Genomic DNA, 113451 nt, shown 5'->3' with positions numbered 1-113451 from the left:
CATCATCGACAAGGTCTCGATCCCGCTAACCCCGGACGGCACGCAACCCATCACCACCCGATCCGACGAACTGCCCGCCGAAACCTGACAAACGGGGATGGCCGATGAACATCGCCGAAGCCGTAGCCCGCGTGATTGACCAAGCGCTCGCCTCGCGCCGGAAGGTCGGCACCGTCACCGGAGTCTCCGGAACCCGGGTGATCGTGTCCGTCCAAGGCGGCTCACTCACCCTGCCCCGGCTCGCCAGCTACACCCCAGCCACCGGAGACATCGTGCACATCGACGCGACCGTGCCCGGCGCATGGCTCGTACTCGGCAAGACCGCCTGACACGCAAAGGAGAAAACCCGTCATGGCCAACGCGCTCAGCGATGTCGCCGACCTCGCGGTCAACCCGACCTTCATGCGCAAGGTGCAAGCCGCAGCAGTGCGCACCGCGCGCAACATCAGCAGCGAAGACCAGACCGGCATGGACCCCGTACGGGCCGGGCAACGCCGCGACCTCGCCCGCCAGGTCCTCCAGGACTCGACACACTGGGCAGGCGCGTTCGCCTTCGCCATCGCCGCCGACGCCACCACCTCCACCGCCAGCACCGACGCCGTGATCATGACGCAGGTCGCCGCCGTATGGGACGGCATGATCGGCGCGCAATCCTCGCCGCCCGCCGAGTAGCCCGCGCACCAGCTCCTTCTCACCGGCCCGGGTAGCGCGGCGCCCGGCGCGACCCCCGTTCCCAGGGAGGCGCGCAGGTGCAGCTGCTCGCCGCCGACACCACACCCGCCGGTCCACCGTGGCTGGTCATCACCCTGGCCTGCGCCGCCGGGCTAGCCACCTTGCTCACGGCCGTGATGCCGCTGCTCACCGAGAAGGTGAAGCAACGCCACAAGCCCAGCGATCCGCCCCCGCCTCCAGTGCAGCGCGCGGACAAGGCGCTCGACCTCCTCGAACAGGCGATGACCGACCTGCGCGCCCAACTCGACCGATGCCAGCGCGAAACCGCGCGACTGCGCCGACTTCTGGAACGCCGCGCCACCAAACGAGCCCACCGCGGGGAGCAGACATGACCGACGACCACACCCGTGTCCCCGAGTCGCTGGCCGAGATCCGGCGCGGAATGCACGCGGCAGTCGAGCAAGCCCCGCGCCAGGCAGCCGAAGCCGCCCGCCACGAAATGCGCCGCTGGTGGGTATGGGCCGTGCTCGCCTCCTGCCTCGTCGCCCTGTTCGTCGGCGCCGCCGCCGGCCTCGGCGTGCTCAACCTCTACGGCAGGCAGGCCACCACGGACGCGGCCGTCGACGCCCTGCGCCACCAGGCCGAGACCTCCAAAGCCAGCGGCGAGGTTGCGAACGCCGAACTCGCCCGGCGCGGCCAAGCCCCCGTGCCGATCCCGCAGCCGGGAACCGGAGACGACACCGAAGTCCTCGTCAGCTCCGCCACCGCCCGGGTACTCGCCACGCTGCCCAGCACCCGGCCCGGCCCCGCCGAGCTGGGCCGGGCCGTCGCGGACTTCCTCGCACAGAACCCCGTCACCCCGGGAATGCCAACACCCCAGCAAATCAACACCGCGCTGGCCGCCTACCTGGCCACCAGCCCACCGCCACCCGGCCCTCCCGGAACCGCCGGACTGCCCGGCCCACCGGGACCGTCCGGAACCCCCGGAAGCGAAGGCACACCCGGCGAGCCGGGAGCCCCCGGACCTCCCGGCCCGGCCGGGCCGCCCCCGTCGCCCGAGGAGATCCAGGGCGCGTTCCTCGCCTACGTCCACAACAACCCCGACGCGCTGTGCCCGCGCGGGGGCACCTACTCCCAACTCCGGGTCGTCACCGTCGAGGGCGGCACGAGCGACACCTGGCAATGCGTCGTCGGAACCACGCCACCCCTTCCGACGAGATAGCTACTACAGGTAGATGTACAGGTCGAACCACGGAGGCGTGGGCGGCCAATACACAAGCCGACAGTCCCAGGCTTGCCAGCGCCCAGCGAGTCGGCCGTTCTCGCCGATTTCCCCGCAGGTTTCGCCGGACCAATACCAGTCGTAGTACACCCAGCGCGCTTGAGCGGACGCGTCCTGATTGTCCACTCGCTGTACGGACGAGTTGCTCGCCGCGCTCGCTGGACTCGCTGACACGGCCAACCCGGCGGCCATGGACAACGCGATGGCGGCTGCACCGACCAGCTTCTTAGCTTTCATCACTTCCCCCAACTCTTTTCGTGAACACGTATGCGGTCACGTCTTAAAAGCGTGCCGTGCCGTGTGCCCTCCCGTTTTCCCCTTGAAGCACGATTCCTCTCCCTCCCCAGAGGGATTAACGGAGGTGGGTAATGACGTGGCGTGTAGCGCGCGCCCTGGACACCCTGCTGGCCCAGCTCAACGCCAGGGCGCCGAACCGGTCCAAAGCGTCCGATGGGTCGATCGGCGACGTCGCCCACGCGAGCCGGAACTCCGACCACAACCCGTGGTACATCGTCAACGGCGTCGGCGTGGTGACCGCTCGGGACTTCACTCACGACCCGCGCGGCGGGCTCGACTGCCAGTGGCTCGCCGACACGCTGGTCCGCTCCCGCGACCACCGCATCAAGTACCTGATCTGGCAGCGCCGCATCCTCGACACCCGGCCGCAGTACCACCCATGGCAATGGAGGCCCTACAGCGGCTCGAACCCGCACACCAAGCACCTGCACATCAGCGTCCAGCCGAACGCGAGCTGCGACGACACGCGCCCCTGGAACCTCGGCACGGAGGACGACATGTTCAACGATGACGACCGCCGCATCCTGCGGATGATCAATTCGGACCTCGGCAAGGTGTACGACACGACCGGGGTCACCGCGGGCGCGTTTCTCGCGCGCCTGGCCAAGCTCTTCCCGCCGATCGACGACGCTGGGATCGCGAAGCGACAGGGCCATTCGGCCGGCGACCTCACCAACGCGGCTCATTCCGCGTGGGAGCACGCGATCTTTACGGCCTGGCCGCGCATCCAAGCGATCGAAGCAGCGCAGGCCGAACAGGGCCGCAAGCTCGACGCCATCCTCGCCGGGTTGGAGAAGCTCGGAGCGGCACGGCCGTAGCGCCCACATACCCGCATTGGCGAGAAAGGCCCCCAGGATCCTGAGTGGATCTTGGGGGCCCTTCTCGACGGAAATCAGGAATCGAGGGTGATGCTTTGCCGGTCGGGGGAGATGGTCCAGCGCCATGCGGACAACGGAGGTTCACCCCGCTTCTGCCACCATCGGTAGGCTACTTCCGCCTCATCCCATAACCGGCGTGGCCCGTACTGCCGCACGGCGAACCGCTCGTTCTTGTCGGGGACCACACTTGCCCACGAGCCGGTCAAGGGGTCCCGGAGCCACGCCACCCCGTGAGACCGCTCGTCAGTGCGCTTCCATACAGTCGACCGGCACGAGGGCACCGCGACAGCGATTGGCCACCGATGATCGTCAGCGAGCAGCGGCACCCACGGGGACAGGTCGGTATGGGACAAGTCGGCCGCCGGATCATCCCACTGTTGATCTCCCACCGGAGAGGAAGCGACCCGCTGAGACCGCATCTCCATGAACCCGACTTGCATATCGGCAGCGCGGCCGTGCGCGATCCCATCATCGCCCACGACGAACCGCACCAGCGGCCCGGATGCCAAATCGGCCCGCATCGGCGCGAGGATCACGCCGCCAGGCCGTGTCCGGTCCACCCACCAATACGGCAACTGGCCAATATGGATGCCAGCCGTGGCGATGACCCGATCGAACACGCCAGCCACGGTGTCGGACGCAGCATCGGCCACGTGCGTGCGCACGTCGGCGAACCCCGCCGCGTCCAGCCGTCTACGTGCTTCGGCCGCCATCACCGCGTCAATCTCCACGGTGTCAACGTTCCCTTGCTCGCCAACCATGGACGACAACAGCGCGGCGTTCCAACCGGTACCGGTACCGATCTCCAGCACCGACTGCCCTTGCTGCACATTCAGCTCGGACAACATGCCGAGCACCGCGGAGGGCATCGAGGCCGAGCACGTCGGCCGCGTGCCAACATCGGGCCACTCGGTCGCGCCGTCGTCGAACTGCGTGACGATCACACGATTCGAGTGGACGGCTCGCAGCCACCGCTGTTCGTCCGCCGTACGATCGACGGGCTCGTACGGACCGCTCTCGTTCTCTTGAACCCACATTCGCGCGGGAATGAACGACGTCCGGGGAACCGTGTGCAGCAATGAGAGGTGCTCGGCCGGGAAGGTCCCGGCCGAGCGCAACTCTTCGATCAACGCGAGCACGTTGTCACCGCTGGCGGTGAGGTTCACTTCCCGTACTCTTTGGGATCGATGTCATCGCTGGTCTTTCCGGTCTGCTTGTCGTCTTCCAGTGAATGGTCGTTCTTGTCGTCACCCATGGTTGGACCTCCTATCAGTGGTTACCCTATTCGCCCACGCGTGCCGCGTGGAACCTCTATCACCCGCGAGCTGTAAACTCGCTGGCCGACGCACCGAATCAGCCCGCTGAAACCTGGACCTTCACGGGCTCTTGGCCCTCGGACAGGGAAGTCACGTTCTCGACGAAGTCCTTGTGCGCCACCGCGTCCGTGATGATCATAGGCATCCCGCTCGATTCGGTGGACACGACCGCTCCTCGGCTACCCAGTGCCACCAATCGCAGTTCGCCGTTGCGCTTCCGCACCAGGGCCCCGCCCGAATAACCTTCGCGTGCGCCGCCGGGCGGTTCAATGTTGGCCGCGCACAGCTCGGCTACGCCGATTCGACCGAGTTTTGCGCATTGGGGTGGGATGATCGTTGTTTCGAGTTGTTCCACCTCGCAAGTTCCCTTCAAGCCGTCTGGCCACCCCAGAAAGCTGACTTGATCACCCACCACGGCTGCCATGTCGTCGATCCTGATCGTCGGCAGATCCACGGGTTTGTCCAGCTTGAGGAGAATGATGTCGTGTCGCCAGGGACGCTTGCCCTTGATACGGGCCTCGGGATGTCGAACCAGTTGAACGACCCTCCGCAACTCCCCGCCTTCCTCGATACGTCGCGAACCCACACGAACCTTGAACGACTTATACCTCAGGGGAACTTCATTCGGGTCCTGCGGGTTCAGTGGTTCCACAGTGAAGCCATGTCCGCAGCTGACCACCCATTCCGGATGCACCAACGCGCCAGCACACGTGTAGTGGTCCTTACGTTCACGGGCAGGCGCGTCATACATTACGGCAGCGAGCCATGGGGTGTTGTGCCACACCTCGTCACCTGTGGCAATGTGCGGTTTTTTGGGAAGTTTCGCGACCGCTTCGTCGTAGAGATTGGCCATTGCCCATTTAGCGTAGGCGAGCCATCCCTTGCCGATTAGCTTGAATATGAACGATACCAACTTGTTTCCTTGATTTAGTTAGTTCAGTTATCGTCGAGGTCTCTCGTTGGCCACAAGGGCCATGTGGGTGTCTTGGCTAGCAGCCAATCATGCAACGGGCGAGGGCGTTCCGGCCCGGCGTTCTCCTCGATCGGTTCCTCGTCCTCCGGGGTCACGGCCGGAAACTCGACAGTGGGCTCGTCATCCCTGCGAAACCAACGAAACGAGTCCGCCATTGCCTTCCCTGTCGCACACTTGGCGAACGGGGGAGAGTTACCCGGTTTGGTCGACCTCGGTCCCGTCCGGTTTCAATTCGTCGATCTGTTGCTTTCCTGCTTCAGTGCAGAAGTAAATAAGACTGAGCAGGCCAGGCGTTCGCTCCTCTCTCTTGTTGTCCAGCAGGCCTCTTCGGTGCAAAATCTTGACGAGGTTGTATGCGCGGGATATCGAAAATTCGGCTTTAACTGCGACTTCATTGCAGGTAAGGCCATTGCCGAGCATCCCGTCGAACGCGAGAAGCGCCTGCTTCTCGTCCTTGTCGATCTTTATGCGTGTCGCCATTCTCTTCCCCGAGTTTCGGGCTCTATGGAATCCGGCCGAGGGCGCGTCGGGGGATGGGGAGGTGCACGCCCCCGGCCGGAAACTTGGGGGTCAGAAGAAAGGCCACTCAAGCACTTGGCGCACTACGTCCACAATGGTTCCCTCGGCGACCTGTTCGACCTCTGGCTGCGTGCCCTTCGGCCACGGATAACCACGCCGTTCGTACCGCAGAGCGCCAGAGGCCCGGGGGCCGTCGGGTACCAATGTCATGAGATCAACAAAGGCTCCGACGAACCGCCGAAAGAACAGGTCGCCATTTTGTCCGGGTCCATTGTAGACAAAGCGACCACGCAAGATTGCGACTTGAATTGCTTTCGCGTCGCGAGCGGTGGCCAGATCGGGTGCGAACCCGATCGAGAAGCCACTCAGTTTCTTGTGCTGGACCCCAAGGGGCGGGACCCAGAGACAGCTCTGCGTGCTCATCGCCTTACCTCCTGTACCGGGGTAAGACGCTACGAAAGGCTTAGGAACGGGTGTGCGCTAAAAGTACACAACCGTTGACTTTCACCCGTTCGACGCAATTCCGGTCGGCGCGACACCCATTCGCCAGGCCAGTCCGCGAAGCTCTTGACCGCCCGATTCGCGCTGGACCGCGCGGAGCGCCGCTGAGACCGCTTCCCGGTCGACCACGCTGTTGCGTATGCGCAGCGGGGCCATGTCTTCGGCTTTCAGCATGTACGCGACGCCCTGCTTGCGGGTCTTGGCCCTTCCCATCAGCGACCGGGCCAGAGTTGCCCAGTACTCAGCCTGGCGGCTGATCGAGGGCAACTGGTCGATCGGTACACCCTCGGCCAGCTCGATCACCTTGCCGGGCTCCTGCTGCTCCTCGGCGACCGCCATGCGCCACATTCGATTGTTGACCGTGCCGAACCACAGCGAGGCCCAGCGCATCACGGGGTCGGGCATCCGGTCGGCCAGAGTGTCGGCTTCGGCCAGGTGCTCGGCGGCCTGGTCGGTGTTTCCTTGCGTCGCGGCCGACAGCGCGGCATTCAGGTGCAACATGCCCGCGGCTTGCATCGCATCCGATCCATCGGACGCACCGGTCAGATTGCCAGTGGCGTTCACAGCCCGGTCATAGTGCCGCGCTCGGTCAAGCGCTGCTGCGGCCTGCCCCCGCAGCCACACCGAATACGCGCGCCACTCAGGAGCGTCCACTTCTTCCGCGACCTGCTCGGCACGCACCGCTGCGAGCAGTGGAAGGCCACGACCACCGAGGCGTTTCGTGGTGTACATCGCCGCCGCGTAGGCGTGCAGGAGATTGACAAGCACCGTGGGGCGCAGTGAGGGCTGCCGTACATAGAACGCATGTAGCTCGCCGAGCAGCTTGGGGGCGAGGCGGCCCTGCTCCGCGTAGTTAGAGGCCCAGTGCGTCGCCTTCACCAGCCGATCGACATCGGTCTGCACCTTGGGCCATTCGCGGGTGGGCACCTCTGGGTCGATGCCTAGCTCGTAGCTGTCCAGGGCGCACTCCAGCTCGTAAAGCGCGCTGTGTGCCTCGGAGCTTTGTGCATCGGTAGGCGCCCACGGCTTGCCCGTGATCTCCAACGGGCTGACCCGGTAGGTCATGGCCAACCCTTCGAGTACGCGTCGGTTGTTGATCGGCTTCTCGCCTCGTTCGAGCTGGCCAAGGTAGCCGTGCGAGATGCCCGAGAGTTGGGCCGCTGTGCGCAGGTCCAGACCGCGCCACGACCTGATTTCGCGCAACCTGCGGCCGATCACGCCGTGGTCGTCCGGGAGCTGGTGCTGATCCATGGCGAACCTACCTCTCGTTCGCGGAGTACGTAACTCGCGGAACCGCCTCGGGTGACTGCCGAGGCTCACTCGTTAGATGCAACCAAGGCTACCCGCAGCCGTTTACCAGGGGGTAACGCGAGGGGAAAAGCCCCTGTTCAATGCGCTTGAGCAGGGGCTTTCTGCTAGATCCGGAAGCGAGGGCTTCCCCCTTCGAAGCAGGTTGCCAACGCTGGCCACCGGTCTAGCCAAACGGGCTGGTGAGCGCTCACTAGGAGCAGAACAACGAAGGCCCCCGACACGGCGGGCGCGCGTGTCGGGGGCCTGGACAGATCGGCAGAGGGCTTACTCGGGCGGGTTCTCCCCGTCCCGCACATCCCGCTTCGGGTTGTTGAATGCTGGTGCCTCGAGGTCGTGCTCGGCGGGCTGGACGTAGACCGGCACCTCGTCCGAGAGTGGCCACGCCTCCAAACCGGCCTTGCTAGCGCACCCACCGCACACCCGCACAGCCAGCGGGAACACCCCTGCTGGAGCGGTGACGGCCATACCTCCGCCGGACTCCAGGGTGGGCTCGTGCCCAGTCCCGACCGCCAGAGTCGCGAGGGCCTCGTTGGCGGGTAGGCCGAGAGCGACGAGCCCCGCCAGAACGAATTCGGCCTCGCCGAGGAGCACCAGAGCAGTGTCCGTGCCGCGACCGCACACGGTGCACGCACCGCGGTAGTCCCCTCGTAACCCCGGCGCGGGGAATCCTGCCGGCCGGGGCGGCTCCTGCTCGGTCACGAGGCCGCTCCGTCCGGTCGGTCCAGCACCACGTACGGGTCGGTCGTCAGCACGATGGAGGTGCCAAGGTCTCCCTCCCATGTGACCCACAACTGCCCCCCGTTGCCGTCCACAATGGTGCCTTCGGTGCCGACCGGAACGGGGTACGGCTCCTCCGGCTGCTCCCCGGTCATGCGTATCCGCGTACCCACCGGCTCGGGGGCGGCCTGCGAAGTGGACCGGAGGAACGCGCGGACCTCTTCGGACGGGTCGGTCATCGTGCCGGTCACTCCTGTTCCCGGTACTCGTCGCGGAAGTCGGGATGGTCGGCGTAGTCCACGGCGTGCTTTAGTAATGCCCTGTGCAGCAGATGTACGGCGTCGGGTGCCAGCGCGCCATTCGCGGCGAATTGAAGACACTGCTCATAGCGCTCGAGCAGCGTCAGCTTGGTTAGCAGCTCACGAAGCTTGGGCGACCCCTCCGGCTCCTGAACCACTTCCTCTTCCCAGCGTGCGAGGAGGAACCGGGCGACGTCGGGCTCCTCCGTAGCGGGCTGGGTAGCGAGAAGGCGTTCAAGGAGTTGGTTCGTGCGGCGCTGCTCGTTGAGCAGGGACAGGCCGGTCCGGTTGTTTTCGCGGTTGGCGGTTTCGAATTCCAGCTTTGTCACCAGTGGCCACAGTGTCTTGAACACGGCAGTGGTCGACTCGTCATCGGTTGTCATCGTTTAGTCCTTTTCAGCTTGGGGTGACAGGCGTGCGGCTGCGGCCTGCTGTTCGTCGTCGTTCCTCGTCGAGGCCCTTGCGGACGAGGTGACGGATCGCCCCCGCCCGCCTCATCTCGTTGTCTCGTGCCCACTGCTCGACATCTCCCTTGAGTTCGTCGCCGAGGTTCAGCCGGCGGATCTCGCCGCCGATTCGACGCCGACCTCGGTGCCCGGCTCGTCCCGGATGCGGACGCAGGAGCGTGTATGCGCTGTTTCGGAGGTCGACGCAGGGGTTTCCTGCTTGCTGCCTGCATGCTGGGCAGTCTTCGTACTGTGACCAGTCGACTCGCCTAGCACGCCTTCCTGCGTAGACGTGGATCCGCGCGCTCATGTGCCCAGGTCCCAACCCGGGAAGAACACGATGATGCCGAGTTCGTCCATGTTCTGAATCCGTGCATCCCTGAGCAAGGTTGTGACGTCGGGGGAGACGCCCGCGGGTTCCTGAATGGCCGACTGCGCCAGCCTCGCGCCGAACAGTGGGAGCCGCTCGTCGGGCATGACCACGCCCCAGCCTTGCTGGTGCCAGCGGGTTCGGAACGGGTCGCGAAGGCAGTCAGGCGGGAGGTCTGCTCTTTGGATGGCCTCCTCGACGATGGATCGGGGGAATGTTCGTCGCATGGTGTCTGGGTCCTTTCGCTCATGTCCGGGTCCGGTTTCGTCCTGTGTGGACGCCGCACGCCTGCCTCTGGGCGGGAGGCAGGCGACGGGATCAACACACGACCGCCCTAGGCGACCTCGTGGAGTTGCTCGTTGTCGTCGTAGGCGAACACCCGGACTTGCTTGAACGGAGCGGCGAAGAAGATCGCGTACCCGCCGACCATCTTGAGCTTGAAGTCTCGCGTGTACCCTAAAATCCAGCGGTCAGGTTTAGTGTCGATCCAGCCCGGCGGTAAGCCGTCATCGTCCTGCCGGTGCACCTGCCTCCGCTTGTGGCGCTTCACCGCGAGGTGTGGGCACAGGTCCAACGACGCAATCGCGCAAGCTTCATGCATGGGCGGATCACCATACGTGCGCAACTCAGCGGCTTTCGGCCCGCCGAGGAACGTGATCCAGTAGTCGAGGCCCTCTCCGCACAGTCCACATAGTCTGAGTTCGGTGCACTCGAAAGCTCGCTCGTTACTGACCACGGCGAAGTTCACGTCCACGGTGCCGTCGTCCCGGACGTGCTCGTTCGCCCACGGGGTTGGAAGATTCCGCTTCGGGTCTATCGGTCTCGCCGCTAGTGCTTCTGGGATGGTTCTGTTCACGTCACCGGTACCTCTCGTGGTCGCGTCCGGGTCCATTTGCCGTCCTGTGTGGACGCCGCGCGTCTACCTCCGGGGGTCCGGGGAGGCAGACGACGGGATCAACGCAGGATCATCTATTGGGTTATCGCTCCCATCGATTGATTTGGTTCGCCCGTACATCATCAATGACCACGGTCACGACGATGGATTGATTACAGAAACGCTCAGTCATGTCACTGCGAAGCTTGGTGCAATGTTCCAGGTTGAAACTATCAACCCATTCACCGAGGTAGCGGATGTTTGGAAACGCAAGGTCAATCTGGTTGAAGCCAATACCCTCGACTTCCGTGTAGATGCTTCCGTGTACTTCAGCGTGTCTTGCGGATTGTGTGATGCGCTCCTGCGCTTGCCTATGAAAGTCGGGGATCTCAGGTGTGTTCATTACGGCTGCGCCTTCCCGTCCGCTTCGGCAGCTTTTCGTGCGCGCTGGGCCGACATGCCCATGCCAATGCAGACTGGCCCGTCCTTGCATACGTAGTGCCGCTTCAGGTGACCGTCGCGGTCAATGTCGGCGTCGTTGCCGCATCGCGGGCACCGAACCTTTGACGGGGGAAGCCCGAGTTCTTCCCGGAGCCACGCGCCCATGTCCGCCGCGGTGCGCCACTTCCCAGTACGCATACCACCGAGTGAGATCTCCGATGTGGCGTCCAAAGGGGCCTTGTCAGCGCGTGCACGTTCGATCTGCTCGGCGATATAGCCGGGAAGGCTCCCGAGTGCCTGGCCGACCTTGCGGATCCACGGGTATGCGTCGGCCGGTAGACCGTTGAAACGGTCGCACTGGTGCCGATCGTTGCGCACGGTCTGCTCAGCGCAGCCACATGCGAGGATATTGACTTCGTCCACAATGGTCTCCTTTCGGTTGTACTTGCACACGTGATAGAGGTGGTGAGCTAGCTGATCCAAGGCTTCGGCGAGGTTTTCCGGGTATGCCAAGGGAACCTCGTCGCCGTCCCGAGGGCAGAACAGCCGCCAGGGACCGTTTTTCCACCGCAGCATCACCGTGTGCTCGCGAATCCGGTAATGCCGTCGAGGAACGATGACTTCCCGTTCGGCCTTCCAGTTTCTCCAGTTGGGCACGGGAGGCGGGTCCTTGACGACGGCGTTCGCCCAGGCTTCACGCCCAGCCTTGGTGATCTTCCACTGGTAGCGGGGCTTGCGCGCCCGCGACTTCGGATCGCGGACACACTCGACCCACCCACGGCGCATTAGGGCGGGTAGAGACCGGCCGTCCTCTATCCGGACTACTTGATCTTCACCGGCTGACTCCAACACTGCGTGTTGGGCAGAAGTCATCGTCAGGTTAGCCATGCTCGCCCTCGGATGTGTCGTAGCCTTCTTTCTCTCGCCTGGACCGCTCAGCGCTGATGAAGGCTTCGGCGAACGCAGCGCCTTCGACTGTGTAGCGTTGCCGAAGGAAGTCCACCGACCACCGAGATAGCGCCTCCTGCAACAACTCCGTGGCGATGCCTTCTCGCCGCCGGTCAGCCCGAACCTGGATGGTGACCGCCCCGGCCCGCTCGTGCGGAGGGAAGTCCTGCGGGAAGTGGTTGAGGATGCCGATCAACGTGCCGTCGGTGCCTCGGTAGAGCAGGCAGTCCACATAGGCACCCGGGCCGAACTGCTCCGAGACGTCACCCCGGAAGTAGCTGATTCCAGGTGATCCCTCGGCCGGATACTGCCCGGCCTGCGAGGGCCAAGCGAACACCACCATCTCTCGGATCAAGCGGGAAAGCCCGCGTCCGCTGTTCACTCGGCAACCTCCTTTGTGTCCTCGACGGAGACCAGACCCATCCGCCACGAGGGGCGGCAGGCCGTACCGTGGGAGTGCGGGCACTCCATCTGATCCAGGTCCAAGTTCCACGCGTTGGTGGCTTCGTCCCGGACCAACGTCGGAGGCCCTTCCAGCTCGGTGACGTGCAAGTCGCACCAGAAGGTGTAGGCGCCGTCCTGAACCGGTGCGATGTTGTCGGCAAAGGATCGAAGCAGATCGGCTAAGAGGTTTCGTGCCACAGACCGGAATTCGAACTTCTGAATCTGGCCGGTGGAGGTTTCCTCGAAGCTGGCGCGCACCGTGCACCGACCGTCACCGCGATCGGTGACGGACCCGTACAGGCCCATCGTTCCTTTCTCGAACGCGTACCGCTCAGGTTCGACCACATTGGACTCGTCGGTCATCAGGATTGCCTCCCTCGATTGCCAGGGAGACGCAGCCTGCCCGTTTTGATCGCCCACATGAGGTGCCGCAGGTAGATCTCCGCCTTCGGCGTGATCGACGTGTCGTCCCCCGCGCGGTTAACGCCACCGAGGAACACGGCGGTGCCGTAGTACATCTGGTAAATGTCGCCGTTGAAGCCGTACACGGCCGCCGTGGCGTACTCGTTGGGCATCGGGAGCTGCACGAGCATCCCGTCCCCGTCGACGTACATGGTGGCGTCCAGCCCGTCTCGGCCGAGGCGCACGGCTTCCACGTGGTCGCAGTTGATCGTCCGGTACAGCGTGTCGAGCAGGCCGCGCCCGGCGTCGGGTGCGACGTTCTCGCTGAGTTCGCCGTCCGGGGTAAGTACGAGGAACCTGACCTCGGTCACTGGTCATCACCCCCGACGCGTCGTAGCGGCCCGTCGACGGCCTCTCGTAAGGCTTGGTGGAGTCCCCACAGGTGGAGCACCTGGCCCAAGTCCATTCGCTGGCCATGTTGCTGCTTGAACACCTCGGCCACGCGGACGAGCAGAAGTGCCCAATGCCCCGCCTCGATCAGGCGGGCACATGCCTCGCAAGCGGCCCAGCCACCTCTGCTCCACCTGTTTGGGTTGTTCGGATCCTGGAAGTCCCCGGCAGGCAGCACGAAAGTGCCCATGTCGGCCGCGCAGAAGTCGCACTGACCAACCCAACCCGGGGGAGCTTGTACAGGGACCACCTCGTGATCACGAGGCTTTGAGCCCCCGTGGACGTACTGGCCGCCTTCTTCCTCGATGCCGACCAGGGTGAGGGCTTCTTGGCACGTTTCGCAGATCATGATCGGTGGCCTAGACATCGACACGTCCCTCGGGAGCGCGGGAAGAGTCGATCTGCCAGGCCCAGCGGCCCGCGCCAAGGGCGTACCGGCCGTCCCCGTCCTGTTCGTAGATCACCGTTGGGAAGATCGGCGACTCCTTGGTGAACTCCAGGATGTTCCCATTCCGGGCGAACCCGAGGAACGGGTTGTCGTCGTCCTGCTCGACCAGGGCATTGTTCCAAGCCGCGACCGTCTGGGCCGTCTCGTACGTGAAGCGGGGCTCCACGACCTCACACGCCGAGCGCCGGTCATCGGGCACATAAGCCGGAAACCGCGGCGACTCGCCGTCAACCATCTCGATGTAAACGAACGCGTTGTTCTCGACAGTCACCGAGCCACCTCCCCGATGTTCCCGCCGACGATGGCGAGCGCGACGAAAGACACGAGGTCGGGTGCACCGAAGCGGCAGATGCCTGCCCGAATCAAACTAATCAGAGAGCCGCATAAAGTCAGTGCAGCCAAAACGGCAAGCACGACATTGAAAGAGCTAATCATCTGTGTCCGGGTCCATTTCCTGTTTGGGTGTTGAAGTCCCCCGAAATCCAGCATCACCGGCCCCGAGCAACCTGGCCGGCCACTCCCGCAGAGCACACGAGTAGCGGTGAGCCAGATCACATGAAGCTGGGTCAATGTGGATCAAGAGGGTGTCCGGGTCCTCTGCACCCGCAATAAACGGGTACCCCTTAATCGTAGGACTGGCCCCGCTCCCTCGACAACGAAATCAGCCTCGAACGGCTCAATGACCAGGGCAGATGCTCTGCCCAGACGAGGGCAGCCCCTGACTCAGAACGAGCCAGGGGCTGCGGCGCCGACACCTTCAACGGACCCGGACAAGGACCCAAACAGGAGGTTTCGGCGTGCCTACTGTATCAGGAACGCCCTGCGCCTCCCGGTGCCGTACCGCCCCGAGGCGCCGCCCCATGGCTCGCGTGCACAGTACGGGGGTATGGTGAATTGCCTAGCTTTTCCGCGACCGTGTTTACTCGCGTGACTGATGAAACTCGACCGAGCTGATCCATCCTCGTTCTGATCTGCTCGACAGTCTCGGACGGATGGTTCCCGATTACGCGGTCACCGTTCGCTCCGCCTATTGTCGAACGAGCGGAGGAAGTCCTTTCAAGGTGAGTTCGATTTCCGACTCGCTGAATCGCTGCGCGCAAAGCTCGTGTGCCAGATACGCGGCGGCCGTATACGTCTCGCCCTGTGCATCGAGGCGGGCAGACTCGTCGTCGACCGGCCCGGCCGCGAGCTGCACAACCGCCTGCCCGTTGCCCAACCGCTCCGGACACAACGGACAGGCACCCGCCGCCACAACATGAGTCGGCCCTACCGGCGGGAACCGCATCCCCAAGCGAGGCTCACCCCGACGCCACCGCACCGGCATCAGGACATACTGCCGGTTGAGCAGCTCACCTATCTCCCCGAAGTCGTTGCTCATCCGTTCACACCGCCTTTCCGAAGTTCCTCCGTTAGTGCGTCGAAGATCAGCGCGGGCACCAGCGACAGGCAGCCGTACCCTGGAACGCCCCACCACCAGGCGCTCGTCTTGGTTGCCACCGACACGGCCCCGACACCGATCACCAGGAGCGCCGTCGCCCAAAGCAAACGCCCGTGCCGAGGCTTGCTGTCCGCCTGGGCTGGTGCGCTGGTCATGCTGCTGCCCGCTTCCGGCCGCTTCTCGCCGCGGGTTGGCGTTGGGCGGGCACCTTGGCCTGCTTACGAGCGGAGGCAAGCTGAGCCTCCAGGTCACGGCGGATCGCGACCTCCCGGACAGACCGCCGTTTGATCCGAGTCCCCCGGGCGACGTACCCCTTGGCCTCGCTGTAATCGCCCCGGGCATCCAGCTCGATAAAGCTCACAACCCGACCCCGGCGGATCTTGATCTGGAACCGCTGACGCTTCTTCGCCTTGCACGTCGGGCAGGTGAAGACCTTGTGGTGGGTCGCGGATGCGTCGTTGTATGCCTCCACGAGCGGAACGTCGTCCTCGTCCGGGTAGTCGTGGCCCTTGCGACGGCACGCCTCGAACTCTGGGTGTTCTTCTACATAGCTTTTCGTGCGCTCGAAATCATCGTGTGAAACAGGCATAGTGTCCTCAAACGTGAAGTGCTGAGTTGTTTTACTTCTTCATAGTGTTGCGGCGCCTCGCCGGTCTGGCCGCGCTGTCGTGGGCCTCTGCCTCGGCCGCATCGAGCGCCTCCCAAGAAGGCTCGTCCAAAGCGGACCACACCTCGTCGAACCATCGGTCGTAGGCTTCGCGAGGAACCATGCCCCGGGCACCAAGGTTCGACCACCCATTGACCAGTGCCCACCGTCGAACCCGTCGCCGGGCATCCGCGAACAGTTCCTGTGTCGCCCTGGAGAACGGCCGAGGCGGATCAGACCACCATGCCTGTCCCTTCACAGGTACCGGGACGATCGTCTCCAAGGGGCTTTCAGTCGATCGATGCCGACCCGAATCGGGCCATGGTTCGTCGTCGTGGGGGAGTCGTTCAGCCGCCTTCGTCCAGAACCTCATCTCCCGGTCGAAGCGCTCGGCGTTCTCCTCACTGAGATCGATCTTGTACCGCCGCCGGCCGACAGCGAACGTACGCGTCCTCGTCGCTGGGACAGAGTTGTCCAGGTCATCAACGACACTGACGATGGTTTGCACCCGTTGCGCCACGATGTTCCCCTTTGCCAGTTTGCTTATCGGCCTCACTCTTCGGAACTTCGGTACGGCCGGTCAGACGGACAACGTTCTCGCCGTAGTCCTGGGCGGCCTCGTTCACCGCGTCCGCCACGGTCGTCCAGTGATGAGGGGGGTGGTCGGGGTGATCATGGTGCTCACGTTCGTACTGCTGCCAGATCTGCGCCGGGATGCGCCCGCGGTCGCTGACCGGCAGCTTCCGCTTCCGAGCCCACGCCCGAACGTTGGCCGCCGTGTCTTCGTCCGGCATCGGCGCACGGCCACCCGAGATCGTGCGCAGGTGGTGCCGCAGCATCCCGCGCATCGTGGAGCAGTAGTTCCGGCCGTTGAGTTCGATCTCGTAGAACGTCGACCGGCTACTTCCTAGGTTTTCCGTGTCGTCGTCGGCTTCGGTGAACAACACGATGAACGCCTTGTGGCGCATGTGAGGCACTCCCCTTCCCTCGGACTAGTGGTTTCACTACCCGGCGCAACCCCCGATGCGTCCCCCGGGCGAGTGAGTAATCCGGATCTTGCATGTCCGAGCTTGAGCAAGCAAGGGATGCGTACGCGCGTTCCAGAACGCCACAACCAGCGGTTATACGCTTTCTTGAGCGCAGCAGTGGGCGGCGACCTGGGGTCTTGACGGACGCCGCCCACTGCTAGTGAACATAGGTAACTCTTATGGAGTAGTCATACCTCGGATGTAGTACTCCAGGATGACCACCCATTTGGGGGATACCTATGCGCTCGTGTGCAGGTCTCGCGGCTGCTTCCAGGCGATATCGATCGCGTCCGGATCGAGACGCTTTGCTCCAGGCCGTGTTCGATGGACCGCCACCTTGGCCAACGTGTCCAAGACGGCCCGCTTCGTTGCAAGTGGCTGTAGCTGCCACACGGCACGCACGTCGTCCGCGCCGATGAAGGGTCGTAGCGGCGAGTCGGATGCGGCGTCCGCGAGTAACTGGCGGATCTCACCGAGACGGTCCTTACCTCGTTGGGTGCCCTTGATCATCTGCGCGCGATCGATGACGCCCATCGCGCGGTCCTCTGCCAAGCCGTTTAGGTTGATGCGGATCTTGTGCGCCTCGGCCTGCAACGTAGCCACATCCACCTCAGACCCGACCCTGCGCGGAATGAACTGCTCAACGAAACCCGGCTGACTGACTCGCGCAAGCAATGTGTCCTGCACAAACTGATCGAGTAGCAGCGCGTTGCGCGCCAAATGCCTGGACGTAAAGCAGACGTAGCTCGGCGTGCCATGGCCTCCGTTACGGCCCACTCTGAGCGAAGGATTCTCGCAGACGCCACACACGTACAGCCCCGACCCGAGCCACCTCGGCGTCGGCCCCGGTGATGTCTTACGTGCCGGATCGGTCAACACCCGCTCGACTGCCCGAAACGTATCCAGGTCCACGATCGGTTCCCAAGGCGCCTTTCCAATTTCTTCTCCCCGGAACACCATGATTCCTGCATTGCGAGGACGGAGAAGGTACTCTCGAAGGATTGCGGCCCTCATCGGCTTACCCGTGGCCGTCAGGACACCTTGCTCGCGCAACTCGGCCGCCAACATCCTCAACGACAACTCGTCGTCTGTGCTCGCGGCAAGTTGGACCACCCGTTCCGAGTATTCAGCAATCACCTCGGTCTCAGTTGGGCGATGGGTAATACCATCCGGTTCGAAACCGAACCGCCGTACCCCGCCGCCGAACAGGCCATTAACTGCCTGCCGCTCCCGTGCATCGGCGACCCTTTGCGCGGTGTCTCGGCTGGCCTTATTGCCCGAGGTGACCATGAATCGAGCGATGGTGATCTCGTTCGAGGTTCCACCATCGGTCAGTGTAAGGGAGCCGGTCAATGATCGGGCATTTATTTTCTTCGCCTCGGCTACGTCGATGAGGTCTTCTAGGTCGCGAGGGTCGCGCGTCACCCGGTCCAGATCCTCGGCGAGTAATGCGGTCGCCCGACCGTGAGTAAAGTCGTCAAGAATGGACCGAAAGCCGGGCCGCCACACCCGCATTGCGATGGACCCATTCGGCAGAGTGACACGTCGGCGCTTGAACGCTGACGCGGGACGAGGTTTACCAGTCTTGCGATCGACATCGTTTTCGATGACAACCTTCAAGACTGGCCATCCGAGTCGATCGGCGAATTCTCGTAGCTTTTTCTCGCGGTCTCCGAACGTCTTACCGTCGCCTTTTTCGTCCAAATCTTCCAGGCGAAGGTCTGACAATCGGAGGTAGATGATTGCCAGCGGAGGGGGTAGCACGGTCTTGCGCATACAACGACACTTCCAGTCCACGTATGTCATATTCAAGTGGACGGCTTGCCGACCCCGTTCTCGCCGACCAGCCCGAGCCGTTGCCCGGCGGAGGCGGTCAGCGAGACGCCGTCGAAGACGACCCGGTCACCGTAGGCGAACGCGAGATCGTTGGCCTGCAGGAAAAGAGCATGAGACATAACGCATCACCGACCCGGAATCGAACGGGAAATGCCCGCCGGGCAGATGGTTCCGGGAGTTCGCTCGACCGGAACGCGCCTCGGGCGCGGGCAGGGCACGGTGTCAGCTGTCCATGATGGTGGCAGCTTAACGCAACACGAGTAGAGTTTGGCAACCGGATATGCCCCAGCTCACACCTTGACCGAACGGTCCTCGTCAAGGCAACCTGAAAGAGGTCTTTCGAAAGAACTCTTTCAGAATGCGGGGGGACCATGGCCGAGCTGCCGCCACGCAGAAGGGTGCGGGACGCGGGGTTGATGCGCGCACTGGCGCATCCGCTGCGCTCGGAACTGCTGAACTACCTGATGGCGGTCGGCCCGCGGACCGCGAGCGAGTGCGCGGACGCCGTGGATTCCTCGGCGTCCAACTGCAGCTGGCATCTGCGGCAACTCGCCCAACACGGCTTGGTGGAGCGGGTGGAGGCGACCGACGGCCGGGAACGTCCCTGGCGGGCCACCGCGGTCGGGCTCGACTTCGGCGAGGTCGCCGAGGATCCCGCGGTCCAGGCCGCTCAGCTCGCGGTCGTCGGCGCCCGCCTGGGGGAGGAGGACCGGCTGACCCAGCGGTTCCTGGACACCGCGGCGAACCTGGAATCCAGCTGGCGGGACGCGGGCGGCCTCAATACCTACGCGCTGCGGGTCACCGCGGACGAGCTGGACGAGCTGGTACGCGCGATCGACGCGCTCGTACGGCCGTTCGTGGCCACCATCCGCACCGACGTCCCGGCGGACGCCCGGCCCGCGCACCTCGGGCTGCGTGCGTTCCGGCGGATCGAGGCGGACGGGAAGCCCAGCTCGTGACCGGGCTGCTGGCCGAGCGCGCGTTCGCCCGGTTGTGGCTCGCGGCCTTCTTCTCCGAGACCGCCGAGTGGATGCTGCAGGTCGCCCTGCCGGTGTTCGTCTTCCAGCACACCGGTTCGGCCACGTCGACGGCGGCCAGTATGGTGCTCGGCCTGCTGCCCGCGGTTGCGCTGAGCCCCATCGCGGGCGTGCTCGCCGACCGGTGGGACCGGCGCGTGCTGCTCTGCGCGGTTTGCGCGGGGCAGGCGGTGGTCGCGTTGCCGTTGCTGCTCGCCGACGGGCTGCCCCTCGTCTATCTGGTGATGGCCGCGCAGGCGGGGTTGGCCTCGTTGTTCGAACCCGCGCGCAGCGCCTTGGTCCCGGAGCTTGTCGGCGTCGAGCGGGTCACCGCGGCGAACGGCCTGCTGAGCGTGAACAACAGCGTCGCCCGGCTGATCGGCAGTGCGCTGGGCGGGCTGTTGCTGGGCTTCGGCGGGCTGGCTCCGGTGTTGGCCGCCTACCTCGGCGCGCTGCTCGTCGCGGCCGCGCTCCTGGCGCCCCGGTTCGCCGCGGCCGCCGCCCGGCCGGTGGCGGCGCGGCGAACACTCGTGCGCGAATGGCTGGACGGACTCGCCGAGATCCGGCGCAACCGGGCCCTGCGCATCGCCGGGGTCGTGCTCGCGCTGACCTCGCTCGCTCAGGGCATGTTCCTGGTGCTGTTCGTGCTGTTCGTGCTCGAAGCACTGGGCGGGAGCGAGGCGGACGTCGGGCTGCTGCGCGGGGTGCAGGCGGTCGGCGGGCTTGCGGCGGGGCTCGCGCTGGCCACCGTGGCGCGACGGGTGCCACCCGCGCGCCTGCTCGGCTGGGCCACCGCGGTGATGGGGTTGCTGAGCGCGCTGATCTGGAACACCGCGTACCTCACCACGGCGGTCGGCGTGTTCGCGGGGTTGTTCGCCGTGGTCGGCGCGCCCGGGGTCATGGTCGGCGCGGGACAGCTCGCCCTGGTGCAGACGGTGACCGATCCGCGCCGGTCCGGCCGCGTGCTCAGCACCGCGTTCGCCGGGATGGCCATGTGCCAGGCGGTCGGCATGCTGCTCGCGGGACTGCTCGCCGGGCCGATCGGACTGGCCGCCCTACTCGACGTGCAGGCCGCGTTGCTCGTGGCCGCCGGGGCGATCGTGCTGGTCACCCTGGCCGGACGACCCAGGATCGCGGTGGCCGCCACCATGCGGTAGCTCGAATGGATACGGTGGAGGGTGTGCCGCACCTGTTTGCCACCAGCGATCTGCATGTGACCCATGAGGGCAACGGCCCCATCGTGGAATCGATCCGGCCGGATTCGCCGGACGACTGGCTGCTGGTGGCGGGCGATGTCGCGGAACGCGCCGACGTCGTGATCAAGACGCTCGCCATGCTCAAGGAGCGGTTCGCCGAGGTGTTCTGGGTGCCCGGCAACCACGAGCTGTGGACCACCAGCGGCGATCCGGTGCAGCTGCGCGGGCAGGAGCGCTACGAACATCTGGTTGCCCGGTGCCGGGAACTCGGCGTGCACACCCCGGAGGACGAGTTCGTGGTGTGGCCGCACGCCGAGCGGCCGCTGACGATCGCGCCGCTGTTCGTGCTCTACGACTACAGCTGGCGCACCCCGCGCGCCGAGGGCGTGTCGCTGGAGGAGGCGCTCGGCCAGGCCCGGGAGGCCGGGGTCGTCTGCACCGACGAGTACTTCCTGCACCCCGATCCGTATCCGACGCGCCAGGAGTGGTGCGCGCAGCGGCTCAAGGTCACCGAGCAGCGGCTCGCCGCGATCCCGGACGATCACCGGACGATCCTGATGTCGCACTGGCCACTGCACCGGCACCCGACCGAGCCGTTGTACTGGCCGGAGTTCGCGATGTGGTGCGGCACCACCGAGACCGCGGACTGGCACCTGCGGTACCGCGCCGAGATGGCGGTCTACGGCCACCTGCACATCCCGCGCACCACCCGCGCCGACGGCGTGCCGTTCGAAGAGGTCTCGCTGGGTTACCCGCGCGAATGGCGCAAGCGCCAGCGGGGCCCCGTCGCTCTCCGCCGCTTGCTCTGATCACCGCCGAAAGTGCGCGCACTTTCGGCGGCCGCGGTCAGCGCGGGGAGCCGGGGCCGCCGGGGCGACGGCGGCGCAGGTAGCGTTCGAACTCCGCGGCGATCTTGTCCCCGCTGGCCTCGTCCAGGGTGATCTCCGTCTGCGCGTCGCCCCGCTCCTCGAGCGAGCGCACGTAGTCGGTGATCTCCTCGTCCTCGTCGGCCATCTCGCTGACCGTCCGCTGCCACTCCTCGGACTGCTCGGGCAGCGCGCCGAGCGGGATCTCCACGTCCAGTACGTCCTCGAGCTTGTGCAGCAGGGCCAGCGTGGCTTTCGGCGACGGCGGGTGCGACACGTAGTGCGGCACCGCGGCCCAGATGGAGACCGCCGGGATCCCGGCCTGCACGCAGGCGTCCTGCAGGACCCCGACGATGCCGGTGGGCCCCTGGTAGCGGTTGCGTTCCAGGCCGAACCGGGTGGCCGCCTCGGCGTCGTACGCGGTCCCGGTCACCGGCACCGGCCGGGTGTGCGGAGTGTCGGCGAGCAATGCACCGAGCGTGACGACCGTGGACACCTTGAGCTGCTCTATGTGCTCCAGCAGCTCGGTGCAGAACGCGCGCCACCGCATATTGGGCTCCGGCCCCTGCACCAGGACGACATCGCGGTCGTACCCGTCCGGCCGGCAGACCGAAAGCCGGGTGGTCGGCCACTCGACCCGCCGGGTCACCCCGTCCACCATGCGGACCGTGGGCCGGCTCACCTGGAAGTCGTAGTACTCGTCCGGGCTCAGCTCCGCCAGTGGTTTCGCGTCCCAGCTGAGCTGGAGGTGCTCGATCGCCGTGCTGGCCGCGTCACCTGCGTCGTTCCAGCCTTCGAAGGCCACCACCATGACAGGCTGGGGGAACTCCTCCGGGTCCGAGTCGGGGAGCTGGGGCTGCGGGGTCTCGTCGGCGGGCTTGCTCACTTGACCAGCCTACGACCCACGGCTCGTGTCCGGTCCGTAGCCTAGGCTTCATGCAAGACCATCTTTCGTCGCCGCTGCTGGATGCCCTGGCCTCCCGCGTCGTGGTCGCCGATGGTGCGATGGGGACGGCACTGCAGGCACACGATCTGACCCTGGATGATTTCTCCGGGTTGGAGGGGTGCAACGAGATCCTGAACGTGACCCGTCCGGACGTGGTGCGGGGCGTGCACCGCGGCTATCTGGAGGCCGGTGCGGACGCGGTCGAAACCAACACCTTCGGGTGCAATTTCGCGAACTTCGCCGAGTACGACATCACGGACCGTATCTTCGAGCTTTCCGAGGTCGGCGCGCGGCTGGCGCGGGAGGTCGCGGACGAGTTCTCCACCGCGGACCGGCCACGGTTCGTGCTCGGCTCGGTCGGGCCGGGCACCAAGCTGCCGACGCTGGGCCACGCGCCGTACGCGACGCTGCGTGACGCCTATGTCGAAGAGGTGCGCGGGCTGCTGGCCGGCGGGGTGGACGCGATCCTCGTCGAGACGACCCAGGACATCCTGCAGACCAAGGCGTCGATCGTCGCGGCGCACCGCGCGATGGCGGCGGAGGGGCGCCGGGTCCCGGTGATCGCGTCGATCACCGTGGAGACCACCGGCACCATGCTGCTGGGCACCGAGGTCAGCGCCGCGCTGGCCGCGCTCGAACCGCTCGGGATCGACCTGATCGGGATGAACTGCGCGACCGGCCCGGCCGAGATGAGCGAGCACCTGCGCCAGCTGTCCAAGCACGCCCGGGTACCGCTGTCGGTCATGCCGAACGCCGGGCTGCCCGAGCTCGGCCCGAACGGCGCGGTGTACCCGCTCGGGCCCGAGGCGCTCGCCGAGGCGCTCACCGGGTTCGTCCGCGAGTTCGGGGTCGGCCTGGTCGGCGGCTGTTGCGGCACCACCGACGAGCACATCCGCCAGCTCGCCGCGGCGGTCGCCGGCGAGCAGCCCGGCGCGCGGAAACCGCGCCCGGAGCCGGGCGTGTCCTCGCTCTACCAGGCGGTGCCGTTCCGCCAGGACGCCAGCGTGCTGATGATCGGCGAGCGCACCAACGCCAACGGGTCGAAGAAGTTCCGGGAGGCCATGCTCGACGGCCGGTTCGAGGACTGCGTCGAGATCGCCCGCGAGCAGACCCGCGACGGGGCGCACATGCTGGACGTGTGCGTCGACTACGTCGGCCGGGACGGCACGGCGGACATGGCCGAGATCGCCTCCAGGCTCGCCACCGCGTCGACGCTGCCGATCATGCTGGACTCCACCGAAGTCGACGTCCTGCGCGCGGGGCTGGAGCGGCTCGGCGGCCGGTGCGCGGTGAACTCGGTGAACTACGAGGACGGCGCCGGCCCGGATTCGCGGTTCCAGAAGGTCATGGCGATGGTCAAGGAGTTCGGGGCCGCCGTGGTCGCGCTGACCATCGACGAGGAGGGGCAGGCGCGGACCGCGGCCAAGAAGGTCGAGATCGCGAGCCGCCTGATCGAGGACATCACCGGCAACTGGGGACTGCGCCCCAGCGACATCATCATCGACACGCTGACCTTCACCATCGCCACCGGGCAGGAGGAGTCCCGGCGCGACGCGATCGAAACGATCGAGGCGATCCGCGAACTCAAGCGGCGGTATCCGGACGTGCAGACGACGCTGGGCCTGTCGAACGTGTCCTTCGGCCTCAACGCCGCCGCTCGCCAGGTGCTGAACTCGGTGTTCCTGCACGAATGTGTGCAGGCCGGCCTGGACACCGCGATCGTGCACGCGTCGAAGATCCTGCCGATGTCGAAGATTCCCGAGGAACAGCGCGGTGTCGCGCTCGACCTGGTCTACGACCGGCGCCGCGAGGGCTACGACCCGCTGCAGGAGCTGATGAGCCTGTTCGAAGGCGTCTCCGCGGCCTCGAGCAAGGCCTCGCGCGCCGAGGAACTGGCCGCCCTGCCGCTGTTCGACCGGTTGGAGCGGCGGATCGTCGACGGCGAGCGCAACGGCCTCGACGACGACCTGACCGAGGCGCTCAAGGAACGGCCCGCGCTGGCGATCATCAACGAGACCCTGCTGTCCGGGATGAAGACGGTGGGCGAGCTGTTCGGTTCCGGGCAGATGCAGCTGCCGTTCGTGCTGCAGTCGGCCGAGGTGATGAAGGCGGCCGTGGCCTTCCTCGAACCGCACATGGAGAAGGACGATTCCGGCGGCAAGGGCCGGATCGTGCTGGCCACCGTGCGGGGCGACGTGCACGACATCGGGAAGAACCTGGTGGACATCATCCTGTCGAACAACGGGTACGAGGTGGTGAACCTGGGGATCAAGCAGCCGATCAACGCCATCCTGGAGGCCGCGGAGGAGAACAAGGCGGACGCCATCGGGATGTCCGGGCTGCTGGTGAAGTCCACGGTGATCATGAAGGAGAACCTCGAGGAGATGAACTCCCGGGGGGTGGCCGCCCGGTGGCCGGTCCTGCTCGGCGGGGCCGCGCTGACTCGGTCCTATGTGGAGAACGATCTCACCGAGGTCTACCTGGGCGAGGTCCGTTACGCGCGGGACGCGTTCGAGGGCCTGCGGCTGATGGACGCGATCATGGGCGCCAAACGCGGGGAATCGCCGCTGGTGGACGAGGAGGCCGAGGCGAAACGCGCCGAGCGCAAGGCCCGGCGCGAGCGGTCGCTGCGGATCGCCGAGGCGCGCAAGGCCCGGCAGGCCGGGGAACCGGACGAACCGGTGCCCGCGCGGTCCGACGTGGCCACCGACGTCCCGCTGCCCACCCCGCCGTTCTGGGGGAACCGGGTGATCAAGGGCGTCCCGGTGGCCGACTACGCCGCGATGCTGGACGAGCGAGCCACGTTCATGGGCCAGTGGGGCCTGCGGGGCGCCAAGGGCGGCACCGGGCCGACCTACGAGGAACTCGTGGAAAGCGAGGGCCGGCCCCGCCTGCGGTACTGGCTCGACCGGCTGGCCACCGACGGGCTCCTGCAGCACGCCGCGGTGGTCTACGGGTACTTCCCGTGCGTGGCCGACGGCGACGACGTGGTGGTGCTCGCCGAACCGCGGCCGGACGCCGCCGAACGCACCCGGTTCACCTTCCCCCGGCAGAAGCGCGACCGGCGGCTGTGCCTGGCCGACTTCTACCGGCCCCGCGAGCTCGCGGCCGAAGCCGGTGCGGTCGACGTGCTGCCGCTGACCCTGGTCACCATGGGGCAGCCGATCGCCGACTACGCCAACGAACTGTTCGCCGCCGACGCCTACCGGGACTACCTCGAGGTGCACGGACTCGGGGTGCAGCTCACCGAGGCGCTCGCCGAGTACTGGCACCGCAGGATCCGCCAGGAACTGCACTTCGCCGGTGGCCGTGCGGTGGCCGAGGAGGATCCGGAGAACGTCGAGGAGTTCTTCAAACTCGGCTACCGGGGCGCCCGGTTCTCCCTCGGCTACGGCGCCTGCCCGAACCTGGAGGACCGCGCGAAGATCGTGGACCTGCTGGAGCCCGAGCGGATCGGGGTGAAGCTCTCCGAGGAGTTCCAGCTGCACCCCGAGCAGTCCACCGACGCGATCGTGTGCCACCACCCCGAAGCCAAGTACTTCAACACCTAGGAGAGTACGTGAAGATTCCGTCCACTGTGGACGGCCTGGAGGCCGTGCTGTGGGACATGGACGGCACCCTGGTCGACTCGGAGAAGCTGTGGGACGTCGCGCTCCACGAGGCGGCGGAACGGCTCGGCGCGACCCTGACCGAGGCGCAGCGGATGTCCCTCGTCGGGTCCAATATGGACAGCACGTCGAGGTTCCTGCTGGAGGTCACCGGCCACGCGGCGACCCCGGCGGCGGTCGCCGAAATGGGGGAGTGGATCCGGGAACGCACCTCGGGGCTCTTCGACGACAAGCTGCCGTGGCGGCCGGGCGCGGCCGAGGCGCTGGCCGCGGTGCGCGCGGCGGGGCTGCCGTCCGCGCTGGTCACCTCCACCGAGCGCTCGCTGACCGAGTTGGCGCTGAACAGCATCGGGCGCGAGTTCTTCGACGTGACCGTGTGCGGGGACGAGGTGGACGGGCTGAACAAACCGCATCCCCGGCCCTACCAGTTGGCGGCCGAACTGCTGGGGGTGAACCCGGAACGGTGCGTCGCGGTGGAGGATTCGCCACCGGGGACGGAATCCGCGGTGGCCGCGGGCTGCACGGTGCTGGTGATCCCGAACGACGTGGCGGTCCATCCCGGGGAACGCCGGATCTTCCGGTCCTCGCTGGTGGGGGTGGACGCGGCCGCCCTCGCCGAGTTGCTCGGGAAACGTGAATCGAAGTGACAACGCGCGGTTCGTGCACCTGAACAATTGTGACAACAAAATAGTTCTGCAAACATATTGTGGTGCGGTTCGCAATTCGTCTACCGTGTCTTTTGCGCTGGCCACGTGTGGTATTTCCGATTCTAGTGCAGAAGGAACAACGACGTGTCCGAATCGAATCGAAGACGCGGTGGATCCTGCCGTTTTCTTGTCACGCTGGCCATGATCGCCACCCTGGCGGGCGCCGCCGTGCCGTCGGCCGCGGCAGCCGCCAATCCGTACGAACGCGGCCCGGCGCCGACCAGGCAGAGCGTCGAGGCCCCGCGCGGGCCGTTCGCCACGAAGACGATCGCCGTCCCGGCCGGGAGCGTGCCCGGGGTCGCCGCCGGAACCATCTACTACCCGACCGACACCAGCCAGGGAACCTTCGGGGCGGTCGCGATCGCGCCGGGATTCACCGAGGGCCAGTGGGCGATCTCCTGGTACGGCGAGCGGCTCGCCTCGCAGGGGTTCGTCGTGTACACCATCGACACCCTGACCCCGCTCGACTTCCCGGACGCCCGCGCGGACCAGTTGCTGGCGGCGCTGGACTACCTGACCAAGAGCAGTGCGGTGAAGGACCGGGTCGATGCCACCCGGCTCGGCGTGATGGGCCATTCGATGGGCGGCGGCGGATCGCTGTCGGCGTCGCTCAAGCGGCCGCAGCTGCAGGCGGCGATCCCGCTGGCGCCCTGGCACCTGACCCAGGACTGGTCGTCCGACCAGGTCCCGACGCTGATCATCGGCGCGGAGAGCGACTTCATCGCCCCGGTCGGCGCGCACGCGGAGCCGTTCTACGGCAAACTGCCCGCCTCGCTCGACAAGGCCTATCTGGAAATGAAGGGCGCCGACCACTTCGTCACCAACTCGCCGAACACGGTCATCGCGAAGTTCGCGATTTCCTGGTTGAAGCGGTTCATCGACAACGACACCCGCTACGAGCAGTTCCTCTGCCCGCCGCCGAAACCGGACAACACCATTTCCGAATACCGCGACACCTGCCCGCATTCGTCGTGAGCGGACCTGACTAGTTACCCGGTCGAATCACTCACGACCCCAGATCTCGCGGAGTGGCCGGTCCGGGTCCTCGGTGACCGTGCTGACGTCGTCGAACAGCATGGTGGCGCGCGACTCCGGAACGTACGTCGGCCAGGACGCGAGATCCGGGCCGGGCAGGCCGGTGGTGACGAACCGGACCCAGGCCTGGTGCATGGTCGCCGCGATCGCCTCGACCCGGGACGGGTCGGGGCGATCGGGGTCGAACAGGAATCGCCAGTTCCGGTTGCGCGCGTCGTCGAACATCAGCGGGATGTCCAGGGCGTGCGGTGCGCCGAAGCCCCGGCCGCGGGGCGCGAGCCGCCAGTCCAGGCGGTACATCCACGCCTCGCCGCCCGCGCGGTGGTGGGCTTCGGCCAGCCGGATGGCGGGGATCCACCAGTCGGCCGCGGTGACGGCGTGGTCGCGCACCTCCCGCTCGGCCCAGCCGGGCAGGTGCGTGCGGTAGGCGGCCGCCACCCGGTCGACGCGGGCGCGGTCGAGCATCGCCGAGTCGGCGCCGAGCGTGGTGACGAACTCGGGCGGCACCATGCGCACGAGGTCCTGTTCGTCGTGGTTGGTGCCGATCAGCAGGCGGACTCCGGCCGCCGACCCGGCGGCGACGAGGTCCCTCGGCTGCCCGGTGAGCACCGACCCGTCCACCACCACCCGGTACGGGACGCGGATCGACGCCTTGCCGGAGAACCGGCTCTGCGCCTGGAGAATCCGGTCCGCGGGGAGTTCCCGCAGCCGCGCCGCCGCGGACCAGTCGAGCCCGAGTTCGGCGAGCACGCCCTTGGTGGTGCGCAACGCTTCCTCGGGCTGGTCGACCAGGTAGCCGACGCCGGTTCCGCTCTGCACGATGGCCCGGGTGAACAGCCCGGCCGCCTCGGGCACCGCGAGCAGGGTGCCGACGGTCCGGCCGCCGTTGGACTCCCCGGCGAGCGTGACGCGGGCCGGATCGCCCCCGAACGCGCCGATGTTGTCGCGCACCCAGCGCAGGGCCGCGAGCTGGTCGAGCAGCGAGAAGTTCCCGTCCGCCTCGCCGGGGAAGACACCGGGCAGGTGCAGCAGGCCCAGGACGCCGAGCCGGTAGGCCACGGTCACCACGAGCACGCCGTTCCGTGCGAAGCTCACCGGGTCGTACTGCTGCGGGGAGCCGGTGACCCCGCCACCGCCGTGCAGCCACACCAGGACCGGATGCGGTCCGGGGCCGGCCGGGGCGTACACGTTGAGGTACAGGCAGTCCTCGTCGCCCATCGGCCGCCCGGCGAACAGGTCGGTCTGCAGGGACGGGCGCGCGAACCGGTTCGCCGCGCGAACCCCGGGCCACGGCGACACCGGCCGAGGTGCGGCGAACCGCAGCTCGCCCACCGGCGGCGCGGCATACGGAATGCCCTTGAACACCCGGATCTCGCCGCGGTCCGCACCCCGCAGGACACCCGCCTCGACTTCAACGTCCATCCGTGAGGCCCCCTTCATCGGATCACCGGGGCCAGATTACGGATGTCCCCGGACATCCCGGTTCGCGCGGTGGTCACCCCATGGTCTTGGCGCCGTCCAGGGACTCCCGGATGATGTCGGCGTGGCCCGCGTGCTGCGCGGTCTCCGCGATCAGGTGGAGCAAGACGCGCCGCGCCGACCAGCTCGCGCCCGGTTCGAACCACGGGGCCTCGGGCAGCGGGTGGGACACATCCAGATCGGGCAGGGTCGCCACGATCTCGTCGGTCCGGCTCGCCACTTCCGCATAGCGGTCGAGCAGCCCGGCCAGCGTCTCGCCCTCCACCATGCGGAACTGGCCTTCCCAGTCGTCCTGCGCGTCGGCCATGGCCTCGGCGCCACCGAGCACGAAGTTCAGCCACGCCCGCTCGACGGTGGCGACGTGCTTGATCAGTCCGCCCAGGCTGAGTGCGCTGGCGGTGGTGCGTCGCGCGGCCTGCTCGTCGGTCAGGTCGCGGACCGTGAAACGCAGGAAGTTCCGGTGCTTCGTCAGGGTCTCGAGGAGGTCGGTGCGCTCGGCGGTCGCGAGCTTGCCGGTGGTGGTCATGGTGTCCGCCTTTCCCTTGGGGTCTGTCGGCAACGACGTTAAAAGGCGTATCGGTCAGGTTCTGTCCTAGTTGCTGGTGCAGGATGATGTCGTTTTTTCGCTAGACCCCGGCCCGGGGAGTCGGCAGTCTTGGCCGGGTGTACGAAGACGTGGAGCGTTGCCTGCGGGCGGTGCGGGCCAAGGACGCCCGGTTCGACGGCTGGTTCTTCATCGCCGTCCGGACCACCGGGATCTACTGCCGTCCCAGCTGCCCGGTCGTCGCGCCGAAGCCCGAGAACATGCGCTTCTACCCGAGTGCGGCCGCCGCGCAGCAGGCCGGATTCCGCGCCTGCAAACGCTGCCGCCCGGACGCGAGTCCCGGTTCGCCGCAGTGGAACGAGCGGGCCGATCTGGTGGCCAGGGCCATGCGGCTGATCGCGGACGGCGTGGTCGACACCGACGGCGTTCCCGGACTCGCGCGCCGGCTGGGCTACAGCGTCCGGCAGGTCGAGCGGCAGCTCTACGCCGAGCTGGGCGCCGGTCCGCTCGCCATCGCCCGGGCGCAACGCGCGCAGACCGCACGGGTGCTGATCGAGACCACCACGCTGCCGATGGCCGAACTCGCCCTCGCCGCCGGGTTTTCCAGCATCCGGACGTTCAACGACACCGTGCGCGAGGTGTTCGCGCTCTCGCCGACCGAACTGCGCCGTCGCGCCGGGCGCCAGGCCACGCAGACCGCGGGCGCGCTGACCCTGCGCCTGCCGTTCCGGCGGCCGCTGTGCCCGGACAACCTGTTCGGGCATCTGGCGGCGACCGCGGTGCCCGGGGTCGAGGAGTGGCGGGACGGCGCCTACCGCCGGACGCTGCGCCTGCCGCACGGACCGGGTGTGGTGACGCTGCGGCCGGGTGCGGAGTACCTCGGCTGCCAGCTCAGCCTGGCCGATCTGCGCGACCTCGCCCCGGCGATCAGCCGGTGCCGGCGCCTGCTCGACCTGGACGCCGATCCGGCCGCGATCGACGATCTGCTGGCCGCCGACGAGGTGCTCGCACCGCATGTCGCGGCGAACCCCGGCCGCCGCGTGCCGCGCACGGTCGACGCCGCCGAGTTCGCCGTGCGCGCGGTGCTCGGCCAGCAGGTCTCCACCGCCGCCGCCCGGACGCACGCCGCGCGGCTGGTCCTCGCGCACGGCGAACCGGTCGACGACCCGGCGGGCGGGCTGACCCACCTGTTCCCGGAGCCGGCCGCGCTCGCCGAACTGGATCCGGAGGCGCTGGCCATGCCGCGATCCCGGCGCACGACCCTGACCACGCTGATCGCCGCGCTGGCCGACGGCGAACTGGACCTGGGCGCGGGCAGCGACTGGCACCAGGCGCGGGCCCGCCTCGCCGAACTGCCCGGCCTCGGGCCGTGGACGATCGAAACCATCGCCATGCGGGCGCTCGGCGATCCGGACGCGTTCGTCGCCACCGACCTCGGCATCCGCGTCGCCGCCCGCGAACTGGGCCTGCCCACCGGGGCGACCGCGCTCACCGCCCGCGCGGCCGCCTGGCGGCCGTGGCGCGCCTACGCCGTGCAGTACCTGTGGGCCACCGGCGACCACGCCATCAACCACCTGCCCCGAGCGAGCTGAGAGGGACGTCCGAATGTTCAAGATCGATCTGGCGGGGCGGGCGCACACCGTGATGGACAGTCCGGTGGGGCCGCTCACCCTGGTCTCCACCGAAGGCGCGCTCAGCGGGCTGTACATGGAAGAACAGCGGTACCGGCCGCCGGAGGAGACCTTCGGCGCGGCCGATGCCGAGCTGTTCACCGACGCCAAGCGCCAGCTGGACGAGTACTTCGCCGGTCGCCGGACCGAGTTCGACCTGCCGCTGACCCTGCACGGCACCGAGTTCCAGCGCACGGTGTGGACCGCGCTGCTGGAGATCCCGTTCGGTGAAACGGTGTCGTACGGGGAACTGGCCGACCGGCTGGGCAGGCCGACCGCCGCGCGGGCGGTCGGCCTGGCCAACGGGAAGAACCCGATCAGCATCATCGTGCCCTGCCACCGGGTGGTGGGCGCCAACGGCGATCTCACCGGTTACGGCGGCGGGCTGCCCCGGAAGCGTTACCTGCTCGACTTCGAGGGCGGTCGCGACGACCGGGACGGCACGTTGTTCCGAGTCCGGTCACACTCGGCGATCTGACCGGAGCCCGGAACCGCCCGTCCGGGCGATCAGGGAAGGAATTCCTCCGGAATGTCCGCATGCTTGGTGCCCACCAGGGCCACGTAGTGCAGCGGTTCTCCGTTGACATTGCGCCGGTGCTCGTAACGTTCAGAAGTTAGCAGTTCGAGCACATTCTCCTCGCGCAACTTGCGCACGAGGGTCGCGAAACCGGACGTGTCGTCGGGGGAGAGGAATCGATCCTTGATGTTGAACGCGATCCATCCGCCGTTGCTCACGAGATTGAATGCGGCGCGGAACGCGCTCGGTGGAATGTCGGCATAGCCGAGTGCCGCGACACAGCACATGGTGTTGAACTTGAAGCCTTCCAGCTCCGTCTGAATCGATGCGGGAAGGTTCGTCATATCTACGACATAGTAGGCGTCGTAGACATTCGGGCGGTCGCGCAGCGCGGCTTGCTGCGCTTCCGGAATGATGTCCACGCCGACGAGCGTGCTGACGCCGATATTGCGCAGCTGCTCGCCGACCAGGCCGTTTCCGGCGCCGAGATCGAGCACGCGCAGTGACTCGGCCTCGAAGCCGTCCTGCTGCAATTCCTCCTTGAGGACCTTGCCGATCACATCGGGTGACCGGCAGTCGAGAATCCCGTGGAACAACTGCTCGTAGAGCCCCGGAATTCGATAAATCTCGTCGTAGTCGTGAAAACGGATGTCACGCCACTCGCCGTCGACCAGAACCGAGCAGTGCTCGGCGTCCTGATCGAGTCGATCCGAAGGCTGTGGGAGTCTGATGTCCAGAGTGCCCTTGCGGGTCGAGGTTTCGACGAAGTTTCTTCCACGTGACTCCTGGTTGGCCATCTCACTTCTTTCCGTTCTCGGTTGTACCGGGCATCGGAATTACTACCCAAGTGGAATAGATCAGTTCCGTCAACATTCATTGATCCGTTCGGACTATTGCCGGAACTGATCGCTCGGGTGGGTGAGGGCCTGGATGTGACCCGTTCGTCAGCCGCGATGGGGCGGATCAGCGCAGCTCACACGCGGATGGAAGGATCTACAGACCGTGAAGACCTTCGATGAGCTGTTCGCGGAGCTGGCCGAACGCGCGCGTACCCGGCCGGCGGGCTCGGGCACGGTGACCGCCCTGGACGCCGGGGTGCACGCGCAGGGCAAGAAGGTGCTCGAAGAGGCGGGCGAGGTGTGGATCGCCGCCGAGCACGAGTCCGACGACCGGCTGGCCGAGGAGATCTCCCAACTGCTCTACCGGGTGCAGGTGCTCATGCTCGGCCGTGGCCTGTCCACCGAGGATGTCTACCGGTACCTGTGACCCCGGCAGAGACGATCGCGAAGGAGCTGAAGTGCTGCGTGTAGCCGTGCCGAACAAGGGAGCGCTGGCCGGGGCGGCCGCGGAGATGCTCGGTGAGGCCGGTTACCGCCAGCGACATGAGTCGCGCGATCTGACCGTGCTGGACCCGGCGAACGAGGTCGAGTTCTTCTTCCTGCGGCCCAAGGACATCCCGATCTACGTCGGCTCGGGTGAACTGGACCTCGGGATCACCGGCCGCGACCTCGCGCTCGACTCCGGCGCCCCGGTCGAGGAGGCCCTGTCGCTGGGCTTCGGCGGTTCGACGTTCCGCTACGCCGCGCCGGCGGGGCAGGACTGGAACCCCGCCGACCTGCACGGCAAGCGGCTGGCCACGTCGTACCCGCGGCTGGTCCGCGACGACCTTGCCCGCCAGGGCATCGAGGCCGAGGTGATCCGCCTGGACGGCGCGGTGGAGATCTCCATCCAGCTCGGGGTCGCGGACGCGGTCGCCGACGTGGTCGGCTCCGGGCGCACGCTGCGCCAGCACAACCTGGTGGCGTTCGGCGATCCGATCTGCGTGTCCGAGGCGGTGCTCGTGCACCGGGCGGGCAGTGAGATGACCAAGGCGAAGACGCAGCTCACGGCCCGGTTGCGGGGTGTGGTGTTCGCGCAGCAGTACATGATGCTCGACTACGACTGCCCGCGCGAGCTGCTGGACCAGGCGGTCAACGTGACGCCGGGGCTGGAGTCGCCGACCGTGGCGCCGCTGGCCGATCCGGACTGGGTCGCGGTGCGGGCCATGGTGTCGCGCAAGGACGTCAACCGGATCATGGACGAACTCGCCGAGATCGGCGCCAAGGCCGTGCTGGCTTCCGATATTCGGTCCTGCCGTCTTTGAGCGGTGCTCTGTCGGCGTTCGCGCCGATCTGGGTGCTGACCGGCCTCGGCTACCTGCTGAGCCGGTTCGCCGTGCTGGGCGAGCGTGCGGATCAGGTGCTGACCAAGCTCGCGTTCAACGTCGCGATGCCCGCGGTGCTGTTCAGCACCCTGATCGACACGCCGTTCTCGGCGTTGCTGAACCGGGGACTGATCGCGTTCGGTTCGTCCACGGTCCTGGCCGGGCTCGCGGGCGCGCTGCTTTCGCGCTGGGTCTTCCGCCGCAAACTCGCGGAATGGGCGATCAGCGGCACGGCGGCCTGTTACGTCAACGCCGCCAACCTCGGCATCCCGGTGGCGCTGCAGGTGCTGGGCGACTCGTCGTTCATCGTGACCGTGCTGCTGTTCCAGACGCTGTTCATGATGCCCTCGCTGCTCACCCTGCTGGAGTCCGACGCCCGCCGGTCCGGGGTGCCGCGGTGGCGCGCCCTGGTCCTGCTCCCGGTGCGGAACCCGGTGATCGCGGCATCCCTGCTCGGGGTTCTGGTGGGCAGCACCGGGATCCACCTGCCGGACCTGCTGCTGCAGCCCATCCACACGCTCGGCGGCGCCGGGGTGGCGACCGCGTTGCTGGTGCTCGGCATGTCGCTGAACGCGGGCCGGTCGGGGCCCGCCGAGGCCACGCCCGGGCGGCGCTGGGAAACCGCGACCGTGGTCGGCCTGAAGCTCATCGGGCAGCCCGCGATCGCGCTCGCGGTGGGCCTGGCGTTCTCGGTCCCGGGCCCGGCGCTGTTCGCCGCGGTGGTGTGCTCGGCCCTGCCCACCGCGCAGAACGTCTTCATCGCCACCAGCCAGTACGCCATCGACACCCGGTTCGTCCGCGACTGCGTGCTCATCTCGACCCTGCTGTCCATGGCGACCCTGTCCCTGATCGCCTGGCTCCTCGGCGGCGGCGTCCTGCCCTGAGAGCCGAGGTAGCTGACGGGCGCCCAGCCCCGGGGCCGTAGCCGATCTCTGGTGCTGACCGTGTTCACCTGATCGCGGAGTGAGTAGGCTCATAGCCGCACGCACTCCGCGAACGAGGTCCCATGGTCGAGAGCTTCGGAGAGGCGCTGCGCCGACTGCGCGGGTCCGCCGACATTTCCCAGCGCGAACTCGCACGGCGTGCGTACGTTTCCCAGACAACTCTCTCCCGCTACGAGTCCGATCGACAGACTGTCGATCCGTCGACGGCTGACAAGCTCGACGAGCTGCTCGGCGCTGACGGTGCTCTGCGAGCCCTGCTCAACCCGAAGACCGCCTCAACTACGGTGCTCAACCCTGACGACTTCGGCAGGCTCGCTTATGTGGCCGAACGGCCGCGGGCCGTCGACTCGTCGGCGCTTGGCTCACTGGCCGCGGTACTCGCCGAGTCACGACGGATGGAAGACACTCTCGGCGCAAGGGCGGTACTGGAACCGGCGCTCGGCTATTTCCAGCTGCTCGAGTGCCTGGTGGTCGATGCCCGTGGACCGCTACGGCCGTCCGTAGTGAGCCTCGCGGCCCAGTGGGCGCAGTTCGTCGGGTGGCTGCACGCGGCCACCGAGCAGTCGTCGGCCTCCTGCCGGTGGCTGGACCGCGCTACCGAATGGGCATTGGAGGTCAGCGACTCGAGCATGGTCGCCACCACGTTGTCCCTCAAGGGCTACAACGCCTGGAAAGTCGGCCAACTCGGCCCCATGCTCGGCCTCTCCGAAGCCGCGCAGCGCAGCGATCGCGTGAGCCCCGGCCTACGGGCGATGGCAGCACAGCAGGAAGCGCGAGCACACGCCCTGCTCGGCGAGGCCGATGCGACAGATCGGAAGTTGGACGAAGCAACCGATCTAGCAGCATCGATAGTTCCTGAAGACGAACCACCCTGGGTGTACTTTTACGGCCCCGATTTCTTGCAGATGCAGCGCGGCCGGGCGTACCGCTACCTCGGCCGATATCAGGAAGCTGCCAACCTTCTCGCCGCTGGTCTCGACGCGTTGCCACCCGAGCAGCGGGACGCCGAGTGGATCACGAGCTACCGCAACGACCTTGGCGCGGTCCAGTCCGCGCTGTAACCACCAGCGGTGACGGCCACCGGATTCACCACGGAGGCGGCGCCCGGTCTGGCTCGTCGGGACCTTCGTCCTGCGTTGAGCGAACCGGGGCCGTGCCGAAGATCTTGACGTACAGGTCGGCGCCGTGGGCGGTGGGGGTCGGTTCGCCGGGACTGATCCGGAAGGTGCGTTCGCCGTCGTCGCGGCGCGTGGCGCGCAGGAACACGCAGCGCTCCGGAGCCTCGGTGTGCATGCGGCGCGCGAGTTCGTACAGGTGGGTCACGAACACGATCCGCACCCCGGAGTCGGTCAGGGCCCGCACGATCTCCGCCGCGATGTCCGCACCCTCCCGCTCGTTCGTCGACGCGAAGGATTCGTTGCACAGCAAGAGGGAACCAGGCGTGACGTGGTCGGCGATCGTGCTCATCCGGGCCAGTTCCTCGTCGAGTTTGCCGCTGGCCATCGAGGCGTCCTCTTCGCGCTTGTAGTGCGTGAAGACGCCGGTGACGGTCGACGCGGTGAACTGCCGCGCCGCCACGAACATCCCGGCTTGCATCATCAGGTGCGCGATGCCCGCACCGCGCAGGAACGTCGACTTCCCGCCCTGGTTCGGGCCGGTGATCAGCACCAGGCTCCGGCCGTCGGCGTCGAGATCGCTGCCGACGACACCCCGGCGGAGGCGCAGCGCGAGGCAGGGCTCGTGGAGTTCTCGCGCGGACAGCACGTTCCCGCCCGGGGCCCGCGGTTCGGGCCAGCAGGTCGGCACGCCGAGTTCGGAGAGGGTTTCGGCGAGGTTGACGCAGCCGAGGTAGAAGCCGAGTTCGTCGCGCAGGGCGAGGAAGAAGTCGCGGACGTGGTCGGCCGACTGAGCGGTCGCGTTCGCGATGCCGCTGAGGGCGCGGCCGCGGAGCGCGGTCAGCGAGCGATAGTCGCTCTCATCGCGGCCGGTGACCGTGAAGCTGAGGTTGGACCGCTTCAGCGCTCGATGGCCGGGGGACTTGCGGCCCTTCCCGGGTGGCTTGCGCAGCACGAAATCGACGCCCTTGTTGCCGTCCCCGAGCCGCGCGCTCACCACGATGCCGTGCTCGAAACGCAGCTGCTCCAGGACCGCGTCCATGGTCCGCAGGTAGTCGTCGTCCAGTTCGGCGAGGATTTCCCGGAACAACCGGGTGAACGCGCTGGAGGAGAACGTATCGACCTGGCGTTCGGCGATCGCGCGCAACCGGTGCAGGAAGTCGCCGAACACTTCCAGCACGCGCACCGAGCGGTTGAGCAGGGGCGCCGATTGGCCGGTGAACGCGCCCCGCAGGAGTTTCCGTTCGGCGGCGATGGCCTCATCGGCCACCCGGTGCAGTTCGCGGACGGCGCCGGGGTGACGCAGGCAGTCGGCGAGCACCTGTTGGCGGTAGCGGATCTCGGCCGGATCGGTGAGCGGGTCCAGCAGGGCGGCCCGCGCCGCGGAGAGCAAGCCCTCGTCCCCGCGGGCCATGGCCTCGCAGAGGGTGGCGAGCTCGAGGTCGGCGATCAGGTCCGGCGCGTTGACCGGCGGGCGCGGGGTGGAGTCGTCCTCGGCGAACATCAGGTGCGGCTTCATCGGCTGACCCGCGTCCTGAGCTGCTCGTAGGTTAGGCCGTGTTTCCGGGCGATCGCGTGGGCGTAGGCGCGCCCGTCGGCCGGGGCGCGCACCAGTTTGAAGGTACGGGTCGCGGCACCGTCCCCGGCCACCGTGCTGACCATGCTCACGGTCTTTCCGCCCAGGCGGGACAACTCGTCGATGAAGCTCACCCACAGGCACAGCGCGTCGAGCTCGGAGAGGACGCCGAGGATCGTCTCGCTCAGCGCGCGGGCGTCCCGCAACGTCGTCGAGGTGAAGATCTCGTTGAGGATGATGACGCTGTCCGGCGTGGCGCGGTCCAGGATCGCGCGCATCCGGCGCAGTTCCTCTTCCAGCTTTCCGGCGAGGGTGTCGAGGTTCTCCTCGCGCTCGTAGTGGGTGAGGATCCGGTCCGGCAGGTACACGCGCACCTCGCGGCCCGGAACGGGACAACCCAGCGCGGCCAGGTGGTGCAACTGGCCGAAGGTGCGGGCAAGCGTCGTCTTGCCGCCCTGGTTGGGGCCGGACACGAGCAGGATCCGTTCGCTGCCGGTGAGGTGGACGTCGTTGACCACGGTCGGCTCGCCGCGCGCGGTCAGCGACGCGGCCAGGGCGAGATCGAACGCCTCGCGCGCGGCGAACTCCTTCGCGGTCTCCGACACCGACGGGTAGCAGGTGGGCAGCCCGGCCGCCCGCAACGGCGCGAGGAAGTCCAGGTAACCGAGGCAGAACCGCAGTTCCCGGTCCAGGCGGACGAGGTCTTCGGCGACGAAGTCGCGGTGCTCGTCGTGGAACGCGGCGACAGCGGCGAACACGTCGGGATGCAACCGCGCCACGAGATCCAGCACGCTCGCCTCGACCTTGTCCAAGCCCAGATCCGCGGGCGGATCCTTGCGGTAGTCCCGCGCCGCCGCCTGGTGGAACCGCGCGAACGTCGCCAGCACCCGCGCGCTGTAGTCGTCGCCGTCCGGGTCGTGCGGCGCGATCGTGATCGTGTCTTCGTGGAGCAGCATGTCGTAGCGGACCGCGTCGAGCCGGTCGCGCAACCGCCGCGCCCGTTCGCACAGCGACCGGAACTCCGCCGAACGCGTGTGCTCGCCGAGATCGTCGCGCACCGCGCACAGGCCGGGGGAGGAGAGGGCGGCTTCGCCGAGGCCCTCGGCGAACGCGGTGACCGTTTCGGTGTGGGCGAGCACGATGTCGAGGAACCAGCGTTGCCGCTGCGGCGGATGGGTCATCCGGCCCAGGATTTCCAGCCGCCGCCGCATCGCGCGCATCGAACCAGTGAACCGCTCGACGACCGCGCGCACCCCGGTGTCCTCGAGATCGCGGAAGACCTGCTGGCGGAACGCGACCAGTCCGGCGTCGCGCAGCGGGTGGCGGAAGTACGGCGCCAGCGGGCAGTCGGCGTTCGCCCGGACGATCGCCTGCTCGATCTGGTCGAGGTTCAGATCGCGGAAGTGCTCTGGTTCGGCCGTCGACTCCAGACCTGCCGGAGGGCCAGGGGAACCGAACAGGATGCTGCGGATGGCCACGCGCTCAGACCATACCGACTGAATCCGGCACAGATGTACCAATATGGGTGGTTACTTAGGGATTCGTCAAGTTCACACTTGGTGAGCTCAAGGGCCGATCAGGAATCGGTCAAGTCCGAAAGGGCCCACGCGGGAGGCGACGGCTGCATCAAGGTGTCCAGCGCGCCATTGCTGACCATCAACGGGCTTTCGGTGCAGACCTGGGCGGGATCAAGATCCGCCGGTGAATCAACGGGACGGACGAGGCCGCTTCGGCAGGAGGTCGTAGAGTTTCTTCCGGGCGCCGTTGTCGTTGGTGTTGCGGGCTTCGGCGACCTCGGTGATGAAGTCCTCGAACACGAACTCGTGCTCGGCCGGCACCACGGGCGACTCGGGGCGCTGTTCGGCGTAGGTGTCCAGAGCCTGCGCGATCTCCCGGAACGACACGGCTTGGATGGTCTCCGGCGCGAAACTGGTGACCGGCACGCCGTGCGCGGCGGCCTCGTTCATCACCACCCCGAGCGGGATGTGCGACAGGACCGGGATGCCGAAACCGTGCAGTTCGTTCAGCGCGGCCGTCGCGTAGTGCGACATCGGTCGCCGGTACAGCCCGGGGACCAGTCCGAAGTACGGGATCGGCGCCCGGTTCACGGTCTGCTCGACGAACCGGATCTGGTCGCGCAGCAGCCGCAGCGCCCGGATGCTCGTGCGGTCCGGCTGCACCGGGACCAGGATCCCGCTGCTCGCCGCGAGCGCGTTGTTCGTGAGCACGTCCAGCGCGGGCGGGCAGTCGATCACGATGTGGTCGTAGTTGGCGAACTGCACCACGCGCGCGAGCTGCCAGCCGGGCACGCGGAACTGGTCGAGCCGGCGGATGAGGTCGAACATCCCGGGCGAAGTCGGGATGACGTCGAAGGCGCCGCCGCGCCCGATGTTGCACCGGGGATGCGGGACGACGAGTTCCTCGATCGGCCCCTTCCACATCTTGGTCAGCGCCTTGGCCAGGCTGGGCGCCTGCGGCGGTGCCTCGGGCAACCCGAGCATCTCCGTGGTCGCGTGCCCCTGCGGGTCCAGGTCGATCAGCAGCACCCGGCGCCCGCGCTCGGCCAGGGCGGCCGCCGCGCCGACGCTGAGTGAGGTCTTACCGACCCCGCCTTTCTGGTTGACCACCGAGGTGATCTGCATACCACCGGGCTCCCGGGTTGTGTGGTTGCGAGCAGGCTAGTGGATTCCGCGGCCGAAGCGGGGGACCTTGCGGCTAACGCGGCCGGACGAGCAACGCCTGCGCCCCAGTGGCGAGCTGGCCGCCGAGGTCGTGCAGCTTGCTGGTGGCGGTGCCCACCCCGTTCGGCCCGATCACGGTGACCGCGTCCAGCCCGATCCACTCGCCCTCCGGCTCACGCAGCAGGTGGACGGTCAGCTCGGCGTTGATGAACCACCAGTCGCGCGGATCCAGCAGGCCGGACACGCCGCTGCCGGAGTCCGCCACCGCGAAGAGGCGTTGCAGCGGGCTGGGCTTCTCCCCGTCGACCAGGGCGACGCGCTGCCGTGCCCAGACCGCCGCCGCGCCGACCTCGCCGAACCCGCCGGTGATCGGACGCCATTCCATCGCGTCGAGGTAGCCACCGAGCCAGTTCTCCGGCCGGGGCCCGACGGGGAACCCCTCGGGCGAGGGCAGCGGTGGCGCGGTTCCCGTGGCCACCGTGCTGGTGTCCGAAGCGGCGAACCGCCAGGCCTGCGCCCTGGCCACCGCGCGTTCCCCGGCGACGAGTTCGGCGGTGAGGAGTTCGACCGAGCGGCCCGGCCGGTCCAGCCGGGACCGCACGGACAGCTCGGTCAGCGGGGCCGGGCCGAGGATCTCCACGGTGACCCGGCCGAGCTGGGTTTCCCGCGCCGCCGGGATCTCCTCCAGCGCGCGGACGAGCAGCGCCGAAGGCGGACCGAAGTGCTGGGCGTCCGCGGTCCACGGCCCGGCCGTGTGCTCGGTGGGCTGGAACCGCCCCTCGCCCAAGGGAAGGTAGAACGCTTCAGGCAATGCTGCTCTCCATCAGTCCGCGCGATCCAACGCCGTTTCCTCGCCCGGATCCGGCTCCGGCCACCCCGGATACTCGGGTGGGGTACCGCCGAACGAGGGACAGCGTGACTGATGGTCGCACCACCCGCAAAGCTTGCTCGGATTGGGCCGGAAGTCGCCGGTCTTGCCCGCTTTGAGGATCGCCTGCCAGATGGCCTCCAGGGTGCGTTCGAACCGCCGCAGTTCGGCCTCGTCCGGGGTGTAGGCCAGCGACTGGCCGTCGGTGAGGTACATCAGTTTGAGCTGGCGCGGGACGACACCCCGCAGCCGCCACAGCACCACCGCGTAGAACTTCATCTGGAACATGGCCTTGGCCTCGCCGATCTCGCGCGGCGCGGTGCCGGTCTTGTAGTCGACCACGCGGATCTCGCCGGTCGGCGCCACGTCCAGCCGGTCGACGTAACCGCGCAGCCGCACCCCGGAGTCCAGTTCGATTTCCACGTGCAGTTCGCACGCTTCGGGTTCGAGCCGCCGCGGATCCTCGAGTTCGAAGTAGCTGTCCAGCAGTTTCGAGGCGCTGCCGAGCCATTCGCCCACCTCGTCGGCGTTGTCCTCGGCGAACAAGTCCGTCCACTCCGGACGTTCGGCGGACAGCTCCGACCAGGCGGGTTCGAGCAGTTCCTTGGCCCGGTCCGGCACCCGGTCCGCCTGCGGCAACGCGAACAGCTTCTCCAGGACCGCGTGCACCAGGGTGCCGCGCAGCTGGGCCTTCGTCGGCGCCTCCGGCAGCCGGTCGACCGCGCGGAACCGGTAGAGCAGCGGGCACTGCTTGAAGTCGCTGGCCCGCGACGGCGACAACGCCGGTCTGCGCACCGTGGCGGGCGGACCGTCGGCTGGACTCACTGTCGCTGTCTCAGGCATGGCCCGAGACTATTGCAGCCCACCGACAGTCCCGCCGAACGGCACGCGCGGGCGGGCTGTCCGGCGAATCACCCGCACGGGGAGACCAGATCACCCGCGTCCCACACCGGACGTTCTACCCTTTTCCGCATGGCCGCGACCAGTGAACACAGGCCGAGCCGACCCCGGCGCGCGATCGCCGTGGACGGCGGCCTCCTGCTGTTCCGGGTCGACGGCGTCCCGGTGCTGCTCGCCCCGTCCTGGTGGATCGGCTCGCTCGCGGTCGTGGTGCTGTACGCGCCCCTCGTCGGGCGCCTGCTGCCGGGCGCGAGCATGGTGACGTCCTGGGTGCTCGCCGCGGCGTTCGCCGTGCTGCTCGGCCTGTCCGTGCTCGCCCACGAACTCGGGCACTGCGTGGTGGCGCTGCGACTGGGCATCCCGGTCCGCAGGCTGCGGTTGTTTCTGCTCGGCGGCCTGTCCGAGGTCGCCCGCACGCCGCGCCGGCCCGGGCAGGAGGGCCTGGTCGCCGCGGCGGGGCCGATCGTTTCGGTGCTGCTCGCCGCGTTCTGCGGGCTGCTCCTGTTCGCGGTGCCGTCCGGCGGCGCGGCCTGGCTGCTGGTCGCCGAATGCGCGGTGGCGAACCTCGCCGTGGGCTTGTTCAACCTGCTGCCCGGGCTGCCGCTGGACGGCGGCCGGATGCTCCGGGCGGGCGTCTGGGCGCTCACCGGCGCCCGTGCGAAGGGCACCAAGGCCGCGGTGTTCGGCGGCGGCGCGGTCGCGGTCGGGCTGCTGGTCTGGGCGTTGTGGGGATTGGCCGAGGGCAGCGAGGACCGCTGGCTCCGGCTCGGGGTGTGCGTGGTGACCGCCTGGTTCGTCGCACTGGGCGCGAGCGGCGAACTGGCCGCCGAGAGCCGCCGTAGCTGGCCGACCGGGTTGTCGGTCACCGAACTGGTCCGGCCCGTGCTCCAGCTTCCCGCGGAGAGCCCGGTTTCGGACGCGCTGGCCGCTTCGGCGGGGCGCGGGGTGGTCCTCGTGCGCGCGGACGGCGTCGCCGCCGGTCTGCTCGACGAGACGGCCGCCGAACGGCTCGCCGCCGCGAGCCCGCACTCGCCGGCCGAACTCGCGGCCGAGCCGATCCGCGCGGAAACCGTGCTGCTCGCGTCCGAACCGGGGGAGGAGATCGCCGAGCGGGTCCGGGAAACGCCCGCCTGGCAGTTCCTGGTGGTGGACGACGAAGGCCGCCCGGCCGGGGTGCTGCGCCGGGAAGACCTGCGCGCGGCGATGGCGTCCCGGCCCAAGTGGGAGTCCTGAGCGCCAGGGGGTCGGGAGGGTTCAGGCCGGTCAGAACCGGACCAAACACTCACGATATCCCCGCCGACCGGTGCACCCGAGTCTCGGCCCAGGTGCGTCCGCAACGGTCCCATCTGCGAGGATCGGTCGCTGCTCAGTGGCGGATCATGGAGGTCGAGTGTTGGCAAGCGGGCCGTTTCGCACCGGAGACCGGGTGCAGCTGACCGATCCGAAGGGACGGCGGTACACCCTGGTGCTGGCCGAGGGGGAGCAGTACCACACCCATCGCGGGGCGCTGGCCCACGACGACGTGATCGGGAAGCCGGAAGGCTCGGTGATCACCTCGGCCGGGGGCACCTCCTACCTCGCCCTGCGCCCGCTCCTGGCGGACTACGTGCTGTCCATGCCACGCGGCGCGCAGGTGATCTACCCCAAGGACGCCGCGCAGATCATCATGTGGGGCGACATCTTCCCCGGCGCCCGGGTGCTGGAGGCGGGCGCCGGATCCGGCGCCCTGACCTGTTCCCTGCTGCGCGCGGTCGGCCCGCAGGGGAGCGTCACCTCGTACGAGGTCCGGGAGGACCACGCCGAACACGCGGTGCGGAACGTCGAGCGGTTCTTCGGGTGCCGCCCGGAGAACTGGTCGTTGACGGTGGCGGACCTGGCCACGCACGAGGGCGAGGTCGACCGGGTCGTGCTGGACATGCTGGCCCCGTGGGACCAGCTGGCGACGGTCGCGAAGAACCTGGTTCCCGGTGGGGTGCTGGTGGTCTACGTCGCCACGGTCACCCAGCTCTCCACGATCACCGAGGCACTGCGCGAGCAGAAATGCTGGACCGAGCCCGAATCGTGGGAAACCCTGCAGCGGCCGTGGCACGTGGTCGGGCTCGCCGTGCGCCCGGAACACCGGATGGTCGCGCACACCGCGTTCCTGCTCACCACCCGGAAACTCGCCGAGGGCGTGACCCCGCCGCGACCGCAACGTCGCCCGAGCCGCGGCTGAAACACTTCGGCCGGGCCCCGGAAAGCCCGGGACCCGGCCGAAAGTTCACGTCACTTGCGGGCTTCGCCCTTCTGGTAGCACCAGCCGGTGACCTCCTTGTTGAAGGTCAGCGTGCCCGGGCTCGGCGCGCCACCGGGGTCGGTGATCGACACGTCGATGGTCGCCGTGGTGCCGGATTCCTTGAGCTCGCCTTCCTTCTTCATCACCGCGCCGGTGCGGACCTTCAGCGAACCGGACCCGGCCGGGCAGGCGAGCGCGTCCATCTGCTCCTTGTTGCCCGCGTTGTAGGCGGCGATCTCCGCCTCGACCGCTTCCGCGGCGGTGGGTTTGGCGCCCGGCGCGTGCCCGGCGGACGGCGACTCGGTGGACCCGCTGCTCGACTTCGGCGTGCTCGGCTTCTTCCCGGAGCTGCTGGGCTTGCTGCTGGGAGCCGAACTGGACGGGGGCGGGGCGGCCTGGTTGCCGTCGTCGTCCTTGCCGGTCAACACGATGATCAGCGTGACCACGCCGCCGATGACCAGCACCGCGACCACGGCCAGCGCCACGATCAGCCCGGTCTTCTTCTTCGGCGGCGGCGCGCCCGGGTCACCGGGGTAGTTGGCGAACCCGCCGGGCTGCTGGCCGTAGGGGTCCTGTTGCTGCCCGTAGGGATCGGGCTGGCCGAACTGCTGCGTGCCGCCCGGCTGCCCGAACTGCTGGGTGCCACCGGGATAGCCCTGCTGAGGCTGCGGACCGCTCTGCGGGTACGCACCACCGGGTTGCTGGCCGTACTGGCCGGGCTGCCCGTATTGACCGGGTTGACCAGGTTGGCCGGGTTGACCGCCGTACGGGCCGGGCTGGCCCGGTTGGCCGTAGGGCCCGGGCTGGCCCTGCGGTTGCGGCCCGTTGGGCGGGTAGGTCATGGGGTGCCCCCTAGCTTTGTTCGGTCGAGGCCTGGAACGATAACCGGAGTCTTCGTCGTGGCGCGGATTATTCAACAGCGTCCGGCGACTCCGCAGGCCAGGCCCCCTCGAACGGGGCCATCCCGGGTGGTGGAACCCGGAGCCGCCTGGAGGAGTTGACTCCCCGAACGCCACGTCGGTTCCCGTGATCACGATCTCGCTACGAGTGCGGCCGCCGCCGCCGTTTGACCGGGTAGGCCGGCGGGTAGCCGAGGCCATGATCGAGGCGACGTCGACGTGGGGGCCGTTACCGCCGCGCCGCAGGTCGGCGAGATCAACGGACGGTAGCGGACGGTGGTCTCCCACGTGCACCGGGTTGGACTCTTGCCTGTTGGCCGTGATCGTGCTTTCTTCGCGACGCGCCGATCCTGTGATGCGGATAGGGCTTTTCATGTCGGTGATCGCCGGTACCGTGGAATGAAAAGCACTCCGAGGAGGTGCCGACATGCAACACGACCTTCCCGGAGGTCGGCACGAGGACGCCGACCCTTCAGATACGAGTGGAGCTGGAACTACGCCGGATGACCAGGCACGGCAGGTGCGATTCCTGGAAGAGGAAGTCGCCCTGCTGCGGAGGAAACTGACCGATTCACCACGCCAGAATCGGGTACTGGAGCAACGGCTTGCCGAGGCTTCGGAGCGGGTGAGTCAGCTCACTGAGCGAAATAGCAAGCTAGTTGAGACCTTGCGTGAAGCACGTGGTCAGTTGCTCGCTCTCCGTGAGGAAGTCGACCGGCTCGCTCAGCCGCCCAGCGGCTACGGCGTGTTCGTCGGCTCGTACGAGGACGGCACGGTGGACGTGTTCACCGCGGGCCGGAAGATGCGGGTTTCCGTGTCCCCGGCGGTTGAGGTCGAAACGCTCCAGCGGGGTCAGGCGTTGCGGCTCAACGAGGCGCTGACCGTGGTCGAGGGCGGCGACTTCGAGCGCACCGGTGAGGTGTGCGCGTTGCGCGAGGTCCTCGCGCCGGAGGTCGAGGGCGGCGCCTCGCGGGCGCTTGTCGTGGGCCATGCGGACGAGGAGCGGGTGGTCTGGCTGTCCGACCCCCTCGCCGACCAGACGCTCAAACCGGGCGACTCGCTGCTGGTGGATTCCAAGGCGGGCTACGCCTACGAGCGCGTGCCGAAGGCGGAGGTCGAGGACCTCGTGCTGGAAGAGGTCCCGGATGTCCGGTACGAGGACATCGGTGGGCTCGGGCGGCAGATCGAGCAGATCCGCGACGCGGTGGAACTGCCGTTCCTGCATTCCGATCTGTACCTGGAGTACCAGCTGCGGCCGCCGAAGGGCGTGCTGCTCTACGGTCCTCCCGGTTGCGGGAAGACGCTCATCGCGAAGGCGGTCGCCAACTCGCTGGCCAAGCAGGTCGCGGCGGGCCGGGGCGATTCGCCGAGCGACGCGTCCGAGGCGAAGTCCTACTTCCTCAACATCAAGGGCCCGGAGCTGCTGAACAAGTTCGTCGGGGAGACCGAGCGGCACATCCGCCTGATCTTCCAGCGGGCGCGGGAGAAGGCGTCCGAGGGCACCCCGGTGATCGTGTTCTTCGACGAGATGGACTCGATCTTCCGCACCCGCGGCAGCGGCGTGTCGTCGGACGTGGAGACCACGATCGTGCCGCAGTTGTTGTCCGAGATCGATGGTGTGGAAGGGCTGGAGAACGTCATCGTCATCGGCGCCTCCAACCGCGAGGACATGATCGACCCGGCGATCCTGCGTCCCGGCCGGCTGGACGTGAAGATCAAGATCGAACGTCCGGACGCCGAGGCGGCCAAGGACATCTTCTCGAAGTACCTCATTCCCGGTTTGCCGATACACGCCGATGATCTGGCCGAGTTCGGCGGCGACGCCAAGGCCACGATCGACGCGATGATCCAGCACACCGTGGAGCGGATGTACGAGGAGAGCGACGAGAACCGGTTCCTGGAGGTCACCTACGCCAACGGGGACAAGGAGGTCCTGTACTTCCGCGACTTCAACTCGGGCGCGATGATCCAGAACATCGTGGACCGGTCCAAGAAGGCGGCGATCAAGTCGGTGCTGGAGACCAAGCAGCCCGGCCTGCGCGTGCAGCACCTGCTGGACGCGATCGTCGACGAGTTCGCGGAGAACGAGGACCTGCCGAACACCACCAACCCGGACGACTGGGCCCGGATCTCCGGTAAGAAGGGCGAGCGGATCGTGTACATCCGCACCCTGGTGACCGGAAAGAACCAGGACTCCGGGCGGGCGATCGACACCGCCACCAACACCGGCCAGTACCTCTGACCGAACCCCCGTGCCCCGGCCGTTCCCGCGAACGGCCGGGGCACGGTCATGTCCGGGAGCGTCTTGACGCCGGATGGCCGGGTTACTACCGTCACTGTTCGGAAAGGTAGTTTACAAACCAAGGGTGGGTAAACGTTCCACCCCGATCCGCCGCCGCCAGCGAGTGGAGTCGTGTCAGCCGGACGCGACCATGATCCGAGGGAGACGCTGATGAGGCGGCGCAACACTTTCCGAGCCGTACTGGCGTTGGCGACCGCGTTGATCCTGCCGGGGGCCGTCGCCGCGGCCGCACCCGGTGGCGTGGCGGCCGCGACACCGGTGGGCACGCACGGCAAGGTCGCGGTCTGCGGGGTGAAGCTGTGCGACAGCGGCGGGAAGCCGGTCCAGTTGCGCGGTATGAGCACGCACGGCCTGCAGTGGTATAGCCAATGCGTGAACGACGCGTCGCTGGACGCGCTGGCCACCGACTGGAAGGCCGATGTTCTCCGGATTTCGATGTACATCCAGGAAGGCGGTTATGAGACCGATCCTGCCAAATTCACCGCGCTGGTGAACCGGTACATCGAGGACGCCACCGCGCGCGGGATGTACGCCATCGTCGATTGGCACATGCTGAATCCGGGGGATCCGAACTACAATCTCGCCCGCGCGAAGACCTTCTTCACCGAAATCGCCAAACGGCACAGCGGTAAGACCAATGTGCTCTACGAAATCGCGAACGAGCCGAGCAGGGTGAGCTGGGCGAAGATCCGGAGTTACGCCGAGCAGATCATCCCGGTGATCCGGGCCCAGGATCCCGATTCGGTGGTGCTGGTGGGCACCCGGGCGTGGTCCTCGCTCGGGGTCTCCGAGGGCGCCGACGAACAGGAGATCGTGCGGAACCCGGTCCGCGCCGACAACATCATGTACACGTTCCACTTCTACGCCGCCTCGCACGGCGCCGAGTACCTGAACACGTTGTCCCGGGCCGCGGACAAGCTGCCGATGTTCGTCACCGAATTCGGCACCCAGACGTCGTCGGGCGACGGCGGTAACGACTTCTCCCGTTCGCAGCAGTACATCGACCTCATGACGGCCAAGAAGATCAGCTGGACCAACTGGAACTACTCCGACGACCACCGGTCCGGGGCGGTGTTCAAGCAGGGCACGTGCAAGGCGGGGCCGTACCCGGGCACTGGGCCGTTGAAGCCCGCGGGGCAGTGGGTCCGCGAACGCGTGCTGTCCGGTCGCTGACCGCGAGTTCCCCGGAAGCGGTGACTGACCGGCGCGTCGAACGGCCGTTCCGTCTGTATAACGCCCTATACTGTCGGGCGTGAGCGAACCAGAGGGCGAACGGCTCCGCGCGCCGGTCAGTGTCGCGGAAGTCCTGGCGTGGCTGGAGAACACGGCGAACGCGGTGCGTGCGGGGGAGGTGTCCGCGGACGAGTTGATCCGGTTGCTGGGGGAGTTCCGGCGGGCGTCCGCCGCCTGTGCCGACGCCTCGGACTGGCTCCTGCTGGCCGCCCGGGAGGAGGGGGCGAGCCTGCGGCAGATCGCGCCCGTGTTCGGCAAGGGGTACGTGCGCGCACCGGCGGCGAGACTGGAGAAACTGCACCGCCAGGCGCTGAATTCCGCGCAGTGGCTGGAAATCCTGCATCGCCGCGAACAAGATGTATAACGACCTATACAGTGGGGCTTTTCAACGTACCCCCATTATCGGCTTGCCTATTGCCGGTGCCGGTCGCAAACCCCGGCAAGGACAGCGGGAGCCTTGGGCTATAGCGTGCGGAGTATGACGATCACCGGGCCCCTCGGCCGGATCGGACTCGGGCTGGCCGCGCTCGGCAGGCCCGCGTACATCAATCTCGGCCGGGTGGAAGAACTTCCCGCGCGGCGGGACGTGGCGGCGATGCGCGCCGCGACGCACACCGTGCTCGACGAGGCGTACCGGGCCGGGGTCCGCTGGGTGGACGTGGCGCGGTCGTACGGTCTCGCCGAGGAGTTTCTGGCGAGCTGGCTGGACGAACGCGGTCCCGCCGACGTCACGGTGTCCAGCAAATGGGGCTATGCCTATGTCGGCGACTGGCGGCTGGATGCCGAGGTGCACGAGGCCAAGGAACATTCGCTGACCCGGTTTCGCACGCAATGGGCGGAAACGCGCGCGCTGCTGGGCTCCTCGGTTTCGCTCTACCAGGTGCATTCGCTGACCGCGGACAGCCCGTTGTTCACCGACCGGCCGTTGCTCGAGTCGCTCGCCGCCCTGGCCGGTGCCGGTGTGCGCGTCGGGTTCTCCACCTCCGGTCCCGCGCAGGCCGACACGATCCGGCGCGCGTTCGAGCTGGAGGTCGCCGGTGCGCGGGTGTTCACCGCGGTGCAGTCCACCTGGAACCTGCTCGAGCGATCGGCCGGACCCGCGCTGGCCGAGGCGCACGCCGCCGGAAACCTGGTGCTGGTCAAGGAAACCCTGGCCAACGGGCGATTGGTGACCGAACCCCCGCCGGAACTCGCCCGGATCGCCGGAACGCGCGAAACCGGGACGGACGCGGTGGCGCTGACCGCCGTACTGGCGCAGCCGTGGGCCGACACCGTGCTGGTGGGCCCGTCGAGCAGCGCGCAACTGGACGCCAATCTCGCGGCGGTGGCGGTGAAACTCGACGAAGACGAGCTGGCGGCGCTGGACGGGATCGGCGAGGCGCCGGCGGAGTACTGGGCGCGGCGGTCCTCGCTGCATTGGCAGTAGCGGTCTGCACTAGGGTCGGCGTCTGCCCGACCGGCACGGTCGGGGACGCGGCGGGTGGAATCCGGAGGGGAAAGCAGGGTGCGTCAAGGGCGGGCGGTCGCCATAGCCGCGGTTGCACTGGTCGGTCTGACCGGATGCGCCGACCGGCCCAATGATCTGGACACCTACTACGACGACCCGACGACGTCGGCGCCGCCGGAGCGGGCGACGCCCTCGGCCGTCGCCGCGCCGGTTCCACCCCCTCCGCCGCCGATGAACCAGACCGCGGCGGCCGTGGCCGCCGCCACGTTGACCGATGCCGACGTGGCCGCCGAGGGCGTGCGCCCCGCGGGGATGCCAGTGCGGACAACGGGTTGCCTCGCCGCGGTCCCGCCCGGGGAAACCCCGCCGGGGTACCGGAACCCGAGCTGGGTGTACCCCAGCGGTTCCTCGCTGACCCAGCAGGTCACCGGGTATCCGCGTCGCTCGGCCGCGGACGTGCTGCGCGAACTGCGGTGCGCGGGAAACCCGCTGGTGGTCCCGATTCCGCCCGGCGCCGAGGCCGTGCGCGCGTGGTGCGCGGACGGCACCTGCACGGTCTTGCTGGCGCGGGGTGAGGTGCTTTCCGGTCTTCAGGTCACCGCGAGCACCGCGGCCCGGGCGGCCGACGCCGCCAAACGGCTGGCCCCGATCGTGGCGGCAAAACTTCCCACCCGCCCGTCCCCGCGATAGCGGATAATGTCCTCGCGGCCGCGGGCCGCGGCGAGGGGGCAGGGGCGTCGATGACCGCTCAGAAGCAGTCCGGGCGCGGGCGGCGAGACGACGATCCGGCGATTCGGGCCGCCCGGATCAGCCGCACCGGCGCGATCGTGGTCGCGGTGATCACCGCGCTGGCCACCAGCACGGCGGCCGGATTCACCGCGTACTTCAGCGGCAAGAAGGACGGCGCCCAGGCGGCTACCGCCACCGTGACGGTCACCGTCGCCGCTCCCGGCGGCGCGGCGCCCGTTCCGGAAGCGAAACCCGGCGACCGCGAGCTGTCCGAACGCGAGATCGTCGAAGGCAGTGGCTTCGGGGAGGCCGCGGCCAAGGTCGCCAATGCGAGCCACCCGTCCGCGCTGGTCGGCAACCTGTACGCCTGCGGGACCGCGACACCGACCGCGGCGTGGAACACCGGCGGGAAGAAGCAGTTGTACCTGCGGGCCGGGTTGATCGATGATTCGCCCTCGCAGCGGCCGGTGCGGTTGAGCGTGCTGGTCGACGGGCAGCGCGTGGGGGAGCCCGAAGTGCTGCAGGTCGGCACGATCCGCGAGATCACCCGGCCGATCGCGGGTTTCCGGGTGGCGATCGAGGCGAGGGCGGACTGGGAGGGCTGTGCCGACACCGAGGTGAAGGTGGCTTTGCTGGAGGTGGTGCTGCGCGGCGATCAGTCGTAGCGGCGGAACCATTCCAGGACGCCGAGCCGCCCGTCCGGGACCAGCGGGCTCGCCGGATCCTCGGCCCACCGCCGCAGCTCGTCCAGGGGCATCCAGCGGCCGTCGACGATCTCCTCGGGCTGGTGCACCACCGGACCGTCCCAGCGCACCTCGAACGCGAAGTTGTGGCAGCGGATCGGGGGCTCGTCGAAGACCAGGGTGTACAGCGGAATCGGGGTGACCCCGCGGATTCCCAGTTCCTCGGCGAGTTCCCGGGACGCGCATTCGGCCGGGGTCTCGCCCGCGGCCACCACGCCGCCCGCCCAGCAGTCGTACGCGCCGGGGAAGACGTCCTTGTCCGGGGCGCGCAGGTGCACGTACGCGGACCGGCCGTCCACCGAGCGGACCAGCACGACCCCGGCCGCGTGCCACAGGCCACGGGCCCGGACCTCGGCGCGTGGCGCGCTTCCGGTGACGGCGCCGGATTCGTCGTACAACGCCACCAGTTCGTCACCGTTCACCGGTTCGGGATCGTTCACCGCACTCCTTGTCGAGTCGTCTTCGCTGACTCTAGGTCAGATGCCATGCTGGAGGCAGCGCAGTCGAAGAGGCGGTGACCGATGAGCGTGGCCCACCAGCACACCGGCCCCTGGCCGCACCAGGGCCCGTGGACGGCCGATGACGTGCTGGCGTTACCGGACGACGACATCCGCTACGAAGTAGTGGACGGCGCACCCCGTCACCAGAGCGTGTCTTTTCGGCTGCATGAGCTATGGCGGAGCCCTTCGCTGTCGAGTTCGATCCGGCGAGCCTGGTCGATCGTAAGTAGGAACCTTGCGTAACCGCCCGTATGCCGTGCGACCCGCGCACGGGTGCCCCGTAGGGTGGTGACATGCGGCGGATCATGGGAACAGAGGTCGAGTACGGCATCGCGGTGCCGGGCGACGCGACCGCGAACCCGGTGCTGACCTCGACTCAGGTGGTGCTGGCCTATGCGGCGGCGGCCGATATCCCGAGGGCCAGGCGGGCGCGGTGGGACTACGAGGTGGAGTCGCCCCTGCGCGACGCGCGGGGATTCGATCTGGCGGGGCCGGGTGGCCCAGGTCACGATCCCGACGTCGAGGACCTCGGCGCCGCCAACGTCATCCTCACCAACGGCGCGCGCCTGTACGTCGACCACGCCCACCCCGAGTATTCGGCGCCCGAGGTCACGAACGCCCGCGACGCCGTGATCTGGGACAAGGCGGGGGAGCGGGTGATGGAGGAGGCCGCGATGAAGGCCGCCACCGTCCCCGGGCAGCCGGCGTTGCAGCTGTACAAGAACAACGTGGACGGCAAGGGGGCCAGCTACGGCACCCACGAGAACTACCTGATGGCCCGGTCGACGCCGTTCACCGCGGTGATCGCCGGGTTGACGCCGTTCTTCGTGTCCCGGCAGGTGATGACCGGTTCGGGCCGGGTCGGCATCGGCCCGCAGGGCGAGGAGGCTGGTTTCCAGCTTTCCCAGCGCTCCGACTACATCGAGGTCGAGGTCGGGCTGGAGACCACGCTCAAGCGCGGGATCATCAACACGCGCGACGAACCGCACGCGGACGCGGACAAGTACCGCCGGTTGCACGTCATCATCGGCGACGCGAACCTCGCCGAGTACTCGACGTACCTCAAGCTCGGCACCACCGCGCTGGTGCTGGACATGATCGAGGCCGGGACGCGGTTCGACGACCTCAAACTGGACGAACCGGTCCGCGCGGTGCACCAGATCAGCCACGACCCGACCCTCAAGGTCAAGGTCGCGCTGGCCAACGGGCGCAAGTACACCGGGCTGGACCTGCAGTTCGCGTATCACGAACTGGCCGCGGCCCATCTGGAGCGCACCGGCGCGGACGAGGCTTCCAAGGAGGTCCTGCGGGTCTGGGGCGAGATCCTGGACGCGTTGGCCCGGGACCCGGCCGAATGCGCCGACCGGCTGGACTGGCCGGCCAAACTGCGGCTGCTGGAGGGCTACCGCGCCCGGGACCAGCTCGGCTGGGCCGCGCCCCGGCTGCACCTGGTCGACCTGCAGTACTCGGACGTGCGCCTGGCCAAGGGCCTGTACAACCGGCTGGTCACCCGCGGATCGATGAAACGCCTGGTCACCGAGGAGGAGGTGCAGGCGGCGATCACCACCCCGCCCTCGGACACCCGGGCCTACTTCCGCGGCAGGACGCTGGAGAAGTACGCCAATTCGATCGCGGCCGCATCCTGGGATTCGGTGATCTTCGACGTGGGCCGGGAATCCCTGGTCCGGATCCCGACGCTGGAGCCGCTGCGGGGGACGAAAGCCCACGTCGGAAAGCTGCTGGACGACGCGGCCACCGCGGAGGAGCTGGTGGAGGCGTTGACCGGTTCGGACTAGCCGGCGCGCGTTTTCCGCGCACCGAATGTCGGTTCCGCTAGGTAGGCTAGGAACAACAGCCACACCGGGAGGCGAGATGGCTCAGGAAAAGATCGAGAAGCACGGCGGCGGCGACTCCGACGACGAAATCGAGGGCGGTGCCCCCGCAGGTCAGGAGCGCCGGGAGAAGCTCGGCGAGGATGTCGACACGATCCTGGACGAGATCGACGACGTGCTCGAAGAGAACGCCGAGGACTTCGTCCGGGCCTATGTCCAGAAGGGCGGCGAGTAAGCGCCCGCTCCGCCGGCCACTAGGCTCACCGCACCGCGTCCCGCTGACCTTCGTTGATGGGAAACACGAGCACGTATGGAAAACACCTCGGGCCACTCGGGTGCCTCTTTGCCCGCTGCCTACTTCTCGAACGCGACGTCGTCGTTCGCCGAGTTCCTGCGGGTGCAGGCTCCCGACCTGCTGCCCGGCCGCCGGAACTCCGCCGGCGTCGCGGGTAGCGGGCTGGACGCGCCCCACGGCACCACGATCGTCGCGGTCACGTTCGCCGGCGGCGTACTGATCGCGGGTGACCGGAGGGCGACCTCCGGCAATCTGATCGCCTCCCGCGACCTGGACAAGCTCTACGTGACCGACGAGTACTCCGCGGTGGGCATCGCGGGCACCGCGGGCATCGCGCTGGAGCTGGTCCGGCTGTACGCGGTCGAGCTCGCGCACTACGAGAAGATCGAAGGCGTCTCGCTGTCGCTGGACGGCAAGACCAACAAGCTCGCGAACATGGTCAAGGGCAACCTGGACGTGGCGATGGCCGGGCTCGCGGTGCTGCCGCTGTTCGTCGGCTACGACACCGAGGCCGCCGACCCCAAGCGGGCCGGTCGGATCGTTTCCTACGACGTCACCGGCGGGCGATACGAGGAGAACGCGGGCTACCACGCGATCGGCTCGGGGTCGTTGTTCGCCAAGTCGTCGCTGAAGAAGCTCTACGACCCGGACGCCGACGAGGAAGCCGCCGTGCGGTCCGCCGTGGAGGCGCTCTACGACGCCGCGGACGACGACACCGCGACCGGCGGCCCGGACCTCGTGCGCCGGATCTTCCCGACGGTGGTCACCATCACCGCCGAGCACGGCGCCGAACCGCTGTCCGCGGAGCAGACGGCCGCGGTCGCCGAGGCCGTCGTCAACGGCCGCGCCGAGCAGGCGGCTCGCGAAGGCTAGCCGCACCCGACTTCCGTCCCCGTTCACCGACCAGCTTTTGGAGCCACCGCTGTGACGATGCCGCTGTACGCCTCTCCCGAGCAGTTGATGCGCGAGCGCTCGGAACTCGCCCGCAAGGGCATCGCGCGCGGCCGGAGTGTCGTCGTGCTGAAGTACCGCGACGGGGTGCTGTTCGTCGCGGAGAACCCGTCGACCACGCTGCACAAGGTTTCCGAGATCTACGACCGGATCGGTTTCGCCGCCGTCGGCCGGTACAGCGAATTCGAGAACCTGCGGGTGGCCGGGATCCGGCACGCCGACCTCAAGGGGTACCAGTACGACCGCCGCGACGTCAGCGCCCGCGCGCTCGCGAACGCCTACGCGGGCACGCTCGGCAGCATCTTCACCGAGCAGCTCAAGCCGTACGAGGTGGAGATCTGCGTCGCCGAGATCGGCGCGAACAACGCCGAGGACCAGCTGTACCGGCTCACCTACGACGGTTCGATCCAGGACGAGCCCCGGTTCGTGGTGATGGGCGGTCAGACCGAGCCGATCATCACCAAGCTGAAGGAGACCTTCGAAGAGGGTTTCGAGCTCGGGCAGGCGGTCGCGGTGGCCGTGCAGGCGCTGCGGGCGGTCGCGACGAACAGCGGCAACGGGGACTCCGCCGAGCCGGGCAAGCTGGAAGTGGCGGTGCTCGACCGCAACCGGCCGCGCCGCTCGTTCCGGCGGATCACCGGCGCCGCGCTCGACGCGCTGCTGCCCAGCGCGGACGCCGGTGACGAAGGCAAGGACGGCAAGGGCAAGGCGGACGAGAACGGCAAGGATTCCGGCGAGGCCCCGAAGAACGGCAACGGGAAGTCCGCAAAGGACTAGAGTCGTGAGTGTTTGGACCGGTTAGAACCGGTCCAAACACTCACGACCCAGCACGCGCACCGCCGAGTCGTTTCCGATCCGGACAGTCCACAGCGGACTGGTCAGAGTTCGGTCGAAGTGCTCAGCTCTTCCCATTCGTCCAATTCGGACCGCAGCCGTTCGTTATGCGCCCGGATGTTCGTCACCGCATCGCGGCCGAGGGCCAGGCGCAGTGGCGGGTTCTCCTCGCCGACCACGCGCAGGATCGCCGCCGCGGCCTTCGCCGGATCCCCGGGCTGGGTCCCGTCCATCGCCTCGACCGCGGCCCGGGTTCCGCCGGTGGAGACGTGGTACGCCTCGATTTCCCGCGACCGGTGCATTCGCTGCCCGCCGAACTCGGTGCGGAACGCACCCGGTTCGACGATGAGCACCCGGACGCCGAAGGGGGCGAGTTCCGCCGCGAGTGCCTCGGACAGCCCTTCCAACGCGAACTTCGCCGCGCAATAGGCCCCGAAGCCCGGCATGCTGAGCCGGCCGCCCATCGAGCTCATCTGCACGATGGCGCCGCTGCCCTGCGCGCGCAGGTGCGGCACCACGGCCTTGGTCACCTCGACCGCGCCGAAGAACATCACCTCCATCAGCGCGCGCAGTTCGGCCATGGTCAGCTCCTCGACGGCCCCGACCGAACCGTGCCCGGCGTTGTTCACCACCACGTCGATCCGGCCGAACTCGGCGAGGGTGGCGGCCACCGCGGCCTCGACCGAGGCCGGATCGGTCACGTCCAGGGTCGCCGTGCGAACCCCGTCCCCGCCGGTGGCGACCAGATCGGCCAGCCGCTCGGTCTTCCGGGCGGTCGCCATCACGCGGTCCCCGGCCGCCAGCGCGGCGAGCGCGAGCTCTCGCCCGAAACCCGCCGAGCAGCCGGTGATCAGCCATACGCGTTCCCGTGTCATCCCGCTCCTTTGTGCTCGAACCTGGGATCAACCCTTCCGCTTCGCGCAAGCGGCGTCCAACACAGCGTTCCTGCAGCGGTTACAGTCTGGGCCTGTGAGCCCCGAGCTGAGGCAGTTGCGGTACTTCACGGCGGTTGCCGAGGAGCTGAGCTTCACCCGTGCCGCGGCGCGCCTGAACATCGCGCAACAGTCGTTGTCGCAACAGATCAACGCCCTGGAGCGGGCTCTCGGCGCCAAGCTGCTCGACCGGGACAACCGCGGCACCCGGCTCTCCGAGATCGGGCGGGTGTTCCTGCCGGAAGCCCAGGCGGTGCTCGACCGCGCGGACCGGGCGGTCGAAACGGTCGGCCGCGCGGTCCGCGGCGAGGTGGGGCGGCTCGATCTCGCCTTCCTGTCCTCGGCCGCGAACTTCCTGCTGCCGCCGGTGGTTCGTGCCGTCCGGCAGCGGTTTCCCGACATCGAGCTGACGACGGACGCGGTGAGCATCGGCGAACTGGTGACCGGTCTGCGCGAGGGGCGGTACGACGCGGCGTTCAGCCGTCCACCGCTCGTGGACGATCTCGCCGAGCAGCCGTTGATCACCGAACGGGTCTGCGTGGTCCTGCCGGAAGACCACCACCTCGCCGACCGGACCGAACTGCGGCTCGCCGATCTCGCCGGGGAGCCCTGGGTGCTCACCCCCCGCAGTTCGTGGCCGCCGTGGCACCGCAAGTACGACCAGGACTTCGCGAACGCGGGATTCGAACCGAACGTGGTGCAGCGGGCCGCGAGCGTGCAGAACCTGCTCGGGCTGGTCGCCGCGGGCGTCGGGATAACGCGGCTGGCGCAGTCGGCGCACAGCCTGCGCCGCACCGGGGTGGTGTTCGTCCCCCTGGCGGGCGAATCGGCGAGCACGGTCGCGGTGTGGCGGCCGGACGCCGAGAAACCCGCGTTGCGGAGCCTGCTCGCGGTGGTCACCGAACTGGCCGCCGACGGAACCGACCTCACCCAGGCCGGATGACGCGCACGCGATCCATGGTCCAGCGGTCCGGACTCGGCACACCTCGATGCCCCGAACGTGCCCTTCACACCGTATCCAGGGTGGCGAAGTCGGTGGGGGCCTGCTCGATCGCCTCTGGGTAGGCCTCTCGCTTGGCGTGCCCGGTCTGGCGTGCGGTCAGGACTGGTTCAGGGCCCGTTCGATCGCGCGAGCGGCGCACCTGGAAACTCCTCGGCGAACTGGCTACCGCGTAGCTAGCGGTGGAAGTGCTGATCGGCGAAGACCAGGAGGTAGGGGAGGGTGGCGCGGGCGGTGTGCCAGGTGTGGTTGAAACCGTGCTCGGAATGCACCGCCGCCTCCTGCCCGCGGGCCTGCAGCGCGGACGCGATGCGACGCGCGGTCGCCACGTCGGTCGGGGCTCCGGTGCCCACCGCGAGCATCACCGCCACCGGCTGGGGGAACGGCATGGTCGGCAGGTACGTCCGCGGGGTGTTCGCCCGCAATGCGGCCTGGTCGCCGCCGAGCAGGCCCGCGTCGTCGGTCAGCGAGTCGTAGGGCAGCGTGCTGAGCAGGGTCGCGAACTGGTCCAGGTGGTGCAGCCCGACGTTGAGCGCGCAGAACGCGCCGCCGGACATCCCGCCGAGCGCCCGGCCGTTCCGGTTCGCGACCGTCCGGTACTGCTGGTCGATCGTCGGCACCACGGTCTGGGAAAGGTAGCTCTCCAGCTGGGGGCCGCGCGGCACGTTGAGACATTCCCAGTCCTGGCTGGGTTTGCCCGCGGTCATGTCCACGCTGACCACGATCATCGGCGCCACGACGTGCTGTTCGATGAGCATCCGCAGGGTCGTCGGCGCGTCGCCCGCGGTGAGCCAGTCCTCCGGGCCGCCGTACGGATAGCCGTGGATCAGGTAGACAACGGGATAGCGGCGGCCGGCGTTGGCCGGGGCGCCGTATCCCGGCGGCAGCACCACGAAGGTCTTGCCCGCCGGGATGCCGTGCGCCGGATCGGCGATGTTGAGCTGGTCGATCCGCATGCCGCTCGGATCGGTCCGGGGCGCGCGGTCCTTGCCACCCGGCTGCCGCGCGTCACCGGGACCGTCGGTGCCGGTCGAACCGTCGTCGAGCAGGACGCCCAGCGCGTTGATCGCGCCCGTGCCGCGTTGCAGGAGGCGGCCGAGGTCGTGGCCGGTGCGGACGAACCCGACGTAACTGTTGACCGCGGTGACGCCCGCGAGCAGCAGGCAGCACACCGCGGCGGCGGCGCTCCAGCGCCGGAGGCGCCTGCGGTGGGACAGGCAGACCGCGACAGTGAGCAGCACGACGCCCCAGGCGGCCAGCGTCCACCAGATCAGCGGCGACTCCAGCGGTCCGAGGTCGCGGACATGCCGGGAGATGTCGTCCGGGATGTCCGGTACCTTCGGATCGACGGCGGTCCAGGGCAGCATCACGGCTGCACCGCCAATCCCATGCGCGCGGTGAGCCAGTCCAGCGACTGGGCGAAGGCGGCGGTCCACACGTCCCAGTCGTGCCCGCCGGGCAGCGGCAGCCACCGCACGTTCATCCCGGCGTTCCGGCAGGCCTCGTACACCGCCCGTTGTTCGGCGGTGTACGGTTCGTCGTCCTCGCCGACCGCGATCGTTCCCGCGGAATGGGGAAACCGCGTTTTCCGCAGAATCGCCAGCGGATCCTGGCGTGCGTAGGCGGCCGAATCGCCGTGGAAAACCTCGTCCACCGCATTCTGCACGGTGTCGTGCATGGGTTGCTTTTCGCCGGAGAAGTCCAGAAAAGTCGGGAATCGCGCCGGATGCCGGACGGCGAGTTCATACGCGCAGGTGCCGCCGTAGGAGAATCCGCCGACCGCCCAGGTGCGGGAATCGGGGTCGACGCGCAGGTGCTCGTCGACCCAGGCCGGCACGTCCTGGCTGAGGTACTGGTCGACGTTGCCCAGCGGGCTGTCCATGCAGAGCAGGTCCTCGTTGTCGACACCGGTGTCGTCCGGGGCGACCACCACCGGCGCCCGGCCGCCGTGCCGGGCGGCGAACGCGTCGAGTTCCTCGCGCACCCGGCCGTGGTCGAACCAGTCGTCCGTGCTGCCCGGGACGCCGGCGAGCAGGAACAACACCGGCAGCGGCCGTTCGGCTTCGCGTCCGTAGGCGGGCGGCAGGTACACCTTCGCCGCGCGGGCCCGGAACCCGGAGGCGGTGCCCGGGATGGTCACCGTGGACAGTTCGCCGCCGTCCGGGGCGGGTTCGGGATGGGCCGCGGGAGGTGGCGAGCAACTGCCGGCGAACAGTGCCAGCACGATCGACGCCGCGCGAGCCACCGAACGGCGCCGACTGGTCGTACGCATCAAAACCCCTCGCCCCTGTTCTTCCGCACCCCTATCCGTAGGAGAAAGACGTTCCATCGGGGGAGAAGTTGACCGGGATTCCTGAGGATCTGATGAGAATAGATTCAAGAACCGGCAATGCCGAGTTGTGTGAAATCCGGATCAGGTGTGGCGTTCGCGTTCGGTGTGCGGGGCGCCGAGCCGGTAGATCGTCAGTGCGCTCGGCCGGGACCGGAAGCGGAACTCGTTGCCGAGCGGGCCGACCTCGCCGTCAGTGGCGACCCGCCGGTTGGCGTCGAGCAGGCGCACGGTCAGCTCCGGCAGGTCGGCCTGCCGGTACACGTGGCTCGTGGTGAGCGTGTTGGTGATCAGGGCGAGCACGAACCGGGCCCGCGAGTACGGCAGGTCGGCCCGCAGGTAGCGCACGTCCAGCAGCCCGGTGTCCAGGCAGGGCCGCCGGGTGGGCCCGAAGCCCTTCGGCGCGTACGTGCCGTTCCCGACGAACAGCATCCACACCGACGCGTTCCTGCCGTTCAGCGTGACCCGCAACGGGCGGGCGTGGCGCAGCGTGCGGATGGTGGCGATCACCATGGCGGGCCATTTCGGGTAGTGCTGCTGGAGCTTCTCGCGCAACCGCACCATCTCCGGGTAACCGCCGAGGCTGGCCGTGTTGACGAACCAGCGGCGCTCGGTGCCGCTGGTCCCGTTGACCTCCACCTCGCCGAGATCGACCCCGACCGCCAAGCCGGCCTCGGTGGCCGCGTCCGCGTCCGGCATCGAGTGCACCCCGACGTCCCGGGCGAAGTGGTTCAGCGTCCCGGCCGGGATGAGCGCGAGCGGCAGCTGGTGGTCGGCGGCCACCGAAGCGACCGCGGCGACCGTGCCGTCACCCCCCGCCACGCCGAGCGCGCGCACCCGGCCGTCGCGGGCCCGGATCTCGTCGGCGAGCTGGGTCCGGATGTCCTTGCCCGAATCCGGGTACACCAGGGTCGCCTTCGGCCAGGCGAACCGCACGTCCTCGGTCGGATCCTCGGACTCCACACCGGAGCCCGGGTTGACCAGGGCGAGCATGTCCTCGCCGTCCCGCATGACCGGGGCTTCGGCGCGGTGCGCGGTGTGCGCGGGCGTGTCCGGGTGCAGCGGCCACCAGTGCCGGGTCAGCAGGGCCGCGCCGACGCCGATCAACGCACCGGCGCCGACATCGCTCGGCCAGTGGACGCCGGTGTGCACGCGCGAGTAGGCGACGGCGGCGGCCAGCGGGGCCACCGCGAGGCCGGTGGCGGGCGATTCCATGGTCACCGCGGTCGCGAACGCGGCGGCCGAGGCCGCGTGGCCGGACGGGAACGAGGACGAGGTCGGCCGCCGGGTGAGCCTGCGGTGTTCGGGCACCTCTTCGGCGGCGGGGCGGCGGCGGGGGAAGAGCGGCTTGCCGAGCAGGTTCGCGGAGGCGCTGGCCCCGGCGATCGCGGCCACTCCGCGTAACGCGCCACGCCGGGCCGGGCCCTTGCGGGCGGCCAGCAGGGCGGCGACGACCCACCAGAGACGCCCCTTGTTGGCGGATTTCGTCAGCAGCGTGAGCGCGCGGTCCGCGGGGGTTGGAGGGAGCGCCGCGCTGCGCCGGACCAGGGCACGGTCGGTGTGGCCGACCTGGCGTAACGGCTTCCTCAGGTGGTTGAACACGTTCGGCAACGTAGCTCACCGCGTGTCGCCGCCCGAACGGCGCACCGCCTGAGGGGGTGGAGCGCCTAGGCTTATGTCATGCAGCGGCGGATCTTTGGCATCGAGACCGAGTTCGGGGTCACCTGCACCTTTCACGGGCAGCGCAGGCTCTCGCCCGACGAGGTGGCCAGGTACCTGTTTCGACGCGTCGTGTCCTGGGGACGGTCGTCCAACGTATTCCTGTCCAACGGCTCGCGCCTGTATCTCGACGTGGGATCGCATCCGGAGTACGCCACGGCGGAGTGCGACGACCTGACCCAGCTGGTCACGCACGACAAGGCCGGTGAGCGGATCCTGGAGGATCTGCTGGTCGACGCCGAGCGCAGGCTGGCGGACGAGGGCATCGGCGGCGACATCTTCCTGTTCAAGAACAACACCGATTCGGCGGGCAACTCCTACGGCTGCCACGAGAACTACCTGGTCGGCCGGGCGGGGGAGTTCTCCCGGATCGCCGACGTGCTGCTGCCGTTCCTGGTCACCCGGCAGCTGATCTGCGGGGCCGGGAAGGTGCTGCAGACCCCGCGCGGGGCGGTGTACTGCCTGTCCCAGCGTGCGGAACACATCTGGGAGGGCGTGTCGAGCGCCACAACCCGGTCGCGGCCGATCATCAACACCCGCGACGAGCCGCACGCCGATGCGGAGCGTTACCGGCGGCTGCACGTCATCGTGGGCGACTCGAACATGGCCGAGCCGACCACGCTGCTCAAGGTCGGTGCGGCGAACCTGGTGCTCGAGATGATCGAGCAGGGCGTGCAGTTCCGGGACTTCACGCTGGACAACCCGATCCGCGCGATCCGGGAGATCAGCCACGACCTGACCGGGTGCCGCCAGGTGCGCCTCGCCGGGGGCCGGGAGGCGTCCGCGCTGGAGATCCAGCGCGAGTACTACGCCCGCGCGGTGCAGCACGTGGAGGCGAACGGGTCCGGGCCGACCGCCGAACGGGTCGTCGAGCTGTGGGGCCGCGCGCTGGACGCGGTCGAGCAGCAGGACTTCAGCAAGATCGACACCGAGATCGACTGGGCGATCAAGCACCGGATGGTGGAGCGTTACCGGGCCAAGCACAACCTGGACTTGTCCAGCCCCCGCGTCGCGCAGCTGGATCTGGCCTACCACGACATCCGGCGCGGGCGGGGCATCTTCGACCTGCTCCAGCGCAAGGGGCTGGTGCACCGCGTCACCGACGACGGTGAGATCGAGCTGGCCAAGGACACCCCGCCGCAGACCACCCGGGCGAAGCTGCGCGGTGACTTCATCGCCGCCGCGCAGGCCGCCGGGCGGGACTTCACCGTGGACTGGGTGCACCTCAAGCTGAACGACCAGGCGCAGCGGACCGTGCTCTGTAAGGACCCGTTCCGCGCCGTGGACGAGCGGGTGGAACGGCTGATCGGTTCGCTGTAGCGCGCAGGTAGAGGAAGCCGAGTCTCCGCTCCGACCTCCCCGCGGGAACCGCCCACGATGGGCGGATACCGAGTAGGGAGGTACCTCCGATACAAGCTCGGACCGGTGCAGGCGGCGGCGAAGGGGGTCCGTCGCCGCGGTCAACGATCCGGACGGCAACCGGGTCAGCGGTTCAGCAGGTTCGACCTGGTCAGCCCCTGCCGCGTCGGGGAAGGGCTACCGGGTTGACTCTTGTCCGGCGGCGGGCGCGGGAAACGCTGCTTGACCAGGTGAATCGCTGGATTGGCGCAGCCTGGCGCACTACTGTACCTACTAGTATGTACAGTAGTGCCGCTGACGGAGATGTCCGACCGGACGGGAGAAACCCCTTGTACGCCATGCAATACGAGATCACCCTGCCCGCCGACTACGACATGGGCATCATCCGCGACCGGGTGGCGGCCAGGGGTGCGCTGCTGGACGGGTTCGACGGGCTGGGGCTCAAGGCCTACGGCATCCGCGAGCGGGGGAGCGGCGGCTCGCCGGTCAATCAATACGCGCCGTTCTACCTGTGGAATTCGATTCGCGGGATGAACCGGTTCCTGTGGGGCGGCGGCGGATTCCGCGGGATCCACGACGATTTCGGCCGGCCCGCCGTGCACCATTGGACCGGGGCCGCCTTCCAGCGAGGCCCGGACCACGCGGCGACTCCCCGGACCGCGATCCGGCACACCGAGCCCCTTCCCGCGGCGGTCGATCCGGCCGAGTTCGTGGCCGGGGCGCTCGCCGCCTTCGACGCGGAAGCCGCCGCGCCGGGCGTGCACTCCAGCGCGCTCGCCGTCGATCCCCGGCACTGGGAACTCGTGCGCTTCACGCTCTGGGCGGAGCCACCCGCCGAGGCGCCGGGCACGCGGTACGAGGTGCTGCACCTGTCCGCACCGGAACTCACCGCCCTCGAAACGGGACGGCACTGGTGAGCGCGGTCCGGACCGTGCTCGGCGACATTCCCGCCGCGGAGCTGGGGGTCTGCGACGCGCACGATCACCTCTTCTTCGCCAGCCCGGTGCTGGCGGGTCAGGAACTCGACGATCCGGCCGCGGCCGAACGGGAGTTGCGGTCGTTCCGCGAACTGGGCGGTCGCGCGGTGATCCAGTGGACCCCGTTCGGGCTGCGGCGGCGAGCGGACGTACTCGCGGAGACCGCCCGGCGCGGCGGAGTGCACCTCGTGGCGGCCACCGGATTGCACCAGGCCGCGCACTATCCGCCGGAGCTGCTGGCCCGGGTCCGCGGGAGGCTCGCCGAACTGTTCGTCGGCGAGCTCACCCACGGCCTGCGCCGCGATGAGGATCCGGACGGGCCCGCCGGGCCGGTGCGAGCCGGGATGATCAAGGTCGCGGGCGCCTTCCACGGCGTCGACGAGCATGCGCGGGCCGTGCTGATCGCCGCCGCCGAGGCACACCACGCGACCGGCGCCCCGATCGGCGTGCACCTGGAACTGGGCACCGCCGGTCCGGAGGTCCTCGAGCTGCTCTGCGGCGACCTGGAAGTGCCCGCGGACCGGGTGATCCTCGGGCACCTGAACCGCTCGCCGGACCTGCGCGTGCAGCGCGCGCTCGCCGAGGCCGGGGCGTTCCTCGCCTTCGACGGGCCGTCGCGGGCGAACCACGCCACGGACTGGCGCCTCTTCGACGAACTCGCCGCACTCGTGGCGGCCGGGCACGCGGACCAGATCCTGCTCGGCGGCGATACGACCACGGCCGCCGCCCGGGCCTCGACCGGTGGCGGACCCGGGATGCCGTTCCTGCTGCGGAGCCTGCGCCCGCGGCTCGAGGCGGACCTGGGTCCGGCCGTCGTGACGAAGTTCTTCGTGGACAACCCGGCCCGCGCGTTCGCCGCCGAGTGGCGATGAGCGGTCACCGGCTCCCGCGTTCGAGCGCGCTGCGGGTGAGGTCGACCATGGACTGACCGGCGGCGCGGAGCGGCTCCCCGCTGCGCTGCGCCCGGCTCAGCACGAACGCGCCTTCCAGAATGGAAATCATGGCCAGGGCGAGCCTGCGGGCTTCCGACTCGTCGGGTACGAATCGCCCGAACCACTTCGCCCCTTCCGTCACCCATTCGGTGAATACGTCGGCCGTGGCGGTGCGCAGGGTTTCGTTGGTGCTCGCCACTTCCAGGGCGACGGTCGCGATCGGGCAGGCGTCCGCGTAATCCGTCGCCGCGAGGTCCTCGGCGGCCGCGCGGAAAGCGACTTCGAGTGCCTCCAGGGGATCCGGGACGCTTTCGAGCAGGGCATGCACCACGCGCATGTACTCCGGACCGGTGCTGCGGATGACGTCCTCGACCAGCTCGTCCTTGCCGCCGGGGAAGAAGTGGTAAATGGAGCCGAACGGCGCGTGCGACTCGGCGGCGATCTGCTTGAGGCCGGTGCCCGGGTAGCCCTGCCGGCGGAACAACCGCGCGGCCGCCTCCCGGATCCTCGTCCGGGTGTCCGGATTCCCGGCATCAGCGCGTCCGCTCGCCACGGCTCGACCTCCTCGACAGTGCCCTGCCCTCCAGGTTAGCCTATTAGAACGATCTATCTAGTGGAGGCGACATGCCGCGGATCGAACTGTCAGCCGGGCCGATCGACTACGTCGACACGGGTGGTTCCGGGCCCGTTCTGGTGTTCACGCACGGCTTTCCGATGAACGAGTCGCAGTGGCGCAAGGTGCTCCCGCTGCTGCCCGGCTACCGCTGCATCCTGCCGACGCTGCCGCTGGGCGCCCACCGGCAACCGATGAACCCCGGCGCCGACCTGTCCCAGCGCGGCCAGGCGCTCCTGCTCGCCGAGTTCCTGGAGCGGCTCGACCTGACCGGGGTCACGCTGATCATGAACGACTGGGGCGGCCCCCAGTTCCTGGTCTCCGAGGGCAAGGCGGATCGGGTCGGCCGGCTGGTCATGGTCGCGTGCGAGGCGTTCGACAACTTCCCGCCCAAACCCGCCCGGCCCATGGTGACGTTGGCGAGGATGCCGGGCGGGGTGTGGTTGCTGATGCGGCTGCTGCGCACGAAGTTCTTCCGCCACAACCCGCGGACCTACGGCGTGCTGAGCAAGCGCGGGATACCCGACGACGTGCTCGACGACTGGTTCGCGCCGGCTACCCGCAGCCGCGCGATTCGCCGCGATCTCGCCAAGTTCGCGATCTCGGCGCCGCGCCGGGAGGTGCTGCTGGAATGGAGCGGGCGCCTGCGCGAGTTCGACCGGCCGGCGCTGGTCGTCTGGGCTCCCGACGACGGCATGATGCCGCACGACCACGGCCGGCGGCTGGCCGAACTCCTGCCCCAGGGCCGTCTGGTCGAGATCCGGGACTCGTCGACGTTGATCCCGGAAGACCAGCCCGAACGTCTCGCCGAAGTGCTGGTGAAGTTCCTGGCCGACACCGGCGCGGCCGCGGAGCGCACCGGCTAGCGTCCGCACCCGCCGCCGGATTCGCTGCCGGACGCGATCGGAAAGTTCAAGTCTTTCGTAGCCAGTGGGCTTTCCCTACCGTGGAATGCGCCACGTGCCTACGGCGTCTGGCAGCGGGGAATCTCATCGACCGGATAGAGGAATACATTTATGCCATGCCGGGCGACCGCGGCCGGAACAATGGAAGGCAGGATTTCGGTTCCGGGGGGAAGGGTTTGGTATCGCAGGATGGGCAGCGGTGGTGTACCGCTGCTCCTGGTCCACGGTGGGCCCGGTTATCCGAGTGACGTGTTGTTCGAGGCGTTCGAGCCGCTTGCCCGGGATCGTGAGGTCGTCTGGTACGACCAGCTGGGGTGGGGCGCTCGGATCGCATCGAGGACACCGCGCTGCTGACGGTGGACCGTTTCCTGGACGAACTCGGCGCGGTGACCGAGGGTCTCTCGGCCTGGCGCGGCCACACGTCTACGGCCACTCCTGGGGCGCCATGCTCGGTCTGCAGTTCGCGGCGGAGCGCGCACCGGAGTGGACGAGCCTGGTCTGCGCCAACGGCCTGGCCAGCGTGCCACGGTTCGAGGCAGAGGTCCGGGGCCTGCTGGCGACCCTGCCCGGCGATGTGCTCGACCGTACCTACGGTCGCGAGCTGCGGGGCGAGACGGACGACCCGGACTACCAGGTTGCCCAGACGGAGTACCTGCGTGCGTGGTGCGCACCGCCACGCCGCGGCTTGTCCCGGAGCTGATGAGCCTGACGACGTTCCGGACGATGATCGGGCAGGCCGACTACCACGTCACCGTCGAACAGGGCAGGCTTCGGGTCCACGTGCAGGAGACCTTCCCGTTCGAGCGCGTCGCCGACGCGCACCGGCTGCTCGACGGCGGTCACCTCCAGGGCAAGCTCGTCCTCACCGTCTGATCCCGTCTGACGTTTCCCGCGCCGCGCCGGTCTGTGCCTCGGAGACCGACTCAGATCGGCTGGAGCGTGCCGAGCGACGAGCTGACACCGAAGTACGTTTTCACTCGGATTTCAGGTTCAGGATTGCGGTGCCGTTGGAGATATCCTTTACAGTCACCGTTTGTTTGACATACATACCCGGAATATCCTCCGGTTCTCCCGAGCACGATGTGTGCGCCAGCCCGCTGGCGTTGTTCCCGTGGAAGGCGGTTGTGCAGCCCTTCTTGATGGTGGCGCTGAGACTGGGCCCGGCGGGGAGGGCCATGCTCACCTCAACGCTGTCGGCGTTCACCTTCTGCACCGTAAAGGGACCGGCGTCGATCGGAGATTCGGACAACGTGATCGTGACCGGTTTGGACACAGCGATTTCACAGTCGCCGCCCAAACAGGCGTTGTAGTTCGTACCGTTCTGGGCGCTCGGCTGGATCGAGGTCGGGACGGCCGAGCTGCTGATTGCGGAACTGGCTGCGCTCTTCGAGGCAGTGTGCGGCGCGCTTGCGGAACCGGTGCCACCCACCTGCGCGCTTCCGCAGCCCACCAAGACACCTGTCGCCAGGAGCGCACCCGCCGTGGTGGCCAGGCAACGGAATGTCGCAGTCGTCATGTCGCGATGATGCGCCACCGCACGGGGACCGGTCCCAACATCGACAAGGCTAGACGGGCACCCGTTCGGCCTCCGGTCGCGGCGGATCGGTTTCGCTCAGCCCGAAGCGGTCGTGCAGGCGGCGCAGCGGTCCCGGCGCCCACCACGCCCGGTCGCCGAGCAGCCGCATCCCGGCCGGGACCAGGATGCCGCGGATCAGCGTGGCGTCGATGAGGATGGCGAGCCCGGTGCCGAGGCCGAACAGCTGGATGAAACTGACCCCGCTGGTGGCGAACGCGAACACGCTCACCGCCATCAGGGCCGCGGCCGCGCTGACGATGCGTCCGGTGTGGGAGAGCCCGTGCACCACGGCATCCCGGGTGTTCGCGCCGAGTTCGCGGGTTTCCTTGATCCGGCTGAGCACGAACACCTCGTAGTCCATGGACAGTCCGAAGGCGATGCAGAACAGCAGCACGAGCATGCTCATGTCCAGGGGCATCGGGGTGAAGCCGAGCACCGAGGACAGCCCGCCGTCCTGGAAGATCAGCACCATCACGCCGAGGGTCGCGGACAGGCTGAGGACGTTGAACAGCAGGGCCCGCAGCGGCTGGAACACGCCGCCGGTGAACAGGAACAGCAGCACGAACGTGGTGAGCGCGATCAGCGCGGCGGCGAACGGCAGCCGCTCGCCGATCGTGTCCTTGCTGTCCAGGAGCTGGGCCGCGCCGCCGCCGACCAGGGTCCCGGTCCCGTCCGGCGGGGCGGTGGCGCGGACCGCGGTGACCACGTCCTGCGCCGCCGCCGAGCGGGCTTCGGCCCGGGTGATCACGTTCAGGCGCTGGGCGTCCGGCCGGGCCAGCGCCGCGTCGGCCGGACTCGCCCCGATGAACTGGCCGTTCGCATACGTCCCGGCACTGGAGTTCACCGCGGCCACCCCGGGCAGCCGGGACAGGCGCCGGGCATAACCGTCCACTTCGGACCAAGCGGCGCCGCCGGTGGTGACGACCTCGATCGCGCGGCTGTTGTCGGCGGGGAAGTGGGCGCGCAACGTGTCGCCGACGACCCGGGTGGGCGCGCTTTCCGGCAGCACCCGGTCGTCCGGGCTGCCGAACTCCACTCGCAGCAGCGGCGCCGCGGCGATCAGCAGCAGGACGATCACCGGGGCGGCGGTGAGCACCGGGCGGCGCAGCGCGGTCGCCGCGAGCTTGCCCCAGAACGGGGAGAACGTGCCGGGGGAGCGGCGCCGGGCCCAGGGCAGGCGGCCCGCGTTGACCCGCGAGCCGAGGACGACAAGCAATGCGGGCAGCGCCAGCAGCGCACCGGCCACGGCGATGATGATCACGCCGATCCCCGCGTAGGCGAACGAGCGCAGGAAGTACATCGGGAACAGCAGCAGGGCGGACAGCGCGACGGCGACCGTGGCCGCGCTGAACAAGATCGTGCGGCCCGCGGTTTCCACCGTGCGCACGACCGCGTCCCGGGTCGGTGCTCCGGCCGCGAGTTCTTCGCGGAATCGGCTCACCATCAGCAGGGCGTAGTCGATGCCGAGGGCGAGCCCGAGCGCGGTGGTCAGGTTGATCGCGAAAACGGAGACGTCGGTGACCGAGCCGAGGATCGCGAGTTCGGCGAAGGTGCCCAGGATCGCGATTCCGCCGACGGCGAGCGGCAGCAGCGCGGCGACGGCACTGCCGAAGGCGAGGACCAGCAGCACCAGCACGACCGGCACCGCGATCGACTCGGCCAGCGCCAGGTCCGCGCCCACCTGCCCGCCGATGTCGCGCCCGGCGGCCGCGCCACCGCCGACGGTCACCGAGATCGGGCCGCGATCACCGCCGTAGCGCTCGGCGACCCGTTCCAGACCGGTTTCGCCGCCGGTCAGCCGCGCGACGACGAGTGCGTACCGGCCGTCATCGGAGCGCAGGGGCGGTACTGCGGTGCGCCAGTACGAGGTCACCCCGGCCAGATCGGGGTCCGCGGCGAGCCGGTCGGTGAGCTGCGTGCCCGCCGAACTCACCGCGGGACCGTCCACCGTGCCCTCGTGCGCGGCGACCAGGAAGACCAGGTCCGCCGCGCCGCCGAACCGGGCGTTGACGAGGTCGGCGGCCTGGCTGGATTCGGCGGCCGGATCGCTGAAGCCCTGCGACTTCAGCTTGCCGAAGGCGGTGAAGCCGAGCGCGCCGGCGGCGACCAGGACCAGGAGCGTGCCGGCGAGAATGCCCCGGGCGTGGCCGACGGCGAACCGGCCGAGGCTGGTGAACATGGCGCCCCCACGGAAGTTGACGGCCGCAAACTTTGCGGGTGTCAACTTGCCACGGATGTGTACGGGTGTCAACATTCTTCTGTGAGTTCCTCAGCCCCCGTTCGAACCGCCTACCACCACGGCGATCTGCGCAACGCGTTGATCGCCGCGGCCGCCGAGCTCGCGCAGTCCGGCGGCCCGGCGTCGGTGACGATCCGCGCCGCGGCCAAAACGGTCGGCGTGACTCCCACGGCCGCCTACCGGCATTTCGCGGGGCACGAGGAACTGCTCGCGGCGGCGAAGGAACGGGCACTGGAACTGCTCGCCGAATCGATGAACGCCGAGCTGGCCCGGTTGCCCGAGATCGCGGATCCGGTCCTGCGGGCGCTGGTCAACCTCGCCGCCATCGGCCGCGGTTACCTCAATTTCGCGGACGCCGAACCGGGCCTGTTCCGGACCTGTTTCGCGCACGGTATGGCGATGTCGCCGTCCCCGCGGCGAGCCCGGGAGAACAAGCCGTTCCTGCGGCTGAACGAGGCCATGGACGATCTGGTCGCGGCCGGTTACCTGCCCGCCGAGCGGCGGCCGATGGCGGAGGTGACCGTGTGGTCGGTGGTCCACGGGCTCGCCACGCTGTACCTGGACGGTCCGCTGCGGGCCGCCGAGGAAGGCGCCCGCGACCAGGCGCTGGAACGTTCGGTGGAGATCATCACCGTGGGGCTCGGCGGCGCCCCGCTGCCCGCCGAGTTCGCCGCGATGCTGCAAGCGAGTCTGCGGCCGCCGGAGGGTGAGCGCTCCTAGCGTTCCGGATCCTGGCCGGTCGGGCGGACCACGATCTCGTTCACGTCCACGCTCGGCGGCTGGTCGAGCGCGAAGCACACCGCGCGGGCGATGTCGTCCGGTTCGAGCGTCGGCTTGGCGCGCTGTTCGTCGGTGATCATTTCGGTGTCCACCAGGCCCGGCTGGATCAGCGTCACCCGCACGCCGGTGCCGACGGCCTCCGCGCGGATGGCCCCGGCGAGCCCGGTGACCGCCCATTTCGTCGCCGAGTACAGGCTCGCCGGGGCCGGGCGGATTCCGCGCCCCGCGACGGAACCGGTGAGCACGAGGTGCCCCGCGGTGCGGGCGAGCGCGGGCAGTGCGGCCCGCGCGGTGATCGCCGGACCGTGGACATTGGTGAGCACCATGTCCCGCCAGCTTTCCGGATCGGCGCCGCCGGTGCCGAAGAAGGAAACCGGGAGCATCAGCCCGGCGTTCGCGAACGCCGCGTCGAGCCGCCCGAACCGGCGCACGGTGGCGTCCACCGCGCCGGAGATCTGGGTCCAGTCGGTCACGTCGGCGCCGACCGCCATCGCGGTGTCCGGGCCGAATTCCTCGACCAGCGGGGCGAGGCTGTCCGCGTTCCGGGACACCAGGGACAGCCGGAAACCGGCCGCGGCCGCGCGACGCGCGGTCGCCGCGCCCAGCCCGCGCGACGCGCCGGTGATCAGCAGAACTCGATCATCCACATCGGCCACCGTAGGGGCCGTGGCCGGGGTGCGCCAAATGGACCAATTCCTCCGGTGGTGCGAGTTGCTAGAGTACCGCCATGATTGACTTCGAGAAGGCTTCCGTTTTCAAGCTCTCTCCCTGCAAACCGAAGGACATCGCGTCCTCGGTCGAGCCGATCATCATTCCGGGGGAGGAACTCGTTTCCTGCTTCAAATCGGTCCGGGATTTCGTGGTGTTCACCAGCAAGCGGCTCATCGCGGTCAACGTGCAGGGAATGACGGGCAAGAAGAAGGATTTCACCTCGCTGCCCTACAGCAGGATCCAGGCCTTTTCGATCGAGACCGCGGGAACATTCGACATGGATGCCGAACTCGAACTCTGGTTCAGCGGTCTCGGCAAGGTCCGCTTGGAATTCAAAGGCAATTCCGACATTCGCCAGATCGGCCAGATGATCGCTTCCTTCGTGCTCTGACCGGATCGAAAGGTGGGGCCATGCGCAGGTGGACCCGATTCTCCCTGGTCTTGGCCGCCGCGCTGCTGGCGGTGGCGGTGCCCGTTTCGGCCGAGGCCGCCGGGCTGGTCTGGCGACCCGTGCCGACCGGGGTGGACGCCCGGCTCCGCGGGCTCGACGCGGTCGACCGGGACACCGCGTGGGCCAGCGGCGGCAAGGGAACCGTGCTGCGGACCGTCGACGGTGGCCGAACCTGGCGGCAGGTGGCCCCGCCGGACACGGCCGGTTTGGACTTCCGCGACGTGGAGGCCTTCGACGCCGACCACGCGGTGGTGCTGTCGATCGGTCCCGGTGCCGCCTCCCGGATCTACACCACGGCCGACGGCGGCGCGCACTGGCGGCTGGCGTTCCGCAACACCGACGAGCGCGCCTTCTACGACTGCCTGACGTTCTTCGACCACCGGCGCGGGCTGGCGATGGGGGATCCGGTCGACGGCAAGTTCACCCTGCTGTCCACTGTGGATGGTGGTGGCAGCTGGCGGCCGGTGCCGGCCGACGGGATGCCGCCCGCGCTGCCCGGCGAGGCCGGGTTCGCGGCGAGTGGTCAGTGCGTGCAGGCCGGATCGAACGGCCGCGACGCCTGGATCGCGACCGGCGGCGGCGAGCGGGCGCGGGTCCTGCGCTCGGCCGACGGCGGGCGGCACTGGGCGGCGGTGGACACCCCGTTGCTGAGCAGCCAGTCGGCGGGGGTGTTCGCGGTGTCCTTCCGCGATTCCCGGCACGGCCTGGCGATCGGCGGCGACTACGCCAAACCGGACGCGGTCGTCCCCGGCCTGGCGATCAGCTCGGACGGCGGCCGGAGCTGGCGGACCCCACCGCACGCACCGGCCGGGTACCGCTCCGGCCTCGCGTGGCTCGGTCCGGTCGCGCTCGCGGTCGGGCCCACCGGCAGCGACCTGAGCCTCGACGGCGGGCGGCACTGGCGGTCGTTCGACACCGGCAGCTTCGACACGGTCAGCTGCGCGCGCCTGGCGTGCTGGGCGGCGGGGGAGCACGGCCGAGCGGCGAAACTCGGCCACTGACCAGCCGCCGGGGATCAGCCGGTCGCGGAGAGGTCGATGATCGCGAACCGCGCGCCCTGGTCGTCGGCGACGTTCGCCATCCGGCCGTACGGGGTGTCGTGCGGTTCGCCGACGACCTCGCCGCCCAGCTTCGCGATCAGGGCCGCGGTCTCGTCGGTGTCCGCCACGCCGAAGTAGGCGGTCCACTGCGCGGGCGTGTCCAGCGGGGTGTCGGCCGTCAGGCCGCCGATCCCGCCGACCTCCCGGTCGCCGACCCGGATGGTCGCGTACTGGAACCCGTTGTCGCCCATGTCGGCGTACTCGTAACCGAACACCGCCGCGTAGAACTTCTTGGCGCCGGGGAAGTCGCGGCTCATCTGCTCGTTCCAGACCAGGGAGCCGGGGACGTTGACAATATCGGCGCCGGTGTGCGTGCCGGACTGCCACAGCCCGAACACGGCACCCTCGACATCGCTCCCGGCGGCCATCCGGCCGAGGTCGAGCACGTCCATGGGCGGTGCGATCACCTGGCCGCCCGCGGGCTGGATCTTGGCGGCGGTCGCGTCCGCGTCGTCCACCGCCAGGTAGGTGGTCCACACGGTCGGCTGCCCCGGGTCCATCTTGGGCATGATCCCGGCGACCGGCTTGCCGTCCAGGTGAGCGACCGCGTAGCCGCCGGTTTCCGGTGGGCCGACCTGAACGTCCCAGCCGAACAGTCCGCGGTAGAAGGACTGCGCCTTGCCGAAATCGTCCACGCCCAGGTCCACCCAGCAGGGTGTCCCTTCCGGCCACGCGGTTTTTCGAACGACCATCGCCTGCTCCTTCCGCCCGGGATTTCTCAGCGCGGGAGTCGACGACCGGGGGAGCGGTGTTACGCCAGGAGCACCAATCGGCCACGAATGCGACCGCGGGTCGTTCTTTCGTGCGCCGCGGTCGCCTCGATGAGCGAATACGTCCGGTCGACACGGAGAGTGAGTGTTCGATTCTCGACGCGCGACGGCCGGACCTCACGATCGGGCTGGACGGAGCGAGCTAGGGTTGTCCCTGTGTCCACCGCCCGCGCGGAGCGCCTGGTCAACCTGGTGCTCGCTCTGCTGTCCACCCGGCAGTACCTGACTGCCGAGCGGATTCGCGGCATCGTGCCCGGATACGCCGACGCCGCCAGCGACGACGCGTTCTTCCGGATGTTCGAACGGGACAAGACCGAACTCCGCGAGCTGGGCATCCCGCTGGAAACCGGCCGGAACTCGGCATTCGATTCGGTCGAGGGCTACCGGATCGCGCGCCGGGACTACGAACTCGGCGAGATCGACCTGGCGCCGGACGAGGCGGCCGCGGTCGGGCTCGCCGTGCGGCTGTGGGACTCGCCGGAGCTGACCGGGCAGGCGCAGGGCGCGCTGGTGAAGCTGCGCGCCGCCGGGGTGGAGGTCGACCACACCGCGCCGACCGTGGTGGAGTCCCGCGTGCGCACCGAACCGGCGTTCTCGCCGCTGCTGGCCGCGGTGCAGAACAAGCAGGCCGTCCGGTTCGGTTACCGCCGCTCCGGCTCGCCCGAGCGGCTCGTCCGCACGATCGAGCCCTGGGGTGTGGTGTCCTGGCGATCGCGCTGGTACGTGGTCGGCCACGACCGGGATCGCCAGGCGCCCCGCTGCTTCCGCCTGTCCCGGATGCTGGGCGAGGTGCGGACGGTCGGCAAACCGGGGGAGGTGCGCCGGCCGGAGGACGTGAACCTGCTCGAGTTCGTCGCGGGGACCGGTGAACCCGAGACCACGCCGGTGGCCACGGCCAAGGTGTGGATCGCCGACCACCGCGCGGCCGGGGTCCGGCGCCACGCCCGGCTGGTCGGCCGGTTGACCGTCGACGGGGTCGAGGGCGACCTCGCGGAGATCGACCTGTACACCCCGGAACGCGCGGCGGACTGGATCGCCGCGCACGGCCCGGACGTGCTGGTGCTCGAACCGGACGTGCTGGCCAAAACCGTGCAGGACCGGCTGGAGGCCGTCCTGTCGGGGGAGGGCCAACCATGACCGGGTCGACCGAGCGGATGCCGCGGCTGCTCGCGCTCGTGCCGTATCTGCTGGCCCGTCCGGGTATCAAGATCGACGAGGCCGCGCAGGATTTCGGCGTCGCGCCCCGCCAGCTGCGCAAGGACCTCGAGCTGCTCTGGATGTGCGGGCTGCCCGGATACGGCCCCGGCGACCTGATCGACCTGTCGTTCGAGGGCGACACGGTCACCGTGACCTACGACGCCGGGATGAGCCGCCCGCTGCGGCTCACCGGTGGCGAGGCGACCGCGCTGCTGGTCGCGCTGCGGGCGCTCGCCGAAACGCCCGGGCTGCTGGACACGGATTCGGTGCGCCGGGCCATCGCCAAGATCGAGGCCGCCGCGGGGCAGGCGCAGCCCTCGGGCGTGGTGGTCGGGCTCGGGGTCCGGGAACGGGAGGCCACCGCGCGAACCCGGCAGGCGGTGCGCGACGCGCTGCAGGCGGGGCGGGCGTTGCGCATCCGGTACTACACCGCCTCCAAGGACCAGATCACCGAGCGCACCGTCGACCCGATGCGGTTGCTGATCGTCCAGGCCGTCGGCTATCTGGAGGCCTGGTGCCGCCGCGCGGAAGGCGTCCGGTTGTTCCGGCTGGACCGCATCGACGACTTCGAGGTGCTCGACGAGCCCGCGGTGCCGCCCGCGCACGCCGAGCCCAAGGACATCTCCGACGGCGTGTTCACCGAGCGTCCCGAGCAGCCGGAGGCCGAACTCGTCCTCGAACCGGACGCGCGCTGGGTCGCCGAGTACTACCCCTGCGAGGAGCTCGACGAACTGCCGGGGGGCCGCCTGCGGGTGCGGATGCGCTACGGCGACGAGTCCTGGATGGTCCGCCTGGTGCTCGGCCAGGGCGGCGACGCCCGCGTCGAACGGCCCGCTGAGCTGGCGGAAGCCGTTCGTCAACGCGCCGCCGACGCGCTGGCGCGGGCACGTCACCTTCCGTCAACGTTGAACCAGTAGGGTAATCGCCGTGTGGTACTTGCCGAGCATCGCGCTCGCCGTCCTCGGGCTGCTCCTGCTCGGCTTTCTAGTGGTTCGCGTGGTGCGGGTCTTGCGCCGCTTCCAGCACACCATAAGCATGGTTGCTACGGATACGCATGACCGTACGGGGCTGCTGCGTGCTCGCTCGGCGGCGGTACGCGTCGCTCTCGAGCAGCGACGCGGCGCGTCCGCCAACCAGTAAGATCGGTCCTGAACGAGATAGGAGGCCACCCATGCTGAACGGGCTGCAGCCGTGGCACTTGATCATTTTGGTGCTCGTCGTCGTCCTGCTGTTCGGCGCCAAGCGGCTGCCGGACGCCGCCAGGTCCATCGGCAAGTCCATGAAGATCTTCAAGGCCGAGACCAAGGACATGCGCGGCGAGGAGAAGCCGGCGGAGAAGGCCGAAGACGCCGAGACCAAGGCGCTTCCGGCTTCCCAGCAGCAGGCGAAGAACGCGGACCAGCAGGTCGCCGACCTCCAGCGGCAGCTGGACGAGCTGAAGAAGCAGCAGTCGACGACCCCGGCCGATCCGCAGAAGAACGCCAGCTGACGAGAACGGAACCTTCCCGTGGCGGACCCCGCCTCCCGCGAGCCTCGCGGCAGCAAACGCCGCAAACGCAGCCGTCGGCACAATCCCGACGGGACGATGACGCTCATCGAGCACATCTACGAGTTCCGCCGTCGACTGGCGTACGCGTTGCTGTTCGTGGCACTCGGCGGTGTTCTGGGCTTCATCTGGTTCGGCACCAGGGTCGGCCCGATTCCCTCGCTCGGTGACCTGATGACCGGGCCCTACTGTTCGCTGCCCCCGGCGCCGCACGGGGTGCGGGCGGAGTTTCCCGGGCAACCCTGCAGCCTGCTGCAGACGAAGCCCGGCGAAGCGTTCATGATCCAGCTCAAGGTCGGGATCGCGGCCGGAATGGTGCTGCTGGCACCAGGCTGGCTCTACCAGATCTGGGCCTTCATCGCGCCGGGCCTGTACTCCAAGGAGCGCAAGTACGCGCTCACGTTCGTGATGTGCGCGAGCGTGCTGTTCGCCGCCGGCGCGGTGCTCGCCTACGTGGTGATCCCGGGCGCGCTGCGGTTCCTGATCGGCGGCTTCGGCGGTGGGCAGTTCACCGCCGCGCTGGCCGGTGGGGAATACCTCTCCTTCCTGCTCGCGCTGCTGTTGATCTTCGGCGTGAGCTTCGAACTGCCGCTGCTCGTGGTGATGCTCAACCGCGTCGGCGTGCTCAAGTACGCCCAGCTGAAGAAGTGGCGTCGCTACATCATCTTCGCGCTGTTCGTGTTTGCCGCGTTCGCGACGCCGGGCAACGACCCGTTCTCGATGCTCGCGCTCGCGGGCGCGCTGACCGTGCTGTGCGAGATGGCGATCCAGATCGCCCGGCTGCACGACCGCAAGCTGGAACGGCAGCGCAAGGCCGAGGGCCTGGACCAGCTGGCCGACGACGAGGCGGCGCCGTTCGACTACACGCCCAGCACGGTCGACGAAGAGCCACCACCCGCGAAGCCCGCCGCGGGCAGGACCGACGACATCACCTAGTGGGGATCCACGCGGCGCTGGCCGTTCATCCGGATTCCGGGCAGGGCGCGGCGGCCCGGATCGCCGGGACCATCGCGTCCCGGCTGCGCGAGGGCGTCGACCGGCTCGATCTGCTGGTGGCCACCACGGTCGAGGAGTCGCGGGCGCTGATGGCCCGGTCCCACGACGACGGGCTGGACGTTCTCGTGGTGCTCGGCGGGGATGGCGCCGCGCACCAGGGCGTGCAGTTCTGCGCCGCCCGCGGGGTCGCGCTGGGGCTGGTGCCGTCGGGCACCGGGAACGACCTGGCGCGGGCGCTCGGGGTGCCGCCGGATCCGGTGCGCGCGGTCGGTGAACTGGTCGAGGCGTTGCGCTCCGGTCGCCGGCGCCGCCTGGACCTGGGGAAGGTGCGGGACTCCTGGTTCGCGACCGTGCTGTGCGCCGGTTTCGACGCCTCGGTCACCGAACGTGCCAACCGGATGCGCTGGCCGTCCGGACCCCGCCGCTACGACCTGGCCATCCTCGGCGAACTCGCCGCGTTCCGCGCCCGGCCGGTGCTGGTGCGCACCGGCACCGAGGAACTGGAGCTCGAGGCGACCCTGGTCGCGGTCGGCAACACGCCGTTCTACGGGGGCGGGATCCCGGTCTGCCCCGCGGCCCGGCCCGATGACGGCCTGTTCGACGTGACCGTGGTCGGCAAGGCGACCCGGCGGGAGCTGGTGCGCATGCTGCCGAGCCTGCGCGGGGGGAACCACCTCGAACACCCCAAGGTGCGGACGCTGCGGGCCCGGGAGATCAGCCTGGCCGGGAACGACTGGCCCGCCTACGCCGACGGCGAGCCGCTCGGCACGGTCCCGGTGTCGGTGCGCTGCGAACCCGGCGCGCTCTCCGTGGTCGGCTGAACGCGGCGCGATCAGCCCATTCACCCCACGTCGATGTATAACGCCCTATACGGCGCCGCCTTCTGCTGGCCAAGCAATACTCCGGGAACAAACCCACCGGGGAAGCGGGCACCCTCTGCGGACTACGGCGGGGGTATGAAACCCTGATCTCGTGGCCAGTCGCCCCTCTCGATCCCCGGCCGAGGCTTATGCGGTCTCGAAGCAACGCGGGAAGTACCCCCAGCTGACCAGGTTCGCCGCCGAAGTGTCGTTCGAATTCGACGACTTCCAGGTGCGAGGCTGCGAGGCGCTCGAAGACGGCCACGGCGTGCTGGTGTGCGCGCCCACCGGCGCGGGCAAGACGATCGTCGGCGAGTTCGCCGTGCACCTCGCGCTCGCCGAGGGGCGCAAGTGCTTCTACACCACGCCGATCAAGGCGCTGTCGAACCAGAAGTACACCGATCTGGCCGGGCGGTACGGCACCGACGCGGTCGGCCTGCTCACCGGCGACACCGCGATCAACGGCAACGCGCAGATCGTGGTCATGACGACCGAGGTGCTGCGCAACATGCTCTACGCCGGGTCGTCGACGATCAACGACCTCGCGTACGTGGTGATGGACGAGATCCACTACCTGGCCGACCGGTTCCGGGGCGCGGTGTGGGAAGAGGTCATCCTGCACCTGCCCGAGCACGTCCGGGTGGTGGGCCTGTCGGCCACGGTGAGCAACGCCGAGGAGTTCGGCGAATGGCTGGTCGAGGTCCGCGGAGACACCACGGTCGTGGTGGACGAGCACCGGCCGGTGCCGCTGTGGCAGCACATGCTGGTCGGCAACCGGCTGCTCGACCTGTTCGCCGGGGACAGCGGCGACGACGAGCTGCGGATGAACCCGAGCCTGCTCCGGCGGGTCGAGGAGGCCGGGCGCATGCACGCACCGGCGGCGCTGCGCGGCCCGCGCAACCGGCGGCGCGGCCAGCCGGTGCGCGCGCCGCGGTACCGGCCACCGTCCAGAGTGGACGTCACCGAGCGGCTGGACGCGGCCGGGCTGCTGCCGGCGATCGTGTTCATCTTCTCGCGCGCGGGTTGCGACGCGGCGGTCGCGCAGTGCGCGCGGGCGGGGCTGCGGCTGAACACCCCGGAGGAGGCCGAGGAGGTCCGCCGGATCGTCGTCGAGCGCACTTCCGACCTGCCCGAGGGCGATCTCGGCGTGCTCGGCTACTGGGAGTGGCGCGAGGCGCTGGAACACGGGATCGCCGGGCACCACGCGGGCCTGCTGCCCGCGTTCAAGGAGACGGTCGAGGAACTGTTCGTGCGCGGGCTGGTGAAGGTCGTGTTCGCCACCGAAACCCTCGCCCTGGGCATCAACATGCCTGCCCGCACGGTGGTCCTCGAACGCCTGGTCAAGTACAACGGCGAAGCGCACGTGGACCTCTCGCCCGGCGAGTACACCCAGCTCACCGGGCGCGCCGGGCGCCGCGGCATCGATGTCGAAGGGCACGCGGTGGTCCTCTGGCAGCCGGGGGTGGACCCGAAGCAGGTCGCCGGTCTCGCCTCCACCCGGACCTACCCGCTGCGGTCGTCGTTCCGGCCGGGCTACAACATGGCCATCAACCTGGTGGCCCAACTCGGCCCGCAGGAGGCGCGGGAACTGCTGGAGCAGTCGTTCGCCCAGTTCCAGGCGGACCGGTCGGTCGTCGGGCTCGCCCGCCGGATCGAGCGCAACCGCGAGGCGCTCAAGGGCTACGCGGAGGCGATCACCGGGGACTTCGACCAGATGCTCGAGTACGTCGAGCTGCGCAAGAAGATCTCCGACCGGGAGAAGGCCCTCTCCCGCCAGAACACCGCGGCCCGGCGGGCCAGCACCGCGGACTCGCTGGAGAAGCTGCGCAAGGGCGACGTGATCGCGGTACCGGCGGGCCGCCGGGCGGGCCTGGCGGTGGTCATCGACCCGGGCGTCGATCCGCTGCGCGAGCCGCGGCCGGTGGTGGTCACCGAGGACCGGTGGTCCGGACCGCTCTCACTGGCCGACTTCCCGTCCCCGGTCGAACCGCTGGGCCGGATCCGGCTGCCCAAGCACGTCGAGCTGCGGTCGCCGCGGACTCGCCGGGACATCGCGTCCACGCTGCGCAACACCGGGATCTCCGTGCCGCGGCGGGAGCGTCGGCGGTCCGGGGCGAACGAGGACGGCGAGCTGACCGCGCTGCGGCGGGCAATGCGCGCGCATCCGTGCCACGGGCTCGCCGAGCGGGAGGCGAACCTGCGGTGGATCGAGCGCCATCAGCGGCTCAAGGCGGAGACCGAGCAGCTGGAGCGCAAGGTCGCGACCACCACGCATTCGCTGGCCCGGGGATTCGACCGGATCTGCGCGCTGCTCGCCGAACGGGGCTACCTCGGCGAGACCTCCGGCGGGGAGGAGGAGCGGGTCACCGAGCACGGTCGCCGGCTTTCCCGGCTGTACAGCGAATCCGATCTGCTCGCCGCCGAGTGCATCCGGCACGGGGTCTGGCGGAACCTGAACCCGGCGGAGCTGGCGGCCGTGGTCTCGGCGCTGGTGTTCGAGGCGCGCCGGGATTCGGCGGGGGAGCCGCGGTTGCCCGCGGGATCGGTCACCTCCGCCTGGCAGGAGACCGTGCGGCTGTGGTCCGAGCTGGCCGAGGACGAGCGGCGGCACCGGCTCGACCGCACCCGGGAGCCGGACGCCGGATTCGCCTGGCCGGTCTACCGCTGGGCGCGGGGTGAGTCGCTGGAGAAGGTGCTCACCGCGGCCGAGACCAACGGGCAGGAGTTGTCCGCGGGCGATTTCGTGCGGTGGTCGCGCCAGGTCATCGACCTGCTGGACCAGATCCGGGACGTGCTCGGCAAGGGCGATCCGGTCGGGGCCGCCGCGTCCGACGCGGTGCGTGCCCTGCGGCGCGGAGTGGTCGCCGCGGGCGCGGCGTGAGGTCGTGATGAACGGGCCGTTCGTGGGAATGTTTCGCGCGAACGGACCTTTCGCGTGGTCGGCAGGCGGACAATCGGGCGAGACGCGCCCACCTTTACGTGTGCCGAACCGGACACTGTGGTTTGATCGCCCACAGCACAGTAGGACCTGCCTGAGTGATGGCCCGGACAGTGGCGGAGGCGAACGAGATGAGCACGCCGTACGGCGGCAACGACCCGCAGCAGTGGGGGCAGCAGCCTCAGGATGCGGGGTCGGCTCCTAACCCGAACCCGCAGTCCGGCGGGTTCCCCGCTCAGGGCGGTTACCCGCAGCAGCCCGGCTACGGTCAGCAGCCCGGGCAGCCGCAATGGGGGCAACAGCAGCCGCAGTACGGCCAGCAACCCGGCGGATACCCGCAACAGCAGCCCGGGCAGCCCCAGTGGGGTCAGCAGCAGCCGCAGTATGGCGAACAGCCGGGTTACGGCCAGCAGCAGCAATACGGTCAGCAGCCGGGCGGGGCCTACCCGCAGAGCGGGCCGCAGCAGCAGCCGCAGTACGGTCAGCAGCCCGGGCAGTTCGACTACGGCCAGCAGCCCGGATTCGGCGCGCCGCCCACCGGGCAGGAGCAGAAGAAGTCCAACAAGGGCCTGTGGATCGGCGCGATCGCGTTGATCGTCGTGGTGGCCGTGGTGTGCGTGCTCGGTTTCGTGGCACCCGGGTTCTTCGTCAAGAAGGTCTTCGATTCGAACAAGCAGGCCGAGGACGTCAAGGGCATCCTGTCCAACACCTACCAGATCCCGAACGTGGAGAGCGTGACCTGCCCGTCCGACCAGGAAGTCAAGGCGGACAACACCTTCGAATGCACCGCGAAGATCGGCGGCAAGGACCAGAAGGTCACCATCAAGGTCAAGGACTCCGACGGCAACTACGAAGTGGGCACGCCGAAGTAAACCCTTCGCACTCGGCGGTCGGCTTGGCCATGATCGCCTCATGACCGATTTCGCCGTGCGCACCATCGATCCGGAGGAGCAGCGGGCCGCGGCCGGGTTGTTCATGGAGGCGCTGCACCGCCCGGCGTCGGTGACGAACGAGGAGTGGGCGCGGCTCAAGGACGCGTTTCAGCCGGGTCGCACGCTCGCGGCGTTCGACCCGCGGATGATCGGCACCGCGCGGTCGTTCGACGCGGAGTTGACCGTACCCGGCGGGAGCACGGCACCGGCGGCCGCGGTGACCGGGGTCGGGGTGCGGGCGGATCGCACCCGGCGCGGCGTGCTGACCGAGCTGATGCGGGTCCAGCTCACCGAGCTGCGCGAGCGCGCGGTGCCGCTGGCGATCCTGTTGGCCACCGAAGGCGAGATCTACGGCCGGTACGGCTACGGGGTGGCGACGCAGGGCCGGTGGAGCACGATCGACCGGCGCCGCGCGCGGTTCCGCCCGGAAGTCCCGACCGGGGGTGAGGTCGAACTGCTCGACTCGGCCGACGCGGTGGCGCGGCTGCCGGAGATCTACGCGGCGCTCGGCGCCGGGCGTCCGGGCCGGATGACCCGGCCGGATTACTGGTGGGCCGCGTTCGAAGTGATCCAGCGCAGGGCCAATCCGCTGATGCGCTCGGTGATCCATCACGGTCCGGACGGCCCGGACGGTTTCGCGATCTACTCGGTCGAGGGCGCCGAACCCGGGAAACCCGGCGTGCTGGAGGTGAGTTCCCTGCACGCGGCCGGGGATGCCGCGTCCGCGGACCTGTGGCGGTTCCTGCTTTCGGTGGATCTCGTCGACCGGGTGCGGGTTCGGTCGCGGCCCGTGGACGAACCCCTCGAGCTGCTGTTCACCGATCCGCGGGCCTGCCGGTACGACTGGGTCAAGGACGAACTCTGGCTGCGCCTGGTGGACGTGCCCGCCGCGCTCGCCGCGCGCGAGTACTCCGGGGACGGGGTGGTGGTGCTGGACGTGGTGGATCCGTTGCTGGCGGCCAATTCCGGGCGGTACGCGGTGTCGCGGGCCGGGGTCACGCGGACGGACGCGCCCGCCGAGCTGCGGCTGGGGGTCGATACGCTGGCGATGCTCTACCTCGGCGCCTGGCGTGCTTCGGCGTTGGCCTCGGTCGGCCGGATCGAGGTGCTCGACCCGGCCGCGGCCGCGCGGGCGGATTCGCTGTTCGGTACGCGGGTGTCGTCGTGGTGCGGTACGGTTTTCTGACCTTGTTGATCAAGTTGCCCGGGGGTGTCTCGCGTTGCTTCCGCGCACCGTGACCCTGGTGGGTCTGGCGTGCCTCGGTGCGATGCTGCTCACCGCCTGCTCCGATCCGAAGAAGGAGGAGCGCCCGGCGCCCGTCCCGTCGATCTCCACCTCGTCCGCGGTGAGCGCGACGAACGAATCCATTTCGAGCACGTCGACGAGCCTGGCGCCGGTGCCGAAGGTGCTGGACTCCACCTCGGTGCAGGACGGCGTGCGGCGCGTGCTGACCGAGAGCTACCAGCTGGCCGGGGTCGAGAGCGTCACCTGCCCGCCCAACCAGCCGGTGACCGTCGGCTACGCGTTCGACTGCGCGGCGAGCGTCGGCGGCAAGGAACAGCAGGTCACCATCACGGTGAAAACCGAGCAGGGCGAATACGAAGTCGGCGTGCCGAAGTAAACCCCGGACAACAAAAAGGCCTGGGTCGTACCGGCGGGCTCCGGGCATGATCACCGCCATGACTGACATCGAGGTCCGCCCGGTGGCCGAGGGCGAACAGCGTGCCGTGCTGGGGGTGCTCAAGGCGGCGCTGCATTCGAAGCCGCCGTCGGACGAGGAATGGGAACTCGCCGGGCGGTCGTTCCCGGCCGATCGCAAGTTCGCGGTGTTCGCCGAGGGTCGGCCGGTGGGGCTGACCAGTTCCTTCGCCACCGAGATCGCCGTACCGGGCGGTGCGCTGGTGTCCCTGGCCGCGGTGGACGGGGTGGGCGTGCGCGCGGATCACACGCGGCGGGGGATCATGACCGCGTTGCTGAGCGAGCAGCTTCGCGACTGCGCCCGGCGGGGCGAGGTGTTCGCCGCGTTGCACGCGAGCGAGTCGACGATCTACGGGCGGTTCGGATACGGCGTCGCCACGCGCGGCAAGACCGTGCGGGTCTCCGGGGCGCGGTTCCGGCCGGAGGCGCCGACCGGCGGCCGGGTCCGGCTGCTCGAACCGGAGGTCGCGGTGAAGGAGATTCCCGCGCTGTACCAACGAATCGCGCCGTCGCGGCCGGGGATGATCGCGCGCCCGGAAGTCTGGTGGCCCAGTTATCACGACCGGTTGCTGGCTCCGCGCGGCGACTACCTGGTGGCCGTGCACACCGGTCCCGGCGGCGATGACGGCTTCGCGATGTACCAGCCGGTCGACCTGCGTACGTTCGAGACCCCGAATCGCGGGACCGCCCTGGAAGTGCGGGATCTGCAGGCGGCGAATCCCGTGGCGCGGGCCGGGCTGTGGCGGTTCCTCGTCGGCGTGGATCTGGTGTCCGAGGTGCGGGCGCCGATGCGGCCGGTGGACGAACCGATCGGAGCGATGCTGGTCGATCCGCGGGCGTGCGAGGTGGTGGGGCTGGCCGATCACACCTGGCTGCGGGTGCTGGACGTGCCCGCCGCGCTCGCGGCCCGGTCGTACCGGTCCGCGGATCCGATCGTGCTCGAGGTGATCGACGAGGCGCTGCCCGCGAACTCGGGCCGGTATCGGATCGGCGTGGACGGAGTGGGGCGAACCGACGAGCCGGGGCAGTTGAAGGTGACCGCCGAAGTGCTCGCGATGATCTACCTGGGGGAGTGGGCGCCGAGCGTCCTGGCCGAGGTGGGCCGGGTCGAGGTGGCCGATCCCGCGGCGCTCGAACCGGCGGATGAGCTGTTCCGCACCACGGTCCGACCGTGGTGCGGAACCTATTTCTGATCGCGGGAGCGGATGAAGACTTCGATGCCGTCCAGCACGCGTTGCAGGCCGAAGTCGAACGCCAGGTCCGGGTCGTAGATGCCGTAGGCCTCGCCCGCGGCCTGGCCCACCCGGGACGCCGTCGGGAAGCGGTCGGCGTCGAGGATCTGGCTCAGCACCGGTTCGTGCGCCGCCCACCACTGCTCGTCGGTCATCCCGGTGCGTTGTTCGGCTTCGGCGGCTTCGACCGCGCCCCGGACGGCGCCGTGCACGTAGCCCAGCACGAGGCTCAGGACGAGGTCCATCTCCACGTCGGAGAGCCCGATGCCCTCGAGCGCGCGGAGTTCGTAGTCGTACTTCGCGGTCAGGTTCGGTCCGAGCGGGGGGCGGGCGGTGGCGATGTGCAGCAACCACGGATGCCGGTGGTACAGGGCGGCGTTCTCCCGGGCGATCTGCTCGAGCTGCGCCCGCCACCCGTCCGGCACCTGGTCCGGGCGGGCCATGTCACCGTTCACCGTGTCGATCATGAGGTCGAGGAGCTCGGCCTTGCTCGGCACGTAGGTGTAGAGCGACATGGTGCTGACGCCGAGCTGCTCGGCGACGCGGCGCATGGACAGCGCGCCGATCCCGTCGGCGTCCGCGGCCGTGATCGCGGCCGCGGTGATCTCCTGCACGGTGAGCCGGGCCTTCGGGCCGCGGCTGGGCCGTTGCGCAAGTCCCCACAGCAGCTCGATGCTGCGTTTCGGATCACCGCTGCCGCTGTATTCGGTCATCTAGGTGCCACCCCGATCGTCACGCGGCCATTCTGCCGGTAACAAATTCTGTACGCCGTACGATGTCGTGCTAGAGTTACTCCGTACAGCATACAAGGTAAGGGGGAACACGGGCTTGAACACCAGAAACGCGGTGCTCGCCGAGGGGCTGCGCAAGCGGTACGGCGACACCGAAGCCGCGGCCGGGATCGACCTGGCGGTACCGGAAGGCACCGTGTGCGGCCTGCTGGGGCCGAACGGGGCGGGCAAGACGACCACGGTCCGCATCCTGGCGACCCTGCTGCGGTTCGACGGCGGCCACGCCGAGGTCGCCGGATTCGACGTGGCCCGCCAGGCGGCGCAGGTGCGGTACCGCATCGGGCTGGTCGGCCAGCACGCCGCGGTCGACGAGGTCCTCAGTGGACGGCAGAACCTGGAGATGTTCGCGCGCCTGTACCACTTGGGCACGCGGCAGGCGGGCGAGCGGGCGGACGCGCTGCTGACGCAGTTCGGCCTGGCGGACACCGGGAACAAGGCGGTCAAGGACTACTCGGGCGGGATGCGGCGGCGGCTCGATCTGGCCGCCGGGATGATCCTGGCGCCCCGCGTGCTGTTCCTCGACGAGCCGACCACCGGCCTCGATCCGCGCGGCCGGAACGAGGTGTGGGAGGCCGTGCGTTCGCTCGTGGCCGCGGGCACGACGGTCCTGCTCACCACGCAGTACCTGGACGAGGCCGATCAGCTCGCCGACCAGATCTCGGTGATCGACCGGGGACGCGTGATCGCGAACGGCACGCCGGACGAGCTCAAGTCCCGGATCGGCGGCGATCGCATCGACGTCGTGCTCCGGCACGCGGGCCAGCTCGCCGCCGCGGCCGAGGTCGTCGGCCGGGTGGCGGGCGCGGACGCCGAGGTGCGCCCGGACACCCGGGCGATCAGCGCGCCGGTGTCCGACCGGGTGACCTCGCTGACCGAGGTGGTCCGGGCATTGGACGACGGGGGAATCGCCGCGGAGGACATCGCCTTGCGCAGGCCGACCCTGGACGAGGTGTTCCTGCGGCTCACCGGGCATCCGGCCGAGCAACCGAAGGTGGAGGTGACGGTTTGACCACGGCGACCTTCGCGATACCCCGCACCCCGGGCGACCGGATCCGCTGGGCGGTGGCCGACTACTGGACGATGACGCGGCGCGGCCTGGCGCACTGGGCGCGGCAACCCGGGCAGGTGGTCTTCGGGCTGCTCTTCTCGGTGATGATCACCGTGATGTTCGCGTTCCTGCTCGGCGGCGCGATGATCGTGCCGGGCGGCGGGAACTACCGCGAGTTCCTGATGCCGGGCATGTTCGTCATGGTCACCGTGTTCGGCATCGGGGAGACCGCGACCGCGGTGCTGAACGACGCGGCCAAGGGCGTCACCGACCGGTTCCGCTCGATGCCGATGGCGCCGTCCGCGGTGGTCGTCGGCCGGTGCCTGTCGGATATGGCGCTCGCGCTGGTGAACCTCGCGGTGATGATCGGCTGTGGGCTGGCGATCGGCTGGCGGCCGAGCGGCAGCTTCGCCGAAACGCTCGCGGCGATCGGGTTGCTGGTGCTCCTGCGCTTCGCGTTCGTGTGGCTGGGCATCTTCCTCGGGTTGATCCTCAAGGGGCCGGAAGCGATGACGGTGGTGCACACCCTCGAATTCCCGCTGGGATTCCTGGCGAACGTGTTCGTCGCCACGGCCACCATGCCGAGCTGGCTGGCCACGATCGCCGAGTGGAATCCGTTGTCGTCCACGGTTTCCGCGGCCCGGGAGCTGTTCGGCAACCCCGGCGCGGGTGGTGACTCGTGGATCGCCGGGCACGCCATGCTGATGGCGGTCGTCTGGCCGTTGCTCATCTTCGCGGTCTTCTTCCCGCTCTCCGTCCGCCGCTACCAGAACCTGTCCCGCTGACCCTGGAGGTTTCCGACTTGACCCAGCCGAACAAGATCGCTCCGCCGCGCTGGCTGAAACCGATGAACAAGGTGTTCGTCGCACTGCAACGACTCGGCTTCCGGCTCGGCGGCATGTACCTGCTGACCGTGCCGGGCCGCAAGTCCGGGCAACCGCGCACGACGCCGATCTCGTTGATGAACTTCGAAGGCGGCCGGTACGTCGTGGGCGGGTTCCCCGGCGCGGACTGGGTGCGCAACGCCCGGGCGGCCGGTACCGGCACCTTGTCCTGCGGTCGCAGGGCCGAGCACGTCCGGCTCACTGAACTGTCCGAAGAGGACGCACGCCCAGTCCTGCGCGCCTTTCCGGCGGAGATCCCCACCGGAGTGTCGATGATGAAGGACGCGGGGCTGGTGCGGACCGGATCCCCGGAGGAGTTCGAAGCCCTGGCCGGTCGCTGCGCGGTCTTCCGCTTCGACCCGGTCGACTGAGTACGCCGCACGAACGCTGACGATGGGAGGACTGTGGCGTTGACGTTCGAGCCGGGAGATCCGGCTCGCCGGGGGAACCTGGTGTTCTGGGGGGAAGAAAGCCCGGCGGGGATCGGCACGGCGGGCACGGTGACCGTCACCGTCCCGGACGGCGCGGGAGTGTCCACTGTGGATCTCCCCGCCGTGCGGGTGCCGGTGGCCGAGGCGCTGACGATGCTGCTGGCGGCCAAGTCCGGCGCAGCGCGTGCGCTGGAGTTCTGGGGCGCCGCGGCGGCGGTCGCGCTGGAGCTGGTCGCCCGGGGCCGGCTGCTGCCCGGAGTCTCGCCGGGTGACTTCGACGCGTGGCGGGCCGGTCCGCTGGAGGTGGCCGACATCGAGCGGCTGCGGGAGCTGGCCGCCGCGATGCCGCCCGAATGCCGGGCGATTCCCCTGCCCGGGGCGGGTGAACCGCGGTTGCCGGAGAGCTATCCGCTGCTGCGGGCCTTCGTGGACGCGGTGGCCGACGGCGTGGTGCGCTCGAGCGCGCGCGGGACGCCGTTCGCCGGGGTGGAGCCGCGCTGGGTGCCCGAACTGCGCGAATGGTCGGAGTCGGTCGCGTATGGCCGGGACGCCGGAATGCGCCTGACGTTGCGGCTGGAGGTGCCGGACGCGGACTTCGAGAGCGCGTCCTTCCGGGCCGTGGTGCGGGTGCACAGCCTCGCCGATCCGACCGTGCACGTGGACGCCGGTGAGCTGTGGGCGAACGGCGAACACCGGCTCGGCGAGCAGGCGCGCCGGGACACCGTGCTCGCCGTCCGGCAGGCGGCGCAGACCTGGCCGCCCCTGGAACGGCTGCTCGACGCGGCGGTACCCGACGCGCTGGTGCTCGCCGACGACGAGGTGGGGGACCTGCTCGCCGGGGACGCCCGGCGGCTCGCCGACGCCGGGGTCACCGTGTCCTGGCCCGACGGCCTCGGCCACGGGCTCGGCGCGACGGCGGTGGCCCGGTCACCCGAACCGTGGCCCGCGGACGTCGAAGGGTTCTTCCGCACGGCCCCGCCCCTGCCGGTCGAGTGGCAGCTCCTGCTCGACGGCGAACCGCTCACCACGGCGGAGACGGACCTCGTCGCCAAGGCGCCGCGCCCGCTCGCGCGGCTGCGCGGGCGCTGGGTGCTCATCGCGCCGGAACTCGCGATCAAGGCGCAGGAGCGGGAAATCGGGGCGTTGCGGCCGTTCGACGCGCTCGCGGCGGTGCTGATCGGCAGCACCGAGTTCCACGGCCGCACCACCGGCATCGTGGCGGACGGGTGGCTGGGCGCGTTGCACCACCGGATCGCGGAACCCGCGGCGGGCGCGGAACCGCTGCGCCAGCCGGACGGCCTGCGCGCGACGTTGCGGGACTACCAGCTGCAGGGCCTGCGCTGGCTGGACCGGATGACCGCGCTGGGGTTCGGCGGCTGCCTCGCCGACGACATGGGGCTCGGCAAGACGATCATGCTCATCGCCCTGCACCTGTGCCGCGGATCGGGGCCCACGCTCGTGCTCTGCCCGGCGTCGCTGCTCGGCAACTGGGAACGCGAAATCCGGCGGTTCGCCCCGGGCACCCCGGTCCGGCGGTTCCACGGTCCCGGCCGCACCCTGGACGGCGTCGGGGACGGTTTCGTGCTGACCACCTACGGGACGATGCGGCTGGACGCCGACCGGCTCGCGGCCGTGCCGTGGGACCTGATCGCCGCGGACGAGGCACAGCACGTGAAGAACCGGCTGTCCGGAACGGCGAAGGCACTGCGCACCATTCCCGCCGCCGCGCGGGTCGCGCTCACCGGCACGCCCGTGGAGAACAACCTCTCCGAGCTCTGGACGATCCTGGACTGGACCACGCCCGGGCTGCTCGGCCGGATCGGCGCGTTCCGGGCCCGCTGGGCCGCCCCGGTCGAATCCGGACAGGACACCGAGACCGCGCGGCGGCTGGCCCGCCTGGTCAAACCGTTCCTGCTGCGCCGCCGCAAAACCGATCCCGGCATCGCGCCGGAACTGCCGCCGAAAACCGAAACCGACCATCCGGTGGCGCTGACCGAGGAACAGGTGACGCTGTACGAAACCGTCGTCCGGGACACCCTGGCCGAGATCCGGGGCAGCCGCGATCTGGCCCGGCGCGGCCTGATCATCAAACTGCTCACCGCCCTCAAGCAGATCTGCAACCATCCGGCGCATTTCCGCAAACAGCCCCAGGGCGTGTTGCCGGGACGGTCCGGCAAGCTCGAACTGCTCGACGAACTGCTGGACACGATCCTCGCCGAAGGCGGCGCGGTGCTGGTGTTCACCCAGTACGTCACCATGGCCCGCCTGCTGGAGCGGCACCTGCGCGACCGCGGGATCGGCGCCCAGCTGCTGCACGGGGGCACGCCGGTGGCCCAGCGGGAAGAACAGGTGCGACTGTTCCAGGAGGGGCGGGTGCCGGTGTTCCTGCTGTCGCTCAAGGCGGCCGGGACCGGACTCAACCTCACCCGGGCCGATCACGTCGTGCACTACGACCGGTGGTGGAACCCCGCGGTCGAGGAGCAGGCCACCGACCGGGCACACCGGATCGGGCAGACCCGGCCGGTCCAGGTCCACCGGCTGATCGCCGAAGGCACGCTGGAGGACCGGATCGCCGCGCTGCTGGAGTCCAAACGCGAACTCGCCGACGCGGTGCTGAGCGGCGGCGAGGCCGCGTTCACCGAACTGACCGATGCCGAACTGGCCGAGCTGGTCACCCTGAGGAGGACGCCTTGACCTACGACGAGCGGGCGCGCAGCTTCCCGGCGTTCGCGGCGCGCAAACGCGGCCGCGGGCGGTTCGCCGCGTCCTGGTGGGGCAACGCGTGGATCGAAGCGCTGGAGTCGGAATCGATGGATCTCCAGCAGCTGACCACGGGTCGCAAGTACGCCTACGCCGGACACGTCGGCCTCATCACGGTCAGCCCGGGCCGGGTCGCCGCGGCGGTGCACGACGGCGACCCGTTCACGGCGTACCACGCCGAGATGCGGTTCGCGGAGCTGAGCGCTCCCGAGTGGGAGCGGTTCCTGGACCGCGTGGCGGGGCGGGCGAGTCACGTCGCCGCGCTGCTCGACCGGGACGTGCCGCAGGACCTGGTCGAATCGGCCGACGGCGCGGGCGTGCGGCTGCTGCCCGGATTCGGGGACTTCGAACCGGAATGCGACTGCCCCGGCTGGGAACATCCGTGCAAGCACGCGGCCGCGCTGGCCTACCAGGCTTCTTGGTTGCTGGACGCGGATCCGTTCTTGCTGCTGCTGATCCGCGGGCGCGGCGAGCGGGAACTGCTCGACGAACTCGAGCGCCGGAACACCACGGCCGCCCGCGAAGGCGTCCCGGCCGCCGAGGCCTACCGCGTGCCGGTGCCGCCGCTGCCGGTCGCGCCGCCCGTGGTCGCCGCGTCCGCTGCGGAACTCCGGGTGCCGTCCGGGCCGGGGATCGACGCGGACGAACTCGCGGCACTCGCCGCCGCCGCGGCCGAACGCGCCCGGGCCTTGCTGAGCGCCTGACAACTAGGCGGGCGGGACCGTGCGGTGCACGCTGACGTGCGCCAGCCACGGTTCCGCCCGGGCCCGCGGCACCCGGATGCGCAGCTGCTGCGCGGTGACTTCCTTGGGCAGCACCAGAATGCGTTTCGCGCCGACCGTGGTGGCCTGGGCCAATCGCTGCCAGGAGCCGTGCACCAGCCCGTCCACGGTGACCTGTTCGATCCGCTGGCCACGCGTGAGGTCCTCGCCGAGGGCGATCTGGTCGAACGTCCGGCCACCGGTGTGCACCACGACGTCGGCCCTCGCCGGGCGGCGCAGCAGGTTCGGGTCCCGGTAAGTGTCCGCGATGGACTTTCCGAAGGCGGTGAGCGAGCCGAGGTCCGCGTCGGCGATCCGGCCGTCCGGGCCGGGCGGGACGTTGAGCAACAGGGTGGCGTTGCGCCCGACGCTGCGGCGGTACAGATCGACCAGCTCCGCCGCGCTCTTCGGCCGCTGGGTGGCGTGGTAGAACCAGCCGGGCCGGATCGAGACGTCCGCCTCGGCGGGCATCCATCCGATGTATCGGGTTTTCGGGTTGGTCAGCGCCGAGCGCGAGCCGAGATCGGCGGCCTCGGCGCCACCGAGATAGGTCCACTCCGCGTAGTCGGTCCGGGGATCCGCGGTCATCGCGACCGGGCTGTACTCGGTTTCCCGGGCGATGCCCTTCTCGTTGCCGACCCAGCGGACCCCGGCCGCGGACTGGAAGATCACCGCCCGCGGCGCCAGCGCGTGGATGAGGTCGTAGTAGGCGGTGAAGTCGTAGTCCTCGACCAGGCCCTCGTCCTTCCACGGATTGGCGCCGTCCAGCCAGAACTCGTCGATCGCGCCGTACTCGGTGAGCACCTCGTAGATCTGGTTGAGGAAGTACGCGTTGTAGTCGTTGACCGTGTAGTTGAAGCGGGGCAACGGTTTCCCGGCGCGGTCGTCGCCCGCGACCAGGGTGGGGATGGTCCGGGGCACGGCCGGGCCGCCGCCCGCGTACCGGGCCTGCCCGGCCGGCGGGCGGCCCTGGTCGTCGACCCGGCTCTTGGGCAGTTCGGAGCCGTCGGCGGGGGAGAGGTACACGCCGACCTTCAGCCCGGCGGCGCGGGCCGCGCGGACGTACTCGCGGAACACGTCACCCCGCGCGTTGCGGCATCCGGCGTCGCGCACCTGCCAGTAGGCGTCCGGATGATCGGCGCGGGCGGCCTCGGCGCGTTCGCGTGCCCGGTGCACGGGTTCGGGGTTCGCGCAGGCGGGATCGAGCCACCACGGGCTGGCCAGCACGGAGTGGTTGGTGTAGCGGGACGGGTAGAGCACGAAACCGTCGTGGTGCTTGACGGTCAGCATCACCTGCTGGGCACCGGCCGCGCGGTAGGCCCGCATCCACTGGTCGATGTCGAGTTCGCGCGGCGCGAACCGGGATTCCGGTTCGGTTCCCTTGCCCCATTCCAGATCGGTGAACGTGTTCATGCCGAAATGGGTGAACGCGGTGACTTCGCGGCGCTGGTACGCGAGTTGTTGCGGGGTCGGCACCACGTTCGCCGCCTTGCGCACGATCCGCGCGGGCGAGTCGCACGCTTCGATTGCGATCAGCGGCGCCGGGCGGACCGGTCCGGAACACCGCCCCGCTTGATCGGACTGCTCGGCCTGGGCGGCTCCCGGCGAGACCGTCGCCGCGACGACCAGCGCCACCGCCAGTACCCCGGTCCGCACGCGCATCGGTACCTCCTCGGCTCGCACACATCCGATGTATTCATAGCCGAGGTCTGCGTGTTCATGCACGGAACCGCTCGAGAATCACCAAATCAGAGCAATACAGATCGGAGCTCTGTTCGGGGTCAGTTTCCGGGCAGGGCGGCGAGGAGGCGTTCCACGGACTTGCCGAGGTTCCAGCGTTCGGCGAGTTCGGCCACCCGATCCGGATCGGCGGGCGCGGACGGCACGGTGTCCGGGCGGGACAGTTCGACCGGGGCGTCGGCGGCGACCGCGACCACGGTCGGGGCGACCGCGAGGTAGTCGGCCGCCTCCGCGAGCTTGGCCCGGGTCTTCGCGGGCACGGCCGGATCCTCGTTCTGCGCGGCGGCCAGCAGCCCCCGCAGCGAACCGAACTGAGTGATCAGCTTCGCCGCGGTCTTCTCGCCGATGCCCGCGACCCCGGGGAGACCGTCCGACGGGTCGCCGCGCAGCGCGGCCATATCGGCGTACCCGGGCCCGGCGGTTTCCACCGGGACGCCGTAGCGCTCGGCGATCTCGACCGGGGTGAGCACCTCCGCCTTCGCCCAGCCCTTGCCGACGTAGACGACCGAGGCCGGGGTCGGCTCGGTCCGCACCAGCTGGAACAGGTCGCGGTCACCGGTGATGACCTCGACCGGAGCGGTGCGCTCGCGCGCGGTGAGCGCGCCGATGACGTCGTCGGCCTCGTACCCCGCCGCCTCGGCCGTGGCCAGGCCGACCGCTTCCAGCAGCTCGAGGATGATCGGGACCTGCGGGGTCAGCGTGTCCGGCACCTCCTCGGCGTTCGCCTCCGCGTCGGCGACCCGGTGCGCCTTGTAGCTGGGCAGCAGGTCCACCCGGAACTGCGGGCGCCAGTCCGCGTCGAGGCAGGCCACGAGCCGGGACGGGCGGCGGTCGGTGAGGATCCGCGCGATGGTGTCGGTGAAGCCCCGGACCGCGTTCACCGGTGTGCCGTCCGGCGCGGTCATCGATTCGGGCAGCGCGAAGAACGAGCGGAAGTACAGGCTCGCGGAGTCGAGCAGGGCAAGCGGTGCGGTCACGCGGACAGCCTGCCACGTCGATCGGGTGTTGAATCGGCGACGGGCCGAAGAAGGGAGTCATCGGATGGCCTTGATCGAGAATCCGCTGTTCGCGAAGTTCTTCGCCCGGTACGGGGCGCGCAACGAGGCCCGCGGCAACGCCCGGTTGCGCGCGGAGTTGCTGGCCGGGCTGTCCGGCCGGGTCGTCGAGGTCGGCGCCGGGACCGGGCTGAACTTCCCGCACTACCCGCCGGCGGTCGCCGAACTCGTCGCGGTCGAGCCGGAACCGACCCTGCGCGCGAAGGCGGCCGAGGCCGCGACCGGCGCGCCGGCGCCGATCCGGTTGGTGGACGGGGTCGCCGACGGGCTGCCCGCCGAGGACGGTTCGGCGGACGCGGTCGTCGTGTCGGGCGTGCTGTGCTCGGTCGCCGACCCCGCGGCCGCGCTGGCCGAGTTCCGCCGGGTGCTCCGGCCCGGCGGCGAACTGCGCTTCTACGAACACGTGCGGGCCCGCGGCGCGGTGTGGGCCCGGTTCCAGGACTTCTCGGATCTGCTCTGGCCGCGCCTGATGGGCGGCTGCCACCCGAACCGGGACACGCTGTCCGCGATCCGGCGCGCCGGGTTCGAGATCGTCCGCTGCCGGGAGCTGATCTTCCCGCCGACGGCGCGGATCTCGGTGGTGGCGCCCCGCGTCCACGGCGTCGCGGTGGTGTCCTCCCCTTCCAGCGTGCGGTGAGTTCGCCCAGGTCGCCGGGTGGTGGCCTGACCGCAAACGAGAAGGTGTCGGCCGCGGGCGTCGCTTGATCTCCTGGATCTCCCAGTGACGGGGCATCTCGTGACGAGGAGGAGGAAACGCCTGTGCGACCGACCAATACCGGCGATCCGGCCGGCACCATGACGCTGGAAGCGTTCGCCGACACGATCCTCCCTGGCGAGAAGCGCTCCCCGGCGGATCGGGCGATCGCGGGTGCGGCCGAGGGACCGGGCGCGGTCGCCGCCGGCGCCCTGGAACTGCTGTACACCCCGGCGACCGGGGTGACCGCCGGGCTGGAGTTCCTCGTTCCCGCGCTGAACGAGCACGCGCGGGCCCACGCCGCCGAGCACGGCGTCGAGCTGGACGATTCGGTGCCCCCGTTCGTGGCGCTCCCGTTCGAACACCGCACCGCACTGGTGCTGGCCCTGACCTCGCCCGGTCACCCGGAGAAGGACGGCTGGGTGAGCCTCGCGCTGTTCTGCAACATGGCCTTCGACAGCGCGGCGCACCTGCACACCGCGGAGGCGATGGCGGCGGGACATCCGGGACTGCGCGCGATGGGCTTCGCCGAACCGGATCCGGACGGTCTCTGGCGTTTCCCCGGCTACACCTACCGCCGCGCGCTGGCGGATCCGCACCCGGGCACCACGGCGTCGGGCAGCCCGGCATGACGGCCGTCGAGAAGACCGACGTCCTGGTCGTCGGCAGCGGCTTCGGCGGTGCGATCGCGGCCTACCACCTGGCCGCCGGCGGCGCGCGGGTGGTGGTGCTGGAACGCGGCCCGTGGCTGGAGAGCGCGGAGTTCGAGCACGACTTCCTGCTCGGCTCCTCCTACACCCGGATCTTCGACTTCGTGGTCGGCGACGGGATGAGCATCCTCGGCGGGAACTGCGTCGGCGGCGGCAGCGTGGTCTACTTCGCCGCGATGCCCCGCGCGCCGCGGTTCGTCTTCGAGCGGCACGGTTCGATCGGGCGGCGGATGTGGCCCGCCGAACTCACCCGGGACACCCTGGACCCTTGGTACGACCGGGTTTCCGAGGCGCTGCCGGTCACCAGGCAGACCTGGGAGGACGTCTCCTACGCCGGTGGGCTTTGGGCGGCCGCTTGCCGCCACGCGGGCCGGACGGCGAATCCCACCCCGGTGGCCATCGACAACGCGCTCTGCACCAACTGCAACTGGATGATGGCCGGTTGCCGGTTCGACGCCAAGCGGACCCTGCTGACCAACTACCTTCCGGCGGCGCTCGCGCACGGCGCGCGGATCCGGCCGATGCACGAGGTGCAGCGACTGTCCAAAACGGACGACGGCTACCGGGTGCACTACGAGATCGTCGACGACGAGGACTACCGGGTGCACACCGGGAGCGGGGCGATCGACGCGAAACTGGTCGTCCTGGCGGCCGGAGCCGGCGCCACCCCGGTGATCCTGCAACGCTCCGAACCGGAACTGGGGAAGCTGCCCCGGGCGGTCGGGCGGTACTTCTCCGGCAACGGCGAGCGGTTGAACACCGCGGTGCTGAACGAGGACCGGGTGCGGGAGGTGCTCGGCCTCGACCGCGGCGACGGCCTCGCCTACGGCGCCAACCAGATCGGCAAGGGACCGACCGTCGCGTCCTGGGACCGCCTGGACGAAACGCTGCCGGAGTACTCGCGGTACTCGTTGGAGCAGCTCTACTTCCCGCCCGGGCTCGGCACGATCCTCGCGCAGGTTCCGGGCCAGGCCCAGCCCACCTGGTTCGGCGCGGCCAAGAAGGAGATGCTCAAGAGCTGGCAGTCCTGGCTGACCATCTTCCAGATGACCGAGGACGACAACGAAGGCGTGTTCGGCCCGCCCCCGGCCACCGGCAACGCGTACCGGATCTCCCAGCAGATGCTGGGGCGGGGCTCACTGCGGTACGACCCGACCCCGAACACCCTGCGCGGATGGGCCCAGGCGGACGCCGAGGTCCGGGACATCCTGGAACGCGACGGGCTGGCCACCGTGGCGCCGTGGACGAACGACGTGGTCGGCGCCTACACCGTCCACCCGCTGGCCTCCTGCCGCATCGGCGACGACCCCGCGACCTCGGCCCTGGATCCGCGCCACGAACTGCGCGGCCATCCGGGCATCTTCGTCACCGACGGTTCCGCCGTTCCGGGTGCGCTCACGGTGAACCCGGCGATGACCATCGCGGCCCTGGCCGAACGCGCCATGCCGGGGATCGTGCGGGCCGCCCGCGAACGCGGAATCGACGTCCGCTACGGCGCCCCCGCACCGGACAGCGCGGCGAGCGGAGTCGGTGGATGAGGCCGTCCTTCCTGCAGCTGGCGCTGCGCCGCGCGCTCACCCAGGTCCGGCACGTCCAGGTCGTTCCGCCGAACGCGGCGAGCGGCCTGGTCGGCGAGGTCTACGGTCAGGTGGAACGCGACTTCGGCATGCTCGCGCCACCGGTCGCCCTGCATTCCGCCGCGCCCGGGCCGCTGGTCGGGAGCTGGCTGATGCTGCGGGAAACCCTGCTGGCGGACGGAATCGCGAGCCGTGCGGCCAAGGAGGCGGTGGCCGCGGCGGTGTCGCTGGCCAATGCCTGCCCGTACTGCGTCGACGTGCACGGTTCGGTCCTGGCCGGACTGGTCACCCGCGCGGACGCCGAATCGGTTGCCGGGGACGGGATCGACTCGGTCACCGACCCCGGGCTGCGTTCGATCGCGCGGTGGGCGCGGGAAAGCGCGAGCGCCGGTACCGGCCGCCCGCCACCCGTCCCGGACGACCAGGCGCCGGAACTGACCGGGGTCGCGGTGACGTTCCACTACCTCAACCGCATGGTCGCCATCTTCCTCGGCGATTCGCCGCTGCCACCGGAAGTTCCGGCGATGGCGCGGAACTACGCACGCAGGACGGTGGGCCGGCTGCTGCTCGGGCGGGCGGACCGGTCGTTGCGGCCCGGTGGTTCGCTGGGCCTGCTGCCCGCGGCGCCGGAACCGGCCGACATCCGGGCCTGGGCGGGCGGGCACCGGGTGCTCGCCGGTGCGTTCGCCCGGACGAACGCGGCCATCGAGGAGGCGGGCCGCGACGCCGTTCCGCCCTCGGTCCGGGACCTGGTGCTCGGCGAACTGGACGAATGGACCGGTGGCGCGCCCGGGATCAGCCGGAGCTGGCTCGAACCCAGGGTGGCCGGACTGCCCGAGCGGGACCGTCCGGCGGGGCGGCTCGCCCTGCTCACCGCCCTGGCGGCCTACCAGATCGACGAACCGGTGATCGCGGAGTTCCGCCGGGACCGGCCCGGCGACGACGTCCTCCTCGGACTGACCTCGTGGGCGAGCCTGGCCGCCGCGCGCCGGGTCGGCTCCTGGCTGAGCCCGGTACGCCAGGCGCGGCAAGAACATTCGTGAAGGCATCACAGGAGAAGCAGAGTCCGGCTTCGGCGGGTGAAGCTGGCTCTGCGGCAATCAGGGCAACGACTTCCAGCGAGGGCAGACGGGTGACAATGCTGCAGGACACCATCGCGAACCTGACCGCGGACGCCGAAGAGTTCGACGCCATGGTCACCGGACTGGACGAGGCGAGCTGGTCCCTCCCGACCCCGGCGCCCGGCTGGACGATCCGGGACCAGGTCGGGCATGTGGCCTTCATCTTCCGGATCGCCGGGATGGCGGCCGCGGACCCCGAGGCGTTCCGCGGGGTCACCGAGCGCATCGGCGCCAGGGGATTCGCGCAGGCGGTCGACGACGCGCTCGCCGACTACGCGGGCCACTCACCGGCGGACCTCCTGGCCCGCTGGCGGTCCGAACGCGACGCCTCGATCAAGGCGCTCGCCGCCGTTCCGGCGGGGCGGCTGGTGCCCTGGCTGGTCAACCCGTTGCCACCGGAGGTCCTGGCCTGTGCCGGGATGATGGAACTGTTCGGGCACGGCCAGGACATCGCCGACACCCTGGGGATCCGCCGCCGGCGGACCGATCGGCTCCGGTACCTGGCGGGGTTCGCCGTCCGCACCTGGGAGTTCGGCTACCAGGCGCGCGGGCTGACGCCACCGGACACCGAATTCCGGTTCGAACTGACCGCTCCCTCGGGCGCTCGCTGGGAGTTCGGCCCCGCCGACGCGCCGCAGAAGATCACCGGGCCCGCCGCGGACTTCTGCCTGCTGGTGACCCGGCGGCGCCACCGGGACGATCTCGCCCTGGTCGCGACCGGCGCCGACGCCGACGCGTGGCTCGACATCGCCCAGGCCTATCGCGGGCCCGCCGGACCCGGCCGCGTGCCGGGGCAGTTCGCGAACACACCGGGCTGACCGCGGCGGCACCCGATCCTGATCCGAATCCATACCAAGGGGAGTGCGGCGGAATGAGGGGCGAACGTATCGCGATCGTCGGGATTGGACTCACCTATCCCGACGCCGGTTCACCGGACGAGTTGTGGGACAACGTGCTGGCCGGTCGCCGCGCCTTTCGCCGGATACCCGACGAACGACTCAACCGCGACGACTACTGGTCGCCCGATCCGGCGGCCCCGGACCGCAGCTACGTGGACAAAGCCGCGGTGCTGCGCGACTTCGAGTTCGACCGGGTCCGCTACAAGATCGCCGGGAGCACGTTCCGGGCGACCGATCTGACCCATTGGCTCGCGCTGGACGTGGCCGCCCGGGCACTGGCCGACGCCGGATTCCCCGGTGGCCGGGGGCTGCCGAGGCGGACCACCGGGGTCATCCTCGGCAACAGCCTCACCGGGGAGTTCTCCCGGGCGAACGTCCTGCGGCTGCGGTGGCCGTACGTGCGCCGGACCGTGGCGGCCGCACTGGCCGCCCGCGGCTGGGACGCCGCGGAACTCGGCTCCTTCCTGGCGGATCTGGAGCGCCAGTACAAGGCGCCGTTCCCCGAGGTCGGCGAGGACACCCTGGCCGGTGGCCTGGCGAACACGATCGCCGGCCGGATCTGCAACTACTTCGATCTGGCGGGCGGGGGCTTCACCGTGGACGGCGCGTGCTCGTCGTCGCTGCTCTCGGTCACCACGGCGGCGAACGCGCTGATCGAGGGCGATCTCGACGTGGCACTCGCCGGGGGCGTCGATCTGTCCATCGATCCCTTCGAGACCATCGGTTTCGCCAAGGTCGGCGCCCTGGCCACCGGTGAGATGAAGGTGTACGACCGCGGTTCCAACGGGTTCTGGCCCGGGGAGGGCTGCGGGGTGCTGGTGCTGATGCGCGAGCAGGACGCGCTCGCGCGCGGCTCGCGGCTCTACGCCTCGATCACCGGTTGGGGCGTCTCGTCCGACGGCAAGGGCGGCATCACCCGCCCCGAAGCCGCCGGGCACCGTCTGGCCCTGCGGCGGGCGTACGCCCGGGCCGGATACGGCGTCGAGACCGTCTCCTACTTCGAGGGCCACGGCACGGGCACCGAGGTGGGGGACACGACCGAGATCGACGCCCTGTCCAGCGCGCGTCGTGACGCGGACGCGGCGGTCGCGCCCGCCGCGCTCAGCACGATCAAGGGCAACATCGGGCACACGAAGGCCGCGGCCGGGGTCGCCGGGCTGATCAAGGCCGCGCTCGCCGTGCACCACCAGGTGATCCCGCCCGCCACCGGCCACTACGACCCGCATCCGCTGCTGCTCGGCGCGGACGCGGCCCTGTACGTGCCGACCGGCCCGGTCCGGTGGCCCGGCGACCAGCCGATCCGGGCCGGGGTTTCGGCGATGGGATTCGGCGGCATCAACACCCATGTCGCGCTCACCCAGGCGCCGGACGCCCAGCGGCGGGAAACCCTCGACGAGCGCGCCCGATCCGTGGCCGGTGGCCGCCAGGACGTCGAACTCCTGCTGTTCGACGCCGACGATCCCGCCGGGCTCCGCGCCCGGATCGCCGAAGCGGCGGCGCTCGTGCCCCGGCTGTCGTTCGCCGAACTGACCGATCTCGCGGGCGCGCTCGCCAAACGGCTCGCCGGCCGCGTCTGGCGGGCCGCGGTGGTCGCCGCCAAGCCGGAGGACGCGGAACGCAAGCTGACCCGCCTGCTCGGCCTGCTGGACGAGGGCACGACGAACGCGAGCGCGATAGGCGAAGGTGTCTTCCTCGCCGGACGGGGAACCGCTCCCCGCATCGCTTTCCTGTTCCCCGGCCAGGGTTCGGGCAACGGATCGGTCGGCATGCTGCGCCGCCGGTTCGCCGCCGCCGAGGAGATCTTCCGGATCGCCGCGTTGCCCACCGGATCCGATCAGGTGGCCACCGAGGTCGCGCAGCCGCGGATCGTGGCCGGTTCCCTGGCCGCGGTGCGGGTGCTGCGCGGGCTGGGCATCGAGGCCGCCACCGCCGTCGGCCACAGCCTGGGCGAACTGACCGCACTGCACTGGGGCGGCGCGCTGACCGAACGGGAGGTGCTCCGGCTTGCCGCGGTCCGGGGCGCGATCATGGCGACGGCGAGCGGCGGGGGCGGGGCCATGGCGGGGCTCGCGACCACCGCGGACCACACCGAACGCCTGATGGCGGGCGAGGACGTGGTCATCGCCGGGTACAACGCGCCGGGCCAGACGGTGATCTCCGGTCCGTCGGACGCGGTGGCCCGGGTGTGTGCCCGCGCCCGGGCCGACAACGTGACCGCGACCCGGATCCGGGTCTCGCACGCGTTCCACTCCCGGGACGTCGAACCGGCGGCCGCGAAACTGACCGAGCGCCTCGACGAGTTCGGTTTCGCCCCGCTCGCCCGGCCGGTGCTGTCCACGGTCACCGGCGACCGCCTGCCGTCCACTGTGGACCTGCGTGCGCTGCTGCGCGACCAGGTGGTGCTCCCGGTCCGGTTCCACGAGGCGGCCGCGAACGCCGCGCGCGGCTGCGACCTGGCCGTCGAGGTGGGGCCCGGCCGGGTGCTGGCGGGACTGTTCCAGCAGATCGCGCCGGACACCCCGGTGCTGTCGACCGACACCGACAGCGACTCCCTGGGCGCGGTGCTGCGGGTGGTCGGCGCCGCGTTCGCGTTCGGCGCGCCGGTGGACACCGACGCCCTGTTCGCGGACCGGGTGGTGCGGCCGCTCGCGCTGGACGGCGAGCTGAACTTCCTCGCGAACCTCTGCGAGCAGGCGCCCCCGCTCGGCGCCCTCCCGGCGGGCGCGCCCGCCGGAGCCGTGGAGCCCGCCGCCGTGCCCGCGACGGCGGACGGGGAGGCCGGCACCCTCGCGCTGCTGCGGAAGCTCGCGGCCGAACGGGTGGAGCTGCCGCTGGAAACGGTCACCGCCGACACCCACCCGCTCGACGATCTGCACCTGAGCTCGATCACGGTCGGGCAGCTGGTCAACGACGTGACCCGGACCCTCGGCCGCCCGCCGCTGGAGGGCATGCCGAGCGTCGCGACCGCGCGCCTGGGCGAACTCGCCGAGCTGATCGATCGGCTCTCCGACACCGCGCGCCCGGACGACGAGGCCGCGCGCGAGGCGCCCGGGTTCGCCACCTGGGTGCGGCCGTTCTCGGTGGAGTACGTCGAATCCGCCCGCGCGGGCGGATTCGACGGCGCCGGCGAAGGCGACTGGTCGGTGTTCGCGCCGCCGGGCCATCCACTGGCCGAGCCGTTGCGCGCGGCCCTCGCCGGTGCGGGGCTCGGCGACGGGGTGCTGCTCTGCCTCCCCGCGGAATGCGACGCCGATCAGCTCGGGCTGTTCCTCGACGCCGGTCGCGCGGCCCTGGCGGCGGCCGAGGGCAGCCGGTTCGTCGTGGTGCAGCACCGGTTCGGCGCATCCGGCCTGGCCAAGACCCTGCACCTGGAGCGGCCGTCGGTCCGCACCACGATCGTGGAACTGCCCGAGATGGCCCCGGCCGGGAGCGCGCTCGGCGAGGCGGTGCGCCGGGTGGTGGCCGAGGTGGCCGCGACCACGGACTTCGCCGAGGTGCGTTACGACCCCGATGGCACGCGGACGATCCCGCGGCTGAGACTGCTCGCCGAAACCCCGGCGGAGCCCGCCCCGCTGGGCGCCGGGGACGTCCTGCTCGTCACCGGGGGCGGGAAGGGGATCACCGCGGAAAGCGCGCTCGTGCTGGCCCGGGACTCGGGCGCCGCACTGGCTTTGCTCGGCCGCAGTGATCCGGCCGGGGACGCCGAACTCGGTGCGAACCTCGCCCGGATCGAGGCGTCCGGCATCCGCTGGCGGTACGAGCGCGCCGACGTGACCTCGCCCGAACAGGTCCGCGCGGCGGTCGACCGGATCCAGGCCGGGCTGGGCCCGGTGACCGCGGTGCTGCACGGCGCCGGGATCAACGAACCGGTCGCGCTGTCCGGCCTCACCGAGGAGGCGTTCCGCGCGACGGTGGCCCCCAAGGTCGACGGCCTGCGCGCGATCCTCGCCGCGGTGGAGCCGGATCGGCTGGCGCTGCTGGTGACCTTCGGCAGCATCATCGGCCGGGCGGGGGTGCGCGGAGAGGCGCACTACGCGACCGCGAACGACTGGATGACCGAACTCGCGCTGCGCTTCGGTGCGAGCCATCCGCGGACCCGGGTGCTGGCGCTGGAATGGTCGGTGTGGTCGGGCGCCGGGATGGGCGAACGGCTGGGCGTGGTCGAGTCGTTGAAACGCGACGGCATCACGCCGATCTCGACCGAGCAGGGCATCGACGCGCTGCGGCGGCTGCTCGCCGTTCCCGCGGCCACGCCGCTGGTCGTCACCGGCCGGGCCGCGGGCCTGCCGACGCTGACCTTCGAACCCCGGGAGACGCCGCTGCGCCGGTTCGCCGACCGCGTCCTGGTGCATTACCCGTCCGTCGAACTGGTCACCGAGGCGGACCTGTCCGCCGGGAGCGATCCCTACCTCGGCGACCACCTGCTCGACGGGGCCCTGCTGTTCCCGGCCGTACTGGGCATGGAAGCCATGGCCCAGGTGGCGGGCGTGCTGATCGAGCACACCGGGCCGCCGTTGCTGGAGAACGCCGAGTTCCTCCGGCCGGTGGTGGTCCCCCCGGCGGGCGCCACCACGATCCGGCTGGCGGGGCTGGTCCAGGGGCCGGGCACGGTCGATGTGGTGCTGCGCAGTTCCGAGACCGGGTTCGCGGCCGATCACTTCCGCGCCCGGCTGCGGTTCCCGCGGCCCGAACCGCCCGCCGGGCCCGAGGCGGAAAGCGCCGTAGCCCGGATCCCGGTCGATCCGGCCACCGAGCTGTACGGCGGAATCCTGTTCCAGGGCAAGCGTTTCCAGCGGTTGACCGGCTACCGGCGGGTGCGCGCGCGGCAGGCGGTGGCGGAGATCGCCACCGGGGAACAGGGCTCCTGGTTCGCGCCGTTCCTGCCGCAGGAACTGGTCCTCGCCGATCCGGGCGCCCGCGACGCGATGATGCACGCCATCCAGTGCTGCGTGCCGGACGCGACCCTGCTGCCGCAGCGCGTTGACCGGCTCTACCTCGCCGCACCCGCGGACCGGGAGTCCGCGACGCTGGTGCTGGACGCGCGCGAGCGCTCACAGGACGGGGACAGCTACGTCTACGACCTGGTCGTGCGCGACCTCACCGGAACCGTCGTCGAGCGGTGGGAAGGGCTTGTCCTGCGGGCGGTTCGCAAGCGGGACGGCGCCGGGCCCTGGGTCCCCGCGATGCTGGGACCCCATCTCGAGCGGGCCCTGGAACGGGTGCTCGGCGCCGGTCCCGCCGTGGTCGTCGAACCGGATCCGGCGGGTGGTGCGGCGGCCACCGTCGAGGAGCGGCGCGCGCGGACCCGGCTCGCCGTCGGGCGGATGCTGGCGGCACCGGCGGGCCCGCGGTACCGCCCGGACGGCAAACCCGAAGTCGACGGGGTCACGGTGTCGGCTTCGCACGGGGCCGGGCTCACCCTGGCCGTGCTCGGATCCGGCGATCTGGCCTGCGATGTCGAGGCGGCGGCCGAACGGGGCGAACCGGACTGGGCCGGTCTGCTCGGCCCCGGGCTGCTCGCGGTCCGGGACCTGCTGACCGCCGAGACCGGGGACTCGGCGGCGGTCGCGGGCACCCGGCTCTGGAGCGCGCTGGAATGCGTCCGCAAGACCGGTTCGACCACCCAGGAACTCGCCCTGCACCGGGTCCATCCGGACGGCTGGGTGACGCTGTCCGCGGGCAACGCGCGGGTCGCCACCTGGGTCACCGCGGTGAACGACCGGCCGGATCCGGTCGTCTTCGCGGTGCTGACGGGCGAGGGGGAATGACATGGCGGCCTACTACGAGATGCGGCACACCGTCGGATTCGAGGAGACCAATCTGGTCGGGAACGTCTACTACGTGAACTACCTGCGCTGGCAGGGCCGGTGCCGCGAACTGTTCCTCAAGGAGAAGGCGCCCGCGGTGCTGGCGGAGGTGCGCGACGATCTCAAGCTCTTCACGCTGCGGGTCGAATGCGAGTTCTTCGCCGAGATCACCGCGTTCGACGAGCTGGCCATCCGGATGCGGTTGGAGGAGCTCACCCAGACCCAGATCCAGTTCAGCTTCGACTACGTGGCCCTCCGGGACGGACGGGAGGAGTTGGTGGCGCGCGGGCGGCAGCGGATCGCCTGCATGCGCGGACCGAACACGCGGACCGCCCCCGCCAGGGTGCCCGAGGCCCTGCGCCTCGCCCTGACGCCGTACGCGGAGAACGCCGGGAATCCGGCCACCGCATGACGGCGGGGGTGAACGGGCGCCGGATCGACGGGCTCCCGGACCGGGCCTCGGCTCGTTCGATGCGGCTGCTGCGCGAAGAACACCGCCTGCTGCGCCGGCAGATCGTCGAAGGCCGCCCCGAGGCGGCGGACCGGCAACGGGCGCTGGGCAAGCACACCGCGCGGGAACGGCTGGCCCTGCTGCTGGACGAGGATTCGTTCACCGAGATCGAGCCCTACCGCCGCCACCAGGCGCGCGGGCCGAAGGTGGACGGGGACCGCCCGTACACCGATGGCGTGATCGCTGGTTCCGGCACGATCGACGGGCGCCGTGTCTTCGTGTACGCGCAGGACTTCACGGTCTTCGGGGGATCGCTGGGCGCCGCGCACGCGGCGAAGATCCACAAGGTGATGGATCTCGCGATCGCCACCGGTTCGCCGGTGATCGGGCTGAACGACAGCGGTGGCGCCCGGATCCAGGAGGGCGTGCTCGCGCTGGACGGCTACGGCGGGATCTTCCGGCGCGAGGTCGAGGCCTCCGGGGTGGTGCCGCAGATCAGCGTGGTGCTCGGCCCGTGCGCGGGCGGCGCGGCCTACTCGCCCGCGCTGGCCGACTTCACCTTCATGGTCCGCGGCACGGCGCGGATGTACCTGACCGGCCCCGACGTCGTCGAGGCCGTCAGCGGGGAACGGGTCAGCCACGACGAACTGGGCGGCGCCGAAGTGCACGGGGAACGGTCCGGGCTGGTCACCGTGGTCCACGAGGACGAGGAGTCCTGCCTGGCCGACGTGCGCTACCTCGTCTCGTTGCTCCCCTCGAACAACCTGGAACCCGCACCGCGCACCCCGCCGCGGGGCGCGGCGACCGACGACCGGCCCCGGTTCGCCGAACTCGTGCCGGTGGAGCCGAACCGGCCCTACGACATCAAGGCGGTGCTCGAGGAACTGGTCGACGACGGCGACTTCTTCGAACCGCACGAGCTCTGGGCGCCGAACGTGGTCTGCGCGCTCGCGCGGATCGACGGCGAGGTGGTCGGGGTGGTGGGCAACCAGCCCTCGGTGCTCGCCGGTGTGCTGGACCGCGCCGCCGCGCAGAAGGCCGCGCGGTTCGTCCGGTTCTGCGACGCGTTCGGCATCCCGCTGGTGACCCTGGTGGACGTGCCCGGGTTCCTGCCCGGCGCCGAGCAGGAGCACGCGGGCATCATCCGGCACGGCGCGCAGCTGCTCTACGCGTACTGCGAGGCGACCGTGCCGCGGATCCAGGTGATCCTCCGCAAGGCCTACGGCGGCGCGTACATCGTGATGGATTCCCGATCGATCGGCACCGACCTCTCCCTGGCGTGGCCGACCAACGAGATCGCGGTCATGGGCGCGGAGGGGGCGGTGAACGTGCTGTTCCGCCGCGAGCTCGCGGCGTCCGCCGAACCCGAGCGGCTCCGGCGCGAGCTGGCGGCCGACTACGCCGAGCGGTTCATGCATCCGCAGTACGCCGCCGAACGCGGGCTCGTCGACGACGTGATCGACCCGGCGCAGACCCGCTCGGCGGTCGCCCGCGGCCTGGCCATGTTGCGCGACAAGCGCACCGCCGGGCCGCGCCGCAAACACGGGAACATGCCGCTGTGAGGTGCCCGGCCGCGGCCGGGCACCTCACAGCGAACCGCATTCACCCCGCGGGGCGCACCGTCATCGGCAGGCCGTCGCGCACCCGCAGGGACAGCATCGGCTCCGGAACCGCGCGGTAGCCCGGAAGCGTGCTCAGCCGGAGATCGCGGGTGACCACCGCGAGCACGAACACGGCCTCCAGCATGCCGAGGCTGTTGCCCACGCAGAATCGCGGACCCGCGCCGAAGGGGAGGTAGGCGTACCGCGGACGGTCCGCCGCGCGCGCCGGATCGAACCGTTCCGGATCGAACCGCTCGGGCAGGTCCCAGAAGGCCGGATGCCGGTGCAGCGTGTAGGTGCACACCACGACGTCCGCACCGGGCGGGACGCGGTAGCCGCCGATCTCGTCGGCCTCCCGCGCCAGCCGGGGGAGCAGCCACACCGGCGGGTAGAGGCGCATGACCTCCTGCACCACCTGCGTGGTGTAGGTCAGCCGGTGCAAGTCGTCGTACGCGGGCAGCCGGTCGCCGAGGACCTCGAGGGCCTCCTGGCGCAGCCGTTCCCGGACCTCGGGATGCCGGTCCAGGAGGGTGAACGACCAGCTCAACGTGCTCGCGGTGGTCTCGTGACCGGCCAGCAGCAGGGTGATCAGCTCGTCGCGGGCGCGCTGCGCGCCGAGCCGCGGATCGCCCTCCGCCCCGGCCGCGGCGACCAGCCGGGAGAGCAGGTCGTCGTCGCCGGTGCCCGGCCGCGTTCGCCGTTCGGCCACGAGTTCCTCGGCGATCCGGCGAAGCTGATGGCGAGCCCGGCGGAAACGCCGCTGCCTGGGCAACGGCAGCCAGGCCGGCACCCAGCCGAGCGTCACCGCCTCGAACATCGCTTGGTCCTGCACGGCTTCGAAGGATTCGCGGATGGAACCGAACGAGGCGATCTCGGTGTCCAGCAGCGCCCGCCCGAGAACGCCGAGCGTGAGCCGGGTCATCTCGCCGAGCACGTCCACCGGCTCGCCGCCCCGGTGCTCGCGCAGCCGGGCGACCAGTGCGGCGGCCTCCTCGGCCACCACCGCGGCCTGCTCGGCGATGCGCTTGTGCTGGAACGCCGGCTGGATGGCGGCGCGCTGCTTCCGCCACAGTTCGCCGTCGCTGGTCAGCAACCCGTCACCCAGGGCCCGGCGCGCCTCGGCGAGGCCGATTCCCTTGCGGTAGTTGGCGTTGTTGTCGGCCAGGATGTGCTTGGCGTGCTCCGGGTGGTTGAACAGGTAGAGCGATTTGGGCCCGATCGTGATCCGGACCGCGTCTCCGTATTCCTCCGCCGCGGCGGACAGCAGGGTGAGCCGGTCGGTGAACAGATCGCGCAGCAGGCGGGCGGTGGCGCCGCGCGGGGGCCCGGGCAGGGTCCCGCGCGGCGCGCGCCGCATGCTGATCTGGCTGGTCATGCCCGCACTACCCGATCGCGAGCGCCCGAATCGTCCACAACGGACGGTTCCGGCACCGCGGCGAGGTTCGCCCGCGCCTCCTGCTGCGCGCGCGCCTTGTGCACGAAGTGCAGCCCCCACAGGAAGAGCCCGCGGATCAGGCAGACCGCGGTGGTGGCGAAGAACAGCCCGTACGCGATGTGCGCGACCATGAAGAACCCGTAGAGCAGGGCCACCCCCGCGCCGAAGGCCACCTGCGCCCCCGGCCGCGACGGCGTCGTGCCCGGGTCGGTCACCATGTAGTTGGTGAACAGGACGAACGCGACCCCGGTCATCATGCCCAGCGCCGCCGGGATCGAGGTGTCGAACAGCAGTCCGCGGACGATCGACTGCAGCGCGAACACGATCAGCCACGCGCCGATCAACCACATCCGGCCGGTCAGCTTCGCGTTGAGCACCGTCCCGGAGATCAGGATGACCGCGACGATGAGCCAGCCGACCCAGGTGTTCACGTGTTCGGTGAAGTGGTAGGGCGGCGCGATGCTGGCCCAGGGGAAGAGCAGCAGGATCACGCTGATGCCCAGATTGGAGGGATTCATGTAGTGCCGCAGCTTGCCGCGCACCGGGGCGCGCAGGATCCACTTCGCGCTCACCGCCACCACGACCCCGAACATCATCACCAGAATCTGGTCGTTGACGTAGGTGAGCATGTTCAGCGCCAAACCGGTGATGTGCGCCGGGTAGAGGAACTCCAGGACACCGCGGAAACCGCCGCCCAGGAACCGGGGCGGGCGTCCGTCCGCCCGCGCCGCGATCAGCTCCAGCCCGATCTCGGTGGCGTACGCCGTGGCGATCGCGACCAGCGGCCACGTCCACGGCTGCTCGAAACCGAGCAGGGTGTAGCCGAGGATGTTGAAGATCGAGATCGAGATGGCGAATCTCCGCAACGCGATGACGACCTTCGGGTCGTGTCGCGGGGGACTGGTCTTCTGGTCGGCCATCGCCGTCACCTCTCGTTCGCCTGGGAGCCGAGCTGGAGGGAATGCCAGCCGGGACTCATCCGCAGATCCGATTGCCGTGCCTGGCCCGTCCGGTCCCGCCACTGCAGGCGCACCTGGACCGGTCCGGAAGCCTGGTCGCCGAGTCCGATGTGGACCTCGTGGCTGCGCTTGCCGGAATGCCCGCTCCCGCCGTCGACCCGGCCGATGTGCTTGCGGCCGTCGGCGGTCGTCACGGTCACCTCGGCGCCGATCACCGGCGAACCGGTCGCGGGCAGCGGTCCGGCGGCCGCGGGGGAGTCGTAGGTCAGCCGCAGGCCCAGGAAGGCGCCTGGGGACGGGCTTTCGTTGTGGTAGAAGACCGGAGCCTCCCACTGCCGGGCCACCGCGAAGTCGAGCCGGCCGTCGCCGTCCGAGTCACCGGTGCCGATGCCGCGGGTGGGCACCGGGACGGCGAGGCCGAGCCGGGGCGCCAGATCCGTGTACCGGCCGTCGGAACCCTTGACGAAGAAGTGCAGCGTCTGGTTTCCGGCGATGTCGTCCCCGCTTTCCACCTTCGGCCACCACAGCGGGTTGTCCAGCAGGGCGTCGTTGGCGGTGGCGAGTTCCTGGAGCTGCGGCCAGCGGTTGACCCCGCCCTTGACGAAACCGGTCGCCTGCGCGATCACCGGATCGCCGCTGTTGTCGAAGTCGTCGATCTTGACGTCCCAGCCCCAACCGGACCAGGCGGTGCCCGTTTCCCCGCTGCGGTCGGTGTACGGCGCCTCGCCGTCGTTCAACCGGGCGCGCAGCTCGGCCTGGTCCCTGGCGGTGGGGCTGAAGTGGAAGTTGCTCTCCTGGATGCCGAAGCTCGTGGTGATGTTGCTGACGAACATGTCGTACAGGCCGTTGTGGCCGAGGTCGCCGAAGTCGACCCCCATCCCCTTGAAGGAGTCGTTGCCCAGCCGCTTGGACTTGGGCACCCCGGGGGTGTGCGCGCCGATCGTCGAGCGGAACTGGAGGCGGCCCGGGGTGGACTGGTTGTACAGCAGGCGATCCGGGCCGAAGTCGTTCGCGACGTACAGCTCCGGGAGCAGATCGCCGTCGAGGTCGGTCGCGCTCGAGGCCAGGGACCAGCCGGTCCGCGCCTCCTCGGGGAACACGTCGTCGCGGCCCTGGTAGGTCGGCGCCCCCGCGGCCGTGCCGGTCCAGCGGAACAGGAGTTTCTGCCCGCTGTTCTGCGCGTGGGACATGGAATGGTTCATCTCGACGCCGGTGCTGGCCTTGTCGTCGAGCACCGGGCCGTCGGGGAAGTAGTTGCCGATGAAGATGTCCTGGTGCCCGTCGCCGTCGAAGTCCGCGACCGTGGCGGTGTTCGTGTTCCACTGTGGACCGGTGTACCGGCCGCCGGTGGAGTTCGGGCCGGGCGCCAGTTCGGTGGGCTGGTAGGCGCTCGCGTCGAGCCGGGTGGCGCCCGGTTTGGCCAGGTACAGGATCGAGGTCCGGCCCCAGTAGTAGACCAGCAGGTCGAGCCGGCCGTCCTCGTTGAAGTCCGCGGGCACGCAGCCCATCGGGGCCAGCACGTCGTTCATCGGCAGGGGAGCGGGGTCCAGCGCGAACGGCGCGTAGCGGTCGGCCCGCGCACCCGGGGTCGGGGTGAGCACGATCTGGTCGCTGCGCGGATCGACGAGGCAGAGGTCGTTGCTGAGCCCGTCCCCGTCGAGATCGTTCATCGCCACCGCGGCCCCGACCGAGGAGATCCAGGCGCGGATGTGCTCGTAGTCCTGGTTGACCTTGCGGATGTTCTGCTGCGTGGCCGCCGCCGGCATCGCGATGGACATCGGGGTGAACGCGTACCGGCTCGCCATGCGGTCCAGCTCGGCATCGGCCGTCGCCGGAAGGCTGACCACGAAGTACCCGATCACGACCACCGCGACAGCGATGACCCCGGCCAGTTGCCTGCGCAACCAGCTAGTAGTCGTGGTCATGTGCTAACACCTCCCAAGTGAGACGAATTCGTCGGCGATGCGCTGCCGCCAGATCGCGTGCCCCGGGACCCCGTCCTCGCCGTGCTCGGGCCGGGTTCGCAGGCAGACCTGCGACGCCTCGTGCGGTGACATGCCGCAGAACAGTTCGGTGGCGAGGCCGGTGTGCGGCACCACCAGCCCGGCGCGCACCCGGGCCTCCGCGGCGAACGCGCTGCCCTGGGCGACCTGGGGCCGGTACTGGCCCGCCTGATCCCAGAACACCCGCAGTTCCCGCGGATCGGCGCCGCCGGCGTAGGTGGCGGCCAGGCCCGCGCCGCTGTACAGATCGGCATGCCGCCGTTCGGTGAACTTCTCGATCAACGTGCGGGTGAGTTCGGGATCGGTGCCGGCCACGAACCACAGCGCCCGGCCGATGCCCTGATCGAGCACCCTGCCCACATAGGACGCCGGTGCGTCGGGCCAGGTGAACCCCGGATCCTCGTACTGCTCGTGCACGTAGCGATCGGTGTGGAAGTAGGCCTGGTGGAAGCCGTAGCCGTCGAGCAGGAACCAGCGCAGCGTC

General features: G+C 69.6%; 113 protein-coding genes and 1 pseudogene (2 of these 114 only partly in view). 64 read left to right on the top strand and 50 right to left on the bottom strand.

The window, feature by feature from the left end; translation table 11 throughout:
- The 6 genes from FXO23_RS12045 to FXO23_RS50735 form a co-directional block, all read left to right on the top strand.
- Positions 1-88, top strand: partial view of a DUF5047 domain-containing protein gene (locus FXO23_RS12045; RefSeq protein ID WP_158883992.1) — the final stretch only. 1010 nt of this gene lie to the left of the window's left edge; only the last 88 of its 1098 coding nucleotides appear in the window; its start codon lies off the left edge, out of view; the stop codon is at positions 86-88.
- Between the two features lie 16 nt (positions 89-104).
- Entirely contained in the window at positions 105-329 is a 225-nt protein-coding gene (locus FXO23_RS12040) for a hypothetical protein (protein ID WP_158883990.1), read from the top strand.
- Between the two features lie 22 nt (positions 330-351).
- Positions 352-672 (top strand): hypothetical protein, encoded by a 321-nt coding sequence (locus tag FXO23_RS12035; protein WP_158883988.1) that lies wholly within the window; start codon positions 352-354, stop codon positions 670-672.
- A gap of 77 nt (positions 673-749) precedes the next feature.
- Positions 750-1064: a hypothetical protein gene (locus tag FXO23_RS12030; RefSeq protein WP_158883986.1), complete on the top strand. Its 315-nt coding sequence runs from the start codon at positions 750-752 to the stop codon at positions 1062-1064.
- Positions 1061-1894 (top strand): hypothetical protein, encoded by an 834-nt coding sequence (locus FXO23_RS12025; protein ID WP_158883984.1) that lies wholly within the window; start codon positions 1061-1063, stop codon positions 1892-1894. The genes FXO23_RS12030 and FXO23_RS12025 overlap by 4 nt, the downstream gene beginning before the upstream one ends.
- A 428-nt stretch (positions 1895-2322) precedes the next feature.
- Positions 2323-3069: a hypothetical protein gene (locus tag FXO23_RS50735; protein WP_179956747.1), complete on the top strand. Its 747-nt coding sequence runs from the start codon at positions 2323-2325 to the stop codon at positions 3067-3069.
- Positions 3070-3143: 74 nt separating this feature from the next.
- Here FXO23_RS50735 and FXO23_RS12015 read toward each other — a convergent pair whose 3' ends face one another.
- From FXO23_RS12015 to FXO23_RS11905, 23 genes are all read right to left on the bottom strand, one after another.
- Entirely contained in the window at positions 3144-4295 is a 1152-nt protein-coding gene (locus FXO23_RS12015) for a methyltransferase domain-containing protein (RefSeq protein WP_246257152.1), read from the bottom strand.
- Positions 4296-4482: 187 nt separating this feature from the next.
- Positions 4483-5298, bottom strand: a complete 816-nt coding sequence (locus tag FXO23_RS12010; protein WP_158883982.1) for a trypsin-like serine protease — start codon at positions 5296-5298, stop codon at positions 4483-4485.
- 312 nt (positions 5299-5610) lie between these two features.
- Positions 5611-5898: a hypothetical protein gene (locus FXO23_RS12005; RefSeq protein ID WP_158883980.1), complete on the bottom strand. Its 288-nt coding sequence runs from the start codon at positions 5896-5898 to the stop codon at positions 5611-5613.
- Between the two features lie 90 nt (positions 5899-5988).
- Positions 5989-6360 carry a hypothetical protein gene (locus tag FXO23_RS12000; protein ID WP_158883978.1) on the bottom strand — a complete coding sequence of 124 codons (372 nt, stop codon included), beginning with the start codon at positions 6358-6360 and terminating at the stop codon, positions 5989-5991.
- Between the two features lie 81 nt (positions 6361-6441).
- Complete coding sequence (locus FXO23_RS11995) at positions 6442-7689, bottom strand: helix-turn-helix domain-containing protein (protein ID WP_158883976.1); 1248 nt, start codon at positions 7687-7689, stop codon at positions 6442-6444.
- Between the two features lie 324 nt (positions 7690-8013).
- A complete protein-coding gene (locus FXO23_RS11990) occupies positions 8014-8448 on the bottom strand; it encodes a hypothetical protein (RefSeq protein WP_158883974.1) in 435 nt (144 codons plus the stop codon).
- A complete protein-coding gene (locus FXO23_RS11985) occupies positions 8445-8705 on the bottom strand; it encodes a hypothetical protein (protein WP_158883972.1) in 261 nt (86 codons plus the stop codon). The genes FXO23_RS11990 and FXO23_RS11985 overlap by 4 nt, the downstream gene beginning before the upstream one ends.
- 8 nt (positions 8706-8713) lie before the next feature.
- The gene (locus tag FXO23_RS11980; RefSeq protein ID WP_158883970.1) at positions 8714-9148 is read right to left on the bottom strand and encodes a hypothetical protein; all 435 of its coding nucleotides are present in this window, start codon (positions 9146-9148) and stop codon (positions 8714-8716) included.
- Positions 9149-9517: 369 nt separating this feature from the next.
- Positions 9518-9808, bottom strand: a complete 291-nt coding sequence (locus tag FXO23_RS11975) for a hypothetical protein (protein ID WP_158883968.1) — start codon at positions 9806-9808, stop codon at positions 9518-9520.
- Positions 9809-9915: 107 nt separating this feature from the next.
- On the bottom strand, positions 9916-10437 hold the full coding sequence (locus tag FXO23_RS11970) for a hypothetical protein (protein ID WP_158883966.1): 522 nt from the start codon (positions 10435-10437) through the stop codon (positions 9916-9918).
- Between the two features lie 121 nt (positions 10438-10558).
- Positions 10559-10858, bottom strand: a complete 300-nt coding sequence (locus FXO23_RS11965) for a hypothetical protein (protein WP_158883964.1) — start codon at positions 10856-10858, stop codon at positions 10559-10561.
- Positions 10858-11553 (bottom strand): hypothetical protein, encoded by a 696-nt coding sequence (locus FXO23_RS11960; RefSeq protein WP_158883962.1) that lies wholly within the window; start codon positions 11551-11553, stop codon positions 10858-10860. Before FXO23_RS11960 ends, FXO23_RS11965 begins: the two co-directional genes overlap by 1 nt.
- A 223-nt stretch (positions 11554-11776) precedes the next feature.
- On the bottom strand, positions 11777-12226 hold the full coding sequence (locus tag FXO23_RS11955) for a GNAT family N-acetyltransferase (RefSeq protein WP_158883960.1): 450 nt from the start codon (positions 12224-12226) through the stop codon (positions 11777-11779).
- The gene (locus tag FXO23_RS11950; RefSeq protein ID WP_158883958.1) at positions 12223-12651 is read right to left on the bottom strand and encodes a hypothetical protein; all 429 of its coding nucleotides are present in this window, start codon (positions 12649-12651) and stop codon (positions 12223-12225) included. The genes FXO23_RS11955 and FXO23_RS11950 overlap by 4 nt, the downstream gene beginning before the upstream one ends.
- Complete coding sequence (locus FXO23_RS11945) at positions 12651-13061, bottom strand: DUF3846 domain-containing protein (protein ID WP_158883956.1); 411 nt, start codon at positions 13059-13061, stop codon at positions 12651-12653. The genes FXO23_RS11950 and FXO23_RS11945 overlap by 1 nt, the downstream gene beginning before the upstream one ends.
- 438 nt (positions 13062-13499) lie before the next feature.
- Positions 13500-13859 (bottom strand): hypothetical protein, encoded by a 360-nt coding sequence (locus FXO23_RS11940; protein ID WP_158883954.1) that lies wholly within the window; start codon positions 13857-13859, stop codon positions 13500-13502.
- Positions 13860-14615: 756 nt separating this feature from the next.
- Positions 14616-14966, bottom strand: a complete 351-nt coding sequence (locus FXO23_RS11935) for a hypothetical protein (protein WP_158883952.1) — start codon at positions 14964-14966, stop codon at positions 14616-14618.
- On the bottom strand, positions 14963-15181 hold the full coding sequence (locus FXO23_RS11930) for a hypothetical protein (RefSeq protein ID WP_158883950.1): 219 nt from the start codon (positions 15179-15181) through the stop codon (positions 14963-14965). Before FXO23_RS11930 ends, FXO23_RS11935 begins: the two co-directional genes overlap by 4 nt.
- Entirely contained in the window at positions 15178-15615 is a 438-nt protein-coding gene (locus tag FXO23_RS11925; RefSeq protein WP_158883948.1) for a hypothetical protein, read from the bottom strand. The genes FXO23_RS11930 and FXO23_RS11925 overlap by 4 nt, the downstream gene beginning before the upstream one ends.
- Positions 15616-15646: 31 nt before the next feature.
- Positions 15647-16192: an Lsr2 dimerization domain-containing protein gene (locus FXO23_RS11920; protein WP_158883946.1), complete on the bottom strand. Its 546-nt coding sequence runs from the start codon at positions 16190-16192 to the stop codon at positions 15647-15649.
- Complete coding sequence (locus FXO23_RS11915; RefSeq protein WP_158883944.1) at positions 16155-16640, bottom strand: Lsr2 family DNA-binding protein; 486 nt, start codon at positions 16638-16640, stop codon at positions 16155-16157. The genes FXO23_RS11920 and FXO23_RS11915 overlap by 38 nt, the downstream gene beginning before the upstream one ends.
- Positions 16641-16937: 297 nt before the next feature.
- Positions 16938-18476 (bottom strand): recombinase family protein, encoded by a 1539-nt coding sequence (locus FXO23_RS11910; RefSeq protein WP_158883942.1) that lies wholly within the window; start codon positions 18474-18476, stop codon positions 16938-16940.
- Between the two features lie 32 nt (positions 18477-18508).
- Positions 18509-18655, bottom strand: coding sequence for a hypothetical protein (locus FXO23_RS11905; protein WP_158883940.1), 147 nt, complete (start codon positions 18653-18655; stop codon positions 18509-18511).
- Between the two features lie 252 nt (positions 18656-18907).
- Here FXO23_RS11905 and FXO23_RS11900 point away from each other — a divergent pair, with 252 nt between their 5' ends.
- From FXO23_RS11900 to FXO23_RS11890, 3 genes are read left to right on the top strand one after another with little or no spacing between them, the layout of a single operon-like run.
- Entirely contained in the window at positions 18908-19495 is a 588-nt protein-coding gene (locus tag FXO23_RS11900) for an ArsR/SmtB family transcription factor (protein ID WP_158883938.1), read from the top strand.
- Entirely contained in the window at positions 19492-20709 is a 1218-nt protein-coding gene (locus tag FXO23_RS11895) for an MFS transporter (RefSeq protein ID WP_158883936.1), read from the top strand. The genes FXO23_RS11900 and FXO23_RS11895 overlap by 4 nt, the downstream gene beginning before the upstream one ends.
- A gap of 23 nt (positions 20710-20732) precedes the next feature.
- On the top strand, positions 20733-21557 hold the full coding sequence (locus FXO23_RS11890) for a metallophosphoesterase family protein (protein WP_158883934.1): 825 nt from the start codon (positions 20733-20735) through the stop codon (positions 21555-21557).
- A 37-nt stretch (positions 21558-21594) separates the two neighbouring features.
- Here FXO23_RS11890 and FXO23_RS11885 read toward each other — a convergent pair whose 3' ends face one another.
- Positions 21595-22500 carry a PAC2 family protein gene (locus FXO23_RS11885; RefSeq protein ID WP_158883932.1) on the bottom strand — a complete coding sequence of 302 codons (906 nt, stop codon included), beginning with the start codon at positions 22498-22500 and terminating at the stop codon, positions 21595-21597.
- A gap of 50 nt (positions 22501-22550) precedes the next feature.
- Between FXO23_RS11885 and metH the strand changes: the two genes are divergently transcribed.
- The 3 genes from metH to FXO23_RS11870 all read left to right on the top strand — a co-directional run bounded on the left by metH (position 22551) and on the right by FXO23_RS11870 (position 27850).
- Positions 22551-26111: a methionine synthase gene (gene metH / locus FXO23_RS11880; RefSeq protein ID WP_158883930.1), complete on the top strand. Its 3561-nt coding sequence runs from the start codon at positions 22551-22553 to the stop codon at positions 26109-26111.
- Between the two features lie 26 nt (positions 26112-26137).
- A complete protein-coding gene (locus tag FXO23_RS11875; protein ID WP_158884223.1) occupies positions 26138-26815 on the top strand; it encodes an HAD family hydrolase in 678 nt (225 codons plus the stop codon).
- Positions 26816-27016: 201 nt separating this feature from the next.
- Positions 27017-27850 carry a poly(ethylene terephthalate) hydrolase family protein gene (locus FXO23_RS11870; protein WP_158883928.1) on the top strand — a complete coding sequence of 278 codons (834 nt, stop codon included), beginning with the start codon at positions 27017-27019 and terminating at the stop codon, positions 27848-27850.
- 27 nt (positions 27851-27877) lie between these two features.
- Here the strand turns inward: FXO23_RS11870 and FXO23_RS11865 are convergent, their stop codons facing one another.
- Together FXO23_RS11865 and FXO23_RS11860 are read right to left on the bottom strand one after the other, a co-directional pair.
- Entirely contained in the window at positions 27878-29332 is a 1455-nt protein-coding gene (locus FXO23_RS11865; RefSeq protein ID WP_158883926.1) for a carboxylesterase/lipase family protein, read from the bottom strand.
- 73 nt (positions 29333-29405) lie between these two features.
- Positions 29406-29915, bottom strand: coding sequence for a DinB family protein (locus FXO23_RS11860; RefSeq protein WP_158883924.1), 510 nt, complete (start codon positions 29913-29915; stop codon positions 29406-29408).
- Between the two features lie 137 nt (positions 29916-30052).
- Between FXO23_RS11860 and FXO23_RS11855 the strand changes: the two genes are divergently transcribed.
- Together FXO23_RS11855 and FXO23_RS11850 are read left to right on the top strand one after the other, a co-directional pair.
- Positions 30053-31525, top strand: coding sequence for an AlkA N-terminal domain-containing protein (locus FXO23_RS11855; RefSeq protein ID WP_158883922.1), 1473 nt, complete (start codon positions 30053-30055; stop codon positions 31523-31525).
- A 13-nt stretch (positions 31526-31538) separates the two neighbouring features.
- Positions 31539-32081 (top strand): methylated-DNA--[protein]-cysteine S-methyltransferase, encoded by a 543-nt coding sequence (locus tag FXO23_RS11850; protein ID WP_158883920.1) that lies wholly within the window; start codon positions 31539-31541, stop codon positions 32079-32081.
- A gap of 29 nt (positions 32082-32110) precedes the next feature.
- Here FXO23_RS11850 and FXO23_RS11845 read toward each other — a convergent pair whose 3' ends face one another.
- Positions 32111-32917 carry a class I SAM-dependent DNA methyltransferase gene (locus FXO23_RS11845; RefSeq protein ID WP_158883918.1) on the bottom strand — a complete coding sequence of 269 codons (807 nt, stop codon included), beginning with the start codon at positions 32915-32917 and terminating at the stop codon, positions 32111-32113.
- Positions 32918-33122: 205 nt separating this feature from the next.
- Between FXO23_RS11845 and FXO23_RS11840 the strand changes: the two genes are divergently transcribed.
- The 4 genes from FXO23_RS11840 (at position 33123) to FXO23_RS11825 (ending at position 36328) form a co-directional block, all read left to right on the top strand.
- Positions 33123-33386, top strand: a complete 264-nt coding sequence (locus FXO23_RS11840) for a phosphoribosyl-ATP diphosphatase (protein WP_153033031.1) — start codon at positions 33123-33125, stop codon at positions 33384-33386.
- 31 nt (positions 33387-33417) lie between these two features.
- Positions 33418-34263 (top strand): ATP phosphoribosyltransferase, encoded by an 846-nt coding sequence (hisG, locus tag FXO23_RS11835; protein WP_158883916.1) that lies wholly within the window; start codon positions 33418-33420, stop codon positions 34261-34263.
- On the top strand, positions 34260-35207 hold the full coding sequence (locus FXO23_RS11830; RefSeq protein ID WP_158883914.1) for an AEC family transporter: 948 nt from the start codon (positions 34260-34262) through the stop codon (positions 35205-35207). Before hisG ends, FXO23_RS11830 begins: the two co-directional genes overlap by 4 nt.
- Positions 35208-35329: 122 nt before the next feature.
- Positions 35330-36328, top strand: coding sequence for a helix-turn-helix domain-containing protein (locus FXO23_RS11825; protein WP_158883912.1), 999 nt, complete (start codon positions 35330-35332; stop codon positions 36326-36328).
- A gap of 25 nt (positions 36329-36353) precedes the next feature.
- Here the strand turns inward: FXO23_RS11825 and FXO23_RS11820 are convergent, their stop codons facing one another.
- From FXO23_RS11820 to FXO23_RS11800, 5 genes are all read right to left on the bottom strand, one after another.
- Positions 36354-37901 (bottom strand): MutS-related protein, encoded by a 1548-nt coding sequence (locus FXO23_RS11820; RefSeq protein ID WP_218951963.1) that lies wholly within the window; start codon positions 37899-37901, stop codon positions 36354-36356.
- The gene (locus FXO23_RS11815; protein WP_158883910.1) at positions 37898-39436 is read right to left on the bottom strand and encodes a MutS-related protein; all 1539 of its coding nucleotides are present in this window, start codon (positions 39434-39436) and stop codon (positions 37898-37900) included. Before FXO23_RS11815 ends, FXO23_RS11820 begins: the two co-directional genes overlap by 4 nt.
- 228 nt (positions 39437-39664) lie before the next feature.
- Entirely contained in the window at positions 39665-40600 is a 936-nt protein-coding gene (locus tag FXO23_RS11810) for a ParA family protein (protein ID WP_158883908.1), read from the bottom strand.
- Positions 40601-40673: 73 nt separating this feature from the next.
- Positions 40674-41450, bottom strand: a complete 777-nt coding sequence (locus FXO23_RS11805) for a thioesterase family protein (protein WP_158883906.1) — start codon at positions 41448-41450, stop codon at positions 40674-40676.
- A gap of 12 nt (positions 41451-41462) precedes the next feature.
- Entirely contained in the window at positions 41463-42350 is an 888-nt protein-coding gene (locus FXO23_RS11800; RefSeq protein ID WP_158883904.1) for a RecB family exonuclease, read from the bottom strand.
- Between the two features lie 129 nt (positions 42351-42479).
- Here FXO23_RS11800 and FXO23_RS11795 point away from each other — a divergent pair, with 129 nt between their 5' ends.
- Positions 42480-43640: a site-2 protease family protein gene (locus FXO23_RS11795; RefSeq protein WP_158883902.1), complete on the top strand. Its 1161-nt coding sequence runs from the start codon at positions 42480-42482 to the stop codon at positions 43638-43640.
- A gap of 157 nt (positions 43641-43797) precedes the next feature.
- Positions 43798-44622, top strand: coding sequence for a tRNA (adenine-N1)-methyltransferase (locus FXO23_RS11790; RefSeq protein WP_158883900.1), 825 nt, complete (start codon positions 43798-43800; stop codon positions 44620-44622).
- Between the two features lie 50 nt (positions 44623-44672).
- On the opposite strand, the gene FXO23_RS11785 is transcribed toward FXO23_RS11790, so the two are convergent.
- Positions 44673-45524 carry a hypothetical protein gene (locus tag FXO23_RS11785; RefSeq protein ID WP_158883898.1) on the bottom strand — a complete coding sequence of 284 codons (852 nt, stop codon included), beginning with the start codon at positions 45522-45524 and terminating at the stop codon, positions 44673-44675.
- 484 nt (positions 45525-46008) lie between these two features.
- On the opposite strand from FXO23_RS11785, the gene arc reads away from it, so the two are divergent.
- From arc to FXO23_RS11755, 6 genes are all read left to right on the top strand, one after another.
- On the top strand, positions 46009-47823 hold the full coding sequence (arc, locus tag FXO23_RS11780; RefSeq protein ID WP_158883896.1) for a proteasome ATPase: 1815 nt from the start codon (positions 46009-46011) through the stop codon (positions 47821-47823).
- A gap of 210 nt (positions 47824-48033) precedes the next feature.
- Positions 48034-49056, top strand: a complete 1023-nt coding sequence (locus FXO23_RS11775; protein ID WP_158883894.1) for a glycoside hydrolase family 5 protein — start codon at positions 48034-48036, stop codon at positions 49054-49056.
- Between the two features lie 79 nt (positions 49057-49135).
- Positions 49136-49480 (top strand): hypothetical protein, encoded by a 345-nt coding sequence (locus FXO23_RS11770; RefSeq protein ID WP_158883892.1) that lies wholly within the window; start codon positions 49136-49138, stop codon positions 49478-49480.
- Between the two features lie 114 nt (positions 49481-49594).
- Positions 49595-50542: an aldo/keto reductase gene (locus tag FXO23_RS11765; protein WP_158883890.1), complete on the top strand. Its 948-nt coding sequence runs from the start codon at positions 49595-49597 to the stop codon at positions 50540-50542.
- A gap of 78 nt (positions 50543-50620) precedes the next feature.
- Positions 50621-51253 (top strand): hypothetical protein, encoded by a 633-nt coding sequence (locus FXO23_RS11760; RefSeq protein WP_158883888.1) that lies wholly within the window; start codon positions 50621-50623, stop codon positions 51251-51253.
- Positions 51254-51303: 50 nt separating this feature from the next.
- The gene (locus FXO23_RS11755; RefSeq protein WP_158883886.1) at positions 51304-51957 is read left to right on the top strand and encodes a hypothetical protein; all 654 of its coding nucleotides are present in this window, start codon (positions 51304-51306) and stop codon (positions 51955-51957) included.
- Here FXO23_RS11755 and FXO23_RS11750 read toward each other — a convergent pair.
- A complete protein-coding gene (locus FXO23_RS11750) occupies positions 51948-52475 on the bottom strand; it encodes an NUDIX domain-containing protein (protein WP_425484857.1) in 528 nt (175 codons plus the stop codon). The two genes, FXO23_RS11755 and FXO23_RS11750, sit on opposite strands and share 10 nt — an antisense overlap.
- Positions 52476-52828: 353 nt before the next feature.
- On the opposite strand from FXO23_RS11750, the gene dop reads away from it, so the two are divergent.
- From dop to prcA, 4 genes are all read left to right on the top strand, one after another.
- Positions 52829-54331: a depupylase/deamidase Dop gene (gene dop, locus FXO23_RS11745; protein WP_158883884.1), complete on the top strand. Its 1503-nt coding sequence runs from the start codon at positions 52829-52831 to the stop codon at positions 54329-54331.
- A 76-nt stretch (positions 54332-54407) separates the two neighbouring features.
- Entirely contained in the window at positions 54408-54602 is a 195-nt protein-coding gene (locus FXO23_RS11740; RefSeq protein ID WP_158883882.1) for a ubiquitin-like protein Pup, read from the top strand.
- Positions 54603-54677: 75 nt separating this feature from the next.
- Complete coding sequence (gene prcB / locus FXO23_RS11735) at positions 54678-55535, top strand: proteasome subunit beta (RefSeq protein WP_158883880.1); 858 nt, start codon at positions 54678-54680, stop codon at positions 55533-55535.
- A gap of 51 nt (positions 55536-55586) precedes the next feature.
- On the top strand, positions 55587-56390 hold the full coding sequence (gene prcA, locus FXO23_RS11730; protein WP_158883878.1) for a proteasome subunit alpha: 804 nt from the start codon (positions 55587-55589) through the stop codon (positions 56388-56390).
- 101 nt (positions 56391-56491) lie between these two features.
- Here prcA and FXO23_RS11725 read toward each other — a convergent pair whose 3' ends face one another.
- Positions 56492-57322 carry an oxidoreductase gene (locus FXO23_RS11725; protein ID WP_158883876.1) on the bottom strand — a complete coding sequence of 277 codons (831 nt, stop codon included), beginning with the start codon at positions 57320-57322 and terminating at the stop codon, positions 56492-56494.
- 94 nt (positions 57323-57416) lie between these two features.
- Here FXO23_RS11725 and FXO23_RS11720 point away from each other — a divergent pair, with 94 nt between their 5' ends.
- Positions 57417-58322 carry a LysR family transcriptional regulator gene (locus FXO23_RS11720; protein ID WP_158883874.1) on the top strand — a complete coding sequence of 302 codons (906 nt, stop codon included), beginning with the start codon at positions 57417-57419 and terminating at the stop codon, positions 58320-58322.
- Positions 58323-58555: 233 nt separating this feature from the next.
- Here the strand turns inward: FXO23_RS11720 and FXO23_RS11715 are convergent, their stop codons facing one another.
- The 3 genes from FXO23_RS11715 to FXO23_RS11705 form a co-directional block, all read right to left on the bottom strand.
- Positions 58556-59746 (bottom strand): alpha/beta hydrolase, encoded by a 1191-nt coding sequence (locus FXO23_RS11715; protein ID WP_158883872.1) that lies wholly within the window; start codon positions 59744-59746, stop codon positions 58556-58558.
- Positions 59746-60651, bottom strand: a complete 906-nt coding sequence (locus tag FXO23_RS11710; protein ID WP_158883870.1) for an alpha/beta hydrolase — start codon at positions 60649-60651, stop codon at positions 59746-59748. The genes FXO23_RS11715 and FXO23_RS11710 overlap by 1 nt, the downstream gene beginning before the upstream one ends.
- A 141-nt stretch (positions 60652-60792) precedes the next feature.
- Positions 60793-62310, bottom strand: coding sequence for a bifunctional phosphatase PAP2/diacylglycerol kinase family protein (locus tag FXO23_RS11705; RefSeq protein ID WP_158883868.1), 1518 nt, complete (start codon positions 62308-62310; stop codon positions 60793-60795).
- Between the two features lie 78 nt (positions 62311-62388).
- Here FXO23_RS11705 and pafA point away from each other — a divergent pair, with 78 nt between their 5' ends.
- The 3 genes from pafA to FXO23_RS11690 all read left to right on the top strand — a co-directional run bounded on the left by pafA (position 62389) and on the right by FXO23_RS11690 (position 65635).
- Complete coding sequence (gene pafA, locus FXO23_RS11700) at positions 62389-63747, top strand: Pup--protein ligase (RefSeq protein ID WP_158883867.1); 1359 nt, start codon at positions 62389-62391, stop codon at positions 63745-63747.
- A gap of 377 nt (positions 63748-64124) precedes the next feature.
- Positions 64125-64703: a DUF4865 family protein gene (locus FXO23_RS11695; protein WP_246257159.1), complete on the top strand. Its 579-nt coding sequence runs from the start codon at positions 64125-64127 to the stop codon at positions 64701-64703.
- A complete protein-coding gene (locus tag FXO23_RS11690) occupies positions 64700-65635 on the top strand; it encodes a phosphotriesterase family protein (protein WP_246257150.1) in 936 nt (311 codons plus the stop codon). Before FXO23_RS11695 ends, FXO23_RS11690 begins: the two co-directional genes overlap by 4 nt.
- A 4-nt stretch (positions 65636-65639) precedes the next feature.
- Here FXO23_RS11690 and FXO23_RS11685 read toward each other — a convergent pair whose 3' ends face one another.
- Positions 65640-66248 carry a TetR/AcrR family transcriptional regulator gene (locus FXO23_RS11685; protein WP_158883863.1) on the bottom strand — a complete coding sequence of 203 codons (609 nt, stop codon included), beginning with the start codon at positions 66246-66248 and terminating at the stop codon, positions 65640-65642.
- 71 nt (positions 66249-66319) lie between these two features.
- Between FXO23_RS11685 and FXO23_RS11680 the strand changes: the two genes are divergently transcribed.
- The 3 genes and pseudogenes from FXO23_RS11680 to FXO23_RS11670 all read left to right on the top strand — a co-directional run.
- Complete coding sequence (locus FXO23_RS11680) at positions 66320-67174, top strand: alpha/beta fold hydrolase (RefSeq protein ID WP_158883861.1); 855 nt, start codon at positions 66320-66322, stop codon at positions 67172-67174.
- A 484-nt stretch (positions 67175-67658) separates the two neighbouring features.
- Complete coding sequence (locus FXO23_RS11675; RefSeq protein WP_158883859.1) at positions 67659-67913, top strand: hypothetical protein; 255 nt, start codon at positions 67659-67661, stop codon at positions 67911-67913.
- A 53-nt stretch (positions 67914-67966) separates the two neighbouring features.
- A pseudogene (locus FXO23_RS11670) lies at positions 67967-68086 on the top strand (zinc-binding dehydrogenase); the annotation flags it as partial.
- 100 nt (positions 68087-68186) lie between these two features.
- On the opposite strand, the gene FXO23_RS11665 reads toward FXO23_RS11670, so the two are convergent.
- Positions 68187-68729: a hypothetical protein gene (locus FXO23_RS11665; RefSeq protein ID WP_158883857.1), complete on the bottom strand. Its 543-nt coding sequence runs from the start codon at positions 68727-68729 to the stop codon at positions 68187-68189.
- 49 nt (positions 68730-68778) lie between these two features.
- On the bottom strand, positions 68779-70968 hold the full coding sequence (locus tag FXO23_RS11660) for an MMPL family transporter (RefSeq protein ID WP_158883855.1): 2190 nt from the start codon (positions 70966-70968) through the stop codon (positions 68779-68781).
- An 81-nt stretch (positions 70969-71049) separates the two neighbouring features.
- Between FXO23_RS11660 and FXO23_RS11655 the strand changes: the two genes are divergently transcribed.
- Positions 71050-71748 carry a TetR/AcrR family transcriptional regulator gene (locus FXO23_RS11655; RefSeq protein WP_158883853.1) on the top strand — a complete coding sequence of 233 codons (699 nt, stop codon included), beginning with the start codon at positions 71050-71052 and terminating at the stop codon, positions 71746-71748.
- Here FXO23_RS11655 and FXO23_RS11650 read toward each other — a convergent pair.
- Positions 71745-72455 (bottom strand): SDR family oxidoreductase, encoded by a 711-nt coding sequence (locus tag FXO23_RS11650; protein ID WP_158883851.1) that lies wholly within the window; start codon positions 72453-72455, stop codon positions 71745-71747. The genes FXO23_RS11655 and FXO23_RS11650 overlap by 4 nt on opposite strands.
- Positions 72456-72535: 80 nt before the next feature.
- On the opposite strand from FXO23_RS11650, the gene FXO23_RS11645 reads away from it, so the two are divergent.
- Positions 72536-72910: a PH domain-containing protein gene (locus FXO23_RS11645; RefSeq protein ID WP_158883849.1), complete on the top strand. Its 375-nt coding sequence runs from the start codon at positions 72536-72538 to the stop codon at positions 72908-72910.
- A gap of 20 nt (positions 72911-72930) precedes the next feature.
- Positions 72931-73971, top strand: coding sequence for a WD40/YVTN/BNR-like repeat-containing protein (locus FXO23_RS11640; RefSeq protein WP_158883847.1), 1041 nt, complete (start codon positions 72931-72933; stop codon positions 73969-73971).
- 14 nt (positions 73972-73985) lie between these two features.
- On the opposite strand, the gene FXO23_RS11635 is transcribed toward FXO23_RS11640, so the two are convergent.
- On the bottom strand, positions 73986-74762 hold the full coding sequence (locus FXO23_RS11635; protein ID WP_158883845.1) for a VOC family protein: 777 nt from the start codon (positions 74760-74762) through the stop codon (positions 73986-73988).
- 234 nt (positions 74763-74996) lie between these two features.
- Here FXO23_RS11635 and FXO23_RS11630 point away from each other — a divergent pair, with 234 nt between their 5' ends.
- The 11 genes from FXO23_RS11630 to FXO23_RS11585 all read left to right on the top strand — a co-directional run bounded on the left by FXO23_RS11630 (position 74997) and on the right by FXO23_RS11585 (position 86201).
- On the top strand, positions 74997-75977 hold the full coding sequence (locus FXO23_RS11630; RefSeq protein ID WP_158883843.1) for a helix-turn-helix transcriptional regulator: 981 nt from the start codon (positions 74997-74999) through the stop codon (positions 75975-75977).
- Positions 75974-76954 (top strand): helix-turn-helix transcriptional regulator, encoded by a 981-nt coding sequence (locus FXO23_RS11625; protein ID WP_158883841.1) that lies wholly within the window; start codon positions 75974-75976, stop codon positions 76952-76954. Before FXO23_RS11630 ends, FXO23_RS11625 begins: the two co-directional genes overlap by 4 nt.
- A gap of 10 nt (positions 76955-76964) precedes the next feature.
- Complete coding sequence (locus tag FXO23_RS50730; RefSeq protein ID WP_179956745.1) at positions 76965-77177, top strand: bacteriophage holin; 213 nt, start codon at positions 76965-76967, stop codon at positions 77175-77177.
- 31 nt (positions 77178-77208) lie between these two features.
- Entirely contained in the window at positions 77209-77526 is a 318-nt protein-coding gene (gene tatA, locus FXO23_RS11620; protein ID WP_158883839.1) for a Sec-independent protein translocase subunit TatA, read from the top strand.
- An 18-nt stretch (positions 77527-77544) separates the two neighbouring features.
- Positions 77545-78519 carry a twin-arginine translocase subunit TatC gene (tatC, locus tag FXO23_RS11615; protein WP_158883837.1) on the top strand — a complete coding sequence of 325 codons (975 nt, stop codon included), beginning with the start codon at positions 77545-77547 and terminating at the stop codon, positions 78517-78519.
- Positions 78519-79400 carry a diacylglycerol/lipid kinase family protein gene (locus tag FXO23_RS11610; RefSeq protein WP_158883835.1) on the top strand — a complete coding sequence of 294 codons (882 nt, stop codon included), beginning with the start codon at positions 78519-78521 and terminating at the stop codon, positions 79398-79400. Before tatC ends, FXO23_RS11610 begins: the two co-directional genes overlap by 1 nt.
- Before the next feature lie 151 nt (positions 79401-79551).
- A complete protein-coding gene (locus FXO23_RS11605; RefSeq protein ID WP_158883833.1) occupies positions 79552-82320 on the top strand; it encodes a DEAD/DEAH box helicase in 2769 nt (922 codons plus the stop codon).
- A 188-nt stretch (positions 82321-82508) separates the two neighbouring features.
- A complete protein-coding gene (locus FXO23_RS11600; RefSeq protein WP_158884214.1) occupies positions 82509-83249 on the top strand; it encodes a DUF4333 domain-containing protein in 741 nt (246 codons plus the stop codon).
- Positions 83250-83289: 40 nt separating this feature from the next.
- On the top strand, positions 83290-84495 hold the full coding sequence (locus tag FXO23_RS11595; protein ID WP_158883831.1) for a GNAT family N-acetyltransferase: 1206 nt from the start codon (positions 83290-83292) through the stop codon (positions 84493-84495).
- A 34-nt stretch (positions 84496-84529) separates the two neighbouring features.
- On the top strand, positions 84530-84931 hold the full coding sequence (locus FXO23_RS11590; protein ID WP_158883829.1) for a DUF4333 domain-containing protein: 402 nt from the start codon (positions 84530-84532) through the stop codon (positions 84929-84931).
- 58 nt (positions 84932-84989) lie between these two features.
- The gene (locus FXO23_RS11585; protein ID WP_158883827.1) at positions 84990-86201 is read left to right on the top strand and encodes a GNAT family N-acetyltransferase; all 1212 of its coding nucleotides are present in this window, start codon (positions 84990-84992) and stop codon (positions 86199-86201) included.
- Here the strand turns inward: FXO23_RS11585 and FXO23_RS11580 are convergent.
- Positions 86192-86953 (bottom strand): TetR/AcrR family transcriptional regulator, encoded by a 762-nt coding sequence (locus FXO23_RS11580; RefSeq protein ID WP_158883825.1) that lies wholly within the window; start codon positions 86951-86953, stop codon positions 86192-86194. The genes FXO23_RS11585 and FXO23_RS11580 overlap by 10 nt on opposite strands.
- Before the next feature lie 115 nt (positions 86954-87068).
- On the opposite strand from FXO23_RS11580, the gene FXO23_RS11575 reads away from it, so the two are divergent.
- From FXO23_RS11575 to FXO23_RS11555, 5 genes are all read left to right on the top strand, one after another.
- A complete protein-coding gene (locus FXO23_RS11575) occupies positions 87069-88040 on the top strand; it encodes an ATP-binding cassette domain-containing protein (protein ID WP_158883823.1) in 972 nt (323 codons plus the stop codon).
- Positions 88037-88864 (top strand): ABC transporter permease, encoded by an 828-nt coding sequence (locus FXO23_RS11570; RefSeq protein WP_246257149.1) that lies wholly within the window; start codon positions 88037-88039, stop codon positions 88862-88864. Before FXO23_RS11575 ends, FXO23_RS11570 begins: the two co-directional genes overlap by 4 nt.
- Positions 88865-88881: 17 nt before the next feature.
- Entirely contained in the window at positions 88882-89334 is a 453-nt protein-coding gene (locus FXO23_RS11565; RefSeq protein ID WP_246257145.1) for a nitroreductase family deazaflavin-dependent oxidoreductase, read from the top strand.
- A 213-nt stretch (positions 89335-89547) separates the two neighbouring features.
- Complete coding sequence (locus tag FXO23_RS11560; protein WP_246257158.1) at positions 89548-92088, top strand: DEAD/DEAH box helicase; 2541 nt, start codon at positions 89548-89550, stop codon at positions 92086-92088.
- On the top strand, positions 92085-92858 hold the full coding sequence (locus tag FXO23_RS11555) for an SWIM zinc finger family protein (RefSeq protein WP_158883819.1): 774 nt from the start codon (positions 92085-92087) through the stop codon (positions 92856-92858). The genes FXO23_RS11560 and FXO23_RS11555 overlap by 4 nt, the downstream gene beginning before the upstream one ends.
- Before the next feature lie 3 nt (positions 92859-92861).
- On the opposite strand, the gene FXO23_RS11550 is transcribed toward FXO23_RS11555, so the two are convergent.
- Both FXO23_RS11550 and FXO23_RS11545 read right to left on the bottom strand, forming a co-directional pair.
- Positions 92862-94577, bottom strand: a complete 1716-nt coding sequence (locus tag FXO23_RS11550) for an alpha-L-fucosidase (protein ID WP_158883817.1) — start codon at positions 94575-94577, stop codon at positions 92862-92864.
- Positions 94578-94696: 119 nt separating this feature from the next.
- The gene (locus FXO23_RS11545; RefSeq protein ID WP_158883815.1) at positions 94697-95632 is read right to left on the bottom strand and encodes a 5'-3' exonuclease; all 936 of its coding nucleotides are present in this window, start codon (positions 95630-95632) and stop codon (positions 94697-94699) included.
- Positions 95633-95696: 64 nt separating this feature from the next.
- Here FXO23_RS11545 and FXO23_RS11540 point away from each other — a divergent pair, with 64 nt between their 5' ends.
- The 8 genes from FXO23_RS11540 (at position 95697) to FXO23_RS11505 (ending at position 108531) form a co-directional block, all read left to right on the top strand.
- Positions 95697-96347, top strand: a complete 651-nt coding sequence (locus FXO23_RS11540; protein WP_218951962.1) for a class I SAM-dependent methyltransferase — start codon at positions 95697-95699, stop codon at positions 96345-96347.
- Positions 96348-96505: 158 nt separating this feature from the next.
- Positions 96506-97036: a DUF5987 family protein gene (locus FXO23_RS11535; protein WP_158884205.1), complete on the top strand. Its 531-nt coding sequence runs from the start codon at positions 96506-96508 to the stop codon at positions 97034-97036.
- On the top strand, positions 97033-98652 hold the full coding sequence (locus FXO23_RS11530; RefSeq protein ID WP_158883813.1) for an FAD-dependent oxidoreductase: 1620 nt from the start codon (positions 97033-97035) through the stop codon (positions 98650-98652). The genes FXO23_RS11535 and FXO23_RS11530 overlap by 4 nt, the downstream gene beginning before the upstream one ends.
- Complete coding sequence (locus FXO23_RS11525; protein WP_158883811.1) at positions 98649-99734, top strand: carboxymuconolactone decarboxylase family protein; 1086 nt, start codon at positions 98649-98651, stop codon at positions 99732-99734. The genes FXO23_RS11530 and FXO23_RS11525 overlap by 4 nt, the downstream gene beginning before the upstream one ends.
- Before the next feature lie 89 nt (positions 99735-99823).
- Positions 99824-100630 carry a TIGR03084 family metal-binding protein gene (locus tag FXO23_RS11520; RefSeq protein ID WP_425484856.1) on the top strand — a complete coding sequence of 269 codons (807 nt, stop codon included), beginning with the start codon at positions 99824-99826 and terminating at the stop codon, positions 100628-100630.
- 53 nt (positions 100631-100683) lie between these two features.
- Positions 100684-106479, top strand: a complete 5796-nt coding sequence (locus FXO23_RS11515) for a type I polyketide synthase (protein WP_158883809.1) — start codon at positions 100684-100686, stop codon at positions 106477-106479.
- 1 nt (position 106480) lies between these two features.
- Complete coding sequence (locus FXO23_RS11510; protein WP_158883807.1) at positions 106481-106930, top strand: acyl-CoA thioesterase; 450 nt, start codon at positions 106481-106483, stop codon at positions 106928-106930.
- 59 nt (positions 106931-106989) lie between these two features.
- Positions 106990-108531, top strand: a complete 1542-nt coding sequence (locus FXO23_RS11505; RefSeq protein WP_158884201.1) for an acyl-CoA carboxylase subunit beta — start codon at positions 106990-106992, stop codon at positions 108529-108531.
- A 40-nt stretch (positions 108532-108571) separates the two neighbouring features.
- Here FXO23_RS11505 and FXO23_RS11500 read toward each other — a convergent pair whose 3' ends face one another.
- The 4 genes in view from FXO23_RS11500 to FXO23_RS11485 are tightly spaced (at most 5 nt apart) and all read right to left on the bottom strand, a layout consistent with a single transcriptional unit that may run on beyond the window.
- A complete protein-coding gene (locus FXO23_RS11500) occupies positions 108572-109945 on the bottom strand; it encodes a cytochrome P450 (protein WP_246257140.1) in 1374 nt (457 codons plus the stop codon).
- Positions 109942-110925, bottom strand: coding sequence for an enediyne biosynthesis protein (locus FXO23_RS11495; protein ID WP_158883805.1), 984 nt, complete (start codon positions 110923-110925; stop codon positions 109942-109944). Before FXO23_RS11495 ends, FXO23_RS11500 begins: the two co-directional genes overlap by 4 nt.
- A gap of 5 nt (positions 110926-110930) precedes the next feature.
- The gene (locus FXO23_RS11490) at positions 110931-112889 is read right to left on the bottom strand and encodes a CRTAC1 family protein (protein WP_158883803.1); all 1959 of its coding nucleotides are present in this window, start codon (positions 112887-112889) and stop codon (positions 110931-110933) included.
- 3 nt (positions 112890-112892) lie between these two features.
- Positions 112893-113451 carry the 3' portion of a DUF1702 family protein gene (locus tag FXO23_RS11485; protein ID WP_343034471.1) on the bottom strand. It continues 389 nt past the right edge of the window, so 559 of the gene's 948 nt are visible here — the last part of the coding sequence; its start codon lies off the right edge, out of view; its stop codon occupies positions 112893-112895.

It is taken from the genome of Amycolatopsis anabasis, from assembly GCF_009765355.1.
GTDB classification, from domain to species: domain Bacteria; phylum Actinomycetota; class Actinomycetes; order Mycobacteriales; family Pseudonocardiaceae; genus Amycolatopsis; species Amycolatopsis anabasis.
Note: the sequence above shows the minus strand (reverse complement) of the source record. Positions and strands in the feature narration are given on the sequence as shown.

Excerpts from the sequence above, each read along its gene's own strand:
- FXO23_RS12040 (WP_158883990.1), top strand. The coding sequence starts at position 105 with ATGAACATCGCCGAAGCCGTAGCCCGCGTGATTGACCAAGCGCTCGCC.
- FXO23_RS12035 (WP_158883988.1), top strand. The coding sequence starts at position 352 with ATGGCCAACGCGCTCAGCGATGTCGCCGACCTCGCGGTCAACCCGACC.
- FXO23_RS12025 (WP_158883984.1), top strand. The coding sequence starts at position 1,061 with ATGACCGACGACCACACCCGTGTCCCCGAGTCGCTGGCCGAGATCCGG.
- FXO23_RS50735 (WP_179956747.1), top strand. The coding sequence starts at position 2,323 with ATGACGTGGCGTGTAGCGCGCGCCCTGGACACCCTGCTGGCCCAGCTC.
- FXO23_RS12010 (WP_158883982.1), bottom strand. The coding sequence starts at position 5,298 with ATGGCCAATCTCTACGACGAAGCGGTCGCGAAACTTCCCAAAAAACCG.
- FXO23_RS12005 (WP_158883980.1), bottom strand. The coding sequence starts at position 5,898 with ATGGCGACACGCATAAAGATCGACAAGGACGAGAAGCAGGCGCTTCTC.
- FXO23_RS12000 (WP_158883978.1), bottom strand. The coding sequence starts at position 6,360 with ATGAGCACGCAGAGCTGTCTCTGGGTCCCGCCCCTTGGGGTCCAGCAC.
- FXO23_RS11995 (WP_158883976.1), bottom strand. The coding sequence starts at position 7,689 with ATGGATCAGCACCAGCTCCCGGACGACCACGGCGTGATCGGCCGCAGG.
- FXO23_RS11985 (WP_158883972.1), bottom strand. The coding sequence starts at position 8,705 with ATGACCGACCCGTCCGAAGAGGTCCGCGCGTTCCTCCGGTCCACTTCG.
- FXO23_RS11980 (WP_158883970.1), bottom strand. The coding sequence starts at position 9,148 with ATGACAACCGATGACGAGTCGACCACTGCCGTGTTCAAGACACTGTGG.
- FXO23_RS11975 (WP_158883968.1), bottom strand. The coding sequence starts at position 9,808 with ATGCGACGAACATTCCCCCGATCCATCGTCGAGGAGGCCATCCAAAGA.
- FXO23_RS11965 (WP_158883964.1), bottom strand. The coding sequence starts at position 10,858 with ATGAACACACCTGAGATCCCCGACTTTCATAGGCAAGCGCAGGAGCGC.
- FXO23_RS11950 (WP_158883958.1), bottom strand. The coding sequence starts at position 12,651 with ATGACCGACGAGTCCAATGTGGTCGAACCTGAGCGGTACGCGTTCGAG.
- FXO23_RS11935 (WP_158883952.1), bottom strand. The coding sequence starts at position 14,966 with ATGAGCAACGACTTCGGGGAGATAGGTGAGCTGCTCAACCGGCAGTAT.
- FXO23_RS11930 (WP_158883950.1), bottom strand. The coding sequence starts at position 15,181 with ATGACCAGCGCACCAGCCCAGGCGGACAGCAAGCCTCGGCACGGGCGT.
- FXO23_RS11925 (WP_158883948.1), bottom strand. The coding sequence starts at position 15,615 with ATGCCTGTTTCACACGATGATTTCGAGCGCACGAAAAGCTATGTAGAA.
- FXO23_RS11915 (WP_158883944.1), bottom strand. The coding sequence starts at position 16,640 with ATGCGCCACAAGGCGTTCATCGTGTTGTTCACCGAAGCCGACGACGAC.
- FXO23_RS11910 (WP_158883942.1), bottom strand. The coding sequence starts at position 18,476 with ATGCGCAAGACCGTGCTACCCCCTCCGCTGGCAATCATCTACCTCCGA.
- FXO23_RS11905 (WP_158883940.1), bottom strand. The coding sequence starts at position 18,655 with ATGTCTCATGCTCTTTTCCTGCAGGCCAACGATCTCGCGTTCGCCTAC.
- FXO23_RS11900 (WP_158883938.1), top strand. The coding sequence starts at position 18,908 with ATGGCCGAGCTGCCGCCACGCAGAAGGGTGCGGGACGCGGGGTTGATG.
- metH (WP_158883930.1), top strand. The coding sequence starts at position 22,551 with ATGCAAGACCATCTTTCGTCGCCGCTGCTGGATGCCCTGGCCTCCCGC.
- FXO23_RS11870 (WP_158883928.1), top strand. The coding sequence starts at position 27,017 with ATGATCGCCACCCTGGCGGGCGCCGCCGTGCCGTCGGCCGCGGCAGCC.
- FXO23_RS11865 (WP_158883926.1), bottom strand. The coding sequence starts at position 29,332 with ATGGACGTTGAAGTCGAGGCGGGTGTCCTGCGGGGTGCGGACCGCGGC.
- FXO23_RS11860 (WP_158883924.1), bottom strand. The coding sequence starts at position 29,915 with ATGACCACCACCGGCAAGCTCGCGACCGCCGAGCGCACCGACCTCCTC.
- FXO23_RS11850 (WP_158883920.1), top strand. The coding sequence starts at position 31,539 with ATGTTCAAGATCGATCTGGCGGGGCGGGCGCACACCGTGATGGACAGT.
- FXO23_RS11845 (WP_158883918.1), bottom strand. The coding sequence starts at position 32,917 with ATGGCCAACCAGGAGTCACGTGGAAGAAACTTCGTCGAAACCTCGACC.
- FXO23_RS11825 (WP_158883912.1), top strand. The coding sequence starts at position 35,330 with ATGGTCGAGAGCTTCGGAGAGGCGCTGCGCCGACTGCGCGGGTCCGCC.
- FXO23_RS11820 (WP_218951963.1), bottom strand. The coding sequence starts at position 37,901 with ATGAAGCCGCACCTGATGTTCGCCGAGGACGACTCCACCCCGCGCCCG.
- FXO23_RS11810 (WP_158883908.1), bottom strand. The coding sequence starts at position 40,600 with ATGCAGATCACCTCGGTGGTCAACCAGAAAGGCGGGGTCGGTAAGACC.
- FXO23_RS11800 (WP_158883904.1), bottom strand. The coding sequence starts at position 42,350 with ATGCCTGAGACAGCGACAGTGAGTCCAGCCGACGGTCCGCCCGCCACG.
- FXO23_RS11795 (WP_158883902.1), top strand. The coding sequence starts at position 42,480 with ATGGCCGCGACCAGTGAACACAGGCCGAGCCGACCCCGGCGCGCGATC.
- FXO23_RS11785 (WP_158883898.1), bottom strand. The coding sequence starts at position 45,524 with ATGACCTACCCGCCCAACGGGCCGCAACCGCAGGGCCAGCCCGGGCCC.
- arc (WP_158883896.1), top strand. The coding sequence starts at position 46,009 with ATGCAACACGACCTTCCCGGAGGTCGGCACGAGGACGCCGACCCTTCA.
- FXO23_RS11775 (WP_158883894.1), top strand. The coding sequence starts at position 48,034 with ATGAGGCGGCGCAACACTTTCCGAGCCGTACTGGCGTTGGCGACCGCG.
- FXO23_RS11765 (WP_158883890.1), top strand. The coding sequence starts at position 49,595 with ATGACGATCACCGGGCCCCTCGGCCGGATCGGACTCGGGCTGGCCGCG.
- FXO23_RS11755 (WP_158883886.1), top strand. The coding sequence starts at position 51,304 with ATGACCGCTCAGAAGCAGTCCGGGCGCGGGCGGCGAGACGACGATCCG.
- dop (WP_158883884.1), top strand. The coding sequence starts at position 52,829 with ATGCGGCGGATCATGGGAACAGAGGTCGAGTACGGCATCGCGGTGCCG.
- FXO23_RS11740 (WP_158883882.1), top strand. The coding sequence starts at position 54,408 with ATGGCTCAGGAAAAGATCGAGAAGCACGGCGGCGGCGACTCCGACGAC.
- prcB (WP_158883880.1), top strand. The coding sequence starts at position 54,678 with ATGGAAAACACCTCGGGCCACTCGGGTGCCTCTTTGCCCGCTGCCTAC.
- FXO23_RS11725 (WP_158883876.1), bottom strand. The coding sequence starts at position 57,322 with ATGACACGGGAACGCGTATGGCTGATCACCGGCTGCTCGGCGGGTTTC.
- FXO23_RS11715 (WP_158883872.1), bottom strand. The coding sequence starts at position 59,746 with ATGCTGCCCTGGACCGCCGTCGATCCGAAGGTACCGGACATCCCGGAC.
- FXO23_RS11710 (WP_158883870.1), bottom strand. The coding sequence starts at position 60,651 with ATGCGTACGACCAGTCGGCGCCGTTCGGTGGCTCGCGCGGCGTCGATC.
- pafA (WP_158883867.1), top strand. The coding sequence starts at position 62,389 with ATGCAGCGGCGGATCTTTGGCATCGAGACCGAGTTCGGGGTCACCTGC.
- FXO23_RS11695 (WP_246257159.1), top strand. The coding sequence starts at position 64,125 with ATGCAATACGAGATCACCCTGCCCGCCGACTACGACATGGGCATCATC.
- FXO23_RS11680 (WP_158883861.1), top strand. The coding sequence starts at position 66,320 with ATGCCGCGGATCGAACTGTCAGCCGGGCCGATCGACTACGTCGACACG.
- FXO23_RS11675 (WP_158883859.1), top strand. The coding sequence starts at position 67,659 with ATGCTCGGTCTGCAGTTCGCGGCGGAGCGCGCACCGGAGTGGACGAGC.
- FXO23_RS11665 (WP_158883857.1), bottom strand. The coding sequence starts at position 68,729 with ATGACGACTGCGACATTCCGTTGCCTGGCCACCACGGCGGGTGCGCTC.
- FXO23_RS11660 (WP_158883855.1), bottom strand. The coding sequence starts at position 70,968 with ATGTTCACCAGCCTCGGCCGGTTCGCCGTCGGCCACGCCCGGGGCATT.
- FXO23_RS11645 (WP_158883849.1), top strand. The coding sequence starts at position 72,536 with ATGATTGACTTCGAGAAGGCTTCCGTTTTCAAGCTCTCTCCCTGCAAA.
- FXO23_RS11640 (WP_158883847.1), top strand. The coding sequence starts at position 72,931 with ATGCGCAGGTGGACCCGATTCTCCCTGGTCTTGGCCGCCGCGCTGCTG.
- FXO23_RS11635 (WP_158883845.1), bottom strand. The coding sequence starts at position 74,762 with ATGGTCGTTCGAAAAACCGCGTGGCCGGAAGGGACACCCTGCTGGGTG.
- FXO23_RS11625 (WP_158883841.1), top strand. The coding sequence starts at position 75,974 with ATGACCGGGTCGACCGAGCGGATGCCGCGGCTGCTCGCGCTCGTGCCG.
- tatA (WP_158883839.1), top strand. The coding sequence starts at position 77,209 with ATGCTGAACGGGCTGCAGCCGTGGCACTTGATCATTTTGGTGCTCGTC.
- FXO23_RS11600 (WP_158884214.1), top strand. The coding sequence starts at position 82,509 with ATGAGCACGCCGTACGGCGGCAACGACCCGCAGCAGTGGGGGCAGCAG.
- FXO23_RS11595 (WP_158883831.1), top strand. The coding sequence starts at position 83,290 with ATGACCGATTTCGCCGTGCGCACCATCGATCCGGAGGAGCAGCGGGCC.
- FXO23_RS11585 (WP_158883827.1), top strand. The coding sequence starts at position 84,990 with ATGACTGACATCGAGGTCCGCCCGGTGGCCGAGGGCGAACAGCGTGCC.
- FXO23_RS11580 (WP_158883825.1), bottom strand. The coding sequence starts at position 86,953 with ATGACCGAATACAGCGGCAGCGGTGATCCGAAACGCAGCATCGAGCTG.
- FXO23_RS11560 (WP_246257158.1), top strand. The coding sequence starts at position 89,548 with ATGCTGCTGGCGGCCAAGTCCGGCGCAGCGCGTGCGCTGGAGTTCTGG.
- FXO23_RS11550 (WP_158883817.1), bottom strand. The coding sequence starts at position 94,577 with ATGCGCGTGCGGACCGGGGTACTGGCGGTGGCGCTGGTCGTCGCGGCG.
- FXO23_RS11540 (WP_218951962.1), top strand. The coding sequence starts at position 95,697 with ATGGCCTTGATCGAGAATCCGCTGTTCGCGAAGTTCTTCGCCCGGTAC.
- FXO23_RS11535 (WP_158884205.1), top strand. The coding sequence starts at position 96,506 with ATGACGCTGGAAGCGTTCGCCGACACGATCCTCCCTGGCGAGAAGCGC.
- FXO23_RS11530 (WP_158883813.1), top strand. The coding sequence starts at position 97,033 with ATGACGGCCGTCGAGAAGACCGACGTCCTGGTCGTCGGCAGCGGCTTC.
- FXO23_RS11525 (WP_158883811.1), top strand. The coding sequence starts at position 98,649 with ATGAGGCCGTCCTTCCTGCAGCTGGCGCTGCGCCGCGCGCTCACCCAG.
- FXO23_RS11515 (WP_158883809.1), top strand. The coding sequence starts at position 100,684 with ATGAGGGGCGAACGTATCGCGATCGTCGGGATTGGACTCACCTATCCC.
- FXO23_RS11510 (WP_158883807.1), top strand. The coding sequence starts at position 106,481 with ATGGCGGCCTACTACGAGATGCGGCACACCGTCGGATTCGAGGAGACC.
- FXO23_RS11505 (WP_158884201.1), top strand. The coding sequence starts at position 106,990 with ATGCGGCTGCTGCGCGAAGAACACCGCCTGCTGCGCCGGCAGATCGTC.
- FXO23_RS11500 (WP_246257140.1), bottom strand. The coding sequence starts at position 109,945 with ATGACCAGCCAGATCAGCATGCGGCGCGCGCCGCGCGGGACCCTGCCC.
- FXO23_RS11495 (WP_158883805.1), bottom strand. The coding sequence starts at position 110,925 with ATGGCCGACCAGAAGACCAGTCCCCCGCGACACGACCCGAAGGTCGTC.
- FXO23_RS11490 (WP_158883803.1), bottom strand. The coding sequence starts at position 112,889 with ATGACCACGACTACTAGCTGGTTGCGCAGGCAACTGGCCGGGGTCATC.